A 115,343-nucleotide genomic window follows, 5' to 3' on the forward strand; every position below is an offset into this window, starting at 1 on the left:
ATAAATCGGTACAAAATATTTTGCTTTTATTGGAATCGGTATAAACAAAATTCCGAGTTCAGCATTAGGAAACATAAATGTAAATGCCACAAGCAATCCATAAATAGCACCTGATGCACCTACAACAGTTCCTAAGTAAGCATTCATAAAATGCTTAAATTCTGAAACGGTTAAGATTTCCTGCCATCTGGTATCGATCTTTCCATCATTAAGCAGACTAAGCACATTTGCTTTAGGAAATCCGTGTGCCTGTAAAATAGACAAACTGTCTTGATAGAAATAATAGTTTACAGCAAAATTCACCAAAGCAGCTCCCAATCCGCATGAAATGTAAAAGAAAAGAAATTTTCTTCCGCCCCAAAAATGTTCTAATGTCGATCCAAACGAATATAAAGCAAACATATTGAAAGCAATATGCGCAAATCCGCCATGCATAAACATATGAGTAAGAGGCTGCCAAACCTGAAACTCTGGATTTTCTGGAAAGAAAAGCGCTAGATATTCATACGAAACCGGCACCAGCTGAGCACCGATAAAAAAGATAATATTAATTATAAGCAGTTGTTTTACAACTGGAGTCATATTCATCATAAGGCAAACTTTTTATCTATATCTTCCACACGCATGGTAATGAAAGTAGGTTTTTGAAAAGGTGAAATATTTGGATCTTTACAAGCAAACAAACCGTTTACTAAATTATCCTGTTCTTTTTCGGTTAAATACGATCCGGTTTTAACCGCTAAACTTTTAGCCATTGATTTTGCAATAGTATCATTCTGACTATAACTGTTTGCTGGAATTCCATCCTGCAAATCACTCAGCAGTTGATCAATTACCATCGAAACTTCACTTTCGGTAATATTTACCGGAATTCCTGAAATCACAACGTGATCAGATTTTGTATTATCAAAAATAAATCCTGTCGTTTCAAGAGATGGTTTCAGTTCTTCGATAAGTTCCATTTCGGCAGCAGAATAAAACAAATCCAGCGGAAAAAGCAATTGCTGGCTTGCCGCTTGATTTACGGTCATATTCAGCAGAAACTGTTCGTATAAAATACGCTGATGCGCACGCTGCTGATCTACAATCACCATTCCTGATTTGATTGGAGATACAATATATTTTTTATGAATTTGATAGGTTTTCTGACTCGCTTGTTCCACTTCATTATCATTGAACAATGAAGAAGTTACTTCTTCATTTTCGAATGTAAAAGGAGAACTTTCAATCGTTTCTGGATTTTCGGTATCCAAACCTACATACAAACTTTCCCAGCTTGCTGTTGGCTCAACTCGTTTAGAATATCCCGAATAAGACGAACCGGAGTACGAAGATCCTGAAGATGAAGACGAGGAAGATGACGAAGACAATCCAGAACTATAACTGGAACCAGAATTAGCTTTGGTGTAATGCTGGTTAGTTTTATCATCTGTAAACGGATTAAAAGTCCCGTCAACCTGAATTGTTGGAGTTTCAGCTTCTAAATCCTTATAATGATAGGGTGTGTCTAAATTAGAATCCCGATCAAAATCTAAAACCGGCGCTACATTAAACTGTCCTAAACTATGTTTTATAGATGCTCTTAAAATAGCATATAGCGCTTGTTCATCATCAAACTTAATTTCAGTTTTGGTGGGATGAATGTTGATATCAATTGTATTGGGCGGCACTTGCAGATACAAGAAATAACTTGGCTGTAAACCATCTTTCAGCAAACCATCATAAGCCGCCATAACAGCATGATGCAGATATCCGCTTTTGATAAAACGATCGTTTACAAAGAAAAACTGTTCGCCTCTGGTTTTTTTAGCAAACTCAGGTTTGCATACAAACCCCTGAATGCTGATAATTTCAGTCTCTTCATTAACCGGAACTAATTTTTCATTGGTTTTACCCGACATAATCCCCACAATTCGCTGACGATACCCGGCAGCTGGAAGATTATACAATTCGCTTCCGTTGTGGTAAAAACTAAAATGAATGTTAGGATGCGCCATAGCCACTCGTTGAAATTCATCCATTACATGACGGAATTCAACTGTATCTGACTTTAAGAAATTACGACGAGCCGGAATATTGAAAAATAAATTTTTAACGGCAAACGAAGTTCCTTTGGGCAAAACAGCCACTTCCTGCGAAACAAATTTACTTCCTTCAATAACAATATGAGTTCCAAGTTCGTCTTGTTCTTGCTTCGTTTTCAATTCCATGTGTGCAATAGCAGCGATAGAAGCCAGCGCTTCTCCACGGAAACCTTTTGTTCCAAGCGAAAATAAATCTTCGGCCTGACGGATTTTTGAAGTTGCATGACGAGCGAAACACAAACGTGCATCGGTTACAGTCATCCCTAATCCATTATCAATAACTTGCACCAATGATTTGCCGGCATCTTTTATAATCAATTTAATATCAGTTGCTTTGGCATCAACAGCATTTTCTAACAATTCTTTTACAACTGAAGCGGGTCTTTGAACCACCTCTCCAGCAGCAATTTGGTTAGCAACGTGATCAGGAAGTAATTGAATAATACTCGACATTAAGCAAAAATAATTTTAAAGTTTAGGTTAAGTTTTTACAAACCAAGAATTACAAATTTAATGAATTTTGGTTTGCTTTTAGAACAACAGCCATCATAAAAAAAACAAAAAAACCTATACCATTCTTACACAGTATAGGTTTTAATATTTTTAAAACAAATGTGTTTTATTCGTTTTCTATTTTTCGTGGAGAATCTTCGATTTGTAGTGCACCAGAAGATAATAATGGTTGATTAAAAGTGTGTGCAATTGAAGCCTGCTGGCGAATATAAGCCATTTTGATTGCAGCGATTGCAGCTTCTGTTCCTTTGTTCCCATGAACACCACCACTTCTATCAATTGACTGCTGGATATTATTATCTGTTAAAACACAGAAAATAACCGGAATATCCGTCTGAACATTTAAATCTTTAATTCCTTGTGTAACACCTTCGCATACGAAATCAAAGTGTTTTGTCTGCCCTTGAATTACACATCCAATTACAATAACAGCATCTACATTTTGGGTTTGAAGCATTTTTTTTGCTCCGTAAATCAACTCAAAACTTCCTGGAACATTCCAGCGGATAATTTGTTGTGCAGGAACATCGCAGTCCGTTAAAGCTTCAAAAGCTCCATTGTAAAGTCCTTCAGTTATAGTGTCATTCCACTCAGAAACAACAATCCCAAATCGAAAGTCTTTCGCATTTGGGATTGTTGTTTTATCGTATTCTGATAAATTTTTATTTTCAGTAGCCATCTGTATACTTTAGATATTAGATTATAAATTTAAGATTGCTAAATTACGAATCTAAAATCTAAAATCTTAACTCTACCACAATAATTTATTGTGCTAATCCAATCAATACGTCGATAGAAGCTGCCTCTGGCGTTGCATCAAAGTTATCTTTAATATCGTTCAGATATTTTAAAGCATCTTCTTTCTGACCTAAAGCAAGAGCCGTTTTAGCTGCTTTTAATAAGAAACGAGGCGTTGTAAAATCGTTTTTGTTAGATTCAGCTGCTTTTACGTAGTAATTTAAAGCTTCTTTTGGATTATTCTTTTGAGAATAAGCATCTCCAATTGCTCCTTTTGCTAAAGCGCCTAAGATCATATCTTCAGATTTGAATTCGCTTAAATATTTAATAGCATCATCAAATTTACCTGTATTTAAATATGCTATACCAGCATAGTAGTTTGCTAAATTTCCAGCATCTGTTCCAGAATACTCATCAGCAATTTTCACAAATCCGAATTTACCTTCAGAACCATTTAACGCTAATTTGTATAATGAATCACTTGCTACACCGTCAACCGCTTTTTGAAAGTTTTGCTGAGCAACAAACATTTCGTTTGCAGCCTCATCTTGTTTAGGATTTTCGATGAATTTTTGGTAAGCTAAATATCCAATAGTAGCAACTGCAATACCAGCAACTAAACCAATAATGATTTTTTGATTTTTAGCAACCCAATCCTCAGTTCTTGAAGCAGTTTCGTCTAATTTAGAAAAAACACCAGCTGTTGTGCTGTCTTTTTCATCAATTACTACCTGTTGTTCTTCAGTTACCTCTTTAACTTCCTTCTCTTTTGGTGCTTTATATCCTCTTTTATTGTAAGTAGCCATTTAAAATTAATTTAGTGAACGGCAAAAATAAAATTTTTCTTGAAACTGAGGTAAAAAAAATCAAAATTATCACTATTTTAAAAAAAATATTTTCAGCATTCGTAACTGCTTTCGCATCAGCACTAAAATAAATCAACTTGAAACGCTTGAAAAGCCCTTTATATCGATAAAATTAGATAATTTTACATTCTCAAATTTTACTGTTCAAAGCAGTAAATTTCTTTTTAGAGTCTCTTAAAAAATGCATTTAAACAAAATCTCTTTATTTAATTATAAGAATTTCTCCGAAGCCAGCTTTGATTTTGACGTCAAGATCAACTGTTTTGTAGGTAAAAATGGTATTGGAAAAACCAATGTATTGGATGCCATTTATCATTTGGCATACGGAAAAAGTTATTTTAATCCGCTTGCTGTGCAAAACATCAAACACGGGGAAGAGTTTTTTGTAATTGATGCCGAACTGGACAAAAATGACAGAACAGAGCAGATTGTGTGCAGTTTAAAAAAAGGACAGAAAAAGGTTTTAAAAAGAAACGGAAAAGCTTACGATAAATTCTCAGATCATATTGGTTTTATTCCGCTTGTGATTATTTCTCCTGCCGATCGTGATTTAATTGTGGAAGGAAGCGAAACACGCCGTAAGTTTATGGACAGCGTTATTTCGCAATTAGATCCTGTTTATCTGCATCAGCTTATTCAATATCAAAAAGTAATTGTACAGCGAAATGCTCTTTTAAAATATTTTGCACTCAATCATACTTTCGACAACGACACCTTATCTATATATAATGAGCAGTTGAATGAATACGGAAAATCGATTTTCGAAAAACGAAAAGATTTTCTGGAACAATTCATACCTATATTCAATACACATCATCAAGCCATAACCGGATCTGAAGAAAGTGTGCAATTGGTTTACGAAAGTCATTTATTTGAAAAAGATCTATTATCGCTTCTTCAAGAAAACATCAATAAAGACAGAGCGCTGCAATACACAAGTTCAGGCATTCATAAAGACGACTTATCTTTTGAAATAGATTCGCATCCCATAAAGAAATTTGGTTCGCAGGGACAACAGAAATCTTTTTTAATTGCTTTGAAACTGGCTCAATTTGAGTTTTTAAAAAAACAAAGCGGTGTAAAACCTATTCTGCTTTTTGATGATATTTTCGATAAACTCGACGAAACACGCGTGTCTAAAATTATCGAGATGGTAAATACCGAAACTTTTGGCCAGCTTTTTATATCCGACACTCATCCAGAACGCACTGAAGCGATTGTAAAATCAACCCATCAGAGTTATAAAATATTTAATCTGTAGTTTTTGATGTTTTAAAATTTGATACAATTTGTATCAGTTTTCGTAACCAATCCCAAAATAGAAATTCTTACATTAGCCTAAATAAACTTAAAAACAACTGCAATAAATATTTAAACGAATATGCTAACGAAAGAATCATTGCAATTTTTAGACGATTTAAAGAAAAACAATAACCGTGAATGGTTTCAGGAAAATAAAAAACGATACGAGGTTTTCAAAAAAGATTATCATCAATTGGTAAGTGATTTTCTAGATGTAATGAAACCGCTGGATCCTTCACTAGATTTTTTAGAAGTTAAAAACTGTACTTTTAGAATCAATCGTGATATTCGGTTTTCTAAAGACAAATCGCCTTATAAATCACATTTAGGCGTTTGGATGTCCGCAGGAGCAAAAGGTGCCAATCGTTCAGGATATTATGTTCACATTGAAAAAGGTGCGAGTTTTATTGCCGGCGGATTTTACTCGCCAGAAGCTGAAGACCTGAAAAAAGTCCGAAAAGAAATTGCGTTCTTCTATGATGATTTACAAGAAATTTTAAACGATAAAAATTTCAAAAAAGAGTTTGGAAGTTTAGATATAAACGAAAACAATTCATTAAAAAGCATGCCTCGCGGTTATGAAAAAGATCATCCCGCTATTGAATTTTTAAAATTGAAAAGTTTCACTGCTACTCAAGTCTACGATATTTCTGAAGTCACTAAAAAAGATTTCGTAAAGAAAACAAGCGAGAAACTGATTGCGTTAAAACCTTTAAACGAATTCATCAACCGAGCTTTGGATACTGACGAATTTTAGAGATAAAAAATCGCCGCGAATTCACAAATTATTGAAAATTAATTCGTGAATTCGTGGCGAAAAAACTTTTATAATGAAAAGGAAAATACTTTTTCTTGGAGAATCGTACCGCGCCGATGCCATAACTTGGATGAAAGGCCTAAAAGAATTTGGTGATTTTGAAATCATCACTTGGGAACTTCAAACTTCTAACAAAACCAAATTCAGCAGATTCAAGCGTATTTTAGAGTATTTCTTCTCTCCTATTTCCATTCGGAAAATAATTAAAAAAGAAAAACCAGACATGGTAATTGCCGAAAGAACCACAAGTTATGGTTTCCTAGCAGCTTTATCTGGATCAAAAACCATTGCCATCGCGCAACAAGGCCGAACGGATTTATGGCCAGAAGGTTCCGTTTTATATCCTTTTAAAAAAATCATTCAGAAATATGCCTTCAAAAAAGCACATTTAATTCATGCTTGGGGTCCCGTTATGACAATTTCAATGCGAGAAATCGGTGTTGATATGAATAAAGTTTTGGTTCTTCCAAAGGGAATTGATTTATCGCTTTTTACGCCTTCAACCAATAATTCAAATAAAATTGAAGCGATTGTAACACGTTCCCTTCAGCCCGAATACAGACATGATTCTATTTTAAAAGCTTTCGGAATCTTGAATCAAAAAGAGATAGATTTTTCCCTGACGATTGTAGGCGATGGAACCAGGCTTCAATTTTTAAAAGATTTAGCTGCAGCACTTCAAATTGAAAATAAAGTCATTTTTACAGGAAGAATTCCAAATACAGAACTTCCAAAATTATTACAGCAGTCCAATATTTACATCAGCATGCCGATTACAGAAGGTGTTTCTGCTTCATTATTTGAAGCGATGGCTTCCAACTGTTATCCTATAGTTTCCGACATTCCCGGAAATCAAAGCTGGATTACCCATCGCGAAAATGGACAACTTATCGAAATCGACAATATCGAAATGCTGGCAGAAGAATTAATCTGGTCTTTTGAAAATTCGGAATTGCGAAATCAAGCTATTATCCGAAACAGAAAATTTGTGGAAGAAAATGCGAATTATGATATTAACATGAAGGTTATTTCAGAGAAGTATCATGAGTTGCTAAATTCTAGAATTATTTAACCGCAAAGTTCGCAAGGGTTTACGCTATGAAAGCATAGCTTTACAAACTTTGTTTCTTTGCGGTTAAACCAAAAGTTATAATTCATACTTTTGACACAGATTAAAAAGCCTTTTATTTATGGAAATCCAATCCAATTTCTCTTTAAAAAAATACAATACTTTTGGCATTGAAGCCAGCGCTAAACAATTCGTTGCCGTTCATTCTATTGATGAATTGAAAACGGTTTTACAGGAAAATAAAAACGAGAAAAAATTCATTTTAGGAGGCGGAAGTAATATGCTTTTAACGAAAGACATAGATGCTTTGGTTATTCATATTGATTTAAAAGGCAAAAAAATAAATAAAGAAGACGATGATTTTGTCTGGGTTGAAAGTCAGGCCGGCGAAGTATGGCATGATTTTGTGCTTTGGACAATCGACCATAATTTTGGAGGTTTAGAAAACATGTCTCTAATTCCTGGAAACGTCGGTACAACTCCTGTTCAGAATATTGGCGCTTACGGAGCCGAAATCAAAGATACTTTTGTTTCCTGCGAAGCTATAAACATTGCCACTCAGGAAATAAAAACGTTCACGAACAATGAGTGTAATTTTGGTTATCGTGAAAGTATTTTCAAAAACGAAGTGAAAGACCAATATATTATCACTTCGGTTATTTTTAAATTAACGAAACGCAATCATAAAATCAATACTTCATACGGGGACATTTTGGCCGAACTGGCAAAAAACAACATTACCGAACCAACCTTAAAAGATGTGAGTAATGCCGTAATTGCAATTAGACAAAGCAAACTGCCAGATCCGAAAGAATTAGGAAACAGCGGTAGTTTCTTCAAAAATCCAATTGTATTGAAATCTGATTTCGAAAAGATCCATCAGAAGTTTCCTGAAATGAAATATTATGAAGTTTCAGAAACTGAAGTAAAAGTACCTGCAGGCTGGCTGATTGAACAAGCTGGTTTTAAAGGAAAACGTTTTGGCGATGCCGGAGTTCACAAAAATCAAGCTCTGGTTCTGGTAAATTATGGAAACGCAACAGGTCAGGAAATTTTAGCCGTTTCAAAAGAGGTTCAAAAAACAGTCTTTGAAACTTTTGGCATTCAAATTGAAGCTGAAGTGAATGTAATTTAAGCACTGATTTTACTAGCTTATCAACCAAACCTTTAATGAAAGAATTAAATATCAAAGTTATATTGCTCCAAATACTTGGAATGATTTTCCTTATTAATGGTGTTTTGCAACTTAAATTTTATACGGTTTCTGAAAAAATTATTTGGGCGAAAACACATTCTCAATATAGAAATTCTGAATATTGGAACAAACTTCTGCCAACAAAAGAAGGCATTTTTAACTTTTGGCCAAATGTGTATGTATGGATATTTTTAGGTTCCTTAATTGGTATTTGCATGCTGGCTTTTATAAATTGGAAAAGTAAATTATCATCTCTAAATACTATTATAGTTGCGATAGTATTATACGTTTTATTGAGACTTAAATTTTTCAGAAAAGAAGTTGTCTCACATTTTTTTCGCCCAGTGAGAACGTTTTTATCCAATGATTTTGGAACACAATGTCTGATTGAAGGAATTATTTTTACTTTTATTGGCGTGACAATTATATACTTAAGTGTAATTCAGATTTATTTAAATTCAAAAAAGCTCCACTGAACTTTCATTACTAATTAACAACACCAAAGTCTCAAAAAGTTACAGAACGCATCTATAAGTTATTTCTCAAATCTTTATCTTCGTTTTAAAAAATTCCAATGAGAATTCTTCATTGGAAATAAAACAAAATAAAATGTATACACCTGACTTATACAAAAATGAAAATCAGGAAGAAATCAAAGCTTTTCTAAAACAAAACAGCTTTGGCATCCTGATTAACCAAACGAACGGAAAACTTTGTGCAACCCATATTCCAATAGAACTTGAAGTAAATGCCGACGGAAAAGAAATGCTACAGGGACACATTTCAAAACTAAATCCGCAAGCAGAAGGTTTCAAAGAAAACGATCAGGTTTTAGCTGTCTTTACTGGACCTCACAGTTATATTTCTTCATCATGGTACGATCACGAAAATGTACCGACTTGGAATTATATAGCCGTACATGTTTATGGCAGAATTAAAATTGTTGATTATGAGACTTCTGTAGAACAATTAAAAAAATTGGTTGACAAATACGAAGCCAATTCTGCGAATCCAGTAAGGGTCGAAGATTTATCTGCCAAAACCATGCGTGAAGCAAGAGGAATCTTTGGTTTTGAAATTGAAATCGAAGAAATTCAGGCTACCAAAAAGCTTTCTCAAAACCGTGACGATCATAATTATAAAAATATTATTTCGGAATTGGAAAAAACAGAAAACCCTCAGTCTATTGCTGTTGCGAAAGAAATGTCAAAATGCCGAAAGTAAATCGGATTTAAACATTGAAAATTAGTATTTCATAGTTACATTTGTTCTCGCAAAATTTAGAAATTAATAGTTAACTAAATCCAGATGCTTATATATATATTTTACTTTTTTATTGCTATTGTTTTCATACAGCTTTTTTATTACTTAGGGATTTTTGGAAAATTTGCTTTTGCTAAACCGCAGGAATCTTCTCCTAAAAACGTTCCAGTTTCAGTGATTGTCTGCGCAAAAAATGAAGAGGAAAATGTAAAGAAATTTGTGCCGCTTTTAGCAGAACAAAATTATCCTGATTTTGAAGTAGTTTTAATTGATGACGCATCAAGTGATGAAACTCTTGAAGTTTTTGAAGAATTTGAAAAACAGTATTCAAACATTCGTCTGGTTAAAGTGGAAAACAACGAAGCCTTTTGGGGAAATAAAAAATATGCTTTAACATTGGGAATTAAAGCCGCAAAAAAGGATTATTTGTTATTTACTGATGCTGATTGTTATCCAAAATCAAAAGATTGGATTACTTCTATGACTTCACAATTTACAAAAGAAAAAACAATTGTTCTGGGTTATGGAGGTTACGAAAAGAAAGAACGTTCTTTTCTTAATAAATTAATTCGTTTTGAAACGGTATTAACAGCAGTTCAATATTTTTCATGGGCAAAAGCCGGACTTCCGTATATGGGAGTTGGACGAAATTTAGCATATAAAAAAGAAGAATTTTTTAATGTTAACGGTTTTATTGATCATATTCAGGTTCGTTCAGGAGATGATGATCTTTTCATCAATCAAGCGGCCAATAAATTGAACACAACAGTTTCTTATATTCCTGAAAGTTTTACTTATTCAAAACCAAAGGAATCTTTTAAAGATTGGTTTACCCAAAAAAGAAGACATATTTCGACAGCAGAATACTATAAGTTTTTTGATAAATTTCAATTGGGACTTTTCTTCTTTTCACAATTATTTTTCTTTTTATCAGTTATACTTCTGCTCGCGTTTCAATTTCAATGGATTGCTGTAGTGGCTATTTTAGCAACACGCTATACAATTGTCTGGATAGTAATTGGATTTTCGGCCGGAAAACTGAAAGAAAATGATATTAAAATTTGGTTTCCTGTACTTGAGATTGCACTTATATTAACTCAAATTAATATCTTTATAACTAATATCTTTTCAAAACCTGTATATTGGAAATAAATTCTAAAATAGAAAAAGCAAAAAAAGGCGATCAGATCGCCTTTACTTTTTTATTAGATTATTTCTGGAACGAAGTATACAGTTTTATGCTCAAACGCACCGAGAACGAAACCGTTGCAGAAGACATTACTATTGAAACTTTCTCAAAAGCTTTTGACAAAATAGGCTCTTACAATCCTGAATTTCAGTTCAATACCTGGCTTATTGCCATTGCAAAAAATGTACACATTGATTTATTACGTAAAAAGAGAACTAATCTTTTTATAGAAATTACCGATAATGAAGACCAACAGGCATACAATATAGCCGATCCTACTCCATCTGCAGAAGATGCATTAATTAAAGAACAGAACCTCTCTCGTCTCCTTCAATGCATCAAAGAATTAAAACCACACTATCAAGAAGTAATCCAGCTTCGTTACTTTCAAGAAATGTCTTATCAGGAGATTGCCAATAAGATAAACGAGCCTCTGAGCAGTGTAAAAGTAAAGTTACTACGCGCTAAAAAATTATTAGCCGAAATCATCGAACGCAATAGATAATTTACTATCTTTAGAAAAAGATTAAAATATAATCACATTTTATCTTAAAAAACTATCTATTAACATACTAAAACAACAACTTCTACGTTGTTTGCTAAAACACCAAACCCTATTCGCGTATGATTTAAAGTTACTTAACCTTAAAACCCAAAAATCATGTCTAAATCTAGCATCTATGAAAACAATTGGACCAACATTGTTTTCGAAAACAAAAACAAAGAGTACGGTGCGTATCAATTACGCCAAGAAAATTCAAAAACATCTGTTACTGCATTATTTGCAGGATTGTTGTTAATAACGGCCCTTGGAAGCGCGTCGATGCTAATTAATAAATTTAAACCAGATACAGTAGACAGCGGACCAGAAATTATTCCTGATTATGTGGTAAAACCTTTTGAGTACAAACCACTTGTTAAGCCAGAGAAATCAGAACCAATCGTTCCAGAACAAAAAAGCGCTTCAGCGGCACCATCTATTGCAGCACAACTAACAAATCCAGTTGTTTCTCATGCTGATGAAGCAGTACCTGAAATTGCTACCAATACTAATAACGTTACTCCTTCCGACAATCCTGTTGGAAACGGATTGGTTGTAAATGCAATTCCAACAACTGGAGGAAGTGGAACTGAAGGACCAGAAACAGTTGTGGAGCCAAACAAGCCAATACCAACAGCAGCGCTAGACAAATTACCTGAGTTCCCAGGTGGTATGAAAAAGTTTTATACTTATGTAGGTAACAATTTTACAAAACCAGAATTGGATGCCGAAAGAACATTACGTGTATACGTTTCATTTGTAATCGAAAAAGACGGTACAATGACTGACATCGTAGTGAAAAATGATCCAGGTTATGGACTAGGAAAAGAAGCTATTAGAGTTTTAAAATCATTAAAAACAAAATGGGTACCAGGCATATTAGACGGACAACCTGTTCGAACTGCCTATAACCTTCCAATAACGATACAAACAGAATAAAACTAAAAAAGCAGAATCTAGGTTCTGCTTTTTTTATGGATTTTAGTTATTTTTATCTTTAAACTAATTCTTTTTAATTGAACTAAAATCGATGCCATTTACTTTTTCTCATCCTGCTATCGTCTTGCCACTTAAATATCTGCCAAACAAATGGTTTTCTTTAACTGGGCTCGTCATAGGCAGTATGACTCCAGATTTTGAGTATTTTATTAGAATGAGGGTGCAGAGTAATTACAGTCATACAATAGGAGGGATTTTCTGGTTTGATTTACCTCTTGGTCTATTACTTTGTTTTATATTTCACAACATTGTAAAAAATCAGTTATTTCAAAATATACCTAAATTTTTTCAAGCCAGAGTCTTAACCTTTACTCAATTCAACTGGAATCATTTCTTCAGAAGAAATTGGATTATAGTTTTGTTTTCAATTTTGATTGGGATTGGATCGCATCTTTTATGGGATAGTTTTACGCATGATCACGGATATTTTGTAAATCGAATTTCTTTTTTAAAAGAATCGATTTTACTCTTTAATCACAAAATTCTAGTACTAAAACTTGCACAGCATACAAGTACAATTCTAGGAGGAATTGTCATTTTATATTCATTCCTAAAACTGCCAGAAACAACTACAGATCTTTTTAAAATAAATAGAAATTATTGGATTACACTTGCATTAATTGCTTTTCTAATCCTTATTTTGAGATTTGCAGCAGGATTAGGATTTAAGGAATATGGACACATTATTGTTTCAATTATTTCTTCGATTTTCATTTCATCAATAGTAACTCCTCTTCTATTAAATTTTAACAAAACTCAAAAAAGCTGAGAAAATCAATTACATTTACAAGGTATTAAAAATCAATCAAAACTTTAAAACATTACAAAATGGGAATATTTTCAGCTTTAATGGGCAACGCAGGTACCGTAAGCCAAGAAGATTTAGTTAATAAATACGGACAGCTTTTAACCGATAGCGAACAAATTGAAATGGGTTTTAAATTAATCCGCGACACCTTTATTTTTACCAACAAAAGATTAATTCTGGTTGACGTACAAGGCTTAACTGGAAGTAAAACAGAATATAAATCGATCGCTTACAAAAGCATTACTCGTTTCAGTGTAGAAACAGCAGGAACTTTTGATCTTGATGCTGAATTAAAAATCTGGGTTTCGAGCGAATTAAATCCAAGTATTGTTAAACAATTCAATAAATCTGTAAATGTTTATGATGTGCAGAAAGTTTTAGCTCATCATGTTCTAGGATAATAAATAAAAAACGGCAATCTAAAAGATTGCCGTTTTTTATTTATTTCGAATACGCTACTATTTCTTTTTAGTCGTCGTTTTCTTGGTAGTAGTTTTTTTCGTTGTTGTTTTTGCAGGAACCGTGTTCACGATTTTTTGCTGTACATATGGCTTATATAAACCATCTTTTTCTGCTCTAGCTTTGGCATCGTCAGCTCTCTTTTTAGAATCGGGGTGAGAACTCATCATTCTATCAATGAAAGAAGCTTCTGCACCTTCGCTCATTTTCGCTAAAATTCTAAAAGCAGATTCTTCAGCATTTACATTGTATCCGTTTTTCTTTAAGAAGTCGTATGAATACAAATCAGCTTCAGTTTCTTGTTTACGGCTGTGTTTACTGTCGATAAGTGCACTTCCAATTTTTCCTAATTGACTGTCTGTAACTGCAGATATTTTAGCAGACTGCGAAGAAACTCCATCTATTAAAGCTTCTTTTTGGTAAGCCGCGCGCATAGCATCTCTTGAATCATTGTTAGCAACGTGTCCAATTTCGTGACCAATTACTGCCAATAGTTCATTATCATCCATGATATCCATTAAACCAGAATACACACGAACACTACCATCTGCAGTTGCAAAAGCATTTACTTCTTTCAATTTATAAACTTTGTAATTCAGTGTAAATCCTTCTCCCGAAGTATGTTTTCCAAAAACACGGTTTAACCTCAAAGTGTAACCATCATTTGGTCCAGCAACTTGATTCGTCGAATCTAATTTACGCACTGCTTCTTTAGACAAAGTAGCCGCGTCAGTATTGCTTAGAGTAAAACTAGCAACACCTTTTTGCAATGCTCCAATTGCTTTATCTCCTAAATTAATCTGCGCATTCATTTTAGTAAAACTCAATGTTGCCAATAAGAGTCCTGCTATTATAATTTTCTTTTTCATATTTTTTATAATTACAATTTAACAACAAATGTAGCACAACAAAATGCTATTTCATTTCACACAAAGTTTGTTTTTTCAACAATTAAAGATATAAATTTTAAATAATTTACAGTAAGGCTTTTAACATATTCACTTAACGTCTTTAAACAAAAAAACCGGCAATTCTAAAGAATAATGCCGGTTTTACCTAACTATATAATAATTACTTCTTTTTTGCTTTTGCTTTTTTAGTAGTGGTTTTTGTTGTCGTTTTCGATGTTGCAGAAGCTGTGTTTACAATTTTCTGTTGTACATATTCTTTATACAAACCATCTTTTGTTGCTCTTTTCTTAGCATCATCAGCTCTTTTTCCAGAATCAGGATGCGAACTCATCATTTTAGTCATAAATGATGCCTCATCTCCTTGACTTAAATTTTGAAGAATTCTAAAAGCAGATTCTTCTGCGTTAACATCATAACCATATTTCTTCAAAAAATTATACGAATACAAATCGGCCTCTGATTCTTGTTTACGGCTGTGTTTACTATCAATCATGGCGCTTCCAATTTGTCCTAGCTGAGATTTTGTAAGTGTTTCCATTTTTCCTGATTGAGATGATGCCGCATCCAATAAAGCTTCTTTTTTATAGGCTGCTTTAATAGCATCTCTCGTATCGTGGTTGACAACGTGACCAATTTCGTGCCCAATAACTGCAAGAAGCTGATTATCATCCATAATATCCATTAAACCTGCGAACACACGAACACTACCATCGGCACATGCAAAAGCATTAATATCTTTTACCAAATAAACTTTATAATTTAAGGTAACTCCTTCACTTGAAGTATGTTTTCCAAAAATACGATTCAACCTCAACGTATACCCATCATTTGGTCCTGCTACAGGATTGTTTGCATCCATTTCAGCAATTGATTCTTTTGCCAAAGCTGCAGCATCTGCATCACTAAAAGTAAAACCTGATACGCCTTTACTTAAAGCTCCCATTGTTTTATCTGAAAGTATTTGCGCATTCATTTTAGTAAATCCAAAAGATGCCAATAAAATCCCTAATACAATAAATTTCTTTTTCATGTTCTTTAAACTAATTAAATTAACAGCAAAATTATTACACACATAATTCTACATTGGCTCAATAGGTCAATTTTATAACAGATTAGGGTAAAATTGAGATTTAAAAAAGCACATCAAAAATTAAAAAAAGCAATCAAGAATTTATAAATAATCTTAAAATGCCTTTAAAAATGAGATATTACGATTTTCACTTTATAATTGTTAAAGAATTGAAACATAGAAAAGCAAACGAAAAGCAAATTAACGTCTGCAAATAAACTACATTCCGTATCTTTGTAGTCTGATTTATGATATATGGAAACAGTCATTGAAAATATACCACCTGTAAAACCAAAATGGTTAAAAGTTAAACTTCCAATTGGACAAAAATATACTGAACTACGTGGTTTGGTAGACAAATATAGCTTAAACACGATCTGTACCTCTGGCAGCTGCCCGAATATGGGAGAATGCTGGGGAGAAGGAACAGCTACTTTTATGATTTTAGGAAACGTATGTACTCGTTCATGCGGTTTCTGCGGTGTTAAAACGGGCCGACCTGAAACAGTTGATTGGGACGAACCAGAAAAAGTCGCACGTTCTATTAAAATTATGAATATTAAACATGCCGTAATTACCAGTGTTGATAGAGACGATTTAAAAGATGGAGGTTCGATTATCTGGATGGAAACCGTAAGAGCAATCCGAAGAATGAATCCTAATACTACTCTTGAAACTTTAATTCCGGATTTTCAAGGAATTGAAAGAAACTTGGATCGAATTGTTGAAGCAAATCCTGAAGTAGTTTCACATAATATGGAAACAGTTCGCCGTTTAACACGCGAAGTACGTATTCAGGCAAAATACGATCGTAGTTTAGAAGTTTTACGTTATCTGAAAGAAAAAGGAATTAACAGAACCAAATCTGGAATTATGCTTGGTCTTGGAGAAACTGAAGAAGAAGTTTTCCAAACGATGAGAGATTTACGCGCTGCAAATGTTGATGTTGTTACTCTTGGACAATACCTTCAGCCTACAAAAAAACATTTGCCTGTAAAGGAATTCATTACTCCTGAACAATTTGCACGTTACGAACAATTCGGAATTGAATTAGGTTTCAGACATGTTGAAAGCGGACCACTGGTTCGTTCTTCTTACAAAGCACAAAAACATATTTTATAAAAGGGTTTAACTGTTTAATTGGTAATTGTTTAATCGTAAATGACTGAACGATTTACCAGTTAACAATTAAACAAATAAACAAAAAATTGAAAACAAGAATTGCCATTAATGGTTTTGGAAGAATTGGAAGAAATTTATTCCGTCTTCTTTTAAACCATCCTGAAATTGAAGTCGTTGCAATTAATGATATTGCAGATAACAAAACCATGTCACATTTAATAAAATATGACAGTATTCACGGGGTTCTTCCTTTTGAAGTTGGTTTTGATGAAAACGGAATTATTGTTGACGGCCGACATTTTTATTTTTTTCATGAAAAAAGTATTTCAAATTTAGACTGGAAAAGTCATTCTATTGATTTTGTTATAGAATCAACAGGAAAATACAAAACACATGAAGAACTAAATGGACATATTGAAGCTGGAGCAAAAAAAGTAATTCTTTCAGCTCCATCAGAAGTAGATACTATTAAGACAGTCGTTCTTGGTGTTAACGAAAATATTTTAGACGGAACAGAAGATATTGTTTCAAATGCAAGCTGTACCACAAACAACGCCGCTCCTATGATTAAAATCATTGAAGAATTATGCGGGATTGAACAGGCTTATATTACAACAATACATTCTTTTACGACTGACCAAAGTCTTCACGACCAACCGCATAAGGACTTGCGCAGAGCCAGAGGAGCAAGTCAGTCAATAGTTCCAACAACAACAGGTGCAGCTAAGGCATTAACGAAAATTTTCCCTAAATTGCATCAAAAAATCGGGGGCTGCGGTATTCGTGTGCCTGTTCCTGATGGTTCATTGACAGACATCACGTTCAATGTTAAACGTGCTGTTAGTATTGAAGAAATTAACATAGCATTTCAAAAAGCCTCAAAGACAAATTTAAAAGGAATATTAGCTTATACAGAAGATCCAATCGTTTCTGTTGATATAATAGGTAATACGCATTCGTGTTTGTTTGATGCTCAGCTTACTTCTGTCATTGACAAAATGGTAAAAGTAGTTGGCTGGTATGACAACGAAATTGGCTATTCATCGCGATTAATCGATTTGATTTTACTGCTTAGAAAAAAATAAGATTCATTGTTAATGCTTTGTCATTCATGAAGTACTATCTTTTAGTTGTTAGTTGTTTTTTAAATTGTTTTTTGTATTCTCAGTACAAACAGAATACAGATAGCATTGCGTATTATAACAAACTAGCCAACAAAAAATTAAATAGTAAAGAATATAGCAAAGCTGTTTTTTACACTCAAAAGTCTATTGATTTTTGTGAAAACAACAATATTCCAGAAACTTTAGCCAATCAAACATTTAAGCTTGGAAAAATTTATTACAACCAGCAAAAATACGATGAAGCTTTAGAAAACTTTCACAAAAGCATTAACTCATTCAACAATGTAAAGCCAACCTCTACCAAAGTTCTGGCTCTCAATTACATTGGCGCTGCATATACTGCAAAAGGCGATTATAAAACTGCAAACTTTTATTATGTAAAAGCACATAATTTATTAAAAGAATTAGGTGTTATAGACAGTTCTGAAATTTTAGAATATCAAAAAGCGGTTGCCTTTAAAAACAACAAAAACCTGCATCTGGCAGCTAAAACTTTTCACAACATAATTAACAAACCTGATAATCCTTCTCTTTATAAAACTAAAAGCGATTCCTACTATCAGCTTGGATTAATTGAATCAAAATTTCGACAAAATGATTCGGCTTTAGCTTATTTTAATAAAGCATTGAGTTATAATGAAAAGACTAACGATCTTCCGCAGAAATCAAAAATTACTTTAGCTATCAGCCGTTTTTATAAACAAAACAGGAATTTTGATTTGGCTTATTCATATTTAGATGAACATTATCAGCTGGAGAATTATATTTTAAAACTAAAAAATGCTAAAATTGATTTTAATGAATTCGAAAAATTCAAAAAAAATCAAAATTTAAATAATACAATTAAAAGAGAAAGTGAAGAAAAAATTCAGCTTAAAACCTATCGTTATTCTAAGTTGGTAAGCATTTTAGCAATTGCTTTAATTTCGATTTTATCACTTTTGAGTTTGGCCTTATATAAAAACAACATTATTAGAAATCAGAATAATATTCTTTTAAGAGAAAAAAACAAAGAATTGATGCTTGCCAAAAATAAAGCAGAAAAAGCATCAAAAGCCAGATCAGAATTCCTGTCAACCGTAAGCCACGAACTAAGAACGCCGCTAAACGCTATAAACGGAATTACGCATTTATTACTGGAAGACAAGCCTAAAAAAACACAATTAAAATATCTGGAATCCTTAAAATTTTCAGGAAATTACCTCACAACTTTTATCAACGAAATTCTTGAAATCAACAAAATTGATTCTACTAAAGTTGAAATTGAACATATAAGTTTTAATTTAAAAGAACTTCTTTTCAATATTCAAAATTCTTTAAAAGAATTGGCAACTGGCAACAATAATCACTTTAATATAGAAATAGACGATTCGATTCCTGAAAATTTAATTGGCGACCCCACTAAACTCTCACAAATTGTACTGAACTTAATTAACAACGCTTTAAAATTTACACAAAACGGACAAGTAAACGTTATTGTAAAATTGTTTGAACAGGAAGATGAATATGTAACTATTTTTTTTGAGATTGTGGATACCGGAATTGGAATTCCCGAAGATAAACAGCAGACTGTTTTTGAAAGCTTTTCTCAAGGATCTATTGAAGTCAACAGAAAATATGGAGGAACAGGATTAGGACTTACTATTGTTAAAAAACTCACCGAACTTTTAGGTGGAGAAATCAAATTAAAAAGTGAAGTAGGAAAAGGTTCTACTTTTACTTTCAAACTAAATTTTAAAATTAATAACGAACCATTGGAATCAGCAGCCGAGGAAAAACCATACAGCGACAAACAATTGGAGCATAAATCTATATTATTGATTGAAGACAATAAAATCAATCAAATGATTACGCGAAAAATGCTTGAAAACAAATCGATAGTCTGCGAAATTATAGACAATGGTGAAGATGCTGTAGAACTTTTAAAAGTAAAACACTTTGATTTAATTTTAATGGATGTACATCTGCCAGGAATTAATGGAACTACTGCAACTCAGCAAATTCGTGATTTTGACAAAACAACACCTATTATTGCGCTAACTGCGATTTCTCTTGACGAAAACCGCGATATGTTATTGTCTTTTGGAATGAATGATGTAATTACTAAACCTTTTGTACCAGATGATTTCTACTCTACAATAGCCAAATTTTTCGATTGATTTATTTTAAACTATGATCTCAGATTATTTTTAATATAATCTAAAATCGAAGCATCAAAATTTTGCTGGTGATTTATAAAAGTACTTTTAATTGGAAGGTAATACAATTGCGAAACCAGCTTAGAATCTTTTAATCTCACATAATCTTTCTCGGTTGTAATGATTTTAGTTCCATTTGCTTTTTTCTGAATTGATTCTAAATCGGCATCAGAAAAATGGTGATGATCAGGAAACGTTAAACACTCATCATTTTCTGTTTTTAAATATTCAAAAAATGGTTTTGGTTTTGCAATTCCAGCTAAAAGTAGTTTTGGCTCTGATTTAATTTCACTTACCGCGATTTTCGCGTCTTTATTATAAATTATAGTATCATAATCGATAAACGTAAAGAAGATCTGCTGCGAACAATTCAGTTTCAGTTTTAATCTAATTTCTGTCTGCTTTTCTTCAGATAAATTATTTGGACATTTGGTAACAATTACAATATTGGCTCTTTCTGCTCCGCTCCTGCTTTCCCTCAAATTTCCAGTTGGCAGCATATAATCATCTGCATACAAATCATCAAAAGCTGTTAGCAAAATATAAAATCCTGCTTTTACTTTGCGGTGCTGAAAAGCATCATCCAGCAGAATCACCTCTGGTTTATCAGGATGAGCAAGTAATTGCATGATTCCATTAGTACGATTAGCATCAACTGCTACTTTAACATTTGGGAATTTTTGATAAAACTGAAAAGGTTCATCGCCCAGAATTTCGGCATTCGAATTTTCACCAGCCAAAACAAATCCTTCAGACTTTCGTTTATAACCACGGCTTAATGTCGCTACTTTATATTTATCAGTTAATAACCGAATTAAATATTCGATTTGAGGCGTTTTGCCGGTTCCTCCTACACTTAAATTTCCAACAGCGATTACTGGAACATCAAACGAAGTTGATTTAAGAATGCCTTTATCAAACAAAAAATTACGAATTGAAGTAATTAATCCGTATAAAACGGCAAAAGGGAAAAGTATTTTTCGAAGTAAGTTCATAGAATTATTTATCTGAATAATGACCAATTGCTGAAATCACAAATACAGTTACAACTTCATCATCTACACGATAAATTAATCTATCTTTTTGATTAATTCGTCTTGACCATAATCCTGAATATTCATATTTTAAAGGCTCTGGATTTCCAAAACCTTCATATGGGTTTTCTGTAAGATCAATTAAAATTTTAGCGATATTTTTAATAAAAATTTTATTTCCTGATTTTTTATGTTTTTCAATATCCTGGTATGCCACTTTAGTTACTTCAACCCTAAACTTCCCCATACATCATCTGGATTTAGCGTTGTTGTTTCGCCTTTTTTAATATTCTCTTCTGCTTTTTTCACCTTATCAGCAAATTCAGAAGTATAAATACTTCGTTCTTCATTAACCTGTCCATAATTAGGCTCAACAATTTCTATACCTTCTACACCCTTAAAGAAAGCCTCGAACATAGCCATAAATGCTTTTCCTGTCTTTGTGTTTTCATTAATTTTTATTGTAGTCATGACTTTTTATTTAGAATTACAAAGATACAAAAATCAGTAATACCGTATTACCAGTATTACTCAGTAATACCATATTACTCGACACAAACAATATCGCTTAAATATTTTTAAGTTGGTCTGTTTATTCGTTAATTTGTTTTTTAGGTTTTTAATTTCACCAAAATCCAAAAAACCTAAAACATTAAACTTGAAACAAACCCAAAATGAAAATCAAAGATATCATATCCGTACTTGAAGAAATGGCTCCTTTGGCCTACGCAGAAGATTTTGACAATGTGGGACTTTTAGTCGGAGATCCGGAAACCGAAAGCACCGGAGTTTTAGTATGTCACGATGCACTGGAAAATGTGATTGAAGAAGCGAAAACTAAAAACTGCAATTTGATCGTATGTTTTCATCCGATTTTATTTTCTGGAATTAAAAAAATCACTGGTAAAAATTACGTCGAACGTGCTATTTTAAAAGCCATTAAAAACGATATTGCTATTTATGCTGTCCATACAGCTCTTGACAATCATTCGCAAGGCGTTAATAAAATTTTCAGTAACGCTCTTGGCTTAGTGAACACCAAAATCTTAGTTCCGAAAGAACAGTTTCTTCAAAAATTAGTGACCTATACGATTCCTGACAATTCAGAAAAAGTACGAAATGCAATGTTCGAAGCGGGAGCGGGAACAATTGGAAATTATGACAACTGCAGTTTTAATTCTGAAGGCTTTTTCACTTTTAAAGGAAATGAAAAAAGCAATCCAGTTATTGGCGAAAAAGGAAAATTACACACGGGAACTGAAATAAAAATCGAAGTTATTTTTGAAAAACATTTGCAATCAAGAATTTTAAAAGCGCTTTTTGCCAATCACATTTACGAAGAAGTAGCTTATGAAATATACGATCTTCAAAATCCTCATCAAAATATTGGTTTGGGAATGATTGGTGAGCTTGAAAATGAGATGGACGAAAAGGAATTTCTCTTATATGTCAAAGATATTATGATTGCGCGAGGCATTCGTCATTCCGCCTTTACAGGAAAAAAAATAAAGAAAGTAGCTGTTTTGGGAGGCTCTGGAAGCTTTGCCATTAAAAATGCTATTCAGGCTGGAGCCGATGCTTATTTGACTGCTGATTTAAAGTATCACCAGTTTTATGAAGCAGAAAACAAGTTGCTTTTGGCAGATATTGGTCATTTTGAGAGTGAACGCTATACAAAAAACTATATTGTTGATTATCTTCGAAAAAAAATTCTTAATTTTGCGATCATTTTATCGGAAGAAAATACAAATCCAGTTAAGTACTTATAGAATATGACGAATACGAAAGAATTAAGTGTTGAGGACAAGTTAAGAGCAATATATGATTTACAGCTTATTGACTCTAGAATTGACGAAATCAGAAACGTTAGAGGAGAACTTCCTTTAGAAGTTGAAGATTTAGAAGATGAAGTTGCAGGTTTGAGCACTCGTTCAGAAAAACTGAAAGGTGAACTTGAAGTGATTGAGGAGCAAATCAAAGCAAAGAAAATTGCTATTGAGGAGCATAAGGAGGTTATCAAGAAATACACAAAACAACAAGAATCAGTTCGTAACAACAGAGAATTTAATTCTTTGACAAAAGAAGTTGAATTTCAAGAATTAGAAATTCAATTAGCTGAAAAGCAAATCAAAGAAATGAAAGCTTCTATCGAGCATAAAAAAGAAGTTATTTCTAATTTAAAAGAAAAACTTGATGCTAAAAGCTCTCATTTAAAACATAAAAAATCTGAATTAGATGCTATCATGGCTGAAACTCAGAAAGAAGAAGCTTTCTTAACAGAAAAATCTGCTGAATTCGCTTCTCAAATTGAAGACAGATTATTAGCTGCTTACAACAGAATCAGAAGCAGTGTTCGTAATGGTTTAGCGGTGGTTTCTATCGAAAGAGGAGCTTCTGCAGGATCATTCTTTACGATTCCGCCTCAAACTCAGGTTGAAATTGCTTCAAGAAAGAAAATCATCACTGATGAGCATTCTGGAAGAATCCTAGTTGATACGCAATTAGCAGATGAAGAAAAAGAAAAAATGGAACAATTGTTCTCAAAATTCTAAATATATCAAGTCCCGATTTAATCGGGACTTTTTTTTGTCCTTTTTTGTCACGGACTTGGACTAATTATTGTTTTGTCTATAATACATGCAAATAAAAATTCACGCTAATTTCTGTAATTTGTGGCTGACCTTTTTTACCTTTAGAAAAAAATTAAGTTTTGGGAATTAAAAAAGGAATCCGTTTTATTACATTAAAATCAGTTGGGTCTTATATTAACTTTTTGAGTTATGTGCGTCCGCAAAAAGCAGTCGAACTTTCTTATGCCCTTTTCAGCCAGCCCAGAATTGGCCGATTACAAAAAGAGAAACTTCCAAAAATCTTAAGAAATACCGAAACCGAAATCTTTCATCATAACGAACATCATTTTCAAACCTATATATGGAAAGGAAATGAAACTAAAATTTTGTTAGTTCATGGTTGGGAAAGCAATTCTTCTCGCTGGAAAAAAACGCTTCCTCATCTTCAAAAATCCGGAAGTACTATTATTGCACTTGATGCTCCTGCACACGGACAAAGCAGCGGAAAAGAATTTAATGTACCCCTTTATGCTGAATTTATCAATAAAGCAGTAGAAAAATATCAGCCGGAAATTATTATCGGACATTCGATTGGCGGTGCAGCTTGTGTTTATCATCAGTATTTATTTCCCAATACCAGCATTAATAAAATGGTAATTTTAGGAGCACCTTCAGATTTAAAAACGTTGATTGATAATTATGTTTCAATGCTGAGTTTGAATACCAAAATGTTTTCACTTTTAGAAAATAAATTCCTAAACCGATTCAATTTTAAATTGGAAGATTTTTCAGGACAGAAATTTGCTTCAGAATTTACTATTCCAGGATTTATTGCTCATGATACTTCTGATAAAATTGTGGCTTTTGCCGAAGGACAAAAAATAGCAAGCAATTGGAAAAACAGTCAGTTTATTGAAACTTCAGGTTTGGGCCACGGAATGCACGATGACGATTTATACAACAAAGTGATTGAATTTCTTTTTTCTTCTGAAGGGAAAAAGTAACAAAGGGACAAAGTTGCAAAGGTTCTCAAAACTGGAAACTTAAACTACTATTTTAAAAAATCTCAATAATTCTTTTTCGCCTTTTCCTGTAATCTGGATTGCTCTCGAATTTTTGGTTTTCCGTAACCAATCTTCGGCGATCATTTTATCCAATAAAGAAGAACCTATTGATCCTGCGATATGATTTTTTCTTTCGCTCCAATCTAAACAAGGTTTTAAAAAAATACGTCTTTGCTTTTTGAGATCTTCGATGTTGATTCCAAAATCAGAAAACCATTTTTCTCCTTTTGTACTTATTTTAAATTCGCTAGCTGTATTCAAAATAATTTCCTGCTCAAGCAGACTTTCGGCTACAGCCACACCAATTTTTCCAGCTAAATGATCATAGCAAGTTCGGCAATGTTTTATGGGTGAATTATGATCTGTTTTGTTTTTTTGAGGAATTGCAGGCGGAATCAAACTTGCCATGGCTTCAATTGCATAAGCCGTTTCTTTATTCGCAAATCTATAATATTTATGACGCCCTTGTTTTTCAACAAACAACAATCCTGCATCAAGAAGTTTTGCCAGATGCATACTCATATTTTGAGGCGAAGTATTTGCTGTTATTGCTAATTCTGTTGCGGTAAAAGCTTTTCCGTCGAGTAATGTCCACATTACAATCGCACGTGTTGGATCGCCAAGCAATGACGCTATTTTTACAAATTGATTTTCCATTTCAAAACAAACATAGTTAAGGGCAAACTGAAGTATCAAAACTTAAAGATAGATAACTTTGCTTAAAAATATATCGCATGTCAACTTTATTTTTACAATCCGAAATCAAAAATCCTTACTTATTCTATCAAAAAATGATGGAAGAAAATCCTGTTTATTGGGATGAATTGAATAAAATATGGGCTGTTTATTCTTATGGATATTGTACAGAAATATTAAACCATAAAAGCGTACATATTCCATCAGTTTCTGAAAACAATCTAAATGAATATGCTTTAAAAATCAGCAGAAATTTGGCTCGCCTTTCAAATGAAATTCATCATGTAATTGCCAAAGAAACCGCAACTGTTCTTTTTTCATACATGAAATCTGTTAGAATAAATTCAATTTTTTCCGAATTATTTCAAAATAACACTGCTACTAAAATAAATTGGGTCGAATCGATCTGCAAAAAACTTCCCGTTCTGATTGTTTTAAAAAGTTTTGATTTTAATGCCAATGAATCCCTTTTTATTTCAGAAAACATTTCTCATCTTATAAAAATAATGCAGCCCGTTAAAAAATCGGAAGATATCGAATTCATTAATATTGTTTCTAAAGAAGTTTATTTCATTATCGAAAATCACATTCGTACATTTTCCTTTTATGAAAATTTAGAGAAATCTATTTCAACACAATATAGCATTTCTAATGAAGAAATAAAATCAATATTAATCAGTAATTTAATTGGTCTTTTTATTCAAAGTTATGATGCCGGAAGAGGATTGTTAAGCAATACATTGCTACATTGTTTTTCTGAAAAAAAGAACCTTAACAAAGCCGACAAAATTCAGATTCAGAAACTTGTTGTAGAAACATTGCGATTTGATCCACCAATTCATAACACGCGACGAATTGCGGCAAACGACATTCAATTGAACGGAATGAAAATTAAAAAAGAAGAATCAATTTTACTTGTTTTAGCTTCCGCAAATAGGGATTCCAAACAATTTGAAAAACCACAACTTTTTAATATTGAAAGAAAAAATAATCACGACCATTTAACTTTTGGAACTGGCGGACATATGTGCCTTGCGAAACATTTTTCAATCAATCTCGCAACAGAAGTCTTGTATTACTTATTCCAAAATTTTGAAAATATAGCTATTTTGGATCAAGAAATAGAATATGAACCGCTTATTAATGCCAGATTGCCAAAAGCAATTTGGATTTCACTTTATAATTAAAAAACAAAAAAATGATAGCCGTAATTTTTGAAGTCATTCCAAACGAAGGAAAAAAAGAAGAATATTTAGATATTGCTGCCAATCTTAAACCTGAATTAAGCCATATTGATGGATTTATTTCTATCGAAAGATTTCAGAGTTTAAGCGATTCTGGAAAAATTTTGTCTTTGTCTTTTTGGAGAGATGAAGCAAGCATTCAGCAATGGAGAAATCTTGAAATGCATCGTCATGCTCAGGAAAAAGGCAGAAATAGCATTTTTAAAGATTATCATTTACGAATTGCAACTGTAGTTCGTGATTATGGAATGTTTGAAAGAAATGAAACACCAGAAGACAGCAGGGAATTTCACAGCCAATAAAGTTACAGAGGGACAAAGGCTTTTTCTTAAATGAAATAATCTAAAATCTGAAATCTCAAGTCTAAAATTTAAATTTTCCTTATTTTTGCAGTATGGAAGAAAATTTAAAGCGTCTTAATAAATTTATTGGAGAAACAGGTTATTGTTCGCGTCGTGAAGCAGATAAACTAATTGACGAAAAGCGTGTAACAGTAAATGGTTCTGTGGCTGAAATGGGAACTAAAGTTTCTCAGGATGATGAAGTGCGTATAGACGGAAAGTTAATCGTGGAGAAACACGAAAAAATGGTTTATCTGGCTTTTAATAAACCTGTAGGAATCGAATGTACTACGAATTTAGAAGTTAAAAATAATATTGTCGATTATATCAATTATCCTAAACGTATTTTCCCAATTGGGAGATTGGATAAAGCCAGTGAAGGATTAATTTTCATGACCAATGACGGTGACATTGTAAACAAGATTCTTCGCGCCCGAAACAATCACGAAAAAGAATATACTGTTACGGTAAACAAACCTATTACAGAACGTTTTATTCAGAGAATGGGAAATGGTGTTCCAATTTTAGATACTGTTACCAAAAAATGTAAAGTAGAACAAATCAGTAAGTATACCTTCAAAATCATTTTAACGCAGGGATTAAACCGCCAGATTAGAAGAATGTCTGAATATTTGGGTTACGAAGTTACAGCACTTAAACGTATCCGAATTATTAATATTTCTTTGGATGTTCCACTAGGTCGTTATCGTGATTTAACAGATGCTGAAATCAAAGAATTAAATACATTAATCGAACCTTCAAGTAAAACAGAAGAAGCGAGTTTACCCAAGGTTGAAGCTCCAAATAAGAGTTCAAACAGAAGAACGTTTATTTCGAAAAATGATCCAAGATTTAAAAAAAGAGGAGGGCAATAAGTCCTCCTCTTTTTTTAAAATCTTTTTTAATTCCCATTTTCTTTATCTGAATGAGATTCTTTATTTTCATCAACTGATGATTGAGGAAAATCGATACTATCTTTTAAGGGTGGCTTTTCATTAGAATACATTCCAAATTGATACATCTTACCCTTTTCTTCACTTTCTTTTATAAAGAGTTTTTCAATATTTTTTGGCTTCAATGCTTTTTTATAAATCCTAATTTCATCAAGAATTCCATTAAAATTTTCATGTGCACCTAAATAAAGATTCCCAATTGTAAGGTCTTTTCCTGTCCAAAAGAATTTAAGTTTAAGCTCTTTTTGTGTTACAATACGATTCTCATAATGAATAGTAAAATTTTCTGGTTTGCCGTTAACATACAATTGAAATGACTTTCTTTTACAGGTAAAAGCAATATGTGTCCATTCATTTAGTGGAACCTTCGTTTCGGAATAAAAATGGATATAATCATTATTAAAAGTATGGAAATTAATGATTCCATCTTGAGTAATCTGTAGATTAAAATCTCTTCCCGGGTTTACTTTCGAAATGATATTATTCTGTTCTCCATAGTAGTTCAAATAGACCCAGCCACTTAATGTAAAAGAAGTTAAATTATTAAAATTATCTACATTTTCAATGCGTATGCATCCATTATTACCAAAGAAAAAAGCGCCGTTATCATTATTAAATCTATCTTTTGCGGGCTCTAATGAATAAGGTATACAATTATTATGCAGAAAACTTTCATCCTTTACACTCCCATTTAAAGGTAAATATAAAATCAAATCTTTATCTGATTTATAGCTTTGGTTATTTTGAGCTTGCAGTTTTAAAGCTCCTATTAAAAGTAAAACATAGTAAAGTGCACGTACCATAATTGTAATATTTATTTTATAAATTTATAAATATTTATGATCCGTGCAATCCATTTAATCATTTCTTTGAATCTAAGAATTCATAATACAATGCTTTAGATAAAAAACCAGCGTCTTGGTAATTTGAAATCATTTCTTCTCTTACCGTTTCTGAATATTTTCCATTTAAATTATTTTTTTGAAAATATTCCCTTCGTGTATCATCATTAAAGTTTAAACCACTTAAAAATACGGGCTCCACTCCTTTGTTTACCGAAATATTATAATTCGTAATCAGACCTCCCCAATTGATATAACTACATAAAATAATGGTTCCGTAGAAATACCAAATCATTTGGTTAAATAAATAAGCATTTGTTTTCTGTTTCGCGATTTTTTGAAATGAAACCATTAACCCAATAATCGCCAAAATAAGAAAAGCATAAACTCCCAATCGTTTATACGTCAAGCCGTAAAAAGAAACATATTCCGAGTTTTTAATTATGGCGCTTATAATTAAAATCACATTTAGTACGAGCCATACTTTTGCGAGTTTTTTTAAAGTTGATGCTTTTTGATCAAAATTAAATCCTCCTTTAAAGTAGAACATAATTACTCCAACAGCCATCAAAATTGAGAAAATCACCGCATTTACACGTTCGTGTGTATCTGAACTTAAATTCGTTTTTTCGACCACTTCAAAAAACTGTTCGTAGTTATACGTTCCAATGAAAACTAAAAGCATAATATTTAATAACAATAAAGTAATTTCACCGCTTTTCCTTTCGAAATCCAAATCCAGAAATGAAAATGTATTCTCATTTTTAACTTCAGAAGGATTCGTAAAATCATTGTTTAATTTTGGATTGTATTGATAACATGCATCTGGAACCCAATAATTCCAAAAACTGAAAGAAATATAAAATCCTAAAATACTGATTCCAATTAATTGCGGTAAATTAATATCCAATTCATAATCGGTAAACAATGACGAAAAGTGATCGCTTCCGAAAGAATATACAACAAAGAAAAGTCCCAAAAATACAAACGGAATAATGACAAAAGCAACTAGTTTTTTAGCAAAATCATTGTGGATTTTTCTTTGTGGAAGCCATTGATCGAAAATAAATACTCGCCCTAAAGAAGTGATTCCGTTTAAAAATATAAGCGGAAAAATTTGAATTGTTTTGAGTTCGGGATCTTGAGTCTTAAATTGTAAAAACAAAATGGATAAGGCTAAAGCAAAAAATGAGGCTGCATCTCCATACCAAGCAAAAGCAAAACAAGATAAAATTGAGGTGATTACTAAAGTGAGATGAGATCGTTCTACAAACTTTTCTTGAAAGAAATAACTAATGAGAAGCGTTAGAAAGACGCCAAAAATAGAAATATTGATTCCAACTGATTCGTTGTAAAATAACAGTATAAAAACTGCTGTACACGCTAAGATAATTTGATGTTTTTTCATGATTGATAATTTTAAAAGTACTTTGTAATTCAAAGTTTTTAGATAAAAAAATAGAGTTATTTAGGATTTCATTAATTTTTCAAGGTACGATAAGTGTTCTTTAAAGGCTGCACGCCCTAAATCAGTTACTTGATAAGAGGTTTTGGGCTTTTTACCCACAAATTCTTTCTTCACTTCGATATAACCAGCTTTTTCAAGCGCAGAGGAATGACTCGCTAAATTACCATCGGTGATATTCAAAAGCGTTTTCATCTCGGTAAAATCTACCCAGTCATTAACCATCAGAACGGACATAATGCCCAGTCTGACACGGCTTTCAAAATCTTTATTTAGTTTATCAATAATTCCCATTGGGTTATTTGTATTTTTTGAACATCACTAATCCGTATGCGATATGTAGAATCCCGAATCCTAAAATCCAGAAAATTAAACCATATCCTATATTAAAAAGTGCAATACATCCTAAAATCAGTTCCGAAAAACCTAAATATTTTACATCAGAAAATGTATATTTTTCAGCGTTTATAACGGCAAGTCCGTAAAAAATTAATGTTGAAGGCGCTACTAATCCAAAGTATCCATGATACATAAGAGCCAAGCAAAATATTCCGCCAGTTACAAGTGGGACAGCCAGATTAAATAACATTTTTTTTGTTGCCGAAGTCCAAATGGGCAAATTGTATTTTCGGCTTTTTCTAACGGTGAAAAAAGTTCCAAATGCTAATGCAAAAACCATAATTATAATCCCGATCCAGAATAATTCCCAAACCAGATTGGTAGAATACAATCTATGTTCATCATTTAGATAATCCATTCCGTTTGCTTTAAACAGCTGATAAACATAGATTCCGCCAATTAAAGCCGAAAGACCCGCGAAAACTCCTGAAAGTCCGCTTAATGATATAAATCTTGAAGAGCGCTCCATCATGGAACGAATGTGTGCTAAATCTTCTTGGTGCTTTTGATTCATAATTAAAGTACTTTGCAGTACAAAGTTATTATTTATTTTGAAACGACAATTGAAAATGGGCAATTTTTTCAGAAAAGTAATCGTGGAATGAAAAACTATCCTTTGTCGGTTTCAAAATTTTTAAATTTATACAATAAAGTAAACATTACATAACGCTTTAAAACATTGGTTTCTGAGTCAATAACAGCTGTTGAAGTAATCATTCTGGAAGCGCTCTGATTTTGATTCAGCAAATCATAAACTTTTACTTTACATGTAAATTGTTTCGCAAGTTTATAGGATATACTAGTGTTCCATAAATAAAAATCTTTTTTATACGGTCCTGAAATATTCGAATTATAGTTGTAGCCAAAGTCGTTGCCAAAAACCCAACTCTTAGGCCAGAAGCTTGTCATTTGAATATTAAAATTATGAGTTGTATTTGAAGTTGAACTTAGAGAAGTATTATTATATCGAATGTCATTGTATGTAAAATTATAATACGGCTGGATGTTTAATAATTCACCATATTCATACGTTAATCCAAAACCGGGATTCAGTCTGAATGCTTTTGCCTCATACAATTGGTTATTGGTAAAACCTTTATTTAAATTGTAATTGGCATACATAGAAAACCGCATCGCAAAAGTATTTACATCTTTCTTTATGGTTTTGCTCCACTCTCCTGCTAATAACATATCGTAGGTGCCTTCTACATTATCAAAGCTTGAAATTTGTTTTCCTGAACTGTTATAGGCTGAGGATCCCACAATCTGACTATCAAAATATGTAGTACTAAAATGAATAAAGTAATTTGCACCTGATTGAAAATTATAACTTGAAAAACCTGTCTGCAAAAAATGAAAAGTAGAAGGTTTTAAATTAGGATTTCCTGTTACAACAACTAAAGGATTATCTAAATTAGCAACTGCCAAAACCTGATTGCCAGTTGGAACTGTAAATTTACGTTCATACATCATTAATAAACTCTGAGATTGTGAAATGCTGTAATTGGCACTAATTGTTCCGTTTGGAATAAAATAGTTTTTATTTAAATCTGTTGTTTCTTTTAAGTAAAATGCATGATTTTCATTCCTGATGACAGAAGTTCCTGTGGATGCCGATAAATCAAGTTTGTTTATACTCGTACTAAAGCCTATCTTCGGATTAACTTCAAAACTATTAAAAGAATTAAAATTACTAAGTGATTCATTAAAAACATCATATTCCATATCCTGATCATTGCGGTCGAATGTTTTTTTATCATCGCTTGTTTTTTCATAGTTTGTGATTACTGAAAAATTCAGTCTTGACAAATTAGTTACTGGCTCAAAATATTCAAGCCTTCCTGTATATTTATCTCTATTATTTTTCTGAGTAACATGTTGATTACGCAAATCGTCGGGACTTGTGCCCTGCTCAAAAATTGTCAATGAATTTACTCTTGAATCTAAATCGTTTCGCGAATTGTCGTTTTCAAAAGAGGCTGTAAAGTATCGTCCTTCTTTCTTAGCATTTAAAAAAAATCTAAGATTATTTCTAAAATCCGTATTAGTACTTTCACTTGTATTGAAAGAATTACTAGAATTGATTAACTGATTATTTTCATCCCAAGTTTTTCTGTCGAAAGTATTTGCAGATATTGCTTTTCTTGTTTCAATGGCTGGTCCAAAAAAAACTCTTATTGAAGGGGAAAGTTTGTACTCAAAATTTAAATTTACATTATGTCTATCAGAATCCTGATTGCTTTTTGAAGCAGATTTTGACAATAAAGAACCTGTTGGCAATAAAGTAAGCTCTGATGTTCTATTGGTATTGTCTGTATTAGAATTCTTAAAATAATAATTCAAATCAGTACTTTCTTCTTTAAACCATTCATCAGAATAACTTAATCCAATCAAATTCGATTTTGTTATTCCGCCTCTGCCTCCAGAAGCAGCACTCAAACCATCGTTTCTTCCGCCTCCCATACTATCAAAAACTTCGTTCATAGAAAAACCCGAAGCATTAATATTATTTGAAGAAGCCAAAAAACTGATACGTCTTTTATCTTTAAAATAACTGAGGAAAGTACTGCTTTCATATCTTTCGGAGCTTCCATAACCTCCTAGTAGTTTACCAAAAAAACCTTTATTTTTCTTTTTGTCTATTGTCAAATTGATCGAAACATTATTTGATGTCGAAGCCTGTTTAGTAAATTCCTGCTCCTTGGTTTTAGCGTCTGAAACCTGTACTTTTTTTATCAGCTCGGCAGGAAGGTTTTGAATTGCTATTTTTCCATCTGCATCAAAAAAAGGTTTTCCGTTAACTAATATTTGGCTCACCTTTTTTCCATTAACCGTTATTTTTTGGTCTGCATCAATAGTTACACCTGGTAATTCTTTTAACAAAGCTTCTACATTGGCATCTGGACGCAATTTAAATGAGGAAGCATTAAATTCTATTGTATCTTTTTTTATTCGAATAGGAGCTTCGTTTTTTATAATGACTTCATCCAATTCAACATCATATTTTGTAAGTCTAATAACTCCTAAATCTATATTATAAGTGAGTTTTTCTATTGTATCTGAAAACTCTAGATAGTCTTCTGCCGAAATTTTTAAAATGCCGTTTTGTAATCCTGATTTGGTTTCTAATTTAAAAAGACCATTTTTATCCGAAATCGTATAGGCTTCTACGGAGGAATCTTTAGAATTCATCAAATAAATTGTTGCAACTTCGATAGGAGAATCTTTTTCGTTGACAATCTTACCGCTGATAACAGCATTTTTTTGTGCAGAAGAAGAAAGACAACACAAGAAAAACACCAAAAAAATCAGCGATTTTATTCGGCTTTGTTTTGAGGAAAAATTATTTGAAAGAATTAAATACTGAGAAAAAAATAGGCGGATTTGTGACATTTTAATCATGGGAGCTGGTATACTTGCTAAAGGCTTGAATTTGTTTTATTAGGGACAAACTTACATTATAAATTAGAACAAATAATAACTAATAGTTAAAAATCAAGAATTAAAATGAAATCCAATATGAATTGTTTTTTATTTATCGAAAGAGTTTTTTTTATGAGTTAAATATAATTAGGAGGTTTTGAAGATTTATAGAAACAAAAAAGCCCATTCTTAACGAACAGGCTTTTGAGTATTGGGCTTTATTTTAGAACCATCTTCTGCGTTTGAATAAAAATACGCCGAAAGAGGAAAGTATTATAGAAATTAGAAGCAAGATCCAGATTCCGTATTTGCTTTCTTCTAGGCCGTTTGGCACGTTCATTCCGTATAAACTAGCAATTAATGTAGGGATCATTAAAATGATAGAAATTGAAGTCATCTGTTTCATAATATTGTTCATATTATTGGAGATTACAGAGGCGTAGGCATCCATCATTCCGGTTAAGATGTTATTGTAAATATTGGCTGTATCTTGCGCCTGATTTAATTCGATTTCGACATCTTCCAATAATTCTGGATCGTAACTGGCTTTGTGTGCTTTTAGATTTTTAATTCTTTGAAATAAAACGTCATTTGCTTTTAGCGAAGTAATGAAGAATACAAAACATTTTTCGATTTGAAGCAGCGCTTGCAATTCTTCATTTTTAATTGATTTCTCCAGATTATCTTCTGCCAATTTTATTTTCTGATTGATTTGTTTCAGGTATTTCAAATACCAAACGCTTGACGACAGGAGCAATCGCAACACGAGATTAAAATTATCTTCGATTTCGATGTTTTTGCGCTGTGAATAGGATACAAAATCGGCAATGATTTCGGTTTTATAAAAACTGATGGTTACACAGATATCTTCTTTAAAAATGATTCCGAGCGGAACGGTATGAAAAGGAATTTTGACATCTCCGCTTTTTATCGGAATGCGCATAATAATCAGTGTCCAACCATCTTCGATTTCGATACGAGGTCTTTCGTCGATATCCTCAATATCATTGTAGAATGCTTCGGGAATTTGAAGCTCTTCTAGTAAGTAATTTTTGTCTGTTTCTGTTGGAGATTCGATGTGAATCCAGCAATTTGAAGTCCATTTTTGGATTTCTACCAATCCGTTGTTGTTTGTGTAAAAGGCTTTCATTTCAAAATACAGGGTTTTATCGCAGCATTTTGAAAGTCAAAAGCTGCTTTAATTAAATACTAACGAATAATAATAATCGTCCATTTGGAGAAGTGTGTTTTTTTTAAGTGGTGCAAAAGTATCCTTTATTTTTAGAAAGAGAAACTTTAAACTATTAATTATATATTAAAATGGCACTTTGCATAGATTTTTAAACACATAGAAACATAGATTATGTAGCTGTGTAAAGGCGTTTCACTTTTTTGAATAAACATAGTTAGAGTCTTATACTATGTGATAGAAATTTGTTTCTCTTTAGTATTCTTTTTTTTAAACTTACATTCTATGTATTAGAAATTTTTAAGTTAAATACACAAAAAAGCCTGCTCAAATCGAACAGGCTTTGTAAAGCATTTTGAAAAGAAATTATTGATTTCTTGCGCTTCTCATTTTTCTTGCTAAAAGTGTATTTTTAAGCAGCATTGCAATTGTCATTGGTCCTACTCCACCTGGAACTGGTGTAATGAAAGATGCTTTTTTACTTACTCCGTCAAAATCAACGTCACCTTTGATCACATATCCTTTTGCGTTTGATGCATCATCTACACGTGTAATTCCAACATCAATAACGGTTACTCCATCTTTTACCATATCGGCTTTTAAGAATTCTGGAACTCCTAAAGCTGTAATGATAATATCAGCATTTTTAGTGAATTCTGCTAAATCTTTAGTTCGGCTGTGCGTTAATGTAACTGTTGAGTCTCCAGGATTTCCTTTACGGCTCATTAAGATACTCATTGGACGTCCTACGATGTGGCTTCTTCCAATAACTACGGTATGTTTTCCTGCAGTTTCTACTTTGTAACGCTCTAACAATTCCATAATTCCGAATGGCGTTGCTGGAATAAAGCTTTCCATTTCAAGAGCCATTCTACCAAAGTTAGTTGGGTGGAATCCATCTACATCTTTATCAGGATCGATAGCTAATAAGATTTTTTGCTCGTCGATGTGTTTTGGTAAAGGCAATTGAACAATGTATCCGTCAAGGTTATCATCTTCGTTCAATTCTTTGATTTTTGCTAAAAGCTCGTCTTCTGTAATGGTTTCTGGTAAAGCAACTAAAGTGGAATCGAAACCAATCTCTTGGCATGATTTTACTTTACTTCCTACGTAAGTTAAACTTGCACCATTATTCCCTACCAAAACGGCTGCTAAATGAGGTACTTTTCCTCCCGCTGCTTTTATAGATTGAACTTCAAGAGCAATTTCGTTTTTAATGTCGTTAGATGTTTTTTTACCGTCTAGTAGCTGCATTGTTTTTTTAAAGTTAAATGTTATAAGTTAGAAGTGAGAAGTTATCTTCCCTTATACTAAAATTTAAGGTCTAAAATTCCAACTTGAAACGTGAAACTTTAAACCTTAAACTTTTATTTTTTATCTCGGCATTCCTCCTGGCATTCCCTTCATGCCTCCCATCATTTTCATAAGATTTTTTCCGCCTGGGCCTTGCATCATCTTCATCATTTTGCTCATTTGGTCAAACTGTTTCATCAGCTGATTTACTTGCTCAATTTTTGTTCCCGAACCTTTTGCGATTCTGGCTTTTCTTTTCACATCAATAATGGCTGGTTTACTTCTTTCACCCGGTGTCATCGAATAAATAATTGCTTCGATATGTTTGAAGGCGTCGTCTTCGATTTCAACATCTTTCATGGCTTTTGAAGCACCTGGTATCATTCCAACCAAGTCTTTCATATTACCCATTTTCTTTACTTGCTGAATCTGCGTTAAGAAATCATCAAAACCGAATTCGTTTTTAGCGATTTTCTTTTGAAGTTTTCTAGCTTCTTCTTCGTCAAATTGCTCTTGAGCTCTTTCCACAAGAGACACAACGTCTCCCATCCCTAAAATACGCTCAGCCATACGTTCTGGATAGAAAACATCAATTGCTTCCATTTTCTCTCCAGTACCCACAAATTTGATTGGTTTGTTTACAATCGATTTGATCGAAAGCGCCGCTCCACCACGAGTATCACCATCTAATTTTGTTAAAATAACTCCATCAAAGTTTAAGATATCGTTGAACGCTTTTGCTGTATTTACAGCATCTTGTCCTGTCATAGAGTCAACAACGAACAATGTTTCTTGTGGCTGGATTGCTTTGTGTACACGTGCAATTTCGTCCATCATTTCCTGATCTACTGCTAAACGTCCTGCTGTATCGACAATTACAACATTGAACCCGTTTGCTTTAGCATGTTTAATTGCGTTTTGAGCAATTTCTACAGGATTTTTATTTTCTGGCTCTGAGTAAACCTCAACCCCTATTTGATCTCCCACAACATGTAGCTGGTTAATCGCCGCTGGACGGTAGATATCACACGCTACTAAAAGTGGTTTTTTGTTTTTCTTTGTTTTTAAGTAGTTCGCTAATTTTCCTGAGAAAGTAGTTTTACCAGAACCTTGAAGTCCTGACATTAAAATAACCGTTGGATTTCCAGAAAGGTTAACACCAGCAACGTCTCCACCCATTAATTCGGTAAGTTCGTCTTTTACTAATTTAACCAATAATTGTCCCGGCTGTAAAGTAGTTAATACATCCTGACCAATCGCTTTTTCTTTTACTTTGGTTGTAAAATCTTTGGCAATTTTAAAGTTAACATCGGCATCAAGTAAGGCACGACGAACTTCTTTTAAGGTATCGGCAACGTTTACTTCTGTAATTTTACCGTGTCCTTTTAATATATGGAACGCTTTATCTAACTTATCACTTAAATTATCAAACATATCTTTTTCTTTATTTGAAGTGCAAAGATAATCTAATTAGATATTTCAGGCAATTTTTATTTGAGTGCATTTAACCGCAAAGTTCGCAAAGGTTTACGCAGACTTCACTATGTTTTTTGCCACTAATTGCACTAATTTCTCGAATTACTTCACTGATATTTTTTCTCTCGCAGATTGTGCAGATTACCTTTTTGCTCGCAAAGTCGCGAAGCCGCAAAGCATTTAAAAAACTTTGCGTCTTCGCGACTTTGCGAGATTAATAAGTTTACCTTAGAACTGGAAGTAAATAAACGGTTGCGAACCTGCCACTGCTGTAGCATATACAATCCAATACACAAATCCTAAAATTACTGCTTTTATTAATAAAGGCGTTTTATCGAAAACCAGTTTCATTTTGTTTGTAAAGAATTCTGGTAAGAAATGCCAAACATAACCAAACAGCATTAATAAAAATACATTTTTATATCCAATTACGATGGTTCTCCAAAGTTCTGGTTCGAATGTTAACTGGCCAATAGTATTGATTACCTGCAATGCTGTTTCAAAGTCTCGTGCGCGGAAGAAAATCCAACAGAAAACTACAAAGTGGAATGTGATCACGATTGAGAAAAATCTCCACAAGAAATTTGGTTTTTTATCTTTTTTAGAAGGAAAGAATTCCATGAATATTTTGTGAACTGCCAATGCTAATCCGTGAAGTGCTCCCCAAATAATAAATTGCGCACCAGCTCCATGCCACAAACCTCCTAAAAGCATTGTGGTAAACAAGTTGAAATTGGTTACTAATGTTTGTTTTATTTTGCTTGAAAGCAAAAATGATAAAGCGAAAATCAAAATACTAATTCCTGCAATAACAAGCGGAATTACACTTTCGTTATAACAAGACATTCCCCACAGCAATAATCCGAAGAAGAATAAACTCGGGAATAAATATCCTGCGAAAGAACCTTCTCTGTTTCCTCCAATCGAAATGTATAAAAAGTCTTTTAACCAAGTCGAAAGCGAAATATGCCATCTTCTCCAGAAATCGGTAATTGAAGTCGATTTGTATGGAGTTCTAAAGTTAACTGGTAGTTTAAATCCTAACAATAATGCAATACCAATTGCCATATCTGAATATCCAGAAAAATCACAATAGATCTGAATAGCATATCCGTAAGAAGCCATTAAGTTTTCAAACGAAGTATAACTCAAAGGCGTATCGAAAACACGGTCAACAAAGTTTACTGATATGTAATTTGAAATTACTGTCTTTTTGATCAAACCACCAATAATCAAAAACAAGGCATTGTTTACATCTTGTTTGGTCAGGTTTAATTTTTGATAAATCTGTGGTAAGAAATCTTTTGCTCGTACAATTGGCCCAGCCACTAATTGCGGGAAAAATGAAACGAAAAATAAATATTCAATGTAGTTTTTTGTCGGCTTGATTTCTTCACGATAAATTTCGATAATATAACTCATCGACTGGAATGTATAAAATGAGATTCCAACCGGAAGAAAAATATCATGGAATTTTAAATTCCCATTGAACATATCATTGTAAGTACCAATCATAAAATTCATATACTTGAAATATCCAAGTAATCCTAAATTCAGAATGACACTTATCACCAAATATATTTTCTTGGTGCTGTCTTTTGATTCTTTGTAAATAATCTGGCTTAAGCCGTAATCTACAACAGAAGATAATAGTAAGAGTAAAAAGTAAATACCGCTTGACTTATAATAAAAGAAAAGCGAGAAGAGAATAACATATGTTAATCGTAGATAAAATGTGTTTTTTAAAAATCCGTAAATAAAATAAAAAACTAGGAACAATCCCAAAAACAAGCCTGTATTAAATAACAGCTTTTCATCGGGATTGTATATAAACCAATTTTTTACTTGTGTTATTGTTACTGCACCAAAATTTTGAATGAACCAATTATTAATGCTATCTATTGTTGTCAATTTACTTATTTGATTTAAAATTATCGTATGCTTTTAAAAATGCTTCTGTAAACAAGCTTCCTTGTTTTTCATATCCTTTTTTTGAATAATGAACCCAATCTTTTCCTATTAATCCCTGCGATTTTAATTGTCTTATTCCTTTCAATCCGCCAAATTCATCATATAAATCCCAAACAGCAAAACCATCTTTTTCGGCAATATCATTTATTCGCTGTGCATATTCGCCCACAAAATTATTTGGTTTTCCTCCTCTAAACAAAGACGGCGGTGGTGTCATCACAATTATTGGGACATTTATATTTTGATCCTTAATATTTTTGATAAACTGACGCAATCTCTGAATATAATCTGAGGCTTCCAGCTTATCGAAACTTTCATTTGTTCCCAATGAAAAAATTAAAAGATCTGGATGCAATGCTTTAAGCTGTTCAAAAAATAACGGATATTTATTATAATCTGAATATTTGGCACCATTTACTCCTATTCCGCTGTAAATTAAACCGGGAGTGTCTTTTTCGAGAACCAATCCGTTTAATTCATAATCTTTAGCTTCTTTATGAGGAACTAAATAGATTTTATCGAGTGCTTTTTCTGATTTGTAAAAATGGCAAAATGCATCTGATTCAAGGTTTAAAGGAACAAATTCTGATGTTTTAATATTCTTGGGCTGCATTTCATTGGTTGGGATTCTTAAAATTCTTCCCGCACGAATGTTATTTGATTTCAGCTGATTGGCTTTTTTTATATCAGCAACCGAAACATTGTATTTATCTGCAATAATCGAAATGGCTTCTCCTTTCTTGATTTTGTGTGTGACGACCTTACGCTCTGTTGTCTCAATAAATTTGGTTTGAGATGACGAAGATAAATCAAACATACTTTCGTTTTTTGGAGTAATAATCTGAATCGTATTAAATTTATACGAGGGATCTTTTATACTCATTTCTACTACAAATCCTCCTGTATCTCTCCAAAGTCCAATACCACTTAATCCTACAGGATAATTTCTTACTGGATAAATATTTCGGTAACTGTCCCAGATTCTATTACAGCGAAAACGTTCATTGTACGAACCATTTGTTTTAGCAAGCTGATAGGGAAAAACAAATCCGCGGCCGCCATTTCCAAATTGCTGCTGTAAAATCTTTCGGATTTTATTGGTCATTAAATCACCTTGGATGTGGGAATCACCAATATGTACGATATTTATTTTCTGATTCTTTTCACTTTCATTCTGAATCAATTTTTTAAAAACACTTTCTAATACTTTTGAATTATAAATGTGATTTCCTGTATAGGTTTCACCCTCGGTTATATCAATTTTACTAATCATTTTTTTTGGTATTGAAAGTGATTCTGTTTTTTGCTGATTATCATTTGTTGAGAAAAAAAGACAACAAAAGAAAATAATTAGTTTATCCATTTACGCTGTCGTTTTTCACAGAAACGGAATCTGCTTTGGGTTTTCTAACTGTTTGCGGTTTTACACCTGTATCACGTTTTTCACGTAAAACTTTATATTGTTCGTATCCTTTATTTAATTGGCTGTATAATAAATTACCTATTGCTTTTGCTCCTCTCTGGTTAAAGTGTGTATAGTCTTTATTGGCTCTGGCCGGAGATTCGTCTACCCATTTTACCATCGAACCGTCACCACCCATAAGCGTATATAAATTCACAAATCCTGATTCAGTCTCTAATGCATAATGCTTTTGAGCTTTCATCAAAGGCACAACAGCTGAATCGGTTTTCATTTCTAAATCGTATTTAGTCGACTTGTCTGCCGTTGAAACGATTAGAATAGAAACTCCCGGAAATGATTCTTTTATTTTATTGACGGTTTTGGTCATTCCTTTTTCATACCATGAATAATTTTTGGTTCCGTAATTTAAAACATTTGTTCCATAATGCAGAATGATTAAATCATAATTTAGATGTGTATTAAAAGCCTGCATTACATTGGCATTAAACATAGAAATTGGCAGACCTGAATTTCCTCTTTGAGAAAAGTTATCTACATGAACACCGTTTCCATTATCAAAATTAAATCCGTAAATCGGAATAGAATCTGCGTGAAAGAAATCAGCTTTAAATGCTTTTATACTTCCTGATGTTACTTTCAGGCTGTTTACCAAATTAGACGGATTTAAGCTTTTGCGAATCGTATCTTTTCCAATAATAAAATTCACGTTCCCTTTTTTAGAAGATCGTCCATAAAACAAAGTCGGATTATCTAAAGTAGTCGAGTTTTTATTAAGACCTGCTTCGTATTGAACCCAGGTAGGATTTACTTTATCATTGGCAAAAAACACATGCCCGTTTACTCCAAATGGACTTGCTGGTCTTTTTACATTTAAATACGATTGCGTTTTCCAGTTTTTAGAATATACTGATTTCACAGAACCTCTTGATGCTGCAGATTCTGAAGTAATGGGTACAAAACCAACTCCGTGTCCTCCAAAACGTTCCTGATAATTGGCACGAACATCTTGCACGATCAAATCGCCATCGGTCATAGAATCTCCATAATATGCAATTCTAACTTTGTTCTGCGGATTCTTTTCTAACTGATATAGTTTTTCGTAAAATGAAATAAGGTATTGAAAACCTTTATAATCATCGAATGTTTCCGATGGAAATTCAATCCCTTCAGAAGCATCGTAAACGATTTTTTCTTTCCCCATTCTACGCTCAGCTTCTTCTATACTGTCACTATCTGAAGACAACGAATCTTTAGCAACCGATTCTAAAAGCAGACTGTCGATCAAAACATTTTTTGAATCGATTTTGCTATCTGAAAATATTTTATCAGGAAGGATTTGTTTGAATCCAATAAAAGCAACTAAAGCTAATGCAACTATGGCAAAAGACTGAAAAAAATATGATTTTGTATTCACTAATTAATTATAATTTTTAACGGATAGAGTAACAAAAATTAAACCATTTAAAATTCCTGTTAATTCTGTTTTTTAAAATGATGCGCAAAGATAAAATTAAATCGTTCATTTTTAATTCATTTTAACAATAAAGAAAAACAAAAAAAGAGGCTAGAAAAATCTAACCTCTAAATCAAAAAAAAATAAAAAAAAACAAAGCTAATGATTAACTAATTTTTTGATGTTGTTTTTTAAAACAACTCTGAATAATACAAATTATCCAAAGTTGTCAAAATGTTATTTTAACAGGGCATATTCTAGACTAACATATCCTCTAACTCCTGCCTCATTGGACATTGCTAGGAATTTAACTTTATAATAGTTTCCAGCTACATCTTTAACAACATAAAAACGATCTGTTCTAATACTTGGTAATGTCGATGGTCCACCACCGCTTCTCCAGTTTGCACCAATGATTCTTTGATCAGTTGCAGAAGCCGTAAAGTTAGCCTCTACCACATTTGCTTTCGTAAACGCCGCGTAAGTAACATCTCCAGCTACTAAAACTTGATATGCTTTAGTACCACCTTTCATGTTTGTTACGATAAAATCTGAGTATCCGTAAGTTACCTCAGTACCCGCATTTAAGTAATTAGTAAAAACAGTGAAATTTAAATCCCATTTGTCTTTTAAAGGCTCAACAGAAACTGTATTTCCAGTTGTTAAGCTAAAGAATGTAAAGTTGTAAGCAGCATCTTTAGTAATTGTTTTCTCAGTAAAAGTTGCAGAAGCTAAATCAGCATATTGAATTTTATATCCAGCACCGTTTCTTAAAATTCTAACTTTTTTCCATCCTCTTGGATCACCATCAACCGTTACAGAACCTACACTTGGCACTGCTGTACCAACAGCATATCCTAAATTCACTAAGTAAACTTTGTTATCGGCATCATTTGCAGAAATTTCAGCGATTGCAGTTCCAATTCCTGCACCAGCGCCAGCTAAAACTCCTGTTGGATTGTCAACATAACCATTTGATGCAGCAGTTGTACCAGCTCCAACAGTGACATCTGTATTAATTGTCTGCGTTAAGGTAATATCTGAAGTTTCTAATTTTTTTACGGCCATTTTTAGGGATCCGTTTATTACAACTCTAAAATCTGTACCGCTTGAAAATCCAAAATCCCAAGCAGCTCTGTTAACTGATTTAGATTCTTCTGTGCTTAAATCAAGATAAACCTGATTAGGCTCATTTGGTCCACCTACAGCTGGCTGTAAAATAGCTCCAACCGTAGGAACTTCAACTTCTGGCGTATCATCATCGCTTGAACAAGCTGTAAGAGATAAGAATGCGAATGATAGTAATAATAATTTTTTCATTGTATTTTAGTTTATATTAAAGATTAAGGTTATAAGCTAATTTTAGGAAATATGAACGTCCGTATGCGAGCATTAAATTTGATCCAGATGCATGCGCTCCTTCAGTTGTTCTCGTTTGGTTCACATTAGTTACATTAAGAATATTTCGTGCTCCGATCGTTGCTTCAAAATGATCTTTGAAGAAATTTTTTCTAATTGAAGCATCAAGCCAGTTACTAGGATCAATTTCAGACAAAACATATTCAGAACCAGATTCAATAAATTGTCTGCTTTTCCCATTGTATTTGTAATACCCCGAAATAATGGTTTTCCATTTTGTAATATTATAGGAAAGACTTGCATTCAGATTAAATGAGTAAAGAAATTGATCGTTTGAAGTAAATTGATTATTATTGATCAATTGTGAAATTCCTATTAACGCTGCACCAAGATTAACAGTAAAATTATCTTTGACAATTTGGTTCATTGTAGAAAAATTCCACATTTGGTATTTACTAACATTAATATATTGATATTCGGGAGTTCCTGTATCTGGATTTTTACGTATAAATGCCATATCAATTCTATCATCCACATTTAAGAAACTTCCTGCCAGAGTGCCTGACCATTGCCAGCCTGAAGAAAATGTCATGAATTTTTTAATGCTTGCTTCGTAAGAAGTACTGGTTTCAGGAATAAGATTTTCGTTTCCAGTAAAGAAATGTCCGTCAAAAATTTGTTTTGTATAAAGCTCATCAAAATTTGGAGTTCTAAAACCATTTCCATAAGAGCCACGAAGTTCCAGTCCCTTATCAAATAAATATCTTAAACCTATAGAAGAAGCATATTGGTTTTTAAATTTAGATTGTACTGAAAAACGTAATCCAGGTTTTATAGAAAATCGATCAGTTGCCATAATCTCTGAAGAGACGAAAAAATCATAATTTTCTAGTCTTTTGCGAATAGGTACAACTTTATTATTAGCTTCCTGAACAAGAGCAAAACCTTGATTGTTTACAAAATCATATCCAATTTGCAAATCAACTGTTTTATCAGAAAAAAAGTTATTTAAAGTTCCTGTTGAAGAAAGAACCTCCATTGACTGATCTTTTTCAGTACTATTTAGGTCTTCATTTTTTGTAAATAAATAATATCTGAAATTTTCTATTTCGCGCTGCTGTTTCTGATGTGAGACAGAAACATTATAATTCAATTGTGAAAACAATCCACCGGTAACATTTAAATTATGAAAATATCTGTTGGTAAAATACCTCATATCATCACTATAACGATAAGTTCCTAATGTAGAATTAAAATTAGACTGAACTGTGCTGTTGTAATAATCAACATTTTCATCTAAAAACTCGAATTTGTAAAAAAAACGAAATCTATCTTTATGATAAGATATTAAAGCATTCCCGTTTAATTGTTCTTTTGGAAGCCAGGTGTAACCCCGCGTTTGATCATTCTCAGCATAACTTTTTCCATTTCTATCACCTAAATATCCTTGAAAATCATTTCGATTGATTCCACCACTTACAAACCAGTTTTTATTGAAGGCATGTGCTACTCTCAAAGATTGAATGTGGCGTCCTTTTTCAAACAAAGAATATTCATCACCTACAGTTTCTTCCTGAACAGATGCAGTAATATTCCACTTGTATTTTGAAGATTTTTTGGTGATAATGTTCAAAACTCCACTCACAGCATTCGCCCCGTAGGCTACTCCCATAGAACCTTCAACGATCTCTATATGATCAACATCATTAAGGTTAATTTGAGATAAATCGGTATTATTCCCAACGCCTCCTTCATTAACTAAAGGAACATTATCAACCAAAATTTTAAAATACTGTGCATCTAACCCAAATAAGGAAACTGTTGACCGACCGCTTGTACTACTGGGTCTAACTGTAATATTTAAATATTGATTCAAAACATCAGATAAATTATTCGCTGCTAAATTTTGTATATCCTTATTAGATATAACACGAACATTAAAAACAGATTTTTTTATAGATTGTGGCTCAAACTGTCCTGTAACCACGACTTCTGAGAGTTTTTCGTGTGATTTAATAGTATCTTTTTGCTGCGAAAAAGAAATCTGATAAAAAAGCACAACTGCAAAAAGAGTAATTTTAAATTTCATTATTTTTATTCAATCTTAATAATCTTTGCAAATATATAACTATTTTTAATTATTCTAAATAAATTTATATATTTGCCAAAATTTAAAAACAAAACAGTAAGTTATGATTTCAAAAAGCCTCTTTTTTTCAGCCGCTATGGCTTTTACTTGTAGTCTTGGATTCAGTCAGGACAAGAAACAACAAGACATAAAATCTATTAAATCAATGTGTGGTTGTTATGAAGTAAAGTTCAATTTCACAGAAACATTTTCATATCCTAAAGACTCTCTTACTTATAAACCATCCGAAACCAAACATGAATCTGCTTTGGAATGGGTTGAATTGTTAGAAGATACTCCAAATAAAATCGTTATGCAGCACTTATTAATCGTAAGCGATGATATGATTATCAAACACTGGAGACAAGACTGGTTATATGAAAACACAGACTTATATGCGTTTCATAAAGGAAATTCTTGGAAATATAAAAAGTTAGATAAAAAAGCTGTGAAAGGTCAGTGGACTCAAAAGGTATATCAAGTTGATGATAGTCCCAGATATGAAGGTTCTTCTACTTGGGTTCATGTTGACGGGCAGGATTATTGGGCAAATGTTGCAGATGCGCCGCTTCCTAGAAGAGAGCAGACAAAACGTAACGATTATAATGTTTTAAAAAGAAGAAACATCCACGAAATTACTGCTACAGGATGGAATCATGAGCAGGATAATGACAAATTAGTTCGCGATGATGCTGGGAAAGATGTTCTTTTAGCGCAAGAAAAAGGTTTTGATGTTTATACTAAGGTGCCGGATATTAAATGTATCGCAGCTCAAAAATGGTGGAAAGAAAATAATGCGCTTTGGAAAAACGTTCGTGATAAATGGCAGACTCTTTTCGACAGACATAAAGATCTTAATTTAGAAGCTAAAGTTGACAGAAAAGCACTTTATTCTCTTTTGTTTGATTTAAAACCAACTGCTACAAAAGCTGAATCAGATGCTATTATTGACAAGTTTGTAAAATAACAAAATATTGTTTTAATTGAAAAAGGCCGGTAATCTTAGATTACCGGCCTTTTGATTTAGAAAAAATGTCTAATTATTCTAAACTGATTTATTATTAATTAAAATTCATTTTGTTTAATTAAGGGATTGGCATTAATTTCATCTTTAGGAATTAGCCACTGCCATCTTTTATCTGTAGGGTCAACATTCAACACACCATTTACTATCCCTGAATCATGATTTGCACCAGTTCTATCTAATGGAGAATTTGTACGTTTCAAATCAAAAAATCTAAATCCTTCACCCCACAACTCTATTCTTCTCTGTATTAAAATTTCGTCAACTAAAGCTTGTCCAGTATTAGTAGACAAAGTATAAGACGGGTTTCTTGTTATCTCAAATTCATACAATACATTTGCGGCATCTGCACTTCCCATTCTGGCTTTTGCCTCAGCTTCTATAAGAAACATTTCAGCAGCACGCATATAAGGCACATCACATCTGCTATCTCCAGTACTTATTGATAAGAATTTTTGGCTGGTATAAGGAAATTTTGCAAAATTTGACGGAAGAGCAAGTGCTGTATGTTTTCCAGTCTTATCAAATATTGCAGATCTAATGTCAGTAGAAGGAATCATGTCATAGAGCTTACTATTAATAGCTTTTGGGCAAGAACGTATTACCGTTGAGCTGAAATTTCTAGACATATAAGCTCCAAAATTTCCAAAATATTGAGTTTGAACTTCATTAATGTGACTTCCCCACATCCATTCTTTGTTATTATAATCATTAAAACCAGTTACATATTCCGCAGTTGACATTAACGTCTTTCCACTTCGTGCTTTATTAGCGTATTCAGCTGCAACACTCCAATTACCTTGCGTCAAAGCAACTCTGGCCTTTAAGCCTTGCGCCACCTTTAAATCTAGATAAGAATTATTTGGTTTTAAATATCCTTGCAACAAAACATTCGCTTCATCTAGATCCTTATTAATTTGAGTATATACCTCTTCTACTGTTGATCTTGGAAAATTATCATTTCCGACAGTCAAAATTATCGGAACTCCTAATTGACTATTAGTTACTCCATTTACGTATCTTTTTCCAAATAGTTGTACTAATTGAAAATGACAAAATGCACGATACAATAATGCCTGACCTTTAACAATATTTTTATCTGAAGTTGAGCCAATGGCAGCATCGGCAGCATTAATAATAGTGTTTGCATTTCTTATTATTCTATAATAAGTTCGATACGGAAAACGCAGGTCTACTGAATTTTCATTATTTACTGAACTCCAATTATACATTTGCAAAAACCATCCATTTGTAATTGGAAAAACAACATCATCACCAACAATATCTGTTTGCTGCATTAAGCCTCCTAATCCAGCCTGACTTTGATCTTCATAAGAAATATACAGTGATCTGTGAATTCCATTCAGCAACATCATTAAATTTTCAGTTGTTTTGGTAGCGCCTTCATTATCGACAAATTCTGTAGGCTTCTTGTCTAAAAAATCATCTGAACAAGAATTAAAAACAGTTACTGTCAGTATAAAAAATACTATTTTAATATAAGTTGATTTCATTTTTCTTAAAAGTTTAAATTAACTCCCAGCGTTATTACTCTTGATGGAATATATCTATTTTGAGTAGTTCCATTAAAAGTTTGTGTAGGATCCATTCCTTGACGTTTTGTAAATAATAGTAAGTTCTCACCATTTACATAAACTGATGCATTATCTATTTCCATTTTTGACAAGAATTCAGAAGGCATTTTATAAGATAAATTAATTTGTCTAAGAGATAAATAGTCTGAACCAGTTAACCATCTATCTGAAGCAGAAGATGCTTGAGTATTTCTATTAATGTCTAATCGTGGTACATCAGTAATATCTCCAGGTTTTTGCCATCTTCTAAAAATGTCTGTACTTAATGCCGATCCATAATTATTTCCTGTATGCATTAATGAAGCATAGTTCGTATCATACATTTGTCCACCAATTTGATAAGTACAAATAATATCTAATCGAAGTCCTTTATATTTAATTGTATTTCCAAAGCTTCCAAACAAATCAGGTATTGCTGATCCTGCATAATGGTACAAAGCTTTATTTTGATCGGTAGTTACATTAACCCCATTTACAACTCGTAAAGTAGTATCTCCTGTATTCACAAATTTCGGATCAGCTACATATAGAGCATATCCATCTGCAGGATCTACTCCATACCAATCTCTTAACCAATAATCATAAATAGAATGACCCACTGAAAGTTTTTTGGTTCCATTTATAATTTCGCCCTGTGGGAGTTTTGTAATTTTATTATTAATTGTAGAAGCATTAATATTTAGATTCCAAGAAAAATCTTTTGCTTTAAGAATTGTACCATCTAATGCAATTTCAATTCCTTTATTTACCATAGAACCAATATTCTCCATTCTATTGTCTAAACCAGATGATAATGGGTTAGGAACTGAAAAAATCAAACCATCAGTATTTCTATTATAATACTCAACACTTCCTTTCAATCTATTCTTAAACAATCCAAATTCTAAAGCAATATCTTTCTGAGTATTAACTTCCCATTTCAAATTAGGAGCAGCAGCAGCATAAATTAAAATACCTCCTTCACTTCCGTTATCGTAACCTAAACTATAAGTTGGCTGACTAACATAATAATTCAACCCATTAATTTTCGAACCAGCATCATTTGTATCACTTATTATGTGTGAATCATTACCAACTTGTCCTATCGACGCTCTTAATTTTAGGTCGTCAATCCATGAAGTATTATGAAGAAACTTTTCTTTAGAAATTACCCAAGCTCCTCCTAAAGACCAAAAGTTACCCCATTTTTCTGCAAACTTTGAAGATCCATCTCTGCGTAATGATGCTGAAAAAATATATTTTTCCATATAGTCATATCCTGCTCTTGAGAAATAGGATTCAGTGGCATAATTTCGTGTAAAAGAAGTTAATCCAGTAGTAGTCGCATAATTAACAAATTCAATTATACTAGGAGCAACCTGTCCAGTTTTACTGCTGCTTGTCCAATTTCTTTCATAATCGAAGCTTTCATGTCCAAGCAGTGCGTTAAATGAATGATTCCCAATTTTTTTTGAATAATTCAGTAACTGATTATATGTAACACCTGTTAGAATTTTATCTTCTTTTGCCATAAGACCTGTTGGTGCACCATCTCCAATTAATGTATTATACGAATATGTTCTATTAGAATATGTTTTATCAATAGAAGCATTTGTAGTAAACTTGAAATCTTTTAAAAAAGTAATTTCAAAAAATGCTCTTGCTGAAAGTGCTAGCCCTTTTACAACATCGGTATCATTTAAAGTTTCGTACACTACGTTTCTTCCGTTAGAAGCACCAGATCCGCGAATCGTCGAATATACTTTATTACCATTATCATCTAACACATAAGATCCATCATCATTATGATCAAAAACAGGATAAATTGGCCCCATTGTTCTAATCGTTCTAAATGGATTTTTAAACGAACTTGTATTTTCTACTCCATCTGTTCCTAGCTTTGAATTAGTTAAAGCTCCTGACATGTTTACACCAGTTCTAAACCAATCTTTTAAACTTGTATTTAAATTCAATCTACCTGTTGTTCTTTCAAAACCAGATTTTTGAATGTATCCTTCTTCATTTAAATAACCAAGAGAAGCAAAATAATTGGATTTATCTGATTTTCCCTGATATGAAAAATCTACATTTTTACGAACTCCGGCTCTTTCCAAATATTTAGCCCAATCAAGATCTTGTGGATATAATAATTTTGCATCTGGATTCAATTTTCCATCAGTCCCAACAATACTGTTGTTTGGCACATTAAATGGATTAGTAACCAAAACAACTGGTACTCTTGAAGATGCATATGCATTAGCTGCATCAACTTGTGCCTGTGTTCCCATTGGACGGCTATTTCTAATCGCTTCCCATTCTAAAGAGTAGTAGTCGAAAGCATTTACTCTCTTATAGTCTTTAATAGAACGTGAAGTCATACCAGTACTAACATTTAAAGAAAATTTATCTTTCGATGATTTTCCTGATTTTGTTGTAATAATAACCACTCCATTTGCCGCTTTTGATCCATATAAAGAAGTGGAAGATGCATCTTTTAAGACGGTCAAACTTTCAATATCGCTTGAATTTAAATTGCTGATGTCTCCTGCATATGGCACTCCATCTACAATGTATAAAGGTGTATTAGATCCATTGATTGAACTAAAACCTCGTATTCTAATTTCTGGAGCAGCTCCTGGCTGACCTGCTGAACTTTGAATCTGAACTCCTGATGTTGCCCCTTCTAAAGATGACAAAGCATTGGTTAAAGGTCTATTTTCTAATTGTTCAGATTTAACTTGAGATGCAGAACCAGTATATGAAGCTTTTTTTGCTGTTCCATAAGCTACAACCACAACTTCATCTAATTCCTTTCCATCTTCTTGCATTTTAACATTAAGTACAGAACCAGTTCCAACCGTTAAGTTAATATCTTTGAATCCCATGTAAGAAAAAATCAAAACATCCCCTGTCTTAGCATTTATTACATACTTTCCATCAAAATCTGATTGTACCCCAGTTTTCGTTCCTTTTACATTTACGTTTACTCCGGGAATTGGTCCATTAGCATCCGAAACCACTCCTGTAATTTTTTTCTCTTGGGCAATACTGGATTGCAAAACCAAGATAAAAAAGAGCATGATAAGTCCTTTTAATTTTTGTTTCATTATTTTGTTTTTTTAATTAGAGTGGGCGAACTTAAAAAATTAAAATAATTTTAACAAGAATATATTTATTTTTAACACTAATTAATATAAATATTATACTACAAAAATATAATAGGATAAAAATAAGAAGAAGAATAAAAAAGCCATCTATAAAGATGGCTTCTTATTTATAGTCATGATTACCATTAGCTTACTAATTCAAAATAGTTAAAAATGAACTACACAAGTATTGTATTTTAAACGAGACAGTGCCCTTTAAATTTCTCCTACAAAAATATTACAGAACTCAATCACAAAACATCCCCAATAAGTCAAAAAAACAATAAAAAAAGCCAGTAATTATAAACTACTGGCTTTTAATTATGAATTTATTTAATTCTTACATTCTCTCTGGAACTTCAATTCCTAATAGACTGAAAGCTGACTTAATCACTTCGGCAACTTTTTGTGAAAGCTGTACTCTGAAAATCTTTTTTGTCAAATCGACTTCACCTAAAATATGAACCGATTGATAAAAAGAATTATATTCTTTTACTAAATCGTACGTATAATTAGCAATTAATGCTGGACTGTGATTTTGCGCTGCATTTTGAATTACTTCAGGGAAAAGTTCGATTTGTTTTACCAATTCTTTTTCCTTTTCATGAAGTTCTTCAATATTTGTTTTCGCTGAAAAATCAAAATCGGCTTTACGAATAATCGACTGAATCCTAGCATATGTATATTGAATAAATGGTCCTGTATTTCCAGCAAAATCAACAGATTCTTCTGGATTAAACAAGATACGTTTTTTAGGATCTACTTTTAAGATATAATATTTCAATGCTCCAAGACCAATCGTTTTGTACAATTTTGCCTTTTCATCATCAGAATAACTGTCTAGTTTTCCTAAATCTTCTGAGATTTGTTTGGCTGTATCGGTCATGTCCTGCATCAAATCATCGGCATCGACAACTGTTCCTTCACGGCTTTTCATTTTACCCGAAGGTAAATCAACCATTCCGTATGATAAATGATATAGGCTTGAAGCCCAGTCAAAACCTAGTTTTTGCAAGATTAGGAATAATACTTTAAAGTGATAATCTTGTTCGTTACCTACTGTATATACCATTCCTCCAACATCTGGCATATCTTTCACACGCTGAATTGCTGTTCCAATATCTTGTGTCATATAAACCGCTGTACCATCAGAACGAAGAACGATTTTACGATCAAGACCTTCATCGGTTAAATCAATCCAAACTGAACCGTCAGGATCTTTTTCGAAAACACCTTTATCCAGACCAACCTGAACAACATCTTTTCCTAATAAGTAAGTATTACTTTCGTAGTAATATTTATCAAAATCAACTCCAAGATTCGTGTAAGTTGTAGCAAAACCATCATATACCCATTGGTTCATTTTTTTCCAAAGTGCAATCACAGCTTCATCACCAGCTTCCCATTTTTTCAGCATTTCTTGTGCTTCAATAATAATGGGCGCTTGTTTTTTAGCTTCTTCTTCGGTTTTACCCGTTTCAATTAATTGGTTTATTTCTGTTTTGTAAGCTTTATCAAACTCCACATAATATTTACCGACTAATTTATCTCCTTTTAAATTTGATGTCTGCGGCGTTTCACCATTTCCAAATTTTTCCCAAGCGAGCATTGACTTACAGATATGGATTCCGCGGTCGTTAATGATTTGAGTTTTGTATACTTTTTTACCAGAAGCTTTTAATATTTCCGCAACAGAATATCCTAACAAATTGTTACGAACGTGTCCTAAGTGAAGCGGTTTATTTGTATTTGGCGATGAGTATTCTACCATAACAGCTTTATCGGCGGGATCTGGAGAAACATAACCAAATTTATGATTGTCTTTTATATCATTAAAAAAGTTCAGGTAATAACTATCAGAAATTACAATATTCAGGAAACCTGATACCACATTAAAGCGCGCAACGTCAGAAACATTTTCAACCAGATAGGTTCCTATTTTATTTCCTAATTCGGCAGGATTACTTTTAATTACTTTCAGTAAAGGGAAAATCACCATTGTAATATCGCCTTCAAACTCCTTTCTGGTAGTCTGAAACTCGATTTTATCTACTGAAACATCAAATAATGCCTGTATTGCTTTTTGTATAGAAGGTGTAAGAATTTGTGATAATGACATGTAAACTTATTTTAAAGTGAGCAAAGATACTGCTTATTCGTCAATTAGAGAAAATGAAAAACATATAAAATCACATAAAAAGATTATAATTTCTTAAAAAAGGAACGGTTTCAATTGTTAAAATTATCAAAAAATCAAAATGATAATTCCTTATGAAACAAGGGATCACAAAAAAATAAAAAGTTTTTTCTCTTTTTCTTGTAACATAATTCTAACATAAGAGTCTTAATAGGGACTTCAGATTTTATTTGGGGCAGAAAAAACAAAATAGAAAAAAACAAAAAACAATCTCATCATCAATCAATCAAAAAGATCAAAAAACAAGCTATGAAATTAAAATTCTTCCTGTTTGCATTATTGGGGATAATGGCAACAGTCCAGGGTCAAAATTCAGGATCGGTCACTGGAAAAATCATTGAAAAATCTAACAGCATTCCTATTTCGTATGCTACAGTTTCACTTAAAGAAAATGGAAAAGTGGTAGCCGGAGTAAATACTGATGATAATGGTGATTTCTCATTTAAAAATATTGCTGTAAAAAGCTATACTATCGAGGTTCAATACATTGGATTTAGAAAATATATTGGTTCTGTACTTTTAAGCGAAAACAAAAAATCTGCAGTTGTCAATGTCTCTCTTGAAGAAGAAGCAACGCAATTAAAAGGCGTAAATGTAATTGCTGAACGTTCTACAATTGAGCAAAAAATTGATAGAAAAGTCGTTAATGTTGGAAAAGATTTAACTACTGCTGGAGCTTCGGCATCGGATATTATGAACAATATTCCTTCTGTAAACGTAGATCAGGATGGAAAACTTTCGCTTCGCGGAAATGACAATGTTCGTGTATTAATTGACGGACGTCCTTCTAATATTGATCCAGCGCAATTATTAAAACAAATTCCATCGACATCTATTAAGAAAATTGAGTTGATTACAAATCCAAGTGCAAAATACAATCCTGAAGGAATGTCAGGAATTATCAATATTATTTTACACAAAAACGCTAATACTGGTTTCAACGGAAGCTACAGCGGCGGAATTACTTTTGGTAAAACTGCAAAATACAATCAGTCTTTAGATTTAAACTACAAAACGGGAAAAGTTAACTTTTTTGGTAATGCTGGTAATAATTTTGGAACATACTTTAATGATGGTCACATCCAAAGATTAGATCAGGATGTAGTTCAAAAATTAGATATCTCAAACGATAATGATAACTACTTATACAAAGTAGGTATGGATTACCTAATTAACGACCATAATACGTTATCTTTTTACACCAATCAGAATAAATCTTCTGGCACTGGAATTGTAAATACTGATATTGATTACAACAATGGCGATCCAAACATTAAAAATATGTACCAAAAATCAAGATACCAAGGACCGAATTTAACAGGGACTTACAACTTGGCGTACAAGCACATATTTAAAAAAGAAGGACATACTCTTGATTTCGAAGGAAATTATAGTGATACTAAAGAAACCCAAAATGCAGGTTTCGATACCAAAACAACAAGTCCTGCCAACGCATCAAGCAGTGTAGTATACAACGATTATATTCGTGACAACAGAAAACTAGGAACTTTAAACGTAGATTATGTTAATCCATTAAACGACAAAACTACGCTTGAGGCTGGTGCTGAAGCAAGAATTACAAGAACAGATAATGATTATCATACAAGTAATCCTGCTGTTCCTGCTGCAGACCAGATTTCTAATTATAAATATGATACTGATATTTATTCTGCTTATGTAACTTTTGGTCAGAAATACAAAAAATTCAGCTACCAAATAGGGACTCGTTTTGAGAGTTACAAAGTAGCCGCTAATTTAAACAGCGGACAAACTAAATTTGATGACGATTATATTACTTTATATCCATCAGCTTATTTAACTTATAATTTAAATGAGAAAAATGTTTTACAATTAAGCTACAGCCGTCGTGTTGACCGTCCAAGTTTAGAACAGACAAAACCTATTCGCGAGTTTTCTACTCCATTGATAACTTCATATGGAAATCCTGAATTGAGACCTCAGTTTACAAATTCTGTCGAAGTAAATTACACTAAAACTCTTGAAAAAGGAAGCATTACAGGGGGTGTATTTGTAAGAAGTATTAATGACCAGATAAGCAGAACTTTAAGTCCAGATCCTAACGACCCGTCAGGATATAAACAAATTTTAAGTTTTGCCAACTACGATCATAATAGTGCTTATGGTTTTGATCTTTCTCTTAACTATAAACTTACTAAATGGTGGGATATTCAGCCAGCTATTGACTTCTCCAGCATAAAACAAGAAGGTGTTGTTTTTCAGTTTGATCCAGCTACAAACACAAGTTCGCCTCTTCAACGCAGTGTAACAACATCTGCATTTAATGCTCGTATGAACTCAAACTTTAAACCCACAAAACGTTTAAGTTTCTTATTATTTGGTTTTTACAGAGGTCCTGTTGATGAAATTCAGCAAAAAAGAAATGAAATGTACAAAATAGACATTGGTTCACGCTACACTTTATTAGATAACAAAATGAATATCAGCGTGCGTTTTAATGATGTTTTCAATACCATGAAATTCTCATTTGACGGTATTTATCCTTACCCACAAACTGGACAGTTTACTTGGGAAAGCCAAACCGTTTATTTAGGTTTAACATACAACTTTGGAAGTGGTAAAATCAAAAACTTACAACGTAAACAAAGAGAAGACAACACTAATAAAGGCGGCGGCGGAATGTTCTAATCTCCGCTTTTATTAGAACTATTTTAATATTTTTGAATAAAGTTCTTGTAGAAAAAAGCCTGAAGTTTGCCAACTTCAGGCTTTTTACATTTTGTATGACTATAAAAAATTTAGGAGCTCTTTTATTTCTTCTGGATTTGCCGTTTCGGTATTATCTGTAATGGCCGAAGAATGGTAAAACGTATAATCGAGTTTTTCTTGAAGCAATTTTATATTCGAAGATCTCAAACCGCCGCCGGGCATAATTTCAATTCGATCTCCTGCTAATTCCTGAAGTCTTTCGAGCGCCCAGATTCCTTCGGTGACATTAATTCCCTGACCTGAAGTGAGAATGGTTTTAAAACCACATTCGATAATATCTTCGAGAGATTTCTCTGGATTTTTAACTACATCAAAAGCACGGTGAAACGTACAAGGAAGCGGATGCGCCAAATGCACCAATTCTTTATTTTGTTTTTTATTAACTTTCCCGTTATCTTTCAAAATTCCAAAAACAAAACCATCAACACCTAGTTTTTTGTACTGCTTGATATCTTGTTTCATTTCTATCAGTTCTTCATCTGAATACACAAAATCACCACCGCGTGGTCTAATAATGACATGCATTTTTATATGTAAGCTTTCGCGGACTTTTACTACCAAAATAGAATTAGGTGTAGTACCGCCCAGATTCATATTCTCGCACAGCTCGATTCTGTGAGCACCACTCTGTTGAGCGATTATAGCAGACTCATAATTAAAACAGGCTATTTCTAATTGATTTTTTTTCATTTTTTTTAATATAAAAAGATCTTTTTACTCAAGTGTCATCCTGAGCGAAGTCGAAGGCTAATTTACTACTAAAGGTTCTTTTTATAAAAATTTTTATGACTTGTTTTATTTAAACATTCTGAAAATTCTTTAAGATCATCCCACTTATCACTTATTATTGCTTCTTTCTTTTTTCTACTCCAGCCTTTTACTTGCTTTTCAAATTTAATAGCCTGAATCACATCATTAAACTCTGTACAAAAAACCAATTCAAGAGGTCTTTTATTAAAAGTATAACTTTCTATATTTAAACCATAATTATGTTCATTTAATCTTCTGTTTATATCATTTGTCATTCCTGTGTAATAACTTCCATCTGAACATTTCAATATATAGACATAATATCTCTTCATAATTTTCAAAACTTTTTAATCCCAAATTAAAAGTAAGAAAATTAATTCAAAAAAGAGAGAACCGTAACAACTGAAGGGCTTCGACTTCGCTCAGCCTGACAAAGTAAATTTATGTTTCCTTAGCGAAGTCGAAGAGCACAACAATAGAAACGTGGGCTTCGACTTCGCTCAGCCTGACAAAAGGGGATATAAAAAAACCTGCTTCATTTGAAGCAGGTCAATATGTAATGTAAGATGAATTAATTTACCATTTGATGATTGCACTGGCCCATGTAAATCCACTTCCGAAAGCTGCCAGAACAACTGTATCTCCAGATTTGATTTTACCTTCTTCCCAAGCTTCAGTTAAAGCAATTGGAATAGAAGCGGCTGTTGTGTTTCCGTATTTTTGAATATTATTGTGAACTTGATCGTCTGTCAGTTTAAACTTATTCTGAATGAATTGAGAGATTCTCAAATTAGCCTGATGCGGAATCAGCATATCAATATCCGAAACCTGAAGTCCGTTTGCTTCCAAACCTTCATTGATAACTTCTGCAAAACGTACTACTGCATTTTTAAATACAAATTGTCCGTTCATGTAAGGATAGTAACTTTCGTCATTCGGATCATTATCTGCAATAATGTCTGTTACCCAGCGCGCTCCCATTCCCGGCGCCTGTAATGCTAATTCTTCTGCATGCAGTCCTTCAGAATGTAAGTGTGTAGACAAAATTCCTTTTGTTAAATCTTCTTCTCGGCTAAGAACTGCTGCTCCCGCCCCATCTCCGAAAATTACAGAAACGCCGCGTCCACGTGTTGTCATATCCAATCCAGTTGAATGAACTTCAGAACCAATAACCAAAATATTTTTATACATTCCGGTTTTAATATATTGATCGGCAACAGAAATGGCATACACAAACCCCGAACACTGGTTTCTTACGTCTAATGCACCTACTGTTTTTAATCCTAAATCACGCTGTACCAAAACTCCCGGTCCAGGAAAATAGTAATCTGGGCTTAATGTAGCAAAAACTACAAAATCAATATCTTCTTTGGCTACGCCAGAACGTTCGATTGCAATTTTAGCTGCTTTCACTCCCATTGAAGTAGTGGTATCTTCGCCTCGAATAATATGTCTTCTTTCTTGAATCCCTGTTCTTTCTTGGATCCATTCATCATTGGTATCCATAATCTTGGACAAATCATCGTTTGTCACAACATTTGAAGGAACATAATATCCTAAGCCTGCTATTTTTGAATGATACATAATGTACTTTTATTTATTAAAAATTTAGAATGCAAATTTAAGTATACTTTAAAATATTAGAGTACAAATTACTCTTTTTTTCGTAATTATCAATTTAATATACTTTAATTATAAGACTATTTAAAATCATTTGATTTTAGAAAAACCAATTTTCAGCTTGATTTTCTGAAGAAACTTAAAAAACAAACCCGACAGATTCTAAAATTTGCCGGGTTTTATATGGATTGTCATTCTCTAATTTTATAAGTAATTAAGACCTAAGAATATTTCCTGCTCTAAAGGAAGATCTATTTCACTTTCAAAAAAGATTAATTGTCTTTTGTAAACGGTTTCTACTAAATAATGACTTCCTCTAAAATACGTTCTTCTGATTTTTACCGGAAGATTAGATTCGGCAACCATTTTAAATTGATGCGGATACACTAATGTTTTATGGGTTTGATCTTCATAAGGAACTAACAAATGTGTAGGAACTTCGTTTATTTCACCAAATAAAGAAGCTACATATTTAATCTGAGGGTCTTCGTATATTTTGGTTGGATTATCTTTTACAATAATTTCTCCGTGTCGCATTACTATAGCTTCATCTGCAAATGACAAAGCGTCTGTACTATCATGCGTCGCAATGATACAGGTAATTCCTTTTTGTTTTAAATAACGGAATAGATTTCGGCGTAAAGCGTTTTTACGAAAAGCATCGATCTGGCTGAAAGGTTCATCAAGTAAAATTACTTCTGGTTCCAATGCCAAAACTCTTACCAAAGCTACTCTTTGCTGTTGTCCTCCACTCAAAAATTTAGCTTTTACATTTGAGAATTGCTCCATTTCAACCATTTCCAACAATTCCTGAACACGAAGTTTTTTCATGTTTGCAAAACCATTCGAAAGAAACTTACCTACATTTTCTGCCACTGTTTCATATGGAGACAAGTCAAAATCCTGTGCCAAGTATTTCATATAGGGCATTCCGGGAATCAAATTAAATTTTGGTCCCAGTACAGGTTTATTGTCGTAAAAAATCTTTCCTTCGTCTAAATCAAACAAACCATAGATCAGTTTAAGCAGTGTACTTTTCCCGCATCCGCTTTCTCCAATAATGGCAATATTATCACCTTTATTAATGGTAAATGAAATGTTTTTTATAACAGGTGTATCTGTATATGAAAAAGATATATTTTGAATGTCAAGCATGAGTTGTATTTGAAATGTCAAATTTACAATGTTATTTCTAAAGTCAAAAAAAAGCTGCTTCATAATTGAAACAGCTTTTTTATTATTTTATTTTATTAGAAACCTATTTTCCAGCTTCTGCTTTAGCATCATTTACCATTTTGTCGTTTGCAGTAATTGCAAATTCAACACGACGGTTTTGAGCTCTTCCTTCTGGAGTATCGTTTGTAGCGATTGGATCAGCGATTCCTAAACCTGAAGTTTTGAAACGGCTAGATTTTAATCCTTTAGATACTAAATAAGCTTGCACAGATGCAGCTCTTTGTCCTGAAAGTGTTAAGTTGTACTCTGGTTTTCCTGTGTTATCAGTATAACCGAAAATTTCAATATTAGTTTCTCCATATTCGTTAAATACAGGAACTAATTTGTCTAAGTTTGCTTTTGCTTGAGGAGTAAGTGTTGATTTATTAGTATCAAAACGTACTGAATTTTCATTTAAAGTTAAGTGGATTCCTTCTCCAACTCTTTCTACAGAAGCACCTGGTAAAGCCTGATCGATTTCACGGGCTTGTTTATCCATTTTGTTTCCAATAAGGGCTCCGGTACCACCACCTACAGCAGCGCCAATTGCAGCTCCTAAGGCAGCGTTTCCGCCTTTTCCTAAGTTATTACCTAAAACAGCGCCAATAACACCACCTGCTACAGCACCAATTCCGGCTCCTTTTTGTGTATTGTTTGCATTTTTTACTGAATCACAGCTTGCAAATAAACTAACTAATACTAGTAAGCTGCTTAAACCTAAAACTGTTATCTTTTTCATCTTTATCATTTTTAAATATTAATTAGCTCTTTTTAATTAGCTCTTTGAAATTGGTAAGTAACATCTTTTACCTGTCCGCCTACATTGATATTATCAATTAACTGAAAAGAATTATCAGTTAAACCGGCAACTTTAAGAAGGTATCCTTCTCTTACTTTTTTAGCTTTTTCACCTGCATCAAGAATTTTAAGTACAAACAAACCTTGGTTGTTGATACTCCAAACAATTGGAGAAGAGAATGCTGTACAACTAGGAGCGTTTAAAGTCATAGATCCTTTATTATTATTTGAAATAAAATTCCATGAACTACCTATTAAACATTTAGAATCTGCAAGGTCAAATGAGTTTACCTTAATATAATCAGAACCTGCATAAGATACATTAGTTAGCACCCAATTCCCTTTAATCGCTACTTGCGTAGGTCTGTCAAGTTTTTTAGAAAGCGTTGGTTCTGTTGAAGCTGTCGACGAAGCTGATTTACACGCAAAAAACATAGCGGCAATCATGCATATAAAAATACTCTTCTTCATTTTGTACAATTTTTTTAGATTAATACTTGCCTTTTTAACAATTATTGTACCACAAATATACAATTCGTTCAGATATTTTTCGTTTTAGAATCTATTTATTTTCTTTCAAAATTAACATTTCCGACATTTTGTCACCCAAATTATAATTGGTATTTTATTTGAATAAATGAAAATCATCACATTAAATAAAAAATTAAAAAATATGGCAACAGGTAAAATTAATGTTTCAGTAGAAAACATTTTTCCTTTAATCAAAAAGTTCTTATACAGCGATCACGAAATTTTCTTGAGAGAGCTTGTTTCTAATGGAACCGATGCTACTTTAAAATTAAAACATCTTATTAGCATTGGCGAAGCTAAAGTAGAATACGGAAATCCAATTATTGAGGTTAAAGTGGACAAAGAAGGCAAAAAAATCCACATTATTGACCAAGGTATCGGTATGACTGCTGATGAAGTTGAAAAATACATCAATCAGGTTGCTTTTTCTGGAGCTGAAGAATTTTTAGATAAATACAAAGATTCTGCAAAAGATTCTGGAATTATCGGACATTTTGGTCTTGGTTTCTACTCTGCTTTTATGGTAGCTGAAAAAGTTGAAATCATTACCAAATCATATAAAGATGAACCGGCTGCGCATTGGACATGCGACGGAAGCCCTGAGTTCACTTTAGAGCCTGCTGACAAAACTTCACGTGGTACAGAAATCATCCTTCACATTGCCGAAGATTCTCTTGAATTTTTAGATGATTCTAAAATCAGTGGTTTATTGAATAAGTACAACAAGTTTATGCCTATTCCAATTAAATTTGGAACCAGAACTGAAACACTTCCAAAACCAGAAGATGCACCAGAAGATTACGTTAACGAAACTGTTGAAACTGACAACATCATTAATAACCCAAATCCTGCTTGGACTAAACAACCTTCTGAATTATCTGATGAAGATTATAAAAGCTTCTACAGAGAATTGTATCCAATGCAGTTCGAAGAGCCTTTATTCCACATTCACTTAAATGTTGATTATCCATTCAACTTAACTGGTATTTTGTACTTCCCTAAACTGGGTACAGATATGCAGATTCAGAAAGACAAAATTCAGTTGTACCAAAACCAAGTTTACGTTACAGATAACGTAGAAGGAATTGTACCTGAATTCTTGACGATGTTAAAAGGTGTTATTGATTCACCAGACATTCCGTTAAATGTTTCTCGTTCTGGTTTACAAGCGGATGGTGCTGTTAAGAAAATTTCAAACTACATTACTCGTAAAGTAGCTGATAAATTAAAAGCATTATTCAACGAGAACCGTGCTGATTTTGAAGCAAAATGGAACGACATTAAAATCGTTTTAGAGTATGGAATGCTTTCTGAAGAGAAATTCTACGAAAAAGCAGGTGCGTTTGTTTTATACCCAACGGTTGACGATACTTACTTTACTTTAGACGAATTAAAAGAAAAACTAAAAGAAAACCAAACAGATAAGGATGGTAAATTAGTAATTCTATATGCTGGAAATAAAGATGCACAGCACTCTTATATTCAGGCAGCAAAAGACAAAGGATATGAAGTATTGCTTTTAGATTCTCCGATTATTTCACACTTGATTCAGAAAATCGAAAACGATAACAGCGGATTAACTTTTGTTCGTGTCGATTCAGACCACATCGATAATTTGATTAAAAAAGAAGAAAATACAATTTCTAAATTATCTGATGACGAAAAAGCAGCTTTAAAAACTTCTTTAGAGGCATATATTCCAAAAGCATACAGTGTTCAATTGGAAGCTATGGATTCGCAGGCAGCGCCATTCATTATTACGCAGCCAGAATTTATGCGAAGAATGAAAGAAATGAGCCAGACTGGTGGAGGCGGAATGTTCGGAATGGGTAATATGCCAGAAATGTACAACTTGGTTGTAAATACAAATTCTGATTTGGCTTCAAGTATTTTAAATACAGAAGACAAAACTCATCAAGAGCATTTAGTAAAACAGGCTTTAGATTTAGCGAAGCTGTCACAAAACCTTTTAAAAGGTGAAGCCTTGACTGCATTTGTTAAAAGAAGTTTCGAAATGATAAAATAAGGTTTTTGATATATTCATCTTAAAAGCCCGCAGATTAATATCTGCGGGCTTTTTTTGTATTCCATAACATCAATATTAATTTTAATTAGCGATAAAAAAAAACGAGTATTTATACCTACTTTTTAATTGAAACTCTTCTATAATTTTAACATTATATTTTTTATAAAAAAGTGAATATCTTTATACAACCAATTCCCCAATCAAATCAAGAACATCATGAGAAAAATTTACCGCTACGAAAAGCTGACTTACACTGGTCAATCAGACGAAGACATTGAGTTTGAAGTAAAATTTATTTCTGATGGCAACATCGGACACACTGTAATCAATGTACCCGGAGACAATGATCCGGAAATTGCAAATTCAGGCAAAGCTTCCTTAGGAAAAATACAATCTCTTATATCAGAAAAGACTTTTGTGGTTTCAGACATTGCCAATCCAATTCCGCAGGAAGATACTATTACTATTGAATATTATATCAATCAGAAACTTATCAAATCGCATTCGAATTTGAAAACCGAAACAGATCGTCCGTATGTTATTCTAACAATCAAATTTTCAGTAAAATGAAAAGGAATATCTTAATCATTACAACTCTTCTTTTTTTGGGTACGGTAACTGCTCAAAAAAAACTTGATGCACTAACTACACCTTCCTCTCCTGCTTCATCACTTTTAGGAATGCAGCCAAGTGCCATTATAAAACCAAAATCTTATCGTGCCTTAGAGGCGGCTCTTTTTACCAATTTTAGAGACGAAAACGGAAACAGCATTATTCCAAATGATTTTGGGCTTGAATTTACTCCTTATTGGGCAACCGATCATGGCATAACTATAGAAGAATATTTGTATCCAAAACTGAGTTTTGACCAGATTATCCGAAACTCATCTTTTTCAGTCGCCTCAACACAAAACTTCATGCTGCAAGACAGTACGAAAACCAAAAGTCTAGCTTTCGGATACCGTACATCGTTATTTTTTGGAAATACCAAAGACAAAGAAATCATTACCAAACATATTAACGAATTAAGCATCAACCAGCGTGTGGGGTCAAAAATACTGTCTAAATTAATTGAAGCTCAAAATAAATTCAATTACAAAACAAAAGAAGAATATTTAAGTGCTGTTCACGATACTTTAACCAAACGTATTTATGAAGTTTTAGGCAAAAAATCATTGAAAGATGCTGAAGAAATTACACAAAAAATATATGACAGTTCCGAAAATCTTGCTTTTGATGAAAACGATATTGACGCATTCTTTACCGCTTTTACAGAACTAATCGAATCTAAAATGGCGGGGAGTTATGCAGAATTCAAATCATACATTTTAGAGAGACAAGGTTTAAATATTGATTTTGCGTACGCGCTTTCTTTAAATTTCCCTACAAATGATTTTGAATATTCAGAAGTACCACGCCAATCATTCTGGATCAATCCATCGTATAAATTCTCAGACAAAATAAATTTTCTAAAAGCAATTGGCGTTTTACGATATGAATGGTATAACAAAAAATATTTCGAAAACTATTTCCCTGATGCAAAAGTGTATAAAAACAACTTTGATTATGGACTTGCGTTATCAGGAGAATTTAAAAAATTCACAATCGAATTTGAAGCAACCGGAAGACAAAGCAGTTCTCTTTCGGCAGCTGGAAAAGACAACGCAGGAAATACTTTGTATACAAAAGAAACTGCTTCGGATTTTCAATACATCGGAACATTCAGTTATCGTCTTACCGAACAAATCGCTTTATCGTATCAAATAGGAAGCGCTTTTAAACCCGTATTTGAAGCTGGCGGAACATTAGTTTCATTACTTTCACTAAACTTCGGTTTTGGAGGACCTGACAAAACTGATGTCACTTCAAAATAACGTGATTTCACCAGCTCTTAAAAACAAATATTATTAGAATAAACCAATTAATAAATTAAGTTGAAAGACATAAAAAAGCAAATAGTGCAAAAACAGTTAACCATTACCCGTTGATTACAAAATAGTTAATTTAAAAAATCCTGAAAAAACCATTTTCAGGATTTTTTTATGAATATTTTTTTTTATTACATTTGATTTGCCTTTTAATCTAATCTAAACAAAAACCATTATGAAAAAAACTATTATTTTCATCACAGCTATCTGTGCTTCAACAGTAATGTATGTCTCCTGTTCAAACAGTGACGAAATTGTAAATCAAACGGACACTACTACAGTAGGCGCATCTGTATTAATAGATGCCGTAAACGAAATTGACATTAAAACAGGATTAACTGTTTCTAACACAAATCAAACTGCAAAACCATCTGAAACAGGACCTGCCATCTGCGCGAATATTACCGTAAGCGGATCTACTTATCCAAAAGTTTTTACAGTTGATTATGGAACCGGATGTACTGTAGACCAAATCAAAAGAGCTGGAAAATTAAAAATCACACTTTCTGGACCTGTAATTACAACAGGAAGCAAAATGACGATTGAAAGAATCGATTATTCAATAAACGGACTTAAACTGGAAGGAACTATCGAATATACGAACACAACAACTACTCCAACAATTCCGCAATGGACTCGAAAAGTAACCAATGGCAAATTAACTGATTTACAAAACCGTGTTCATACAAATTCTGGCACACTTACTATCAAACAAACAGCAGGCGTTGACACCCCTTATGTTTTAGAAGATAATGTGTACGAAATGCCAGAAGGAACTCACACCGTAACCTCTGAAAAAGGGTCTCTAACTTTGACCATACAAGAAACTTTGGTAAAAAAATATTCATGCGAATACATTTCTAAAGGGAAATTAAAAATTCAAGGCGGATTTATAAATGGTGTTGTCGATTATGGAAATAATGACTGCGACACTAAATATACCTATACTCACGAAAGCGGCTTATCTTATAATTTATATATGTAATTCGTTTATTTTAAGAAAAATACAGCAATCCCAGTTTAGCAATAGACTGGGATTTTTATTTATTTACAAAAATTAAACAGTGCCTTATTTACATTCAAACTATTTTCTTTATTTTGCACCAAAATCTAATAAACTAATGAAAAAATCAATTATTGCTTTTGTTACTCTTGCGGTATTAGCATCTTGCAGCAAAAAAGAATCAGCTGCTGATAACTTACACATCACAGGAAACATTAAAGGTTTAAAAACCGGAACTTTATATATCCAAAGAATTGTTGACACTTCGCTTGTTGCTATTGACAGCATCAAAATCGACGGAAATCCAACTTTTGAAAGAGATATTAAATTAGAATCTCCTGAAATGCTTTACTTATTTCTAGATCGTGGTGTAACAAACTCTTTAGATAACAACATTTTGTTTTTTGCTGAACCAGGTAATATCAATATCGATACTAACTTAGACAATTTCATTTCAAGTGCAAAAATCACAGGTTCAAAAAACCAAGAATTATACGAAGAATACAAAAAAGTAAACTCTCGTTTTATCGATGAAAACCTATCAATGGTTGAAGCGAGATTTAAAGCTATAAAAAGACAAGATCAAAAAGCAGTTGACAGCATTGACGCAAAACAACAGTCTAACATTAAAAGAAAATATTTATACGCTACCAACTTTGCTATAAACAATAAAGATCACGAAGTATCGCCTTATATTGCTTTGGCAGAGATTTACGATATCAACATCAAATTTCTAGACACTATTCAGAAATCAATGACTCCAAAAGTAGCAAAATCACTTTACGGAAAGAAATTGACAAAGTATGTTGCTGAAATCAAAAAAGAAGAACAAAAAGCTCCAGCAGCTGCAGAATAAATCATAAAAAAACGCCCTGAATTTTCAGGGCGTTTTTTTATGATTTTATTTTTTGAATAATCTTTTCAAGATATTCTACTTTCTCTTTTTCTGCCAAAACCAAACGTTCATACAATTCGACAACTTTATCAAGAGGATTAAAAGTGCAGTTGTATGCGTTGCCATTAATCATGCTGCCTTCACTCAATGTATTCCCAATAATATTTAAAACTGCTTCTTCGGAGAAATTTTTAATTCCTTCAGCAGAAACACCTAAAACTTCAGCAATTGCTTTCAGTTTTTCTTCATCGACAGTCTCACTGTTTTCAATAATTGAAATAGACTGCTGGCTCATGCCTAAAGCATATGCCAAAGCTTCTTGTTTCATGTCACGAAGTTCACGAATACGGCTTATTTTTCGCCCTATATGATTTGGTTTAGTAAATGTGCTCATAATTCAAAGATAACAATTTGGTGTAAAAAATTTCAGTTGTAAAAAACAGATTTAGAATGTATGATACAATTACACTAATTCTGTTTTTAATTCCGCTGAAGCGCTAGACAAAAATACAACTTTTCGGACAAGTAAATCAAACGCATCTATTGAAAAATCTTTACCATATTTATCAAAGCTTTGGAATTTGGAATTTTAAACTTGGAATTTTATTTTTTGGCCATAAAAAAAACCATCACGTATTGTGATGGTTTTTTGTTGAGCCGATAGAGGGACTCGAACCCACGACCTGCTGATTACAAATCAGCTGCTCTAGCCAGCTGAGCTACATCGGCCTATTTTGCGAGTGCAAAGATAAAAATGTTTTTTATATTTCCAAAAAAATATTTTCACACTACTCTCTATAAAAACAAAAAAACCATTCACCGGAGCGAATGGTTTCCGTTTGAGCCGATAGAGGGACTCGAACCCACGACCTGCTGATTACAAATCAGCTGCTCTAGCCAGCTGAGCTACATCGGCCTCATTACGGGTGCAAATATAAAGCGGTTTTTCGTTTTCCCAAAATAAATTTGCACTTTTTTACACTTTTTTTTGCTTATAATGCGTTGATTTTTTCAACCAATTGATTAGCAGTTTGTTCTAATTCAAGATTGATTTGTTTGAAGTGTGCTTTTTTATTTTCAACGTTTTTAGCGTTCACTTTTGAAATCAAAGTATCAAATGCAGCAATAGCTTCATCGATTAAAGCATTCGTTTCTGGAGTAGGATTTCCTGTTGTAGACATCTCAAACAAGTAAACTGCCTCAATAATATCTCCTAATACGAAATTGATGTCTTTCTTTAAATTTTTAACGTTTGCCATTTTTATTATAATTTTAATTTGCGACGCAAAAGTACATATTATCTTTAGAATATGCGTTAAGAAATGTAAATTTCTAAAATTGAAGCCTTTCCGCTCAATACAAATGCATTTATCGCAGCAGGAACCAAAACGGTATCTCCTTTACGATATGTATTTTTAAAACCGTTATATTCGATTTCAAAACTTCCTTCAATACACATATAAACGGTAAATGTTTCTCCTGATTTCGAAACTTCAACTTTATCTTCTAACGGAATAAAATTAGTGGTGAAATAAGGACAATCAACTACAACATTTGAAGTATTGGCTTTTGAGTCGTATTTTTTCTGAGTATCTACTTTATTGTAGTTAATAGCATCAAGTGCTAAATCAACGTGTAATTCTCTCTTGTTTCCCTGAGCATCTACACGGTCAAAATCATATAAACGATACGTAATATCAGAGGTTTGCTGAATCTCGGCAACAACCAATCCTGCGCCAATTGCATGAACGGTTCCTGTTTCTAAAAAGAAAACATCTCCCGCTTTTGCTTTTACATCGTCAAGAATAGAAACCAAAGTATTATCGTTCAAATGCTTTACGTATTCGTCTTTGCTTGAATCTTCTTTAAAACCTACGATGATTCTTGAATCAGCATCGGCTTGCATTACATACCACATTTCGGTTTTACCAAAAGAATTATGACGTTCTTTTGCTAATTTATCGTTTGGATGAACTTGAATCGAAAGATCTTCACGTGCATCTAAATATTTAAAAAGTAATGGAAATTGTTTTCCAAAACGTTCGTAAACTCTTGTTCCCAGGATTTCATTTGGAGTTTCATTAATTAATTCCATCAATGACTTTCCTTTTAAATCTCCGTTGGCAACCACACTTACATCGCCTTCTACTGTAGACAATTCCCAGCTTTCACCAGTAATTTTAGAAGTAATGGGTTTGTTTAATACTGTTTTTAATTTCTCACCACCCCAGATTCTTTCTTTAAGAATTGGTTCAAACTGAAGCGGATATACATTTTCTGGTTTCATAATTTTAAATTTCGGCTAATATCTATATTAATTAAACAATGATGTAATACTATTTTTAAAATCTACAATACTAATTCTTTTATTATCTCAAGAGATTTCTCAATATGTTTTGAGGCATTCATGCTGTCAAAAACATAAATGACAACTCCATTTCTGTCGACAATATACGTTACTCTTCCCGGCAGAAGCCCAAAGAGGTTATTACGAACACCAAAAAGATGTCTTAATCTCTTGTCTTCGTCAGAAAGTAAAATGAAAGGCAGTTTGTGTTTATTGGCAAATTTATGATGCGATTTAACGCTGTCTGCGCTAATACCAATAACTTCTGCCCCTAAATCTTTAAAATCTTCGTATTGATCTCTAAAACTGCAGGCTTCTGTAGTACAGCCTGGTGTATTATCTTTTGGGTAAAAATAAATCACCAATGGTTTTATGCCCAAAAAATTTCGGCTTTCAAAAACCTCTCCGTGATTATCTTTTGCAGTAAAATTCGGAACTATGTCTCCTATTTTTAATGACATTTTTATTACTCTCCTTTATAAGTTACAAAATTGCGGTCTGTTTCATTCAGTACGACTTCAAGGTCGAAATCGGGCTGAATTCTTCTTCTAATTTTATTCCATATCACTACAGCAATGTTTTCTGCTGTTGGATTCAAATCCCGAAATTCTGGGACATCCAGATTCAGGTTTTTGTGATCAAACGGGATTTCTACTTCTTGCAGTATAATATCCGCTAATACTTTCACATCTAAAACAAAACCAGTTTCCGGGTCAATTTGTCCTGTAACACTAACAGTTAAACCATAATTGTGACCATGAAAATTAGGATTGTTGCATTTTCCAAAAACAGCATTGTTTTTTTCAGATGTCCAATCCTTCCTGTATAATCGATGTGCAGCATTAAAATGTGCTTTTCTTGATATGGTTACTCTCATTTAGGTTTTGGTTCAATTTGGTTATAATTTGTGGTCTTCCAGATAATGATCAAATTCATCAAAAATTATCTTAAACCATACGGTATAAATTTCAGGCTGTTTTTTAATATCAGCTTTAACATCTTCAATACTCATCCATTTCCACGCTTCTACCTCATCTGGATTTATCGCCGGCTCATCATTATAATAGCCAATCATTACATGGTCCAATTCATGCTCTGTTAAACCATTATCGAAAGGAGCTTTATAAATAAAATGAAAAAGCTCTTTCAGTTCAGCCTTGAAACCCATTTCTTCAAACAATCTTCGGCTTCCTGCTTGGATATTGCTTTCGCCTTCACGCTGATGACTGCAGCATGTATTTGTCCAAAGCAAAGGTGAATGATATTTATGATGTGCACGCTGCTGCAGCATTATCTCATTTTTATTATTTAGAATAAAAACCGAAAAGGCACGATGCAGAAGTGCTTTTTCGTGTGCTTCTAATTTTGGCATTAAGCCAATCTGTTCGTCGTTTTCGTTAACTAATATTACGTTTTCTTCTGTCATAGGGCGTATTGAATTAACAAAAATACGAAAAAAGAAATGGCTATAAAATCCTCAAAAACATTGTGAAAAGTTTAACTAGTTTTCAATTTTTATAAAATTTTGATTTTCAACAAGCTGCACTTCTAAACAAAACAAAAATCCTTTAAAAATAAGATATAAAAACTACAAGTCTCTCTTTTGCGTAAATAATAAAAAGTTAAAACATACTTAAAAATATCTGAATTGTAATTTAGACGACATTTTGAGGCAAAATCTCACCGTATATTTGATAATTCAGAACAATGCACCAAAATTTATGAAAACAAAAAATCTATTTTTCAGCCTGTGTTTTTTAATACCGCTTTTCATGTTTCAGGCCTGCGGACAAAACACTAAAAAACAATCTTCTAAAAACACAACTGTTACAGAAAACAAAATAAGCAAACCCGGAAATCCTTATTACTCCAATACTGATACCACAAAATTAAACGTAAGCAATGCCGAATGGAAAAAAGTCCTGCCAGCAGACGTGTATGCCGTGATGCGTGAAGCCGATACCGAAAGACCTTTTACAGGAAAATATTGGAATTCTGATGAAAAAGGAACCTACTACTGTGCTTCATGCGGAAACAAACTTTTTAGATCAACCGCAAAATTTTCAAGCAGCTGCGGATGGCCGAGTTTCTTCGAACAGGACAATAAAAAAAGTATTGTTTTTAAACAAGATAATTCACTTGGAATGGAACGAATCGAAACTTTGTGCGGACGCTGCGGCGGACATTTAGGCCATATTTTTGACGACGGCCCTGAACCAACTGGAAAACGTTACTGCATGAATTCGATTGCTCTTGATTTTATCCCTGACAATAAATAATCTATTATGAAAAATATACTTTTAATCTGTCTTTTTACTTTGTCTTTAAGCGGATTTACGCAAAATAAAAAACCAAATCTAGAAACTATTACACTTGGCGGAGGCTGCTATTGGTGCGTGGAAGCAGTTTATGAAAATCTGGATGGAGTAAAATCTGTTGTTTCAGGATTTTCGGGAGGAAAAACTGTAGACCCAAGTTATGAAGAAGTATGCACAGGAACAACTGGTCATGCCGAAGTAGTTCAAATTACGTATGATAAAAACGTAACCAATATCAACGAAATCTTCAAAGTCTTTTTTACCGTTCACGATCCTACTACTTTAAACCGTCAAGGCGCCGATGTAGGAACTCAATACCGTTCTGTAATTTTCTATAAAAATGCTGAACAGAAAAAGGCAGCAGAAGATATCATTGCGGAATTAAACAAAGCAAAAGTGTACAACAATCCAATTGTGACAAAAGTCGAGCCTTTTAAAATATTTTATAAAGCCGAAGATTACCATCAAAATTATTATGCCAACAACAAAAGCCAGCCGTATTGCAAAATGGTGATTCAGCCTAAATTAGAGAAATTTGAGAAAGTTTTTAAAGACAAACTGAAAAAGAAATAACAAAAAGAGGGAAATGATTCAAAACCATTTACCTCTTTTTGTATTCGTTGAAACTAGAATTATTTAGCCACTTTCTTAAATCGCATCATTGCTACATCGCCTTCATTCAAAATCAGCTTTCCATCGTTATCAACAGAATAACTTGTAATTTTTTTCATCTGCTGTAAAAACTGCTGTTCTCCCCCACCTTCACAAAACATCATTGTGGTTGGTCCCGGCTCGCCAAAAGTCAGCGAATTGCCGTTTAATGTATAAGGAGCGCTGTAACCGTTACATCCATTATTCCCAAAAACATTTTTCTGTTTTTCGTCAAAAGTAATCTGCGGCTTTTTATTTGGATACAATCCTTCAAAGGCAATTCTTGGCCCAGAAATATATTCCAGTTCCCAAGTTGTACCATAAATATTTGCAGTGCTTTTGTCTTTTGATGCCGAGCATGAAGTAATTAATAAAACTAAAGCTGAAAAAGCGGCAATGGTATATTTTTTCATAAATATGGATTTTTAAAGATTAATAGTATTTGTTTTTTAAAGATTATTCATTTGTATAATGAATTCCGTTCTCAATATTCGTGCCTTTTCGAAGAATTGATGGCATTTAAATTTTACAATTCACAACATCAATAGACACAATTACGCTATCTAAAATACAAAATTTAACAACAAAAAACTGTAATTCAATATTTTATATTATCATAAAATCACTACAGATAAAATTAATACTGCAATCTCATTAGATTAATATTTTTATTGAAATTATCGAAAACCATTATCAGATTTTTGGATTGTTATTTTTTGTACTTTGGCTCTAATCTAAAAAATGCCAATAATCATCAAATAAAAAATCAAAAATGAAACCATTCCTTTTGCTGTTTGCTTCTCTATTTCTTTCTTTCCAGATACATTCGCAGGAAAATCTTCCAACAGATTATCTTTCGAAAGAATTCCATAAAGGACGCCGTGAAGCTTTCAGAAATTTAATGCCTGCTAATTCTGTTGCAGTTGTATTTTCGTATCCAGAAAGAGTTTTCTCAAAAGATATCAATTACAATTACCACCAGAATCCAGATATGTATTATTTAACTGGATACAAAGAACCAGACGCTATTTTATTACTTTTTAAAGAACCTCAAGGAACTGAAAAATATACCGAAGTACTTTTTGTTCGTGAAAGAAATGCTAATCGCGAAATGTGGACAGGAAGACGTTTAGGAATCGAAGGAGCAAAATCAAAATTAGGTTTTACAACCGTGTATAACGGGCAAGATTTTAACGTCTTTGCAATCGATTTTAAAAAATTCGACAAAGTCATTTATGATGAAATACCAACGAATGTTACAGCAAGCAATAATCCTGACAATTTATACGCCTTGCTAAAATCATTTAAATCCAAAGCAGAAATTACAACCGAAAAGGAAGAATCTGTAGAGTTATTTAGAAAAATCACGAATACACTTCGTGAAATTAAAACTCCAGAAGAATTAGTTTTAATGCGTAAAACGGTTAAACTTTCCTGCATTGCGCACAATGAAGTAATGAAAGCTGTTGGCCCAGATATGAGTGAAAACGAAGCCGACGGGATTCATGCTTATGTACACAGACATTATGGTGCCGAAGGCGAGGGTTATCCGCCAATTGTAGGTGCGGGAGCAAATGGCTGTATTCTGCATTACGGAGACAACAATGCTACCAAAATCGACAATCAATTATTATTGATGGATGTAGGTTCTGAATACCACGGTTATTCTGCCGATGTTACTCGTACTATTCCGGCAAACGGAAAATTCACAGAAGAACAAAAAGCCATTTATCAAATCGTTTATGACGCTCAGGAAGAAGTATTTAAAATCTGCAAAGAAGGAACACCTATTCAGGATTTAAATGCAAAAGCAAAAGAAGTAATCGCAAAAGGATTAATAAAATTAGGTATTATTACGAATCCTGAAGATGCTAGAAAATATTACCCTCATGGTTGTTCTCATTTTCTTGGTCTAGACGTTCATGACAAGGGAAATTACATGGGCAGTTTAAAAGAAAACATGATTCTTACCGTTGAACCTGGAATCTACATTCCTGCGAACAGCAACTGTGATAAAAAATGGTGGAATATTGGAGTCCGTATCGAAGACGACATTTTAATGCTAAAAGATTCATACGAAAACCTTTCGGCAGAATCTCCAAGAAAATGGCAGGAAATCGAAGCTTTGGCGAAACAAAAAAGCACTTTTAATGAGATGAAATTTCCTAAAATATAGTTTCAAAAAATTACTTTAACATAGAAATGTAGATTTTCTTCTTTCTGTAAAAAAGACAAGAAGAAGCTAGCTCCCACCTATAGCAATGTGAATTCATGCAAATGAAACACCTTTATTCACACATTTAATCTATATTTCTATGTGTTAAAACTATAAAGTTAGAACATTACAACTGCTATTTTTGCCGAACTTTACATCGTTAAATTACTTAAAAAATGAAAGCACTTACATTTTCTACATTTGGTAATTCAGATGTTTTAGAATATATAGAAATCCCTAATCCAGAATTAAAAAACGATGAAATTTTAATCGAGATGAAAGCCATCGGATTGAATTTTGCCGATGTTTACCGACGTAAAGGAAATTACCATTTAAAAGGAAATCCGCCATTCATTGCCGGTTATGAAGGCGCCGGAATCGTGGTTGATGCCAACAATCATCCCGAATATAAAGTTGGAGATCGCGTGGCTTTCGCCGATGCACCTTTTGCAAATGCTGAATTGGTTGCGGTTAATATAAATCATGTTATTCCATTGCCTGAAAATATCTCTTTTGAGATTGCAGCTTCTGTTTTACTTCAAGGTTTAACTGCTCATTATCTTGCAACAGACAGTCATAAAACGACAAAAGGAGAAACTGTTTTGATACATGCAGTTGCTGGCGGAGTCGGACAAATATTAACTCAGATCAGCAAACTTTTAGGTGCAACTGTTATTGGTTTAACCTCATCTTCTGAAAAAGCACAAATTGGATTTGAACAAGGAGCAGATCACGTTTTTCTTTACAACGAGGATTGGAAATCTCAAGTTTTTAATATCATTCCAAAAGGTGTTGATGTCGTTTATGACAGTATTGGCAGCACTTTAAAAGATAGTTTTGAAGTTACCAAAGAATGCGGACAAGTTGTTTTCTTCGGAATGGCGGGTGGTGATCCAGAACCTGTAGACCCAAGAATGCTTATGGATGGTTCTAAAACTTTAACAGGCGGAGATTTGTGGAGTTATTTAAATTCTAAACAAGAAAGAATCAAAAGAGCAGCTCAATTATTCAATTGGATTATTGATGGAAAAATCAAACTTTCCGAACCTACTTCTTTTAAATTATCAGAAGGAAAATTGGCACATGATTTCTTAGAAAGCCGAAAAAGCACCGGAAAAATTATATTGATTCCGTAATTTTTTCGCCACGAATTCACGAATTTAGTTAAAATCTACACGCAAAGTTTTTAAATAAATTCGTGAATTCGTGGCAAATATTACATCTTTTGGACTTCAATTTTTGTCAATTCAGACAATTCTAAAATCCTGCCCACATCTTTTTTATGGGCTAAGAAAAATAAATAATTATCTCCTTTTGTATCATAACTCATTAATTCTAGATTCAAATCTTGCAAAGCAGTTTGTATGTACGGAAACAAATCGTGGCTGTAGGTTTCTTCAGGATAATCAAAACTCCAATCTGCTCCAATTAAGTTGGAAATAAAATATTCTGCATCTTCAGGATCGAATTTCCAGTCGCTGTTCCATGCATCAATTAGTTCAAAAAATTCGTAATGCGCTTCAATTACTTCATAATAATCTTCATCTGGTTTTTTGAAATTTTGGAACAGATTTTCAGATTGTTCTTTGAGTTTATCTTCTTCAATGTTTCCTCTTGAAATTAGAGTTATCAATTCTTTAAAAGTCTCCTTTGTAACTTCTTCAATTTGGACTAAATTTTCAGACGATGGAAGTTCAACTGTTTCAGGAATTTCAATATTTAAATACTGGCAGATTCCCTGCAGTACAATTTTAAAATCTTTAACAGCTATTTCTTGAGTTTCATTTTTCGGATTATTAAAATCCAATAATTCTGTATCTAATATTCCTTTCGTATAATCTGTGAAATGCGCGCTTGAATACAATATTTTAAAATCGTTTATTTCGAGACTGTTAGAACAACAGAATAAAATCACGAAATTATTCATAGTACGTTTAAAGTATTGTTTTGCTTCTTTCGTTGGCTCTGAATAAAACTGTATATGAATGTAATCGTATTCTAAACCTTCCGCGATTAGCTCAGGAGTAAGAGTTGCTATATTACCTTTTTTGTAAAGCTCGTTTAAAACTTCATAAGAATTCGAAAAACCAGCTTTTTTGATTTCTTGTTTTGCTTCATCATGATCGAATGAACCCGGAAAATAAAATAAATTAACCCAGACATGATCTTGAATTCCTTTTACTTTAAACTCAAGACTTCCCTGCTGATTATATAAATACGAATATATAGGATCGATAACATCAAAAGAAATTATCGATTTTGGGTCGTTGTTTCTATTAAATAAATTTGAGAAGAAGTTTTTCATAAGGCATATAATTGATTAAATAAAGCAATAAATATATTACAAATATTCAATTCCTGAAAAACTCATTTTTAGAAATTATTTCAAAGATTCTGCAATCATTAGTGCGCATTTTTCTCCATCAATTGCTGCAGAAATGATTCCTCCGGCATAACCCGCACCTTCTCCGCAAGGATACAATCCTTTGATTTGTAAATGCTCTAAAGTCATTTGATCTCTTGGAATTCTAACAGGCGATGAAGTTCGGCTTTCTGGTGCGTGCAAAATGGCTTCATTGGTCAAATAACCGCGCATTGATTTTCCGAATTCCTGAAATCCCTGACGCATAATCTGTGTTAGAAATCCTGGAAAAACCTGTCCTAATTCTACTGAAGTTGTTCCCGGCACATATGATGTTTTTGGAATATCTGACGAAACCTTACTTTTGGTAAAATCGATCATTCTTTGAGCTGGAACTTTTTGAGTTTCACCAGCGAGATGCCAAGCTTTTTGTTCAATGCTTTTTTGAAATTCCATCCCCGCCAAAGCTCCGAATTTTGCAAAAGGTTTGAAATCTTCCAGTTTCAATTCGACCACAATTCCTGAATTTGCGGTTGATTGATCTCGTTTAGAAGGCGACCAGCCGTTTGTAACTACTTCTCCCGGACTTGTGGCACATGGCGCAATTACACCACCCGGACACATACAGAAAGAATACATTCCACGACCGTTTACTTGTTTTACAATTGAGTATGGCGCTGGCGGTAAATGTTCGCCACGAAAATCACAACTGTATTGAATGCTGTCTATTAATTCCTGAGAATGTTCTGCACGAACTCCCAGAGCAAAGGGTTTTGCTTCGATTAAAATTTTCTTTTTATCTAATAATTCAAAGATATCACGCGCCGAATGTCCTGTTGCCAAGATGAGTTTATTGGCATGAATTTTATCTCCGTTCTGCGTTACGATTCCTTCAACTTCATTATTCTTTACTAGAATATCGTCTACTCGAGTTTCGAATAAAACCTGACCGCCGAATTCTCTAATTTTATTTCGGATATCTTCAATGATCTTTGGCAGTTTATTCGTTCCGATGTGCGGATGCGCTTCCACCAAAATATCTTCTGAAGCTCCAAAAGCTACTAGAAGTTCTAAAATTCGGGTTACGTCTCCACGTTTTTTAGAACGTGTATATAATTTCCCATCAGAATAAGTTCCTGCTCCTCCTTCTCCAAAACAATAATTTGAATCTTCGTTTACAATATGTTCACGGTTAATGGCTTTAAGATCGCGTCGGCGTCCTCGAACATCTTTTCCGCGTTCAAGTACAATTGGTTTTAAACCCAATTCAATTAACTGCAAAGCAGCAAAAAGTCCAGCCGGACCTGCACCAACTACAATAACTTCTTGCGCATTGGAAACATCTTTATAATTAGGAAGTTCCAATTTGGTTTCCTGAAAAGGTTCGCCTTTCAAATAAATAACAACTTTCAAATTGATTTTAATCGCTTTCTGTCGCGCGTCAATTGATCGTTTTAAAATAGAAACATGCTGAATTTCGTTTGGAGAAACTTTTATTTGTTTCGACAAATAGTCTTTTAGCAACACATCGTTTGCTGCAATTTCTGGAGTTACCTGAAGTAAAAGTTCTCTTGGCATTGTATCGTATTTATTCTATTAGCTTTTCTTTCTATGAAAAGAAGTTGCAAAAGTACTATTTTGAAATGAGATTTTATATTTATGCCAAAATTTGCACGCAGATTGACGCATAGTATATCGTATCGCAACGAATATCTACATGCATCTAAAAGTTTTTCTCTAGCAGATTTTGGAGATTTTGTTTTTTTTAACGAAGAGGATATACGTTGCGTAGACGCACTACAGTGCGCCTCTACATAGAACCTTTAAAAAAGACTTTGTAACTTTGCATCTAAAAACCTTTGCACCTTATAAAATAATGTCTAGAAAAATAAAACTAATTTGGGATTTCCGCGGACCGGCTTCTGCAAAAACAGCCGAACATCACGAAATTCATTTAAAAGAATATATCGCAATCGAAAAACTCCCTTTAAACATTACTGGATTTAAAGTTGTAAACGATATGCACGCCACAGCTTTTATGGTTGTAACTGATGAAAATATGATTAAGGTAAGAGATGCTTTGAAACCGCATCGCGGGGAATTATATACTGAATAAAATTCCAATATTTTAAATTCCAAATTTCAACCTTTGGAAAACTCAATAAAAAAATTCCAAATTCCAAATGATGAAGCAATTGGAATTTGGAATTTATATTTTAAACTTTTTTTTGATTTTGGGATTTAACTTTAATTAGCAACTTCGCTGATAAACTTAATACGCATTAAACGCAATTCGTCAATATCGTAATCGCCGTCGAATTCTTTTAAGGCATCTTCGATTTTATCTGATTCTGATTCCATGAAGTAATCGTGAATTTCTTCCTGCTGGTCATCATCTAAAATATCATCCAACCAATATTTGATATTCAACTTGGTTCCAGAATATACGATTTGTTCCATCTCCTTAATTAATGCATCCATTGTTAGTCCTTTTGCAGAAGCAATATCACTTAAAGGCAGCTTTCTATCAATGTTTTGAATGATGTATAATTTATTGGCAGAATTTACTCCGGTAGATTTTACAACTAAATCGTCTGGACGAATAATATCGTTATCTTCAACATAACGGCTGATTAAGGCAACAAATTCGCTTCCGTATTTTTTAGCTTTTCCTTCACCAACACCATGAATGTTGTATAATTCCTGTAAAGTAATAGGATATTTTAACGCCATGTCTTCAAGAGAAGGATCTTGGAAAACTACAAACGGAGGTACTCCCAGCTTTTTGGCTACTTTTTTACGAAGTTCACGAAGCATTCCGGTTAAAACTTCATCTGAAGTTCCAGATGCTTTAGATCCTGTTACTACTGTTTCATCATCTGCTTCTGTGTATTCGTGATCTTCGGACATCATAAACGAAACTGGACTTTTAATAAAATCCAATCCTTCTTGAGTGATTTTAATTACTCCGTAGGTTTCAATGTCTTTCGATAAATATCCTGTAACCAGAACTTGTCTAAGCAAAGCCATCCAGTATTTTTCGTCATGGTCTGAACCTGATCCAAAATAAGGCTGAGTATCGGTTTTGTGTGCTTTAATTACTGCATTTATACGACCAATTAAAGTGAACACAATTTCTTTTGATTTGTAAATATGTTTGGTATCGCGGACAATTTCAAGCAGCTTTACCACTTGATCTTTGGCTTCTATTTTATTTTTTGGATTACGAACATTGTCGTCCATATCGGCGCCTTCTCCGGTTTCGCTGTCAAATTCTTCTCCGAAATAGTGAAGAAGAAACTTTCTACGTGACATTGATGTTTCGGCGTAAGCCACTACTTCCTGTAAAAGGGCAAAACCAATTTCTTGTTCGGCAACTGGTTTTCCAGACATGAATTTCTCCAGCTTTTCTACATCTTTATACGAGTAATAAGCTAAGCAATGTCCTTCTCCTCCATCACGTCCGGCACGACCTGTTTCTTGATAATAACTTTCAAGTGATTTTGGAATATCATGGTGAATTACAAAACGAACGTCTGGTTTATCAATTCCCATTCCGAATGCAATTGTAGCTACTACCACATCAACATCTTCCATCAAAAACATATCTTGATGTTTGGCACGGGTTTTAGCATCTAGACCTGCGTGATATGGAACGGCGCTGATTCCGTTTACCTGTAATACTTCGGCAATCGATTCTACTTTTTTACGGCTCAGGCAATAAATAATTCCTGATTTACCTTTATGTTGTTTGATAAACCGAATAATATCGGATTCGATACTTTTTGTTTTGGTACGTACTTCGTAATATAAATTAGGTCTGTTGAATGATGCTTTAAAAGTATTGGCATCAGACATATCCAGATTCTTCAAAATATCTTCCTGTACTTTTGGTGTTGCAGTTGCAGTAAGACCTATAATAGGCACTTTTCCTAACTGCTTAATAATACTTCTAAGGTTCCTATATTCTGGTCTAAAATCATGTCCCCATTCTGAAATACAGTGTGCTTCATCAATTGCAACAAAAGAAATAGGCACACTTTGCAAAAATGCTACGTATTCTTCTTTTGTTAAAGATTCTGGAGCTACATATAAAAGCTTAGTTAAACCAGAACTAATGTCTTTTTTTACTTGTGCAATTTCTGTTTTGGTAAGAGAGGAGTTCAACACATGAGCAATTCCGTTTTCTGAAGAAAGGCTTCGAATTGCATCTACCTGATTTTTCATCAAAGCAATCAAAGGAGAAACAACTATTGCAGTTCCTTCTTGAATTAAAGCGGGTAATTGATAACAAAGAGACTTACCACCACCCGTAGGCATAATTACGAAAGTATTCTTTTTATCTAGAATACTCGTAATGACCTGCTCCTGCAAGCCTTTAAATTGGCTAAAGCCGAAATACTTCTTTAATTCTTTGTGTATTTCAATTTCGTTTGAATTCATTCTTTATATTAATGGTATTTTGTATAAATTTGCAACACATAAAGATACAACTTTCTTTTATACATACAAATTTTAAATATTCTGTTTTGATTACAAAAGAAAATATACTGGCAATCGCCAAAAAAACAATACTCTCTGAAAGTGAAGCAATTACAAAGTTAATTGATTTTCTGGACGAAAATTTCTTCGAAGCCGTACAGCGTATTTATGAAACCAAAGGTCGTTTAATCGTTACAGGAATAGGAAAAAGTGCCATCATTGCTCAAAAAATGGTTGCCACTTTTAATTCAACCGGAACTCCATCCATGTTTCTTCATGCTTCAGAAGCGATTCATGGTGACTTGGGAATGATTCAAAACGAAGACATCATCATCTGCATCTCAAAAAGCGGTAACAGTCCCGAAATTAAAGTTTTGGTTCCGTTATTAAAACGCTTTGGAAATACTTTAATTGGAATGACTGGAAACATTACTTCGTTTCTGGCAAAAGGTTCTGATTATGTTTTAAATACTACTGTCGATATGGAAGCCTGTCCCATTAATCTGGCACCAACGAACAGTACTACAGCTCAACTTGTTATGGGAGATGCACTTGCAGTCTGCCTAATGGAAATGCGTGATTTTAAACCCGAAGATTTTGCCGTTTATCATCCGGGAGGCGCTTTAGGAAAAAAACTATTGCTTCGTGTAAAAGACATGATTGAGCATTCATTAAAACCAATGGTAACACCTGAAACTTCTATCAAAAAAGCGATTTTTGAAATTTCAGAAAAACGATTAGGCGTTACTGCAGTAATTGAAGACAATAAAATCGTAGGTATTATTACTGATGGAGACATTAGAAGAATGCTGAACGATCGCGATACTATTGCTGATTTAACAGCAAAAGACATTATGAGCAAAAACCCAAAAGTGGTTTCATCTGAAACAATGGCGGTTGATGCTTTAAATATTTTAGAAGATTTCTCTATTACGCAACTTATTGTTGCTGACGAAGGAGAATATAAAGGAGTTTTACATTTACATGACATTTTAAAAGAAGGAATCGTATAATGGCAAAGAAAAACCTTGGCGAGATGTCATTTTTGGATCATCTTGAAGAATTAAGATGGTTATTGGTTAGAAGTACACTTGCAACATGCATCATGGCATTTGTTACGTATTTTATTAGTGATTATTTATTTGATCAAATTATTTTAGGTCCTATTCGACCAACATTCTTTACGTATGTTTGGTTTTGTGATTTATCACATCAGTTAGGATTTGCTGACAGCATTTGTATTACCGAACTGAATTTCATCATTCAGAATACTGAAATGGAAGGTCAGGTAAATATTTTCGTATGGATGTGTCTTTTGGCAGGTTTCATCTTGAGTTTCCCTTATATTTTATGGGAAATCTGGAAATTTATCAGTCCGGCACTTTATGAGAAAGAAAGAAAAAATGCGAAATTATTCATTTTCGTTTCTTCTTTGCTTTTCTTTTTAGGAGTAATTTTTGGGTATTTTGTAGTAATTCCGATGTCGGTAAACTTCGTTGCCACTTTCTCTGTGAGTGATGTCGTAAAAAATCAATTCACACTCGAATCCTACATGGGAATGGTAAAAACAAGTATTTTAGGAAGTGCTATCTTCTTTGAACTACCAATTGCCATTTATTTCTTAACCAAATTAGGATTAGTAACTCCTGAGTTTTTAAGAAAGTACTGGAAATATGCGGTTGTAATCATTTTAATCATTGCCGCAATTGTAACACCACCAGATGTTGTAAGCCAAACTATTGTAGCAATCCCAATGTTAATTATCTACGAAGTCAGTATTTTGATTTCGAAGATTGTTTATAAAAATAAATTAAAAGAAAATGTCTGATATAATTCAAGAATTTAACGACTATCGTTCTAAAATGAACGAAAAACTACTTGCTGACAATAACAAAATTGTAAAGCGAATTTTTAACCTTGACACTAATGCTTACGCAGAAGGCGCTCTTGACATAAAAACAAAAGAACTTTTAGGTTTAGTTGCATCAACTGTTTTAAGATGTGACGACTGTGTAAAATATCATTTAGAAACAAGTTACAAAGAAGGTGTTTCTAAAGAAGAAATGATGGAAGCAATGGGAATCGCAACTCTGGTTGGAGGAACAATTGTAATTCCACATTTAAGAAGAGCTTATGAATTTTGGGAAGCTCTTGAAGAACAGGGAAAGTAATTAGAAAATGAGATAATTAGTCAATTAGATAATTTCTTGACAATATGTTAAATCATTTATCTTGTTGACTTATTTTCATTTATTTTGCCCATGCGAGATACAAGTATCTCATTATCAAATTGACACATTATCTAATTTTAAGATATTATCTAATTGAACTAAATGAAGCTAAGAGCCGATAATTTAATCAAAACATATAAAGGACGCAGTGTTGTAAAGGGAATTTCTGTTGAAGTGAACCAAGGCGAAATTGTGGGACTTTTGGGTCCAAATGGTGCTGGAAAAACAACTTCTTTTTACATGATTGTGGGATTGGTAAAACCAAATCAGGGAAATATTTTTCTTGATGATTTGAATATTACTGATTATCCGATGTACAAACGCGCACAGCAAGGAATTGGCTATTTGGCACAAGAAGCTTCCGTTTTTAGAAAACTAAGTATTGAAGATAATATCCTAAGTGTTTTACAATTGACTAAACTTTCTAAAGAAGAACAGATTGCAAAAATGGAAAGTTTAATTGAAGAATTCAGTTTAGAACACATTCGTACCAACCGAGGCGATTTACTTTCAGGAGGTGAACGTCGTCGTACCGAAATTGCACGTGCATTAGCAACCGACCCGAAATTCATTTTATTGGATGAGCCTTTTGCAGGAGTTGACCCTGTTGCGGTTGAGGATATTCAGCGAATTGTGGCGCAGTTAAAAAATAAAAACATCGGAATCTTAATTACAGATCACAACGTTCAGGAAACATTAGCGATTACCGATAAAACATACTTAATGTTCGAAGGCGGAATTCTTAAAGCAGGAGTTCCAGAAGAATTGGTTGAAGATGAAATGGTACGCCGTGTGTATCTTGGTCAAAACTTTGAGCTTCGTAAGAAGAAATTGGAATTTTAAAGTATTTCAGTCGCAGTTTTCAGTCTCAGTAGGCTGAAAACTGAAAACTGTCACTGAGACTGAGACTTAAAACTACTCTACAGTAATAAACTGCAGCTGTTCTATATCTCCATTGTAAATATTCACATCTACACGATGTTTAATTCCCGGCAGAGATGCTTTTTCTGTAAACTGCCAAAAAAGCCAATCGTCTTCGATTTTTTCTCTGTAGAAATTATAATTGGCAATCCAGAATAAATATTCCCCAAATTCTTCTTTTAAGAAATCTGAATAATATCTTTCTCCTGAATAAATAATCGGACGAACCTGGTAATGTTTTTCGACTTTAGTCAGCCAGCGTTTTAATCCCATTTTCAAACTGTCTAAAGACTGATTTTTGGGTAATTTTTCAATATCTAAAACTGGCGGAAGATCTCCTTTTCTAAGTTTTACCGTTTTAATAAAAAGATCGGCTTGTTCTATTGAATTTTCGTTTGGACGGTAATAATGATAAGCACCGCGCATGATTTTATTTTCCTTCGCTCCTTCCCAATTACGTTTAAACTGTCGGTCGACACGATCATTTCCGGCAGTAGCACGAATGAAGACAAATTGAACTGGATATTTTTCGTCCAGAATTTCTACTTCATCCCAATCTACTTTTCCTTGAAATTCAGACACGTCAATTCCAACTACTTTTCCTTTATGATTTTCAAGTACGCGAATATTTCGAACATCCGAAAGATGTTTATCAACCTCATTTTCATCTAAAACTTTATTCGTTTTAAATCCGAGATAATAAGCCAGTCCGGCGCGATAATGATAAATCGTTCCAATGAAAGCCACTAATAATAATGAAAATACAATAAAGCGGATCACTTTACTGAAAAAAGATCTCGACTGTGATTTTCGGGAATAAGAAGTTCGTCTTGTGGTTTTTCTTGCCATTGGATTAAAAAACTACTTTTTCAGAAACATATTGTTTATGATAGACAACAATACATAAAAAATAATTATTAGAGGAACGGCCCCAAAATGAAATAGTAAAAGCAAAACAAAAGAAATGGCTAAAAACACAATCTGAAGCACATTATCTTTCACATTGAACTTTTTAATTTTTAATGCAAAAAGCGGAATTTCGGCATTTAAAATAAAAGCACTGCATAATGTAATTACTAATAAAATCCATTGATTGGTTAAGATTTCCAGAAGCATTAATGAATCTGAAAACTTTAAAACCAAAGGAAGACTCAATATAAAGAGAGAATTAGCGGGTGTTGGCAACCCAATAAAAGAATCGGTCTGACGTGTATCGATATTAAAATTTGCCAGACGATAACAAGATCCCAATGTAACGATGAATCCTAAAAATGGAATAAAATCATTTGTTCCTAATTCGTGTGCACTGTTAGTAAACATGGTATACATTACATACCCCGGAGCAACACCACTTGTTACCATATCGGCCAAAGAATCTAACTGCAGCCCAAGCGGACTTGAAACTTTAAATAATCGGGCGAAAAAACCATCAAAAAAATCAAAGAAAATCCCAAGACAAACCATATAAAAAGCCATTTCATAATCGGCTTTTGAAATAAAAACAATAGCTACACAGCCGCAAAAAAGATTGATTAATGTTATTAGGTTTGGAATGTGTTTTTTGATATTCATGGTTTGATTTTGATAAATTATGAATGACAAATTTCGCATAAAATATGATCACATTTACACAAATCGTATAAATAGTTTGCACTAGCACATAAATTATTTACATCTGGATTATAAGTTACTGGTTAATTGATTTTAGTATTAAACTTTCGCAATATTTATTAAAAGGAAGAATTAGATGAGTAAAATATTATATTTTTGATGGAATTTTAAAAACAGACTTTAGTCTGCAAAAAACTAACTTTTGAAGAAACTTTTAGCGTTTTCGTTATTTTTGATTTTTACTGCACAGTACGCGCAAACTGTTCGAAAATACTCGAATGAGTTTATGAATATTGGTGTTGATGCAGCTGCATTAGGAATGTCGAGCGCTGTTACTGCTTCTACAAACGATGTTAATTCTGTTTATTGGAATCCCGCTGGTTTGACCAATCTCGAAGACCATCAGCTCTCGTTAATGCATGCCAGTTATTTTGCCAATATTGCTCAATATGATTTTATAGGCTACGCAAGTCCAATTGACGATCGAAGCGCTTGGGGAATTTCGATGATTCGTTTTGGTGTCGATGACATCATGGATACAACACAATTAATCGACAATCAAGGAAATATTGATTACACCCGAATCCGATTGTTTTCGACAGCTGATTACGGTTTTACTTTTTCATACGCCAGAAAACTGCCAATAGAAGGATTTCAATACGGAGTAAACGCAAAAATTATCCGCAGGGTTATTGGTAAATTTGCCAATTCATGGGGATTTGGTTTTGATGTTGGACTTCAATTCGATCACAATGACTGGAAATTCGGATTAATGCTTCGAGATATTACCACAACGTATAATGTTTGGAATATTGATGAAGAAGAATATGCAAAGATTGCGAATGCTATTCCGGGAGAAAACAACGAATTACCTGAAAGCACCGAAATTACATTGCCAAAAGCACAACTGGGAGTTTCTAGAAAATTTGAATTCCACAATGATTACAGTCTTTTAGCAGCAGCAAATCTAAATATGCGTTTTGAACAGACTAATGATATCATTTCGTCTAAAGTCGTAAGTATAGATCCTGCAATTGGTTTTGAATTTGGCTATACTGATCTGGTATTTTTAAGAGCAGGCGCCGGAAATTTTCAAAATGTAATGCAGCTCGACAATACCGAGAAATTGAGTTTTCAGCCTAATATTGGGTTAGGTTTTAAATACAAAGGCATTCAGGTTGATTATGCTTTAACAGATTTAGGAAACCAAAGTGCAGCTTTGTATTCGAACATTTTTTCGATAAAAGTCGATTTGGGTATTTTTAGATAATAATTACGGGAAGCGTTACACTTCAAAATTTCAAATTATGAAAAAAGTCATTTTACAAAAAACACTTTTTTGTTTACTATTACTAAGTTTTACGCTGGGTTTCAGTCAAAGTATTCCTTTATCAAAATATGCTAAAATCAGTGTAATAACCTGCGGATTAGGCAATGAAACGTATTCTTATTTTGGACACACTGCTATTCGCGTAGCTGATCCTATTAACAATCTTGACGTTGCTTATAATTATGGCGCATTTGATTTCAGCACACCAAATTTTGTTGCCAAATTTGCAAAAGGCGACTTACAATATTTTGTAGTTGTTCATTCTTTTGCCGATTTTATAAATGATTATACTTCTGAAAAAAGAAGTGTTTTTGAACAGGAATTGCTTCTTTCCCAAGATTTAAAACAGAAGCTTTTTGATAAATTAAATGCTGTTCTTTTATCTGAAGAACGTTATTACACTTATAAATTCATTGACAAAAATTGCACTTCAATGGTTGTTGATGTGATTAATTCGACTTTAAACGGAAATGTAATTGTAAAAACTGCCGATACCGATAAAACCTATCGCTCTATTTTGTTTCCGTATTTCAAAGGTCATTTTTACGATCAGTTAGGAACGAGTATTATTTTCGGAACTAAAGTTGACCAAATGGGAACTCGAATTTTTCTGCCTTTTGAATTGAAGAAAAGTTTAGAAGAAACTACTTTTCAAGGCCATCTTTTAGCAGGAGAAAGCAAAACATTATTAAGTTTTGAAAAAGAAACCCCAACATCATTTTGGAATAATATTTATACGTATCTTTTTATCTTAGGATTTGTCGTTTTGGCACATAACAAAATCGTAGATAAAATCTATCTTTTGATTTTATCTTTAATGGGATTCTTTTTTGTGGGAGTTGGATTTTATTCTTTCCACCAAGAACTGGCGATGAATTACAACGTACTTTTATTTAGTCCACTATTGTTGATTCTAATTATTCTTTCTCTTATAAAGAATAAAAAATGGACTTACAGATTCGCCGTATTACACGTACTGTTCTTAATTGTGTACAGCTTGTTTATGATTAATAAAGCGCACTTTTTAATTGTGCTGCCAATGATTATTACAAGTGGTTTTGTTTTGGTGAGAGTTATCATTAGAAACAAAAAACCTATTCCAATAATTATGTAATTTATTGTCCTCTGTAAAATAAAACGGTAGTAATCGTTTTAAAAGTAATGCTTAAGTCGAGAAAAACACTTCGGTGTTTGATATAGTAAAGATCGTATTGGAGTTTTATCAAACTTTCTTCAATCGATTCTCCGTATGAATAATTAACTTGTGCCCAACCGGTAAGTCCTGGTTTTATTACATGACGCGTTTCATAAAAAGGCATTATTCTAGCGATTTCTTCCACAAAAAATGGTCTTTCGGGTCTTGGTCCAATTACGGCCATATCGCCTTTTAAAACATTAAAAAACTGAGGTAGTTCGTCTATTCTTGATTTACGCATAAATTTTCCAAATGGTGTAATGCGTCGGTCATCTGAAGTAGCGAAAACCGCTCCGTTTGTTTCCGAAGCTTTAATCATGGTTCTGAATTTATAAATCTTGAAAATTACACCATTCTGCCCAACACGATCCTGTGTATAAAACAAACTTCCTCTATTTCCTAAAAGATTTCCCAGAAAAATAAACGGAATAAACAAAATACAGATTAAAAGTCCTGTGAAAGAAAAAATCAATTCTATAAAACGTATTAAAAACAAATACAGTTTATTATTGTTGCTTCGGCTGAAGGGGAAAAACCGATAAAAATCTCTTGCGATATATTGAACCGGAATACGTTGTGTTTTACTTTCGTAAACCTGAGTATATTCACGAATTACATTTCCTGATTCTAAGAGATGTAATAATTGCTGATATAGATCGGCAGTAATACCATCTGTTTTTTTGGAAGCAATTACAATTTCGGCAACATTATTCTCAAATACGTAATTCTCTAAATCTTCCTTTTTAATTTCTTTTACGTAATGAAAACCTGAATCTACTTCAGAATTTGAATCGGAATTAACAAAACCGATTATTTTATAATTGGGATCTACATTTTCAAGTCCAAGTACCAATTCTTCCACTTGATCTTTATCGCAGATTAAAATCACATTTTGAAAAAAACGATGCGAAGCCAGAAAGAAAGCATAAAAAAAACGCCATAATAATATTATTCCCGATATCGTCAGATAAAATATTAAAATGGTCAGACGCTGTTTAGGAAGTTCTGGTGATAAAACAGGCGTAAGAAGGTATATAAGTATCGTAGTTGAGACAGCAAGAATAACACTTTTAAGAATTTGCAGCTGATTACTAGCCACCTGTAAATTGTACATTTCGAAAATTGTAGCAAAAATGCAAAAATACCCCACAAATATAAAAGGCCTGTAAATTGTATCGTTGTTAAAGGCGAAATATTGATATTCGAAAAGTATATTCAAAAAATACAATGCCAACAGCACAAAGAAAACATCAAAAGCAACAAGCAATACTTTTCGTTCTGAGATTTCGAAATGCATTTTATTTTTTGAACGCATATATTTTTAGGTTTAATGGGCTTAACTAGAAGCAAAAATATTATAAAAAACAGAAATTAATCTACTGGTTTGGCTCTTTTTCGGGATTTTTCATTTGAACAGACAGCAGACATAACGCATAAACAAAAGCCGGCGCAGCCGTTCGCATGGCGGCATGGTTTATCGTTAACAGCCAAAAAGCAAAACAGGACAAGAAATACAAATGCTGTCGGTTATTAATGTATAAAATTAAAGGAGTTATAAATAGTATAAGTAGACCCAAAAGACCAAAAATTCCATGTTCAGAAAGCATTCTGGTTATTTCATTGTGCGAAGCTACTTCTTCTCCTAAAAGTTTTATTCTTCGGTATTTACTTAAACCGGCGCCTACTCCCATAACAGGTTCTTCCAGAAATAGTTTTATTTCTGCATCCATAATTTCCTCCCTTCCCCCTAGTCGGTCTTTTTTATCTCTACCTAATGCATCTTTATTTGCGTAACGTTTTTCAATAAGTCCGTTAGTCTGCATAGACGAATAAGTCCATATTCCGACAACCATCAAACCTGTTAAAATAAAAACATAACTAAATTTGACTTTCCCTTTTGTATTAGACAAGCGATACAATATAACCAGCAGGCAAAGAATCATAACAATAGCCGTTAAAACCCCGCCTCGTGAAAATGTTACAACACCTCTATAACTCATAAATACAAATAAACCGCCGTTTATCAGCATTTCAATTTTGTTTTTGGAAAACAAAATAAGCTGTGTAAAAAATATAAACATTCCTAATCCTAAAATGGTCGAAACCTGATTAGGGCCAAATCCTCCAGATGTTTCAAAATTAGATTGTGTTCCGGTAACTACGTCTTTTACACTTGGCGTATATAAAAATAAATATACAGTAGTGGTAATAACAGGAAGTCCCATTGCTAAAAAGATATTCTGAAGCTGCGAAAATGAGATTCTCCGATTAAAAGTATAAATAGAGCAAAAAGCAAGGCAGACGGGACCTGATAAATTAAACACTAATACTTTTTTTAAATCTATAACAAAATCTGCTTGGCCAATTGCCATTAAAACTCCCGGTATAAGTAAAATCAAAAAAACAATGTAAATGAAAATATTACTCGAAAAGTTGCTGTACACCATACCGACAAGCATAAAAAAGATAGCCATAAATTTGACATATTCATTATTCAAATTTCCGCCAGTCATACGAAGAAAAACCTCAACTCCCACTAAATAAGCTGCTACTATTAAAACTTCATTATTTTTATTTCTGGTTTTGTAAACCACATAAAAACCCACAACCACAATTAGCAGTGCATATAATTTAGACAGTAATGGCAGTACAAAAACTGCTAAGGCAATTAATGCATGAAAGATTATTAGAAAATTATACGAGATTTTGGTGTTCTTCATTTATGAGAATTATTGTCGGCAAAATTAGGCAAAGATTTTATCCATAAAACATATTCTTGTATAATAGATTGCTCGCTGTAATTTAATTCAACAAATTTATGGAGATTCACTCCTTTTGCCTGTCTTTCATCAACATGAGTAATTAATCTTTCAACAGCACTGCTGAATTCGGAAAGATTATCTGACTCTGTAATTATTCCGTGATGATGAGAAGTGATGACTTTCTTTATTTCGCCTACATGGGTTGCCACAACCGGAAGTTTATATAACCCATATTCTAAAACAGCTAACGGAAGTCCTTCTGATAATGACGGAAGCACAGCAATATCACATTGTTTTAAAACTTGTCCAACATTATTGATACTTCCATAAAAGAAAATAGAATCCTTAAGTTTCAGTTCTTTTATTTTTTGGAATAATTGTGCTGAATAAGAATCTTTAAAATCTTTTCCAAATAAATGAAAACTCCAATCGGGAAATTTATCTCTAATTATAGATGCTGTTTCAATCAGCAATTTGTGGTTTTTCTGTGGACGTAAATTGGCTACACAAACAATTCTCTTTCCATCAATACCATTTAATTTTATTTCTTCTTCCGAATCATTAAAATCGCTTATGAAATTGGGAAAGTAAACAACATTAGAACTCCACAAATAAGAAACTGCCCATTTTTTTAATGCATCGTTTACAGATATTATACCGCTGAAAAACAAAGAACTGATTTTTAAACTTGTACTTTTTCTTTGTTTTAAATCTTGACTGATTCCGTAATGGTCATGCCAGATTATTTTAATTTTCAGCAGTGTCAGTTTCACTAAAACCGCTGTAAAAAAAGAAGAACTGTGGGCATGAATAACATTTACTTTATTCTCTTTTAAATATTTACGCAATCTAAAAACAGCCGAAAGATCTATTTTCCCTTTTTTATTTAAAAACAAATAGGAAACATTTTTATTGAGCTGAGATAAAAGAAGACCTTCTCTTCTTGTTGCTACAAGACCCGAAAACTCAATTGTATTAGCAAGTGCATTGGCGTAATTAACCGCCATTTTTTCGGCTCCGCCCGCTTCAAGTGAATCTATTATCTGAACTATTCTCATTTTGACAGCAAATTTTTTATTTCGGCTTCAAAAATATCTGTTGTGTATTTTTGCGACCAGTTTAGTGCTGCATTACTTTTTGCAGAAAAATCTTCTTGATTTAACAACAAACCTTGTATGGTTTGAAAATCTTTTTCAAGATCCATTTCTAATAAAATTCCTCTTTTTCCATAATCAAGCATAAAAGGAACGCAGGATACTTTTGTGGCTAACGGAACAGCGCCCCAAAACATACCTTCTGCTATTGCTTTTGGCCAGCCTTCGCTTTTAGATGGCAAAATTACAAACTGGCTTTTTTTATAGGCTTCTTTCAGGATTTCTTTATTGTTGTTTCCTTTTAAAACAATATGATTTTCAAGTTTATTAGTTTGAATGTAATTTTCAAGAGAATTTCTTTCAGAACCTTCTCCGTACAAATTCAAAGTAACATTGTTTCCTTCTTCTAAAAGTTTTTGAATTAATTTTACGGCGTACATCGGGTTTTTACCTGAAACTAAACTTCCCACAAAAATAAATTTCGCACCAGAGTCAAGAGAATCTTTTTGAATATTTTCTTTCTCTGAATCTGAATAAGTAGCGGTAAAAAAAGGTTTAATATTTGCTGAATTTCCATTCCATTCACCATATACTAAAACCTGCATATTTCTGGTCAAAAAAGTATTGTTCAAAATATATTTCTGCAGTTTGTACGTCCAAGGTTGTGCGCTTTTTGGATCCCAATTGCCAGCATATTTTGCTGTTTTGGTTTTTCGGGGAAAGAAAATTTGAACAAAACACCCAATTAACCCCATATTTCCAGGACAACGCAAATGAATATGATCGGCATTTTGCATGGCATGAAATGTTTTCCAGATGATCGACGGCAATTTACAAACGGAACCCAGAATATTACCGAAAGTCGTCAGATTAAAATCGGGTACTTTTCTAAAATCAATTTTACTATGTTTATAGGGAAAGTCTATTCCGGTTAATTCGATTTTTAATGGCGCCACAATAATTACTTCATCGACATATTTAAACCAAATATTCATTTCCTGAACATAAGGCGCATACGCTAAATATTCATTTTTATCATGAACATGAGCAACATGGGTTATTATGGCGAATTTGATCGATTTCAAGGCTAACTATTATTTTCAACAATAGATAAAATTCTTTTGAAATAATTTTTAGGGTGCAGATATTCTCCGCTCCAGATTAAATTATTTTCGCCCATTTCAAGGTATTTTTTATCTTCTAAAAGATAATCAATTTTTTCAGGCAATTCTAGATAAGCATTTCTACTGCTTAGTCTTTCGTAATGTATATGCTCTTTAAAATGATCTACAGCGATGTTAAGCGGAGTTGAGACTACTGCTTTTCCAAATAATAAATATTCCCCAATTTTCCAGCCTGGAGTATCTTTAAGTCCGTCATCGGCTATGCAGATATTATAATTACTCAGCATATTGAAGTAATTATTTTTATTAGAATGCTTTGAATCTAATATTAAATCTGGTGCCAATTCACCAGCTAGTTTATCCGCAAATAAACCTACAGAAGCATTTTTATATGTTTTTTTTAAGATCCGGCAGGCATTAATTCTAAAATCATTTTGATTTCTTCTGCGTTCTTTTTCATCTGCATCATTATGATTATCAGGATTCCATAATCTGGTATGAAATATTATATTTCCCCCAAAATCCTGTACTTTTTTAGGATATCGTTTTACATCTAAAACGGCATGCGAAGAGTTGGTAAATAAAGAAAGTCTGTCGAATGCTCTGATTACTTCGGTTCTGCTTTTTTTATGAAACAGAAGATCGGATTTTAAATTCAGTACTAACAAATGACTTTTATAGGCCATTGGAATATTAAAATTTAAAGGATGTATATTTTTTGTGTAGTCTTCTTCTCGAAGTGATCTTTTAAAATAATAATCATACAATTCAGCCGAATCTATAAATCCGGGATCATCAGAATAATCAAAAAAAGCCGTTTTGCCGTTTACATGTAAGATCACTCCATTATGTTGAACGGTTTCATTCTGAATTATTTTAACTTCTATTTTTTGTTCTTTACAAAAATAGAAATACGAATATATAAGCTGGGTTAAATGATGTGTCCAGGTTGATAATTCTATTGTCATAATTACTTTCTTAAATTTACTTTTAAATCGTTCCTAAACATTTGTCTTATCTTTAGATGATATAACAGGTTTATTAAAGATCAAACTCCACCAGCCAACGGTTCTTCCTAACGCTTCTGTAAAGGCTGCTTTTTTATTATTTCCCTTTATGGCATTTGTAAAGCGGATAAAAGTCAGCAAAATAGTGATGCTGTTCCATTTTACATGATCCTGAAAACTTGGTTTTGGTTTCTTTACTCTCCATACATACCAACCGTTTCTTACTACCATTTTTCCATACGAATATTGGTTTGGTCTTCCAGAAGGTGCATGAAAATGTGCCAGTCTTGCCGCTGTATTTACATATAGTTTTCCTTTTTTTGCTACTCTTAAAGTAAAATCTGCATCTTCATAGAGGCCGTAACCTTCAAAATAAGTTGAAAATGAAAGTGTGTCAAAAACAGATTTTTTAAAAGAAGAAACGCCTCCCATTAATTGTTCGACCTGATATGTTTTGTTACTTGGAGGTAAAAAGCCAATGCTTCTTCCGTGTGAAAAAGTAGGTGAAAATCCCGGCGGACAATTGCTGTCTAGATTTAGTTTTTTTCGTAATACGAATCGGCTCCCGTCAGTACGTTTCCAACCATCATAACAAAAATCTTTGTTTAACGGGATATAATTATTTTCGATTTTTTCCCATTTTACTTCGTTATTAATGTAGCCTCCTACTCCTAATGCTTCTGGAAAAACCTCATAAGTATGTAATAGATTTTTGAAATAATCGGGTTCTAGAACTACGTCATCATCTAAAAAACAAACAATATCTGATTGAGAGTTTACTTTGGAAATTCCAAAATTACGTTGTCTCGTTAATCCTCTGTCTTTGTCGTCTACACGAAAATAATGAAGGTTTTCAAAACTATTTTCTTGTAATACAAGTTCTGTATCGTTATTTGTAGAACCGTCGATAATTAAAATTTCGTGCGGATATAAAGTTTGGTCCTGAACTGATTTTAATAACTTCATCAAAGGCTCAGGACGCATATAAGTACAAATGATTAATGAAAAACGTAAAGTACTCATCGCATTATAATTTTAAAACAACTAAAATATTCCCTGCAGTTAATTCTTCATCTGAGTATTTGCTATAATCCTCATGCAATTTAACTTCTTTGAACAGATCGTATTTTTTAGTTCCCGGCTGAAGGCTTTCGTAATCTAAATACAAAACTTCGTAATCGTATTTTTTAAAGATTTCTAAAAACTGCGGCAATCTCAAACGATTATGATAATCGTATTTGGTATGGATTTTATTCCATTCTTCTTTACTGTACTGTAAGAAATCCTGAAGCGATAAATTACTGTCGCTATGTTGTCTGAGATCACTAGGAGAAATAAAGTGAATGATATGTGTTCCTTTTTTTAATTGAGATTTCATTCTTCTATGTAAATCGTCAACATCATTTTCATTCATGTGTGACAATACATAACGCGAAAAAACAAAATCAACGTCTGGAAAATCTTTTTCTACAACATTATATTTTGGCAGATATTCAATTCCTTTAGGAAGGCTGTATTTATTTTGAGGATCAGAAACTATTTCAGAATGGTAGATTTTGGAAAAACAATCATTCAGCTCTAAAACGGTTGCTTTTTTAAAATGTTCATTTATGTCAATCGTAATTACTTTTCCTGCCTGTAATTTGTACTTAAAAAAATACGGCATTGCAGGAAACCATCCTGAACCAATTTCAAAAATAGTTTTATTATTCAGGTCAATATGCAAATCCTGTAAAACCTTAGATAATCTAAAATAGGTTGATTCAACACTTTTTAATCGGTTTTCAAGAGTTGATTTATCGAAAAAGCTTTGAATTTTATGATAACAATAATCATCTATTTTATTAGGCAGTGAAGCTAATGTTTTGAATAATATTGTTTTTATTTTATGATTCATTTATTTTTAGGTTACCTGTCGCATTTTTAGGTTTGTATCTGTTTTTAAAAATAAATTTCCGTTTGATTGTATGTCTAACACTATTTTTTCAAAACCAGACCAATATTCAATCAGCTCACTAAGAGTTGGATTCCAGATTTCTTTGTTTTTAATTTTCGTTCCCAAATATCTAAAATTTTCCGATACTTTTTGATCAATTGTATCAGGAGTACTGAACAATTTACCTTTATGGTATTCCAAAGGAACTGAAAAATAAGTATGCGCAATAAAAACTCCTTTTTCATTTATCAAAGTATTGAGATTTTCTTTAGACAAAGATTTCTGGAAATCAAGCATTTCTAATGTTTGAAAAACATAAAATTCTTTTTCGGCGATTCTGTGTTTAAATAAAACCGGAGAATATTTGGCCAATTTATAAGGTTTGTTTTTTGCTTTCTTCCAAAATAAAAATACAGATAGAATGGATAAACTTAGATGGAAAGAATTCTTAGTAAGCGGAATCAGTGATTTTATCTTCTTTTGATAAACCAATTTTTTAAAATTTCCTGCCGTGTCTTTGTATTTTAAAATTAGGTTTTCATCATTGTAATAGTGGAAAATGATATTCTTTATCATTAACTGAAGTCTTTTGACAAATTTCAAACTCTTATTTCCTTTTAAGAAACTTGACAAAGTAAAATGACTACTATTAAATTGATTGATCACTCCTTGTGTTGAAGTTCCCGAATCGATGTAATTCCACAAAGTATTTATGTGTTTTTCTTTCAATATATTAGCGTAATCATCTTCGCTTAAAATGTTATTTTTTATAAGTGAAAAATTATACGGCTGAAATCCATGATCAATCCAAACTTTTATGTTTTCTAAAGGAGGATTAAAGCTTTTAAAATCTTCGAAACTTTGGTGGTAATCTTTTATAGACTGTGAAAGTGAATGATAAAACAACTCGTGTCCGTCGTTATCCCATTTTATTAATTCTTCTTTATCATTTTCAAATGAAGCGTTGTCATTTCTTTTAGAAAAATGATTCAGGAAAAAACCTTTTGTTGTTTTTACGTCATTTTCTTTAAAGAATTCTCTCTGCAGTATTAAATTTTCGAGTGTATCGAAATCACAATGATCTGTAAAACAAGCAACGGCTGTAAAAGGAATTTTAGATTTACTAAATTCAAATGCTTCGCTAGCTGGAAATAACAACGCAGGATTTTCAGGAAAAACAAATCTTTTTACGGCTTGCAAAATATGTTTTTCATTATTGTCTTCCAGATAAGTGGCAATAGGTTTTGAAAATTCGGGATTGAAACGCCACAGTAAAACGTTTGTATTTTTTTTATTTACTTCCCAAATTCCCAGATTAATATTGGCTTGAACCAATTGTCCGTTTTGAAGTTTTATAATTTTAGGACAATATTCATTTGCGATTCTGTCTTCATTGCAATTGTTCCATGTGTAATCGTGGTTACGAAACTGAGAAACAGGCGATGAGAATGTAATTTCAATATCAAAAGTATTTAATTTCAGTAAATCGATAGTACTGAAATCTATATTTATTTTATATTTCTGATTCGGATCAAAAATACAGTTTTGTTTTCCTGAAGTGGTATTTACCGAAATAGACTTGATCAACTTGCATATATTTGAACTCTAATGTAAGAATTATTCCTTTAACTTTTGAGCCCAAAATATACTTGATTTCCACTGTTTACTAAAATTTAACAAATATTGAACTGGATTTCTTAAATGCTGCGCCTTATAGAACTTTATACAAAGAACCGTTTTGTAACCATTAAGCTGTTGAATGCTAAGATTATTAAGCTTTAAAAACATTATGGTTGGCGATGGTTTTGGCTGTATTTCTGCATTCTGCCAAATTAACACAGGCTTAGTACGAAAACCTCCCATTGGCGCTTTTAAGTGGTTAATAACCAAATTGGGGAAATAAATAATATCGAAACCAGCATTGCGCAACTGAAGTCCAAATTCTGTATCTTCTCCATAACCAAACTCCAGACTCTTATTGAAACTGACTTTTTCTAAAGCAGTCGATTTAATAAAGCTGTTTCCAGATCCAAATATCGCAGCTTGACAAATCTTCTTTTCTACTAATTTTTGTCCCGCGACAGGGTAAAATGTTAAAGCGGCCAAACATCCGAAAGATTCAATATTGGCGAACGTCTTTTCGATTAAATCAGATTCAAACCTGTTGTCATCATCATTTAAGAAAACCCACTCGCTTTCAACTTGCGCTAAGGCCAGGTTTCTGGCATTGCACGCTCCAGCCTGATGTGTAAAAGTATGTTTGATTGTAAAAGGCCAGTTTTCAGTCTGCAGATAATCCAATTCTGAAGTACTGCCTGAAGCAGGATTTTGTTCAATAATAATAACGCTGACGGGAAGATGTGTTTGTTTTGATAAATCTTTCAACACATCATATAAACATTCTTTTCTGCCAATTGTTGGAATAATGACATCAATCGTTTTTTTGTCGATAACTTTCTTAGCGGAATGAACTTCAATCTTATCCAGCAGGTTTTTTTCGAAAATTCTTCGTTTAAAAAACAGACTTGCCAGAAGTGGAAAAAGAGCAAACTTCCTTTCGTATAAAAGTAAATCAAGGAAAAGAAGAAAAATCCAGCGGGTTCTGTAATGTTGTTTTACAAAACGAAATACCAAAAAATTCGTTCTCTTTTTCTTTTGTATAATTTGAGAATGGTCTTTAATTAATGACGGCTCTGAATAACATAAAAGTCCGTTTGGCATTGCTCCTTTTGCCAATGAATGCAGGAAATAGTCAAAATCAGCATCTAAACTGACTTTATTTTTCAATGCGTTTACAACTTTCGCATGCACTCCGCCAATATCTGCGCTCATTTGCCAAGTAGGATAGCTGACTTCTTTTTTTACATTTAAAAATGGACTTTCGTCAACATAACCAATTGTTTTGGGCAAAAAATAATCTGCAGATACATTAAAGGAAGCCATTATTTTATCATGATGAAAAATATCTGGAAGTGCAGCATGATTCAGATTTAATTTTAAATCCAATTGGCACCACATGATTAATTGGTCAGGATATTTTTCGGCAGTATCGAATACATTTTCGGCAATATTTTTTTTAGAAAAAGGAATGCTTTCTCCGTTAAATGAAACCTCAACAACTTTATTATTATGATGATAGATTATAATCATTTGTTGCTTGAGTTTATGATTTTAGTATAAAAATCGATATTCTCTTTTACCAACTTTTTGATATCAAATTTCTCTTCTATTCTTAATCGGGCTTTTTTTCCTATTTCTAAAGTAAGTTCCGGATTGTTGAATAACTGAATTATTCTTTCGGCATACAAATCATGATTCGCAGGATGCACCAAAAATCCGCTTTCTTTATTTATCATTAATTCTTGTGCCCAGCCAATATTGCTGTTTACAACAGCTTTTTGCATCGCCATAGATTCTATGGTTACCATTCCTAAGGTTTCTGCAAAGGTTGGAAACACGCATACATTTGCTTTTTGAATGTAATTTCTAACTTCTTCGTATGGGATTTTGCCTAAATATTGAACGTTTTGAAGATCTTCATTTGAAAATCTTTCCTGTAACAACTGCCATGTTGATGAAGTTCCTGTTTTTACATCATTAGAATCGCCTCCTATCAAAAACAGTTTTGCTTGAGGAAACTGTTTGTGAACTTTGGTGAAAATTTCAGGCAGTTCCAAAACTCCTTTTTTTCTAATCAAAGTTCCAATGTACAAAATCAGGCCTTTTTCATAGATTTCGGGAGATGGATTGGTAAAGTTTTCCAGTTCTAATCCGTAGTGAATGGTTTTTATTTCTTTGTTTTCTATTTCAAAAAGTTCTTTGGAAACCTGACCAGCAAAGGTTGTGGGTGCAATAAATGCTTTTGCTCCATTTATGGCTTTCTTTTCGAACCAAAAGTTTTTTTTCTTTTGTTTTCTGTTTTCTAAATGACAGAAATAAGTATCACTTCCATGAAATCGAATGACAAGCGGAATCTTGAATTTCATAAAAGCGGTAATTCCCGTCCAGTCTGCAGCCTCTAAAAGTGCTATCTTTTCTTTTTGAATGATGGAATTGCAATATCTTTCAATATGTTTTCTATGAAAGAACCAACCCAGAAATTTGTATTTTTTTTCTTTTATAAGATGAATTGTAATGCCGTTTTCAACCATAACTTCTTGTGTTTTTTGACCATATACAAAAACAGTAACCGTAATTCCTTCTTTGGCTAAAGCTGTCGTAAGATTTTTTACACTTGTACCAATTCCGGCTGCATACGCAACTTTGGCATGTGGAAATTCTGGTGTTAAAAAAGCTATATGCATTTTATTTATTAAAAAAATCTTTTAGAATTCTGGCTGTAAAAATCTTAGCTCCCGTGTCGTTCATATGTCCGCAGGACGAAAAGTATTTATTTTCAACTACGACATTTTCGTAATTGTAAATTTCGGGATATTTTTTCTTTACTTTTTCAAAGTAATTCATTCCTTTCACATTTTCGCACATTGGTGTCATTACGGCTATGAAATTAATTTTATTGGCTTTACAAATAGCTTTAATTTCTTCGTAGTATTTGTTGTGTGGCAGCGGATTTAAATTGACAATATTATTTTTCATATTGCCATTTTTATGTTTGACTAACGGATAATATCCTTGATTATCGAGAGCATTTGTTTTTTCGTTCATTAGAATTTTACAAATTTCCCTGAAACCAATTTTACCGTCAAATTTTACATAGCGGTAAAAAGGAACATAATACAATTCGGTGAAATTTGCCTGTGGTTCAAAATGTTCTTTTATAACTTCTGAATTGTGAATATACGGCAGGAATTTAGCCGAAATTCCATCAGCTTCTTTATCATTTGAAAGATTTAAATCTGCTTCTAAAATGATGTTTTTAATTTGGTATTTTCTTTCGATCATCAATTTCAGCATCAACGAGGCTTCAAATAAATGTCCGCCGCTCATTCCATAGTTAAAGGTTTTTAGCCCTTTTTCTTCAAACATTTCAGAGACAAAATGATTATTTGCACGCGATGATCCTAAAATGACAACATCGTAATTTTGAGGTTTTGAGTTTACGACTGTTTCAATTTTTCCTCTATTTTGAGATTTAAAAAAAACAGCTGTATAAAGTCCGTCAAGCACCACGGCAATCAAAACCGTAATTACAAGAATTTTGAGTATATAAATTAAAAACCTTTTCATTAAAATTGAAAGTATATAAATTCTTTATAATCAGAAAAAGTTCCGAAAGCGATTATGGCGGCGATCGCCAATGCTATTTTCAACATGCTTTTTTTCCCTGATAAAGGTTCAACTTTAGCACGATTGTTCCATTCAACTACTGTGAATAAAAGGACTAGAAGAATAAGTTCGTAATTGTATCTTTCGTTATCGAGATATTGAAAACTGAAATCTCGGTCTAAAACAATTCGTTTTAAATATAAAACAGCATCTGTTATTGTTTTTGCTCTAAAAAATACCCAGGCAATACAGGTAATACTAAAAGTGGTAAGAATGCTGAAAATTACTTTTATTGAATCGAAATTCCATTTCAGCACAATGGTATCCATGTTATTTCTGTTTTTGTTGGATAAAAGCAGCGGAAGAAAATAAACGGCATTGATAAATCCCCATACAATGTAAGTCCAATTCGCTCCGTGCCAAAAACCACTTACCACAAAAATGATAAAGGTGTTTCTGATTTTCATCCAAAGTCCGCCTTTGCTTCCTCCTAACGGAATGTACAAATAATCACGAAACCATGATGAAAGCGAAATATGCCAGCGACGCCAGAATTCTGCAATATCTCTTGAAAAATACGGATAGTTGAAGTTTCTCAACAAATCCAATCCGAATAATTTGGATGTTCCTAAAGCAATATCCGAATATCCTGAGAAGTCTCCATAAATTTGAAAAGCAAAATAAATGGCTCCTAATATGAGTGAAAAAGAATTCATTGACGGATAATGATCAAAAACAGCATTTGCGTATGCGGCGCAGGTATCTGCAATAACCACTTTTTTTACTAATCCCCAAACAATCTGGCAAACACCTTCTTTTGCTTTTTCAAAATCAAAGTCTCGTTTTACTTTAACTTGTGGCAGCAAATGTGTTGCTCTTTCTATTGGACCAGCAACCAATAACGGAAAATAACTCACAAACAAGGAGTAATCAATAAAATTATATTCGGCTTTAATGCGCTTGTAATAGATGTCAATCACATACGACAATCCGTGAAACGTATAAAAGGAGATTCCAACTGGAAGAATAACATCTAATAAAATTGGACTTACTTTGAAACCTAATCCACTGAATAATTCTGCAAATGATGCCGCGAAGAAATTATAATATTTAAAAACGCCCAGAAATCCTAAATTGGCACCAATACTAAGCCAAAACCAAAATTTCTGACTTTTTTCGGATTTGCCTTTTTCGATTTGAATTCCGGTGTAATAATCTAGGAATGTAGAAAATACGAGCAAAAATAAAAACCTCCAGTCCCAGCAGGAATAAAAATAATAACTCGCAATTATTAATAATGCGTTTTGAGAGCTTTTGGTTTTATTGAAAACAAACCAATACAAGAAAAAGACGATTGGTAAAAAAATAGCAAATGCTATTGAATTAAAAAACATAGATTTTTATTGTTTTAAAATAGCTGTTATTCCTTCCCATATTTTTGCAGAGGCAAGCGTAGGATTAGGTCCAACGATAGTTTCAAACCATTTTTTACCTTCGGAAACATTTGATATTTTTCCGTCTATAATATCTTTTACGATCTGAGTTAAATCTGCTTTATTTCTAACCCATAATGCGGCTTCTTTAGACGGCATTGATCTAAAATGGATATAGTGATAATTCTGTCCAATGTCTCTGATTCCTTTTTTAAGCTGCGGTTGTTCATAATCAAAAAACAGACAAGATTTGTCATGAGCCACAAAATCAAAAACCATTGATGATGCGATGTTTCCAACAAATTCGGTGTGTTCGCAGATATTGGCTTGAAGCGCAAAATCTTCTTTGGTTGGCATTATTTCATTCCAGCTTTGTCCAACAGGACTCCAAAGCGGATCGATATTTACAATAACATCTTTGTATTTTTCAAGAACAGCGTCGTATCGGTCAGTGAAATCAACTGGACATTTTCTGTAAATTATTCCTAATGAATATCCTTGTTTATTTAATTCTCGTACAGATACAGCAAGATCTTCTAAATAATATTGATCTAAGGGCGAAGTTACTATATCGTCTCCAGAATAACAGATGTATCGCACATTGCTATCCAGTTTGTGTTTTTTATAGAAATCTTCTTTACTTTCTAAAAGTGTAGTATCAAAGTGACTTTCGAATTGTGGAGTTCCTGTTACAAAAACTTGATTTTCATTTACGTATGGGCAGTACATCAGTACTTCTTTTTTCATGTGTTCGCTCCATACAAAGTAATAATCTGTTTCGACTAATGTGGTTGCTTTGGGCAGATTATCCCATGAAAAAATAAATGTTGCTGTTGGAATTCCTAAATCTTGAGCTGCTAAAATTGGAGCAATTGCTTGTGTAGGACGTTGATTTGTACAAAATACAAAATCGGGTCTGTGCAGTTCAAGTTGTTTTTTACAATCTAGATATTTTGTGGTTGAACGTTCTCCTTTTTTAATTTTTTCACGAACGAATTTTATTCCTTTTTCGTTAGATCCAAAAGCAGTGAGCGTATCAACCATTATACTTTTAAAGGCATTTTTTAATCCCTTATAAGAATGTGGAAAATTATAGGTATTGTAAACCGTTTCATTGAACTTTTTATCGAAAAAATTCAATTCCATGCGTTTACGTGCTCGTGTATAAACTGTCGTTAACGGATGCAAAGATGTATTTTGAATTTTAACTTCTTTAAATCCAATTTTTTCTGTTATCGAAAAAGGAGTATTATTCCAATAAGTAATATCAAATCCTGCGCTTTCTCCAATGTTTTTGAATTCTGTTAAAGCAAAATTTCGAAGCCCGACACCATCTGGCAGGAAAATAAATATATTTTTTTTCATCTTTTAATTACAAACAATGTTATGCATTACTGCAGCAACAGTACTTTGAGGTTTTATACTTTTTTATTTTTTAATTTATCTCTTTGTATTTGTTCGATTGGCAGGATTTCAGAAGCTTTAAATGTCAATGCCTGATATACTGCATTAAGGTCACGAGTTAGCTTTCGCAATCCCATTGGCTCAAGCGAAGCGGCATGGTCTGTTCCTTTCCAGGTTCTGTCTAGAGTATAATGTCTTTCGATAATATGTGCTCCAAGTGTATACGCTGCAATGTCTACAGCAATTCCTAAATGATGCCCAGAAAAACCAATATGTTTTACTTTATCTTGGTATTTCTGTTTTAACAGATTAATATCTAAAAGACAAACATCTTCAAAAGGAACTGGATATCCAGATGTACAGTTGTACAATACTAAATCTTTATTTCTTCCTTTTTCTGTAAAATAGTTTACTAAAATATCGGTTTCATCTTTGGTTGTCATTCCTGTTGAAATATGAATTTCTCCAGAATAATTTTCACAAAGCCATCCTAACATATCAAAATTGTTATTGCAAGCCGAAGGAATTTTTATGAATTCAGGATTTAAGGAAGCAATTTCTTTTGCTGATGTTGTATCCCAAACTGACGTTGAATATACAATTCCGATTTCTTCGCAATATTCTTTTAACTCTTTGTGCTGATCAACATTGAATTCTAAAAATTCTCTGTGCTCACCATACGTGTCTCCATAAGAATTTGCCGAATTTGGATGCGGAGCATGGTACTGTTCTTCGGTAAGAAGTTCTTTATTGTTACGTTTTTGAAATTTGACTGCATCAGCATTTCCAAAGATCTTTGCAATTTTAATCAATTCTTTGGCTATTGTCATTTCGCCTTTATGATTACATCCAATTTCTGCAATCACATAAGGTTTATTATAATCTTTCATAACGTTTATTATACTTTAATAAAATTTCACAAGTTTCTCTAATTGCTCCTTCTCCAGAAGCATTGGTTAAGATGTAATCTGCATTTGCTTTTACGGCTTCTACAGCATCTGAAGGTGTAAATGACCATCCTACACTGCAAATATTTGCCAAATCATTTACATCGTCACCTACGTACGCAACGGCGCCAAAACTACTATTTCTATCTAAAAGAAATTGCGTTAAAAATGAAAACTTATCTTTTACGCCTAAAAAAGTGTGTTTTATCTGCAATTTCTTCATTCGCTGGGCGACTAATTCAGAATTTTCTGAGGTCAATACAATAACCTCAACTTTATTTTGTCTTAGAATTTCCAGTCCCATTCCGTCTCGCATATTAAACTTTTTAGCCATCTCGCCTTCTGCATTGTAATACACACAACCGTCTGTAAAAACACCATCGACGTCTAAAACTAAATAATCAATTCGCTGGTGTTGTTTTGTTTTTTTCTGGCGTTCAGCAAGCAGGTTTTCTACAATTTCCCAATCGGTTAAACTATCGATTTCTACAAGCGATTCTTCTGGCATTTTTACCAAACCTATCGAACCGCTAACTCTATTATGTGATGTTTTAAATGCTTCTTTGGTTGTCACATAAACAGCTCCGTTTTCGATTAACAGACCCTCAAAATCTTGTCTGCGCGGACGTTTAAAAACATCATAATTTTGTGGAGTTCCATCGGCATTCCAAGTAAAACGATGTGTATTGACTACTGTTAAGGCTGATGTTTTTTGGTTTTTGAGAACTTCATCTAAAGTGGCATTAATATCCTGAGAAGTTGTTAGAGGCGAAGTTGCTTGTAATAAACACAGAATATCAAAATTACCTATGCTTTCTGCAAATTCTATCATAGCACTTTCGGTTGACGCTGTATCAGAAGCATTGTGATCGTTTCGTAATAATGCTTTCACTTTTGGCGTCCAATGATATTCCCGATTAACAAAATCAATTATTTCCTGATCATCAGTAAATATGTAAACCTCATCCAATTCCGAAAAAACAGCCGCTGTCAGCACCCATGAAAAAAGCGGACGACCCAGCATTTTCTTTTTGTTTTTCCCCGGAATTCCTTTAGAGTTTTTTCGTAACGGAATTATAGCTGTTTTTTTCATTGTAACCTGCTTAACTTGTTTGGAATTAATTATTTGTTCAAATTTATAAATTTGCTCAATTCTGCTGTAAATATCTTTGCGCCTTTTACATTTAAATGGGACTGATCATAGAAATAAGAATTGTTTTTGTATCTCGTGTCTGTTGTATCGTAAACGAAAAATGCGTTATCAGAATGAGTCATAGATTTGATTCTATTTTCTAAAGCAGGATCATAAGTCCTGAAATTTGGCGCAAAACAATAAATAATCTTAATTTTACTTTGCTTGCAAATATCCTGAAATTCGAGAAATTCTTTTCTTTTACTTTCTAATTCTTTTTCTATTGGATATGGTTCTTTTTCGGCATTAAAAATTAAATCTCTTTTAGATAATTCTTCTTTTAACGGCATTGAACCACATGGCAGTAATGTATTTTCTTTTGCTAGTTTCTTTTTTGTAAAAGTTAAATAGCTTTTATTTATTCTTGCCAAACAGAAGAACCATGATAACCGACTTCTGTCATTTTGACTAATAAGTTCTTGATTAATATAGTTGTATTTTACCAAAGGATGAAGTCGGTCTACTCTAAAGGTAAGTGTTTTTTCGTCTATAAATTCATAGGGATTATCTACTGACAATATGATGATTTCAGGCTTCTTATTATATTTTAATAATGTTTTGAGTAAAAACACATGAAACTGAATATTCGATCCAATATAAGAAATGTTATAAGCGCTTTTACCCGTTTCTTTTTCAATTTGACCAGCTATAATATTATCAGCTCCTCGTGAGGATCCCATTACAATTATTTCTTTATTGATCTTTCCTTGTATAAGCTGTTCTAACCTTTTGTCTGTTTCCAGCTCTGGAGCTGTTGCCAAAAAGACATAAAATAATTTATCTATGGTAAAGAAGATTACACCAAATATTAGAATTCTAATTAAAAACTTTTTCATACTAAAATTGGAAATAAATAAATTCTTGTTCCTGAGTTCCGAAAAGAAAAATGACAATTAAAAGTACACTATAAAGCGTCCATCTAAAAATACGGTGATATTGAAACCCCATTTTTTCTAATGCATATTTGTTTCTTCGGCCAAGCCATTCCATAATCATGAATATGATTATTAATGAAATAACATCTCGTGGTCTTAAATCAGGAATTGAGAACAAGGATTTAGAAAAGATTCCAGATATATATTGAAATGCATGATGAATGTTATTGGCTCTAAAAAAAATCCATGCAAATACAGTTAACGCAAAAGTACACAGAACTAGAAAAATTTCTTTGAATGATGGCCAATTCGATTTGTAAGCAATTATTTCGAGATGATCTCTGTTTTTATTAAAGATGAGTAACGGTAAAAAATATATCGCATTGAGTAATCCCCAAATTATAAATGTCCAATTTGCTCCATGCCAAAAACCGCTGACAAGAAAAACGATAAAAGTATTTCTAATTTGAATCCATTTTCCTCCACGGCTTCCTCCAAGCGGAATGTATAAATAATCCTTGAACCATGTGGTTAAAGAAATGTGCCATCGTCTCCAAAATTCGGCTATATCTCTTGAGAAATATGGAAATGAGAAATTCTGCAGCAATTCAATTCCAAATAATCGGGATGCTCCTAATGCAATATCTGAATATCCAGAAAAATCTCCATAAATCTGAAAGGCAAAAAACACAGCTCCCATCACTAAAGTACTTCCTGAATAATGGGCTGAGTCGTTAAAAATCATATTGGCATAAACGGCACAATTATCTGCTATTACAATTTTCTTGAATAATCCCCAAAGAATTTGTCTTAATCCATCTGCTGCTTGATCATAGTTAAAAATTCTTTTCTTTTTTATTTGAGGCAGAAGATGTGTTGCACGTTCTATAGGTCCGGCTACTAACAAAGGGAAATAAGAAACAAAAACCGCATAATCGATAAAATTTTTCTCGGCATTGATTCTTTTTTTATAGATATCAATTACATATGATAAACCGTGAAAAGTATAAAAAGAAATTCCGATAGGCAAAATCACTTTTAATGACCACATATTGACTTGAAACCCAAAAACAGATATTAAGTCTTTTAGTGAGTCAGCAAAAAAATTGAAATATTTAAAAACTCCTAAAAATCCGAGATTGATTGTAATACTGAGCCAAAACCAAAATTTTCTTTCATTGGGATTATTGCTTTTCTCAATTTGTATTCCAGAAAAATAATCTAATAAAGTGGAAAAAATAAGGAGAAACACAAAACGCCAATCCCAGCAAGAATAAAAGAAATAACTTGAAACGAGTAAGAGAGCATTTTGAATTTTTAAATTTTTATTGGTTACAAACCAGTACAATATAAAAACGACAGGTAGAAATAAAGCAAAATTAAAGGAATTAAATAGCATTCTTGTTTCCTGTTTGGGTTAGTATTTAATACTGTTTAATGATTTGATTTTTAATATGGTCTCACGAGAAACCGGTTTTCTGAATTTTAAAATTTTTGGCAGATTTACAAAAACAGTAAAATTAGATTTTAAGAACAGAACAAAGCATTTTTTGTCTGTAAGTGCGTATTTTTTGAAATTATGAAACATTAGTTTCGCAATCTTCAAAAATGGATTAGGATAATAAACCAGATAATAGTAAGCGGCATTTTTGAGTTGCTTTTCAAATCTAAAATAATTTCGTCCCAGTGCAAGTCTTTGTTTTCTGTCGACTCTGTGGTTTACTATTATTTCGTTATTGTATACAATATCATATCCTAAATCGATGACTTCAATGGTAAGACAAGATTCTTCTCCGTAAATATCAATCCAGACTGGAAATCCTCGGGTTTCTTTGTACACTTTATTTTTAATAGCAAAACCACAACCAATAAAATCGTTGGTTATATATTTTTTATTTTCTGGTTCTCTAGCCTGCAAAGCTTCTCTATCATTTAAGAATATGCCTTTTATTTCCTGAAATGCAATTATTCCTGCTTTTGGATTTTCTAAAAAGGTGTTTTCAATTTTAAGAATGAAATCAGTATTTAAAAGATGTGCATCGTCATCCAATCCAATTAAAATTTCTCCTTTTGCTTTTGGGTACAATGCATTTCGTGCTGGAGAAGCTCCAATGCTTTTTTCTGTAAATGACCATTGAACCTGATCATATTTAGAAATTAATTCTTGTGTTTGAGGGCATCCATCGATAAAAACCAATATTTCATGTTGAGTCAAATCTAGTACATTTAGTAACTTATTTAGGGTTATTTCTAATTCTTTGGCTCTATTTTTTGTTACGATTACTATCGATAGTTTCATTATTTGGTATTGTTTTTTAGATGAAAGAACATCTGTATATAATTGAAGTATTTCTTCTTTCAACTTTTTTCTATTGTATTTATCGGCAATGAATTTTGTATTGTACTCCTGCGCTGTTTTTCTTAATTCTGTATTACTAACTGCACTTTCAATTAGTTTCGCAATTGCAGTCGTATCTAAAGGATCGTTTATTAAATAACCGTTAATACCTTTTTCCAAAACTTCTTCGGCAACTTTTCCAGGATTTGATTGTATAGGAAATGCTCCCATTCCCATGGCTTCTAATAAAACATTGGGCATACCATCAGAAATACTATTTGCTATGTGAATAATACTGTTTCCCATTAATTTTAGAAGTTCTGCATTTGAAATAAAACCATGACGATCAATGATTTTTATTTCAAAAGAGTTGAAATGTTCCGATTCTTCAATTCGTTTTTTTACAACGGTGTCTGTGCTGTACACTATTATTTTAAAGTTTTTAATTACGTCTACCGGAACTAGTTCTAAAGCCTCAATAATTTTCATTGCTTTTCCTATTCCGTCATCGTAGCCCTTAATTAAAATATTCTCTCTCTCATTTACATTTTTGATGAATTCTTTTTCGAGAGTAATTCCTCCGTTTCCCGGAAAAACTCCTAAAAAAGTATTTTTAAAATCGTTTTGCAAGGCGATTTCATAATCTCTTCGGCAATCTGTAATTAAATAATCCGTTCGCGTTAAAAATTGCTGCACTTCCTCTTTTGTCAATCCAAGCTGATTGTAAAAATATAAGTCGCTGCCCCAAGATGAATACATCAGTTTTATATTTGGATATTGCTCAATAACAGGTAATATAGGCAAACCGGCTAATTTCATTTCAAAGCAATGTACAATATCGGGCTGAAATTCATTTAAGGTTTTTTGAAAAACTTCCTGTACATTTCGTTCATTATATTTTTGGATAAAGCGATAAAGACTTGGAAATTTATTTTTAATCGTATGTCGAAAAGGATAATCAAAACGGAGTTTCCAGCCTTTTATCTGATTAACCCATTTTATTTTCTCCACTTTTGGACCTCCATCTGTTATGTCAAACCAGCATACTTCATGACCAGAATGTTCCAATTGGTTTACCCATTGAAAAAAATGATGATTTGGTATGGCCGTCATTAGTATTCTCATTTTACGACAACAAGATTTTTTGATAGGATGTATTAAATTTTTCTATTCCGAAATGTTTTTGTGCATATTCAAAACATTGTTTTGACAGCAAATTCCGTTCTTCAGAATTGTCAATAAGTTTTTCAATCGATTCACAAAAAGCAACAACCATTTTGTTTTCATCAGTTTCATGAATCAAAATACCATTAAAAGCAGAAGTGATATGCTCTCTAATTCCTTCTAAATTAGTTGAAACCGGTATTACACCATGTGACATTCCTTCCATGATTACCATAGGAAATCCTTCGTAAACAGATGGTGTGATTATAAAATTAAGAGCGGCATACAATTCGTCTAACTGTTCTTTATTTGTGATTTCGCCTAAAAATTCTACTCCGGCATTTGTAATTAAATCCAGATTGCTTTTCATTCCGGTTCCAGCCATTACAAATGATATAAAAGAATATTTTGACTTGATTTGTCTGGCTATTTCTAAGAAAACCTCAGGTCTTTTTTCAGCAGACCATCTGCCGATAAATCCAATGCGAATGTTAGGATTGTCTTTTGTTTTAAATTCAGAATTTGGCAATTCAATTCCGTTATGGATCACTTTTATCTTATCAGCATAAATAGCATCAATTTTATTTTTGATATAAAAATTGATGATATCATTTTTAGCGGCATCATTGATCACAATTCGATTATCGATGTATTTCGCTGAATATATTAAATCTGTTTCGCGTTCGTCATTTTCGGAGAAACTATGAAATAAATCGTTTCTTGAAATTTTCTCACTTATTTTGGATATTATTTTGTAGAAGTATATCGAATTGCATCCAAAAACGGTTTTACAATTAGCAGATTGATTAATGTTTTTGTAAATACTTTTCATTAGCCATTTGTTGACCAAATCGTTTTTTTTATTTAGAATAGGATTTATTTCTATGCATTCAGCATTTTCTGTAAACTCTTTATAAAAATTAGTGGTTGCTGAATGCACTGTAAAAATAACACAGACGTTTTTGGAACTAATGGCTTTTACAATGTTTAAATGTACTTTTTCTGCACCACCTGTTTTATAAAATGGGAAAAAGCATACTACTTCTGCGTTTTTAATCTTTTTAAGATCAAAGATTAAAAACTTCAAAAGATTCCAAACGGCAAGCAGGGAATAAACTATTTTTTTTACAGCTTTCTTCATTTTATGCTGTTTTGATTCTTTTATATCGCAATGCTTTTTTCTCAATACAATGCCATGACAGATAGCCAAATACTATTGAAAGAACTACTGATGAAAACAGTAAAGTATAGGTCTTCATCTTAAAAAAATACATTAAAGTCTGCTGTATTGGAAAACTGTAAATGTAAATTCCATAGGAAGCATCTCCTGCTTTTCCGAAATTATTTATGAATTTCAATGGTATAAAACCAACCAATAAAACTACTATTGGAAAAATGAAATGTTTCGTTTTTTCATAAATTCCAAAATACAAAGACAATAATAGAAGTAGTAATGACACTCCTAAAATCACTTCTTTATTTTTCAGATTCTGGAATTTCAATGTGGCCAAAACGCTTCCGGCAATAAAAAATGCTCCTAAATTTAAAACATGAACGCCTTGAAATCCAAACAATTCGGCATTTCCAAATCTGTTTAAACAAAAATTATAAAGAAAAACAAAAAGGATAAAAACAGCCGAAAGCATTATCATTTTTATTTTTCTATTATTTCTAAAAAAGAATAAAAATGCCAGAACGACATACAATGTAAATTCATACCGAATTGTCCATAAAGAACCATTTATAGCATGATACGGATTTTGATCGAAAACTCCTTTTATACCTGACTGAAATCCGTATAAAGTAAGATTGAAAGGCAGATAGGTATATACTTCTTTGTTTTTTAGAAAAGTAATATTTCCATTATAAACAAACGGAGCCAGAAGGACCGAAAAAAGCAAAACAAAAAATAAGGCTGGAAAAAGTCTTAAAAATCTCTTTTTGAAATATTCTTTCAGATTACTGCTTCTTTCAAGACTTTGGAATATAAAAAAACCGCTGATTATAAAAAAACCACTTAAGCCTATTTGGGCTAGAACAATTTGTCCATTGGTAATTTCATAAATCCATTGTTTGGTTTCATTGCTGCCAGACAATGGAAAAGAGTGAGACACAACTACCAGAAGTGCAAACAAAAAACGTAAAAAGTCGAAATTATTATTTTTGGTCATTAAAAGGCTGAATAATTCTAATTAAAACTTTTTAGGCTTGTTCGTTATAAATCCGATTAAATAAAAAAAGCGACGTATTATGTAATAAAAATCTATGAAGAAGTTTTTCAGCAAATTATACATTCCTACCAATAGTCCTTTTATGACATTAGCCAATGTAATATCTTGATGCCATAATTGATAATTACCTACTACATCATTTTTAAATCGAAAAAACAATTGCTTTTTTGTTCTTTTAATATCATAACAAAATATAGAGGGAACAAAGTCTATTTCGTAACCTTCTTTAATAACTCTGGTTGTCCATTCTTTATCTTCAAAGGTAGCAACATCTTCTTTAAAAGGAAATTTTTCCCAAACGGAACGACTAAATGCTGAGCCAGAAAATATCAATCCCGATTTATTAGAATCTGTTAGAACTGATACTTGATTTATGTAATTTTTATAATCGCTCGGATTATGCAGACAACGCAAACCTGCCAAATTAGGATTTTGATTGAATTTGTGCTGAATTAATTCAAAAAAATCATGACTTACAGGATATGAATGAGCACTAAAAATAACCACAATAGGATATTTTGCTTCTTGGGCGCATACATTTGCACTGCCCCCAAAACTGAAATTTTTAATGGTGACAAAACGGGCGTTGTATTTTTCAGCGATTTCTTTACTGTTATCTGTAGATTCATTATCGACTACTATGATTTCAGAAATACTTTTTAGATATCTTTCGGTTAGATTTTTCAACGCAAAATTAAGTGCGTCGGCCTGGTTTTTTGTTCTAATAACAACTGATATCATGTTACTTATTTTTTGCGCCAAATTTTCTTAAGCATTCTGTAAGGCTTACAAATTGCTTTAGCTATTTTGTATTCAATAGATTTCTTAATTTTTTTCTGATTTTTTTGAAGTGCATTTTGCTCATAAAAGAGTACCGTCATGCAATTATCAAAATCAGCTAT

At 32.8% G+C, this 115,343-nt stretch carries 104 protein-coding genes and 2 tRNA genes (2 of these 106 running past the window's edge); 38 read left to right on the forward strand and 68 right to left on the reverse strand.

Going from position 1 to position 115,343, the window contains the following annotated elements; all coding sequences use genetic code 11:
• The 4 genes from P2W75_RS21105 to P2W75_RS21120 all read right to left on the reverse strand — a co-directional run.
• Positions 1-591, reverse strand: the 5' portion of a protein-coding gene (locus P2W75_RS21105) for a rhomboid family intramembrane serine protease (protein ID WP_276381975.1). It extends 159 nt beyond the left edge of the window; the window shows 591 of its 750 coding nt (coding positions 1-591); it begins with the start codon at positions 589-591; its stop codon lies off the left edge, out of view.
• Positions 588-2,537, reverse strand: coding sequence for a DNA mismatch repair endonuclease MutL (gene mutL / locus P2W75_RS21110; RefSeq protein ID WP_207294813.1), 1,950 nt, complete (start codon positions 2,535-2,537; stop codon positions 588-590). The genes P2W75_RS21105 and mutL overlap by 4 nt, the downstream gene beginning before the upstream one ends.
• A 166-nt stretch (positions 2,538-2,703) precedes the next feature.
• On the reverse strand, positions 2,704-3,276 hold the full coding sequence (ribH, locus tag P2W75_RS21115) for a 6,7-dimethyl-8-ribityllumazine synthase (protein WP_207294812.1): 573 nt from the start codon (positions 3,274-3,276) through the stop codon (positions 2,704-2,706).
• Between the two features lie 85 nt (positions 3,277-3,361).
• Complete coding sequence (locus tag P2W75_RS21120; RefSeq protein ID WP_207294811.1) at positions 3,362-4,141, reverse strand: hypothetical protein; 780 nt, start codon at positions 4,139-4,141, stop codon at positions 3,362-3,364.
• A 241-nt stretch (positions 4,142-4,382) separates the two neighbouring features.
• Between P2W75_RS21120 and recF the strand changes: the two genes are divergently transcribed.
• The 11 genes from recF (at position 4,383) to P2W75_RS21175 (ending at position 13,785) form a co-directional block, all read left to right on the forward strand.
• Positions 4,383-5,462, forward strand: coding sequence for a DNA replication/repair protein RecF (recF, locus tag P2W75_RS21125; RefSeq protein ID WP_207294810.1), 1,080 nt, complete (start codon positions 4,383-4,385; stop codon positions 5,460-5,462).
• 120 nt (positions 5,463-5,582) lie between these two features.
• Positions 5,583-6,260 (forward strand): DUF2461 domain-containing protein, encoded by a 678-nt coding sequence (locus P2W75_RS21130; RefSeq protein ID WP_276381976.1) that lies wholly within the window; start codon positions 5,583-5,585, stop codon positions 6,258-6,260.
• Between the two features lie 73 nt (positions 6,261-6,333).
• A complete protein-coding gene (locus P2W75_RS21135; RefSeq protein ID WP_276381977.1) occupies positions 6,334-7,392 on the forward strand; it encodes a glycosyltransferase in 1,059 nt (352 codons plus the stop codon).
• A 118-nt stretch (positions 7,393-7,510) separates the two neighbouring features.
• Positions 7,511-8,524: a UDP-N-acetylmuramate dehydrogenase gene (murB, locus tag P2W75_RS21140; protein WP_276381978.1), complete on the forward strand. Its 1,014-nt coding sequence runs from the start codon at positions 7,511-7,513 to the stop codon at positions 8,522-8,524.
• A 35-nt stretch (positions 8,525-8,559) separates the two neighbouring features.
• Positions 8,560-9,060 carry a hypothetical protein gene (locus P2W75_RS21145; protein ID WP_276381979.1) on the forward strand — a complete coding sequence of 167 codons (501 nt, stop codon included), beginning with the start codon at positions 8,560-8,562 and terminating at the stop codon, positions 9,058-9,060.
• A gap of 133 nt (positions 9,061-9,193) precedes the next feature.
• Positions 9,194-9,808 (forward strand): FMN-binding negative transcriptional regulator, encoded by a 615-nt coding sequence (locus P2W75_RS21150; protein WP_276381980.1) that lies wholly within the window; start codon positions 9,194-9,196, stop codon positions 9,806-9,808.
• 84 nt (positions 9,809-9,892) lie between these two features.
• Positions 9,893-10,999 (forward strand): glycosyltransferase, encoded by a 1,107-nt coding sequence (locus tag P2W75_RS21155; RefSeq protein ID WP_207294804.1) that lies wholly within the window; start codon positions 9,893-9,895, stop codon positions 10,997-10,999.
• On the forward strand, positions 10,990-11,541 hold the full coding sequence (locus P2W75_RS21160) for an RNA polymerase sigma factor (RefSeq protein ID WP_207294803.1): 552 nt from the start codon (positions 10,990-10,992) through the stop codon (positions 11,539-11,541). Before P2W75_RS21155 ends, P2W75_RS21160 begins: the two co-directional genes overlap by 10 nt.
• A 156-nt stretch (positions 11,542-11,697) precedes the next feature.
• On the forward strand, positions 11,698-12,516 hold the full coding sequence (locus P2W75_RS21165; RefSeq protein WP_276381981.1) for an energy transducer TonB: 819 nt from the start codon (positions 11,698-11,700) through the stop codon (positions 12,514-12,516).
• Positions 12,517-12,607: 91 nt separating this feature from the next.
• The gene (locus tag P2W75_RS21170) at positions 12,608-13,345 is read left to right on the forward strand and encodes a DUF4184 family protein (RefSeq protein WP_276381982.1); all 738 of its coding nucleotides are present in this window, start codon (positions 12,608-12,610) and stop codon (positions 13,343-13,345) included.
• Positions 13,346-13,404: 59 nt separating this feature from the next.
• Positions 13,405-13,785: a PH domain-containing protein gene (locus tag P2W75_RS21175; protein WP_207294801.1), complete on the forward strand. Its 381-nt coding sequence runs from the start codon at positions 13,405-13,407 to the stop codon at positions 13,783-13,785.
• Positions 13,786-13,842: 57 nt separating this feature from the next.
• Here the strand turns inward: P2W75_RS21175 and P2W75_RS21180 are convergent, their stop codons facing one another.
• Both P2W75_RS21180 and P2W75_RS21185 read right to left on the reverse strand, forming a co-directional pair.
• Positions 13,843-14,712, reverse strand: a complete 870-nt coding sequence (locus P2W75_RS21180) for a M48 family metalloprotease (protein WP_207294800.1) — start codon at positions 14,710-14,712, stop codon at positions 13,843-13,845.
• Positions 14,713-14,914: 202 nt separating this feature from the next.
• Positions 14,915-15,784, reverse strand: a complete 870-nt coding sequence (locus P2W75_RS21185; protein WP_276381983.1) for a M48 family metalloprotease — start codon at positions 15,782-15,784, stop codon at positions 14,915-14,917.
• A 294-nt stretch (positions 15,785-16,078) separates the two neighbouring features.
• Between P2W75_RS21185 and lipA the strand changes: the two genes are divergently transcribed.
• The 3 genes from lipA to P2W75_RS21200 all read left to right on the forward strand — a co-directional run bounded on the left by lipA (position 16,079) and on the right by P2W75_RS21200 (position 20,228).
• The gene (gene lipA / locus P2W75_RS21190; protein WP_276381984.1) at positions 16,079-16,945 is read left to right on the forward strand and encodes a lipoyl synthase; all 867 of its coding nucleotides are present in this window, start codon (positions 16,079-16,081) and stop codon (positions 16,943-16,945) included.
• 86 nt (positions 16,946-17,031) lie between these two features.
• Positions 17,032-18,030, forward strand: a complete 999-nt coding sequence (gap, locus tag P2W75_RS21195; RefSeq protein ID WP_276381985.1) for a type I glyceraldehyde-3-phosphate dehydrogenase — start codon at positions 17,032-17,034, stop codon at positions 18,028-18,030.
• 71 nt (positions 18,031-18,101) lie between these two features.
• Positions 18,102-20,228, forward strand: coding sequence for an ATP-binding protein (locus P2W75_RS21200; RefSeq protein ID WP_306801550.1), 2,127 nt, complete (start codon positions 18,102-18,104; stop codon positions 20,226-20,228).
• A gap of 11 nt (positions 20,229-20,239) precedes the next feature.
• Here P2W75_RS21200 and lpxK read toward each other — a convergent pair whose 3' ends face one another.
• The 3 genes from lpxK to P2W75_RS21215 are packed head-to-tail and all read right to left on the reverse strand — an operon-like array spanning position 20,240 to position 21,772.
• Positions 20,240-21,262 carry a tetraacyldisaccharide 4'-kinase gene (gene lpxK / locus P2W75_RS21205; RefSeq protein WP_276381987.1) on the reverse strand — a complete coding sequence of 341 codons (1,023 nt, stop codon included), beginning with the start codon at positions 21,260-21,262 and terminating at the stop codon, positions 20,240-20,242.
• A gap of 4 nt (positions 21,263-21,266) precedes the next feature.
• Entirely contained in the window at positions 21,267-21,548 is a 282-nt protein-coding gene (locus tag P2W75_RS21210; RefSeq protein ID WP_276381988.1) for a Txe/YoeB family addiction module toxin, read from the reverse strand.
• A complete protein-coding gene (locus P2W75_RS21215; protein WP_276381989.1) occupies positions 21,524-21,772 on the reverse strand; it encodes a DUF2683 family protein in 249 nt (82 codons plus the stop codon). Before P2W75_RS21215 ends, P2W75_RS21210 begins: the two co-directional genes overlap by 25 nt.
• A 203-nt stretch (positions 21,773-21,975) precedes the next feature.
• On the opposite strand from P2W75_RS21215, the gene P2W75_RS21220 reads away from it, so the two are divergent.
• The 3 genes from P2W75_RS21220 (at position 21,976) to P2W75_RS21230 (ending at position 24,875) form a co-directional block, all read left to right on the forward strand.
• Complete coding sequence (locus P2W75_RS21220; protein WP_276381990.1) at positions 21,976-23,070, forward strand: Nif3-like dinuclear metal center hexameric protein; 1,095 nt, start codon at positions 21,976-21,978, stop codon at positions 23,068-23,070.
• Between the two features lie 3 nt (positions 23,071-23,073).
• The gene (locus P2W75_RS21225) at positions 23,074-23,853 is read left to right on the forward strand and encodes a zinc ribbon domain-containing protein (protein ID WP_207294791.1); all 780 of its coding nucleotides are present in this window, start codon (positions 23,074-23,076) and stop codon (positions 23,851-23,853) included.
• A gap of 158 nt (positions 23,854-24,011) precedes the next feature.
• Positions 24,012-24,875, forward strand: a complete 864-nt coding sequence (locus tag P2W75_RS21230; RefSeq protein ID WP_207294790.1) for an alpha/beta fold hydrolase — start codon at positions 24,012-24,014, stop codon at positions 24,873-24,875.
• A gap of 39 nt (positions 24,876-24,914) precedes the next feature.
• Here the strand turns inward: P2W75_RS21230 and P2W75_RS21235 are convergent, their stop codons facing one another.
• The gene (locus P2W75_RS21235) at positions 24,915-25,592 is read right to left on the reverse strand and encodes a helix-turn-helix transcriptional regulator (RefSeq protein WP_207294789.1); all 678 of its coding nucleotides are present in this window, start codon (positions 25,590-25,592) and stop codon (positions 24,915-24,917) included.
• A 77-nt stretch (positions 25,593-25,669) separates the two neighbouring features.
• On the opposite strand from P2W75_RS21235, the gene P2W75_RS21240 reads away from it, so the two are divergent.
• The 3 genes from P2W75_RS21240 to rluF all read left to right on the forward strand — a co-directional run bounded on the left by P2W75_RS21240 (position 25,670) and on the right by rluF (position 28,091).
• Positions 25,670-26,818 (forward strand): cytochrome P450, encoded by a 1,149-nt coding sequence (locus P2W75_RS21240; protein ID WP_276381991.1) that lies wholly within the window; start codon positions 25,670-25,672, stop codon positions 26,816-26,818.
• Positions 26,819-26,829: 11 nt separating this feature from the next.
• Complete coding sequence (locus P2W75_RS21245) at positions 26,830-27,177, forward strand: antibiotic biosynthesis monooxygenase (RefSeq protein ID WP_276381992.1); 348 nt, start codon at positions 26,830-26,832, stop codon at positions 27,175-27,177.
• A gap of 92 nt (positions 27,178-27,269) precedes the next feature.
• A complete protein-coding gene (gene rluF / locus P2W75_RS21250; RefSeq protein WP_276381993.1) occupies positions 27,270-28,091 on the forward strand; it encodes a 23S rRNA pseudouridine(2604) synthase RluF in 822 nt (273 codons plus the stop codon).
• Between the two features lie 26 nt (positions 28,092-28,117).
• On the opposite strand, the gene P2W75_RS21255 is transcribed toward rluF, so the two are convergent.
• The 13 genes from P2W75_RS21255 to P2W75_RS21315 all read right to left on the reverse strand — a co-directional run bounded on the left by P2W75_RS21255 (position 28,118) and on the right by P2W75_RS21315 (position 46,551).
• Positions 28,118-28,972 (reverse strand): LamG domain-containing protein, encoded by an 855-nt coding sequence (locus tag P2W75_RS21255; protein WP_276381994.1) that lies wholly within the window; start codon positions 28,970-28,972, stop codon positions 28,118-28,120.
• A gap of 58 nt (positions 28,973-29,030) precedes the next feature.
• A complete protein-coding gene (locus P2W75_RS21260; protein ID WP_276381995.1) occupies positions 29,031-30,419 on the reverse strand; it encodes a DUF4173 domain-containing protein in 1,389 nt (462 codons plus the stop codon).
• 60 nt (positions 30,420-30,479) lie between these two features.
• Positions 30,480-30,770: a transcriptional regulator gene (locus P2W75_RS21265; RefSeq protein WP_057114812.1), complete on the reverse strand. Its 291-nt coding sequence runs from the start codon at positions 30,768-30,770 to the stop codon at positions 30,480-30,482.
• 4 nt (positions 30,771-30,774) lie between these two features.
• Positions 30,775-31,389, reverse strand: coding sequence for a hypothetical protein (locus P2W75_RS21270; protein WP_276381996.1), 615 nt, complete (start codon positions 31,387-31,389; stop codon positions 30,775-30,777).
• A 95-nt stretch (positions 31,390-31,484) separates the two neighbouring features.
• Complete coding sequence (locus P2W75_RS21275) at positions 31,485-34,067, reverse strand: outer membrane beta-barrel protein (protein WP_276381997.1); 2,583 nt, start codon at positions 34,065-34,067, stop codon at positions 31,485-31,487.
• Between the two features lie 454 nt (positions 34,068-34,521).
• Positions 34,522-35,448 carry a magnesium transporter CorA family protein gene (locus tag P2W75_RS21280; protein ID WP_276381998.1) on the reverse strand — a complete coding sequence of 309 codons (927 nt, stop codon included), beginning with the start codon at positions 35,446-35,448 and terminating at the stop codon, positions 34,522-34,524.
• Between the two features lie 405 nt (positions 35,449-35,853).
• Entirely contained in the window at positions 35,854-36,741 is an 888-nt protein-coding gene (locus tag P2W75_RS21285; protein ID WP_276381999.1) for a bifunctional 5,10-methylenetetrahydrofolate dehydrogenase/5,10-methenyltetrahydrofolate cyclohydrolase, read from the reverse strand.
• Between the two features lie 120 nt (positions 36,742-36,861).
• Positions 36,862-38,214 (reverse strand): signal recognition particle protein, encoded by a 1,353-nt coding sequence (ffh, locus tag P2W75_RS21290; RefSeq protein ID WP_276382000.1) that lies wholly within the window; start codon positions 38,212-38,214, stop codon positions 36,862-36,864.
• A gap of 270 nt (positions 38,215-38,484) precedes the next feature.
• Positions 38,485-40,167, reverse strand: coding sequence for an MBOAT family protein (locus P2W75_RS21295; protein WP_276382001.1), 1,683 nt, complete (start codon positions 40,165-40,167; stop codon positions 38,485-38,487).
• A 1-nt stretch (position 40,168) separates the two neighbouring features.
• Entirely contained in the window at positions 40,169-41,500 is a 1,332-nt protein-coding gene (locus P2W75_RS21300) for a GDSL-type esterase/lipase family protein (protein ID WP_276382002.1), read from the reverse strand.
• Between the two features lie 82 nt (positions 41,501-41,582).
• The gene (locus P2W75_RS21305; RefSeq protein WP_276382003.1) at positions 41,583-43,064 is read right to left on the reverse strand and encodes an SGNH/GDSL hydrolase family protein; all 1,482 of its coding nucleotides are present in this window, start codon (positions 43,062-43,064) and stop codon (positions 41,583-41,585) included.
• A gap of 276 nt (positions 43,065-43,340) precedes the next feature.
• Positions 43,341-44,423, reverse strand: coding sequence for an HmuY family protein (locus tag P2W75_RS21310; protein WP_276382004.1), 1,083 nt, complete (start codon positions 44,421-44,423; stop codon positions 43,341-43,343).
• Between the two features lie 16 nt (positions 44,424-44,439).
• A complete protein-coding gene (locus tag P2W75_RS21315) occupies positions 44,440-46,551 on the reverse strand; it encodes a TonB-dependent siderophore receptor (RefSeq protein WP_276382006.1) in 2,112 nt (703 codons plus the stop codon).
• A gap of 103 nt (positions 46,552-46,654) precedes the next feature.
• Here P2W75_RS21315 and P2W75_RS21320 point away from each other — a divergent pair, with 103 nt between their 5' ends.
• Positions 46,655-47,557: a DUF6607 family protein gene (locus tag P2W75_RS21320; protein ID WP_276382008.1), complete on the forward strand. Its 903-nt coding sequence runs from the start codon at positions 46,655-46,657 to the stop codon at positions 47,555-47,557.
• A gap of 98 nt (positions 47,558-47,655) precedes the next feature.
• On the opposite strand, the gene P2W75_RS21325 is transcribed toward P2W75_RS21320, so the two are convergent.
• The 3 genes from P2W75_RS21325 to argS all read right to left on the reverse strand — a co-directional run bounded on the left by P2W75_RS21325 (position 47,656) and on the right by argS (position 54,453).
• Positions 47,656-49,128, reverse strand: coding sequence for a RagB/SusD family nutrient uptake outer membrane protein (locus P2W75_RS21325; RefSeq protein ID WP_276382010.1), 1,473 nt, complete (start codon positions 49,126-49,128; stop codon positions 47,656-47,658).
• Positions 49,129-49,133: 5 nt separating this feature from the next.
• Positions 49,134-52,295, reverse strand: a complete 3,162-nt coding sequence (locus P2W75_RS21330; RefSeq protein WP_276382011.1) for a TonB-dependent receptor — start codon at positions 52,293-52,295, stop codon at positions 49,134-49,136.
• A gap of 379 nt (positions 52,296-52,674) precedes the next feature.
• Positions 52,675-54,453, reverse strand: a complete 1,779-nt coding sequence (gene argS, locus P2W75_RS21335; RefSeq protein ID WP_207294769.1) for an arginine--tRNA ligase — start codon at positions 54,451-54,453, stop codon at positions 52,675-52,677.
• A 327-nt stretch (positions 54,454-54,780) separates the two neighbouring features.
• Here argS and P2W75_RS21340 point away from each other — a divergent pair, with 327 nt between their 5' ends.
• Positions 54,781-57,198: a TonB-dependent receptor domain-containing protein gene (locus tag P2W75_RS21340; protein WP_276382012.1), complete on the forward strand. Its 2,418-nt coding sequence runs from the start codon at positions 54,781-54,783 to the stop codon at positions 57,196-57,198.
• A gap of 99 nt (positions 57,199-57,297) precedes the next feature.
• On the opposite strand, the gene P2W75_RS21345 is transcribed toward P2W75_RS21340, so the two are convergent.
• The 6 genes from P2W75_RS21345 to P2W75_RS21370 all read right to left on the reverse strand — a co-directional run bounded on the left by P2W75_RS21345 (position 57,298) and on the right by P2W75_RS21370 (position 62,133).
• Complete coding sequence (locus P2W75_RS21345) at positions 57,298-57,969, reverse strand: copper homeostasis protein CutC (protein ID WP_276382013.1); 672 nt, start codon at positions 57,967-57,969, stop codon at positions 57,298-57,300.
• A gap of 68 nt (positions 57,970-58,037) precedes the next feature.
• Positions 58,038-58,361 (reverse strand): GIY-YIG nuclease family protein, encoded by a 324-nt coding sequence (locus P2W75_RS21350; RefSeq protein WP_276382014.1) that lies wholly within the window; start codon positions 58,359-58,361, stop codon positions 58,038-58,040.
• A 244-nt stretch (positions 58,362-58,605) separates the two neighbouring features.
• A complete protein-coding gene (locus P2W75_RS21355; protein ID WP_207294765.1) occupies positions 58,606-59,613 on the reverse strand; it encodes a 3-oxoacyl-ACP synthase III family protein in 1,008 nt (335 codons plus the stop codon).
• Positions 59,614-59,853: 240 nt separating this feature from the next.
• Positions 59,854-60,804, reverse strand: a complete 951-nt coding sequence (locus P2W75_RS21360) for an ABC transporter ATP-binding protein (protein WP_207294764.1) — start codon at positions 60,802-60,804, stop codon at positions 59,854-59,856.
• Between the two features lie 103 nt (positions 60,805-60,907).
• The gene (locus tag P2W75_RS21365; protein ID WP_207294763.1) at positions 60,908-61,603 is read right to left on the reverse strand and encodes an OmpA family protein; all 696 of its coding nucleotides are present in this window, start codon (positions 61,601-61,603) and stop codon (positions 60,908-60,910) included.
• A 32-nt stretch (positions 61,604-61,635) separates the two neighbouring features.
• On the reverse strand, positions 61,636-62,133 hold the full coding sequence (locus tag P2W75_RS21370) for a lipocalin family protein (RefSeq protein WP_207294762.1): 498 nt from the start codon (positions 62,131-62,133) through the stop codon (positions 61,636-61,638).
• 202 nt (positions 62,134-62,335) lie between these two features.
• Between P2W75_RS21370 and htpG the strand changes: the two genes are divergently transcribed.
• From htpG to P2W75_RS21395, 5 genes are all read left to right on the forward strand, one after another.
• Complete coding sequence (htpG, locus tag P2W75_RS21375; RefSeq protein WP_276382015.1) at positions 62,336-64,219, forward strand: molecular chaperone HtpG; 1,884 nt, start codon at positions 62,336-62,338, stop codon at positions 64,217-64,219.
• 216 nt (positions 64,220-64,435) lie between these two features.
• Entirely contained in the window at positions 64,436-64,789 is a 354-nt protein-coding gene (locus P2W75_RS21380) for a hypothetical protein (RefSeq protein ID WP_207294760.1), read from the forward strand.
• Positions 64,786-66,093, forward strand: coding sequence for a hypothetical protein (locus P2W75_RS21385; protein WP_276382016.1), 1,308 nt, complete (start codon positions 64,786-64,788; stop codon positions 66,091-66,093). The genes P2W75_RS21380 and P2W75_RS21385 overlap by 4 nt, the downstream gene beginning before the upstream one ends.
• Positions 66,094-66,322: 229 nt before the next feature.
• On the forward strand, positions 66,323-67,132 hold the full coding sequence (locus P2W75_RS21390; protein WP_276382017.1) for a hypothetical protein: 810 nt from the start codon (positions 66,323-66,325) through the stop codon (positions 67,130-67,132).
• A gap of 136 nt (positions 67,133-67,268) precedes the next feature.
• A complete protein-coding gene (locus P2W75_RS21395) occupies positions 67,269-68,006 on the forward strand; it encodes a DUF4369 domain-containing protein (protein WP_207294757.1) in 738 nt (245 codons plus the stop codon).
• Positions 68,007-68,043: 37 nt separating this feature from the next.
• Here P2W75_RS21395 and P2W75_RS21400 read toward each other — a convergent pair whose 3' ends face one another.
• The 8 genes from P2W75_RS21400 to idi form a co-directional block, all read right to left on the reverse strand.
• Complete coding sequence (locus P2W75_RS21400) at positions 68,044-68,439, reverse strand: helix-turn-helix domain-containing protein (RefSeq protein ID WP_276382018.1); 396 nt, start codon at positions 68,437-68,439, stop codon at positions 68,044-68,046.
• 261 nt (positions 68,440-68,700) lie between these two features.
• Positions 68,701-68,774: transfer RNA gene (locus P2W75_RS21405), tRNA-Thr, on the reverse strand.
• A gap of 113 nt (positions 68,775-68,887) precedes the next feature.
• A tRNA-Thr gene (locus tag P2W75_RS21410) sits at positions 68,888-68,961 on the reverse strand.
• A 76-nt stretch (positions 68,962-69,037) separates the two neighbouring features.
• Positions 69,038-69,304 (reverse strand): hypothetical protein, encoded by a 267-nt coding sequence (locus P2W75_RS21415; protein ID WP_207294755.1) that lies wholly within the window; start codon positions 69,302-69,304, stop codon positions 69,038-69,040.
• A 56-nt stretch (positions 69,305-69,360) separates the two neighbouring features.
• Entirely contained in the window at positions 69,361-70,332 is a 972-nt protein-coding gene (locus P2W75_RS21420) for a type I phosphomannose isomerase catalytic subunit (protein ID WP_207294754.1), read from the reverse strand.
• Between the two features lie 62 nt (positions 70,333-70,394).
• Positions 70,395-70,853, reverse strand: coding sequence for a peroxiredoxin (locus tag P2W75_RS21425; protein ID WP_207294753.1), 459 nt, complete (start codon positions 70,851-70,853; stop codon positions 70,395-70,397).
• A 5-nt stretch (positions 70,854-70,858) separates the two neighbouring features.
• Positions 70,859-71,269: a 6-carboxytetrahydropterin synthase gene (locus P2W75_RS21430; RefSeq protein ID WP_207294752.1), complete on the reverse strand. Its 411-nt coding sequence runs from the start codon at positions 71,267-71,269 to the stop codon at positions 70,859-70,861.
• A 21-nt stretch (positions 71,270-71,290) separates the two neighbouring features.
• Entirely contained in the window at positions 71,291-71,818 is a 528-nt protein-coding gene (gene idi / locus P2W75_RS21435) for an isopentenyl-diphosphate Delta-isomerase (RefSeq protein WP_276382019.1), read from the reverse strand.
• A gap of 295 nt (positions 71,819-72,113) precedes the next feature.
• Here idi and msrB point away from each other — a divergent pair, with 295 nt between their 5' ends.
• Together msrB and msrA are read left to right on the forward strand one after the other, a co-directional pair.
• A complete protein-coding gene (gene msrB / locus P2W75_RS21440) occupies positions 72,114-72,671 on the forward strand; it encodes a peptide-methionine (R)-S-oxide reductase MsrB (protein WP_207294750.1) in 558 nt (185 codons plus the stop codon).
• A 6-nt stretch (positions 72,672-72,677) separates the two neighbouring features.
• Positions 72,678-73,283, forward strand: coding sequence for a peptide-methionine (S)-S-oxide reductase MsrA (msrA, locus tag P2W75_RS21445; RefSeq protein WP_276382020.1), 606 nt, complete (start codon positions 72,678-72,680; stop codon positions 73,281-73,283).
• Positions 73,284-73,342: 59 nt separating this feature from the next.
• On the opposite strand, the gene P2W75_RS21450 is transcribed toward msrA, so the two are convergent.
• Entirely contained in the window at positions 73,343-73,774 is a 432-nt protein-coding gene (locus P2W75_RS21450; RefSeq protein ID WP_207294748.1) for an META domain-containing protein, read from the reverse strand.
• Between the two features lie 359 nt (positions 73,775-74,133).
• Here P2W75_RS21450 and P2W75_RS21455 point away from each other — a divergent pair, with 359 nt between their 5' ends.
• Together P2W75_RS21455 and P2W75_RS21460 are read left to right on the forward strand one after the other, a co-directional pair.
• Positions 74,134-75,537, forward strand: coding sequence for an aminopeptidase P N-terminal domain-containing protein (locus P2W75_RS21455; RefSeq protein ID WP_276382021.1), 1,404 nt, complete (start codon positions 74,134-74,136; stop codon positions 75,535-75,537).
• A 215-nt stretch (positions 75,538-75,752) separates the two neighbouring features.
• The gene (locus tag P2W75_RS21460) at positions 75,753-76,712 is read left to right on the forward strand and encodes a quinone oxidoreductase (protein ID WP_276382022.1); all 960 of its coding nucleotides are present in this window, start codon (positions 75,753-75,755) and stop codon (positions 76,710-76,712) included.
• A gap of 80 nt (positions 76,713-76,792) precedes the next feature.
• Here the strand turns inward: P2W75_RS21460 and P2W75_RS21465 are convergent, their stop codons facing one another.
• Positions 76,793-77,881, reverse strand: coding sequence for a hypothetical protein (locus P2W75_RS21465; RefSeq protein WP_276382023.1), 1,089 nt, complete (start codon positions 77,879-77,881; stop codon positions 76,793-76,795).
• Between the two features lie 75 nt (positions 77,882-77,956).
• Positions 77,957-79,516 carry an NAD(P)/FAD-dependent oxidoreductase gene (locus P2W75_RS21470; protein WP_276382024.1) on the reverse strand — a complete coding sequence of 520 codons (1,560 nt, stop codon included), beginning with the start codon at positions 79,514-79,516 and terminating at the stop codon, positions 77,957-77,959.
• A 298-nt stretch (positions 79,517-79,814) separates the two neighbouring features.
• On the opposite strand from P2W75_RS21470, the gene P2W75_RS21475 reads away from it, so the two are divergent.
• Positions 79,815-80,054: a hypothetical protein gene (locus P2W75_RS21475; RefSeq protein WP_276382025.1), complete on the forward strand. Its 240-nt coding sequence runs from the start codon at positions 79,815-79,817 to the stop codon at positions 80,052-80,054.
• 131 nt (positions 80,055-80,185) lie between these two features.
• On the opposite strand, the gene recQ is transcribed toward P2W75_RS21475, so the two are convergent.
• Positions 80,186-82,381 carry a DNA helicase RecQ gene (gene recQ / locus P2W75_RS21480; protein WP_207294743.1) on the reverse strand — a complete coding sequence of 732 codons (2,196 nt, stop codon included), beginning with the start codon at positions 82,379-82,381 and terminating at the stop codon, positions 80,186-80,188.
• A gap of 86 nt (positions 82,382-82,467) precedes the next feature.
• Between recQ and P2W75_RS21485 the strand changes: the two genes are divergently transcribed.
• The 4 genes from P2W75_RS21485 (at position 82,468) to lptB (ending at position 85,494) form a co-directional block, all read left to right on the forward strand.
• Positions 82,468-83,433 (forward strand): SIS domain-containing protein, encoded by a 966-nt coding sequence (locus tag P2W75_RS21485; protein WP_207294742.1) that lies wholly within the window; start codon positions 82,468-82,470, stop codon positions 83,431-83,433.
• Positions 83,433-84,248: a twin-arginine translocase subunit TatC gene (gene tatC, locus P2W75_RS21490; protein WP_207294741.1), complete on the forward strand. Its 816-nt coding sequence runs from the start codon at positions 83,433-83,435 to the stop codon at positions 84,246-84,248. Before P2W75_RS21485 ends, tatC begins: the two co-directional genes overlap by 1 nt.
• Complete coding sequence (locus tag P2W75_RS21495; RefSeq protein WP_276382027.1) at positions 84,241-84,591, forward strand: carboxymuconolactone decarboxylase family protein; 351 nt, start codon at positions 84,241-84,243, stop codon at positions 84,589-84,591. The genes tatC and P2W75_RS21495 overlap by 8 nt, the downstream gene beginning before the upstream one ends.
• 162 nt (positions 84,592-84,753) lie before the next feature.
• A complete protein-coding gene (gene lptB / locus P2W75_RS21500) occupies positions 84,754-85,494 on the forward strand; it encodes an LPS export ABC transporter ATP-binding protein (RefSeq protein WP_111379889.1) in 741 nt (246 codons plus the stop codon).
• Between the two features lie 72 nt (positions 85,495-85,566).
• Here lptB and P2W75_RS21505 read toward each other — a convergent pair whose 3' ends face one another.
• Together P2W75_RS21505 and P2W75_RS21510 are read right to left on the reverse strand one after the other, a co-directional pair.
• Positions 85,567-86,421 carry a glycoside hydrolase family 25 protein gene (locus tag P2W75_RS21505; protein WP_276382028.1) on the reverse strand — a complete coding sequence of 285 codons (855 nt, stop codon included), beginning with the start codon at positions 86,419-86,421 and terminating at the stop codon, positions 85,567-85,569.
• A 12-nt stretch (positions 86,422-86,433) separates the two neighbouring features.
• Positions 86,434-87,144 (reverse strand): phosphatidylcholine/phosphatidylserine synthase, encoded by a 711-nt coding sequence (locus tag P2W75_RS21510; RefSeq protein ID WP_276382029.1) that lies wholly within the window; start codon positions 87,142-87,144, stop codon positions 86,434-86,436.
• Positions 87,145-87,469: 325 nt separating this feature from the next.
• Between P2W75_RS21510 and P2W75_RS21515 the strand changes: the two genes are divergently transcribed.
• Entirely contained in the window at positions 87,470-88,453 is a 984-nt protein-coding gene (locus P2W75_RS21515) for a PorV/PorQ family protein (RefSeq protein WP_276382137.1), read from the forward strand.
• Between the two features lie 37 nt (positions 88,454-88,490).
• Positions 88,491-89,627 carry a DUF4105 domain-containing protein gene (locus P2W75_RS21520; RefSeq protein WP_276382030.1) on the forward strand — a complete coding sequence of 379 codons (1,137 nt, stop codon included), beginning with the start codon at positions 88,491-88,493 and terminating at the stop codon, positions 89,625-89,627.
• A gap of 1 nt (position 89,628) precedes the next feature.
• On the opposite strand, the gene P2W75_RS21525 is transcribed toward P2W75_RS21520, so the two are convergent.
• From P2W75_RS21525 to P2W75_RS21630, 22 genes are all read right to left on the reverse strand, one after another.
• A complete protein-coding gene (locus P2W75_RS21525) occupies positions 89,629-91,023 on the reverse strand; it encodes a sugar transferase (RefSeq protein ID WP_276382031.1) in 1,395 nt (464 codons plus the stop codon).
• 61 nt (positions 91,024-91,084) lie between these two features.
• The gene (locus tag P2W75_RS21530) at positions 91,085-92,428 is read right to left on the reverse strand and encodes an O-antigen ligase family protein (RefSeq protein WP_276382032.1); all 1,344 of its coding nucleotides are present in this window, start codon (positions 92,426-92,428) and stop codon (positions 91,085-91,087) included.
• Positions 92,425-93,528: a glycosyltransferase gene (locus P2W75_RS21535; RefSeq protein ID WP_276382034.1), complete on the reverse strand. Its 1,104-nt coding sequence runs from the start codon at positions 93,526-93,528 to the stop codon at positions 92,425-92,427. Before P2W75_RS21535 ends, P2W75_RS21530 begins: the two co-directional genes overlap by 4 nt.
• Positions 93,525-94,649, reverse strand: coding sequence for a glycosyltransferase (locus tag P2W75_RS21540; RefSeq protein ID WP_306801551.1), 1,125 nt, complete (start codon positions 94,647-94,649; stop codon positions 93,525-93,527). The genes P2W75_RS21535 and P2W75_RS21540 overlap by 4 nt, the downstream gene beginning before the upstream one ends.
• Before the next feature lie 2 nt (positions 94,650-94,651).
• Entirely contained in the window at positions 94,652-95,656 is a 1,005-nt protein-coding gene (locus tag P2W75_RS21545) for a hypothetical protein (protein WP_276382035.1), read from the reverse strand.
• 33 nt (positions 95,657-95,689) lie between these two features.
• Positions 95,690-96,718, reverse strand: coding sequence for a glycosyltransferase family 2 protein (locus tag P2W75_RS21550; protein WP_276382036.1), 1,029 nt, complete (start codon positions 96,716-96,718; stop codon positions 95,690-95,692).
• Between the two features lie 4 nt (positions 96,719-96,722).
• Positions 96,723-97,592: a class I SAM-dependent methyltransferase gene (locus P2W75_RS21555; RefSeq protein WP_276382037.1), complete on the reverse strand. Its 870-nt coding sequence runs from the start codon at positions 97,590-97,592 to the stop codon at positions 96,723-96,725.
• Positions 97,593-97,598: 6 nt separating this feature from the next.
• On the reverse strand, positions 97,599-99,218 hold the full coding sequence (locus P2W75_RS21560; RefSeq protein ID WP_276382038.1) for a hypothetical protein: 1,620 nt from the start codon (positions 99,216-99,218) through the stop codon (positions 97,599-97,601).
• A 30-nt stretch (positions 99,219-99,248) separates the two neighbouring features.
• Positions 99,249-100,781 carry a glycosyltransferase family 2 protein gene (locus P2W75_RS21565; RefSeq protein WP_276382039.1) on the reverse strand — a complete coding sequence of 511 codons (1,533 nt, stop codon included), beginning with the start codon at positions 100,779-100,781 and terminating at the stop codon, positions 99,249-99,251.
• Positions 100,778-101,935: a glycosyltransferase family 4 protein gene (locus P2W75_RS21570; protein ID WP_276382040.1), complete on the reverse strand. Its 1,158-nt coding sequence runs from the start codon at positions 101,933-101,935 to the stop codon at positions 100,778-100,780. The genes P2W75_RS21565 and P2W75_RS21570 overlap by 4 nt, the downstream gene beginning before the upstream one ends.
• Position 101,936: 1 nt before the next feature.
• The gene (locus P2W75_RS21575; protein ID WP_207294727.1) at positions 101,937-102,818 is read right to left on the reverse strand and encodes a hypothetical protein; all 882 of its coding nucleotides are present in this window, start codon (positions 102,816-102,818) and stop codon (positions 101,937-101,939) included.
• Positions 102,818-104,251, reverse strand: a complete 1,434-nt coding sequence (locus P2W75_RS21580) for an MBOAT family protein (RefSeq protein ID WP_276382042.1) — start codon at positions 104,249-104,251, stop codon at positions 102,818-102,820. Before P2W75_RS21580 ends, P2W75_RS21575 begins: the two co-directional genes overlap by 1 nt.
• 6 nt (positions 104,252-104,257) lie before the next feature.
• Positions 104,258-105,655: a UDP-glycosyltransferase gene (locus P2W75_RS21585; RefSeq protein ID WP_276382043.1), complete on the reverse strand. Its 1,398-nt coding sequence runs from the start codon at positions 105,653-105,655 to the stop codon at positions 104,258-104,260.
• 53 nt (positions 105,656-105,708) lie between these two features.
• A complete protein-coding gene (locus tag P2W75_RS21590) occupies positions 105,709-106,584 on the reverse strand; it encodes an N-acetylneuraminate synthase family protein (RefSeq protein ID WP_207294724.1) in 876 nt (291 codons plus the stop codon).
• Positions 106,571-107,734, reverse strand: coding sequence for an acylneuraminate cytidylyltransferase (locus P2W75_RS21595; RefSeq protein ID WP_276382044.1), 1,164 nt, complete (start codon positions 107,732-107,734; stop codon positions 106,571-106,573). The genes P2W75_RS21590 and P2W75_RS21595 overlap by 14 nt, the downstream gene beginning before the upstream one ends.
• 29 nt (positions 107,735-107,763) lie before the next feature.
• Complete coding sequence (locus tag P2W75_RS21600) at positions 107,764-108,669, reverse strand: hypothetical protein (protein ID WP_276382045.1); 906 nt, start codon at positions 108,667-108,669, stop codon at positions 107,764-107,766.
• A 1-nt stretch (position 108,670) separates the two neighbouring features.
• Entirely contained in the window at positions 108,671-110,107 is a 1,437-nt protein-coding gene (locus P2W75_RS21605) for an MBOAT family protein (RefSeq protein WP_276382046.1), read from the reverse strand.
• 18 nt (positions 110,108-110,125) lie between these two features.
• Positions 110,126-112,159 carry a glycosyltransferase gene (locus tag P2W75_RS21610; protein WP_276382047.1) on the reverse strand — a complete coding sequence of 678 codons (2,034 nt, stop codon included), beginning with the start codon at positions 112,157-112,159 and terminating at the stop codon, positions 110,126-110,128.
• Between the two features lie 13 nt (positions 112,160-112,172).
• Positions 112,173-113,351 carry a glycosyltransferase family 4 protein gene (locus P2W75_RS21615; protein WP_276382048.1) on the reverse strand — a complete coding sequence of 393 codons (1,179 nt, stop codon included), beginning with the start codon at positions 113,349-113,351 and terminating at the stop codon, positions 112,173-112,175.
• A 1-nt stretch (position 113,352) separates the two neighbouring features.
• Entirely contained in the window at positions 113,353-114,381 is a 1,029-nt protein-coding gene (locus P2W75_RS21620) for an acyltransferase (RefSeq protein ID WP_276382049.1), read from the reverse strand.
• A gap of 21 nt (positions 114,382-114,402) precedes the next feature.
• Complete coding sequence (locus P2W75_RS21625; protein WP_276382050.1) at positions 114,403-115,182, reverse strand: glycosyltransferase; 780 nt, start codon at positions 115,180-115,182, stop codon at positions 114,403-114,405.
• A gap of 5 nt (positions 115,183-115,187) precedes the next feature.
• A protein-coding gene (locus P2W75_RS21630; RefSeq protein WP_276382051.1) for a glycosyltransferase family A protein crosses the window boundary here: on the reverse strand, positions 115,188-115,343 show its final stretch. The gene runs 696 nt beyond the window's last position; 156 of the gene's 852 nt are visible here — the last part of the coding sequence; its start codon lies beyond the right edge, outside the window — the gene reads right to left on this strand; the stop codon is at positions 115,188-115,190.

Origin of the sequence: Flavobacterium sp. H4147, from assembly GCF_029360735.1 — a bacterium.
GTDB classification, from domain to species: Bacteria; Bacteroidota; Bacteroidia; order Flavobacteriales; family Flavobacteriaceae; genus Flavobacterium; species Flavobacterium endoglycinae.

Coding starts and splice junctions, on each gene's coding strand:
- mutL (WP_207294813.1), bottom strand. CDS start 2,537: ATGTCGAGTATTATTCAATTACTTCCTGATCACGTTGCTAACCAAATT.
- ribH (WP_207294812.1), bottom strand. CDS start 3,276: ATGGCTACTGAAAATAAAAATTTATCAGAATACGATAAAACAACAATC.
- P2W75_RS21120 (WP_207294811.1), bottom strand. CDS start 4,141: ATGGCTACTTACAATAAAAGAGGATATAAAGCACCAAAAGAGAAGGAA.
- recF (WP_207294810.1), top strand. CDS start 4,383: ATGCATTTAAACAAAATCTCTTTATTTAATTATAAGAATTTCTCCGAA.
- P2W75_RS21130 (WP_276381976.1), top strand. CDS start 5,583: ATGCTAACGAAAGAATCATTGCAATTTTTAGACGATTTAAAGAAAAAC.
- P2W75_RS21135 (WP_276381977.1), top strand. CDS start 6,334: ATGAAAAGGAAAATACTTTTTCTTGGAGAATCGTACCGCGCCGATGCC.
- murB (WP_276381978.1), top strand. CDS start 7,511: ATGGAAATCCAATCCAATTTCTCTTTAAAAAAATACAATACTTTTGGC.
- P2W75_RS21145 (WP_276381979.1), top strand. CDS start 8,560: ATGAAAGAATTAAATATCAAAGTTATATTGCTCCAAATACTTGGAATG.
- P2W75_RS21150 (WP_276381980.1), top strand. CDS start 9,194: ATGTATACACCTGACTTATACAAAAATGAAAATCAGGAAGAAATCAAA.
- P2W75_RS21155 (WP_207294804.1), top strand. CDS start 9,893: ATGCTTATATATATATTTTACTTTTTTATTGCTATTGTTTTCATACAG.
- P2W75_RS21165 (WP_276381981.1), top strand. CDS start 11,698: ATGTCTAAATCTAGCATCTATGAAAACAATTGGACCAACATTGTTTTC.
- P2W75_RS21170 (WP_276381982.1), top strand. CDS start 12,608: ATGCCATTTACTTTTTCTCATCCTGCTATCGTCTTGCCACTTAAATAT.
- P2W75_RS21175 (WP_207294801.1), top strand. CDS start 13,405: ATGGGAATATTTTCAGCTTTAATGGGCAACGCAGGTACCGTAAGCCAA.
- P2W75_RS21180 (WP_207294800.1), bottom strand. CDS start 14,712: ATGAAAAAGAAAATTATAATAGCAGGACTCTTATTGGCAACATTGAGT.
- P2W75_RS21185 (WP_276381983.1), bottom strand. CDS start 15,784: ATGAAAAAGAAATTTATTGTATTAGGGATTTTATTGGCATCTTTTGGA.
- lipA (WP_276381984.1), top strand. CDS start 16,079: ATGGAAACAGTCATTGAAAATATACCACCTGTAAAACCAAAATGGTTA.
- lpxK (WP_276381987.1), bottom strand. CDS start 21,262: ATGAACTTACTTCGAAAAATACTTTTCCCTTTTGCCGTTTTATACGGA.
- P2W75_RS21210 (WP_276381988.1), bottom strand. CDS start 21,548: ATGGGGAAGTTTAGGGTTGAAGTAACTAAAGTGGCATACCAGGATATT.
- P2W75_RS21215 (WP_276381989.1), bottom strand. CDS start 21,772: ATGACTACAATAAAAATTAATGAAAACACAAAGACAGGAAAAGCATTT.
- P2W75_RS21220 (WP_276381990.1), top strand. CDS start 21,976: ATGAAAATCAAAGATATCATATCCGTACTTGAAGAAATGGCTCCTTTG.
- P2W75_RS21225 (WP_207294791.1), top strand. CDS start 23,074: ATGACGAATACGAAAGAATTAAGTGTTGAGGACAAGTTAAGAGCAATA.
- P2W75_RS21235 (WP_207294789.1), bottom strand. CDS start 25,592: ATGGAAAATCAATTTGTAAAAATAGCGTCATTGCTTGGCGATCCAACA.
- P2W75_RS21240 (WP_276381991.1), top strand. CDS start 25,670: ATGTCAACTTTATTTTTACAATCCGAAATCAAAAATCCTTACTTATTC.
- P2W75_RS21245 (WP_276381992.1), top strand. CDS start 26,830: ATGATAGCCGTAATTTTTGAAGTCATTCCAAACGAAGGAAAAAAAGAA.
- rluF (WP_276381993.1), top strand. CDS start 27,270: ATGGAAGAAAATTTAAAGCGTCTTAATAAATTTATTGGAGAAACAGGT.
- P2W75_RS21255 (WP_276381994.1), bottom strand. CDS start 28,972: ATGGTACGTGCACTTTACTATGTTTTACTTTTAATAGGAGCTTTAAAA.
- P2W75_RS21260 (WP_276381995.1), bottom strand. CDS start 30,419: ATGAAAAAACATCAAATTATCTTAGCGTGTACAGCAGTTTTTATACTG.
- P2W75_RS21265 (WP_057114812.1), bottom strand. CDS start 30,770: ATGGGAATTATTGATAAACTAAATAAAGATTTTGAAAGCCGTGTCAGA.
- P2W75_RS21270 (WP_276381996.1), bottom strand. CDS start 31,389: ATGAATCAAAAGCACCAAGAAGATTTAGCACACATTCGTTCCATGATG.
- P2W75_RS21275 (WP_276381997.1), bottom strand. CDS start 34,067: ATGAATTCTAAAGATTCCTCCGTAGAAGCCTATACGATTTCGGATAAA.
- P2W75_RS21280 (WP_276381998.1), bottom strand. CDS start 35,448: ATGAAAGCCTTTTACACAAACAACAACGGATTGGTAGAAATCCAAAAA.
- P2W75_RS21285 (WP_276381999.1), bottom strand. CDS start 36,741: ATGCAGCTACTAGACGGTAAAAAAACATCTAACGACATTAAAAACGAA.
- ffh (WP_276382000.1), bottom strand. CDS start 38,214: ATGTTTGATAATTTAAGTGATAAGTTAGATAAAGCGTTCCATATATTA.
- P2W75_RS21300 (WP_276382002.1), bottom strand. CDS start 41,500: ATGATTAGTAAAATTGATATAACCGAGGGTGAAACCTATACAGGAAAT.
- P2W75_RS21310 (WP_276382004.1), bottom strand. CDS start 44,423: ATGAAAAAATTATTATTACTATCATTCGCATTCTTATCTCTTACAGCT.
- P2W75_RS21315 (WP_276382006.1), bottom strand. CDS start 46,551: ATGAAATTTAAAATTACTCTTTTTGCAGTTGTGCTTTTTTATCAGATT.
- P2W75_RS21320 (WP_276382008.1), top strand. CDS start 46,655: ATGATTTCAAAAAGCCTCTTTTTTTCAGCCGCTATGGCTTTTACTTGT.
- P2W75_RS21325 (WP_276382010.1), bottom strand. CDS start 49,128: ATGAAATCAACTTATATTAAAATAGTATTTTTTATACTGACAGTAACT.
- P2W75_RS21330 (WP_276382011.1), bottom strand. CDS start 52,295: ATGAAACAAAAATTAAAAGGACTTATCATGCTCTTTTTTATCTTGGTT.
- argS (WP_207294769.1), bottom strand. CDS start 54,453: ATGTCATTATCACAAATTCTTACACCTTCTATACAAAAAGCAATACAG.
- P2W75_RS21340 (WP_276382012.1), top strand. CDS start 54,781: ATGAAATTAAAATTCTTCCTGTTTGCATTATTGGGGATAATGGCAACA.
- P2W75_RS21345 (WP_276382013.1), bottom strand. CDS start 57,969: ATGAAAAAAAATCAATTAGAAATAGCCTGTTTTAATTATGAGTCTGCT.
- P2W75_RS21350 (WP_276382014.1), bottom strand. CDS start 58,361: ATGAAGAGATATTATGTCTATATATTGAAATGTTCAGATGGAAGTTAT.
- P2W75_RS21355 (WP_207294765.1), bottom strand. CDS start 59,613: ATGTATCATTCAAAAATAGCAGGCTTAGGATATTATGTTCCTTCAAAT.
- P2W75_RS21360 (WP_207294764.1), bottom strand. CDS start 60,804: ATGCTTGACATTCAAAATATATCTTTTTCATATACAGATACACCTGTT.
- P2W75_RS21365 (WP_207294763.1), bottom strand. CDS start 61,603: ATGAAAAAGATAACAGTTTTAGGTTTAAGCAGCTTACTAGTATTAGTT.
- P2W75_RS21370 (WP_207294762.1), bottom strand. CDS start 62,133: ATGAAGAAGAGTATTTTTATATGCATGATTGCCGCTATGTTTTTTGCG.
- htpG (WP_276382015.1), top strand. CDS start 62,336: ATGGCAACAGGTAAAATTAATGTTTCAGTAGAAAACATTTTTCCTTTA.
- P2W75_RS21380 (WP_207294760.1), top strand. CDS start 64,436: ATGAGAAAAATTTACCGCTACGAAAAGCTGACTTACACTGGTCAATCA.
- P2W75_RS21385 (WP_276382016.1), top strand. CDS start 64,786: ATGAAAAGGAATATCTTAATCATTACAACTCTTCTTTTTTTGGGTACG.
- P2W75_RS21390 (WP_276382017.1), top strand. CDS start 66,323: ATGAAAAAAACTATTATTTTCATCACAGCTATCTGTGCTTCAACAGTA.
- P2W75_RS21395 (WP_207294757.1), top strand. CDS start 67,269: ATGAAAAAATCAATTATTGCTTTTGTTACTCTTGCGGTATTAGCATCT.
- P2W75_RS21400 (WP_276382018.1), bottom strand. CDS start 68,439: ATGAGCACATTTACTAAACCAAATCATATAGGGCGAAAAATAAGCCGT.
- P2W75_RS21415 (WP_207294755.1), bottom strand. CDS start 69,304: ATGGCAAACGTTAAAAATTTAAAGAAAGACATCAATTTCGTATTAGGA.
- P2W75_RS21420 (WP_207294754.1), bottom strand. CDS start 70,332: ATGAAACCAGAAAATGTATATCCGCTTCAGTTTGAACCAATTCTTAAA.
- P2W75_RS21425 (WP_207294753.1), bottom strand. CDS start 70,853: ATGTCATTAAAAATAGGAGACATAGTTCCGAATTTTACTGCAAAAGAT.
- P2W75_RS21430 (WP_207294752.1), bottom strand. CDS start 71,269: ATGAGAGTAACCATATCAAGAAAAGCACATTTTAATGCTGCACATCGA.
- idi (WP_276382019.1), bottom strand. CDS start 71,818: ATGACAGAAGAAAACGTAATATTAGTTAACGAAAACGACGAACAGATT.
- msrB (WP_207294750.1), top strand. CDS start 72,114: ATGAAAACAAAAAATCTATTTTTCAGCCTGTGTTTTTTAATACCGCTT.
- msrA (WP_276382020.1), top strand. CDS start 72,678: ATGAAAAATATACTTTTAATCTGTCTTTTTACTTTGTCTTTAAGCGGA.
- P2W75_RS21450 (WP_207294748.1), bottom strand. CDS start 73,774: ATGAAAAAATATACCATTGCCGCTTTTTCAGCTTTAGTTTTATTAATT.
- P2W75_RS21455 (WP_276382021.1), top strand. CDS start 74,134: ATGAAACCATTCCTTTTGCTGTTTGCTTCTCTATTTCTTTCTTTCCAG.
- P2W75_RS21460 (WP_276382022.1), top strand. CDS start 75,753: ATGAAAGCACTTACATTTTCTACATTTGGTAATTCAGATGTTTTAGAA.
- P2W75_RS21465 (WP_276382023.1), bottom strand. CDS start 77,881: ATGAAAAACTTCTTCTCAAATTTATTTAATAGAAACAACGACCCAAAA.
- P2W75_RS21470 (WP_276382024.1), bottom strand. CDS start 79,516: ATGCCAAGAGAACTTTTACTTCAGGTAACTCCAGAAATTGCAGCAAAC.
- P2W75_RS21475 (WP_276382025.1), top strand. CDS start 79,815: ATGTCTAGAAAAATAAAACTAATTTGGGATTTCCGCGGACCGGCTTCT.
- recQ (WP_207294743.1), bottom strand. CDS start 82,381: ATGAATTCAAACGAAATTGAAATACACAAAGAATTAAAGAAGTATTTC.
- tatC (WP_207294741.1), top strand. CDS start 83,433: ATGGCAAAGAAAAACCTTGGCGAGATGTCATTTTTGGATCATCTTGAA.
- P2W75_RS21495 (WP_276382027.1), top strand. CDS start 84,241: ATGTCTGATATAATTCAAGAATTTAACGACTATCGTTCTAAAATGAAC.
- lptB (WP_111379889.1), top strand. CDS start 84,754: ATGAAGCTAAGAGCCGATAATTTAATCAAAACATATAAAGGACGCAGT.
- P2W75_RS21505 (WP_276382028.1), bottom strand. CDS start 86,421: ATGGCAAGAAAAACCACAAGACGAACTTCTTATTCCCGAAAATCACAG.
- P2W75_RS21510 (WP_276382029.1), bottom strand. CDS start 87,144: ATGAATATCAAAAAACACATTCCAAACCTAATAACATTAATCAATCTT.
- P2W75_RS21515 (WP_276382137.1), top strand. CDS start 87,470: ATGAATATTGGTGTTGATGCAGCTGCATTAGGAATGTCGAGCGCTGTT.
- P2W75_RS21520 (WP_276382030.1), top strand. CDS start 88,491: ATGAAAAAAGTCATTTTACAAAAAACACTTTTTTGTTTACTATTACTA.
- P2W75_RS21525 (WP_276382031.1), bottom strand. CDS start 91,023: ATGCGTTCAAAAAATAAAATGCATTTCGAAATCTCAGAACGAAAAGTA.
- P2W75_RS21530 (WP_276382032.1), bottom strand. CDS start 92,428: ATGAAGAACACCAAAATCTCGTATAATTTTCTAATAATCTTTCATGCA.
- P2W75_RS21535 (WP_276382034.1), bottom strand. CDS start 93,528: ATGAGAATAGTTCAGATAATAGATTCACTTGAAGCGGGCGGAGCCGAA.
- P2W75_RS21545 (WP_276382035.1), bottom strand. CDS start 95,656: ATGACAATAGAATTATCAACCTGGACACATCATTTAACCCAGCTTATA.
- P2W75_RS21550 (WP_276382036.1), bottom strand. CDS start 96,718: ATGAGTACTTTACGTTTTTCATTAATCATTTGTACTTATATGCGTCCT.
- P2W75_RS21555 (WP_276382037.1), bottom strand. CDS start 97,592: ATGAATCATAAAATAAAAACAATATTATTCAAAACATTAGCTTCACTG.
- P2W75_RS21565 (WP_276382039.1), bottom strand. CDS start 100,781: ATGATTATAATCTATCATCATAATAATAAAGTTGTTGAGGTTTCATTT.
- P2W75_RS21570 (WP_276382040.1), bottom strand. CDS start 101,935: ATGCATATAGCTTTTTTAACACCAGAATTTCCACATGCCAAAGTTGCG.
- P2W75_RS21575 (WP_207294727.1), bottom strand. CDS start 102,818: ATGAAAAGGTTTTTAATTTATATACTCAAAATTCTTGTAATTACGGTT.
- P2W75_RS21580 (WP_276382042.1), bottom strand. CDS start 104,251: ATGTTTTTTAATTCAATAGCATTTGCTATTTTTTTACCAATCGTCTTT.
- P2W75_RS21585 (WP_276382043.1), bottom strand. CDS start 105,655: ATGAAAAAAAATATATTTATTTTCCTGCCAGATGGTGTCGGGCTTCGA.
- P2W75_RS21590 (WP_207294724.1), bottom strand. CDS start 106,584: ATGAAAGATTATAATAAACCTTATGTGATTGCAGAAATTGGATGTAAT.
- P2W75_RS21595 (WP_276382044.1), bottom strand. CDS start 107,734: ATGAAAAAAACAGCTATAATTCCGTTACGAAAAAACTCTAAAGGAATT.
- P2W75_RS21600 (WP_276382045.1), bottom strand. CDS start 108,669: ATGAAAAAGTTTTTAATTAGAATTCTAATATTTGGTGTAATCTTCTTT.
- P2W75_RS21605 (WP_276382046.1), bottom strand. CDS start 110,107: ATGCTATTTAATTCCTTTAATTTTGCTTTATTTCTACCTGTCGTTTTT.
- P2W75_RS21610 (WP_276382047.1), bottom strand. CDS start 112,159: ATGACGGCCATACCAAATCATCATTTTTTTCAATGGGTAAACCAATTG.
- P2W75_RS21615 (WP_276382048.1), bottom strand. CDS start 113,351: ATGAAGAAAGCTGTAAAAAAAATAGTTTATTCCCTGCTTGCCGTTTGG.
- P2W75_RS21620 (WP_276382049.1), bottom strand. CDS start 114,381: ATGACCAAAAATAATAATTTCGACTTTTTACGTTTTTTGTTTGCACTT.
- P2W75_RS21625 (WP_276382050.1), bottom strand. CDS start 115,182: ATGATATCAGTTGTTATTAGAACAAAAAACCAGGCCGACGCACTTAAT.